Origin of the sequence: Kocuria sp. LUK (assembly GCF_021012935.1) — a bacterium.
GTDB classification, from domain to species: domain Bacteria; phylum Actinomycetota; class Actinomycetes; order Actinomycetales; family Micrococcaceae; genus Kocuria; species Kocuria flava.
On record NZ_JAJMZI010000002.1, the window covers coordinates 456,885 to 569,163 of the forward strand.

Consider the following 112,279-nt stretch of genomic DNA (forward strand, 5'->3'; position numbering starts at 1 on the left):
GTCGACCACGTCTTCCAGAGCGACGACAGGCTCGAGCCGTTCGGGGCGGACGACCGGGATGAGCTCGTCGCCCGGTACCAGGACCTCGACAAGGAGCTGATCCTCAACGCAGCCAGCGACATCGTGCGCGCGGTCAATGCGCGACGGCCGTCGATGACCGCCGTCGGCGAGCCCGGCGTCATCAGGCGAGAGGGAATGAAAAAATCCCGTCACCTCTCGGTCCGTGAGCTGATCGCACGAACGCGCAACACCGCGTTGGCCGTGAAACCGTGCTTCATGATGTCCCCGCTGGCGGTGAGCCAGTATCTGCCTCCGGACATGAACTTCGACGTCGTGATCTTCGACGAGGCGTCTCAGGTCACCCCCGGGGACTCCATCAACTGCATCTACCGTGGCAAGGCGCTCATCCTGGCCGGCGACGACAAGCAGCTGCCCCCGACGTCGTTCTTCGAGCGCGTCGGGGACGACGAAGGGGACGGGGAGACCGACGTCTCCGATTTTCAGTCCGTGCTGGAGCTGGCCAAGGGCTGCGGTGCCTTCAACAACCTCGGTCTCAAGTGGCACTACCGCAGCCGCCACGAGGACTTGATCGCGTTCTCCAACCAGAAGTTCTACGACGGCAAGCTGGTCACCTACCCGAGCGCCCAGTCCGACGGCTCGGAGGTCGGCGTCGAGTTCTTCCACGCGGAAGGCGTCTACCGGCGTGGTGGGGGAGCGGACAATCCGCTCGAAGCGGCGATGGTCGCGGACCGGGTGATCGATCACTTCACCAACCGGCCGCACCTCACCCTCGGCGTCGTCACCTTCTCGACGGCTCAGGCGGAGGCGATCTACGACGCTCTCGACAAGGCACGGGAAACGCGACGAGACCTCGATCGGTTCTTCGACAACGATGACCGTCTGCACGCGTTCTTCATCAAGTCGTTGGAATCTGTGCAGGGCGACGAGCGCGACGTCATCATCTTCTCCATCGGGTACGGCCCGGACGAAGCGGGAAAGATCACCACGAATTTCGGCGTGCTGAACAAGCCCAAGGGGTGGCGGCGGCTCAACGTGGCCATCACTCGTGCTCGGCAGCGGGTCGAGGTCGTCGCCTCGCTGAGAGCAGGGAGCATACCGCCGTCCGCGAACGAGAGCGTGGAACATCTGCGCGCGTACCTCGACTATGCCGAACGGGGGCGGAAGTCGCTGGCCGTCGACCTGGGTGCCAGCGGGCTCGGGCCTGAGAGCCCGTTCGAGGAGTCGGTGGTCGGTGCCATCCGCTCCTGGGGCTATGTCCTGGAATGCCAGGTGGGCGCGGCCGGCTACCGCATCGACATCGGAGTCCGGCACCCGGAGCGCCCCGGGATCTTCGCTCTCGGTGTCGAGTGCGACGGATACCAGTACCACTCGGCGCCGGCGGCCCGGGACCGCGATCGTCTGCGTGAGCAGGTCCTCCAGGGGCTCGGCTGGCGGCTGCACCGGATCTGGGGCACCGCCTGGTACCGCGACCGCAAGGGCGAGGAGGAGCGTCTGCGGGCGGCCATCGAGAAGGCTGTCCGCGAGGCCGATGACACCGACGCAGGAGTCGCGCCGACTCGCCTGGAGCGGCCCCAGGTCGAGACCGCACCGGTCGAGCACTCGTCCGTGCCTTCGTGGTCGACCGAGTACGTGCTCGCCGACGTCGGGCAGCGTCCTCGGTGGGCAGACCCGGCAGCGAAGGAGAGCCGGTCCGACCTGGCCTCGGCGGTGCAGAAGATCGCGGAGGCCGAGGGACCGGTCCACATCGACCTCATTCACCACCGTCTCCGCTCCGCGTGGGGCATCGGGCGGATCGGCTACCGGGTCCGTGACAACATCGATGCCGCCATCGAACTGGCGGAGGTGGTGCGTGACGGCGTTTTCGTGGATCTGCCGAACCGACCTGTCGACCGTGTGCGCGTTCCCGCGAACGGAACTGCTCGAAAGGTGGAGCAGATCCACGACGATGAACTCCGTCTCGCGTGCGCGATGATGCTCCGCGATGTCGGCGCTGTTTCACGAGAGGACCTGATCACGGCACTCGCCCGTCTTTTCGGGTGGTCCCGCACGGGCGTCGACATCAGCCGACGGCTTGCCCACGTCGTCGCCGAGCTGGTCCAGGACGGAGAGGTCACTGAAGACGGTGAACACGTGACTCTGCACGAAGATGCGCTGCTCAAACTGTGAGGACGGGAACTGCCGTATCTGATTCGAGGATGCCGCGGAGCTGCCTCCAGGGGATGCCCGCTCCCCGGCCAATGCCAGGTGGCCCCAGCAACCAGGGGCCCGACCAATGGCAGGCAGGGCCATGAGGGCAGCTGAGACGCTACTGGCGGACCTCGATCTCGGGGTGGAGTTCGATGACCCACTCGGCCATCCGGCGGTTCCGCCCTTCGATGAACTCCAGCGTCTTCTCGCGGTACGTCACGTATTCATCTGTTGTGGCCGGTGTTCCGGAACGCTCGAAATCGTCGAACGGCAGATAGAACTCGACCCTGTCGTAGTCGTGCGTCACGAGGTCCTGGAAGTGGAAGAAGTCCACGAACTCCTGGAACCCCTCGAAGAGCGCGAAGAAGTCAGCGTAGGCGTCGGTGACGTCGGCGAGGGGGCTGCCGCGTTCTCCGGTGTAGTGACGCCGGATGCATTCCAGGGTCAGGTCCATCCTGTCACCGACCGACAGCCGTAGACCTCGTGCCCTGTTCATGGTGGTCGGATCCTTCGACCTGACAGGCCAGATCATGGAACTGCCGATGGTGTACGGAGGGTTCAGGTAGCGGGACTTCTGGTCCTCGTCCAACCCGGCGACGGCGTTGACCAGGGCCTTGGGCCTCAACCACGTCGAGTAGGAACTTGTGATGGCGTCGCTGCCGTACCAGTGCCTGGTCCCGGAACCGTCCGTGACGATGAGATAACCGTCCCGACGCCGCGACGGCGGCCTCGGGGCGAAGAGCACGCCGGAGTTCAGTTCCTTCGACCAGAGCAGTTCGTGGTCCAGGCGCAGCCTCGGACTGTCCCTGTCCGGGTCGGGCCTGCTCTTCGCAGGCTTATCCGTCTTGTAGTCGAACGTGGTGTCGAAGACGCGCACGCAAGAAGTGTATGCGAATGTAAATTTCTGAGGTGGGACATCAGCACGTCCATGCCGCGCTGAGTGACCCTTCGTGCTGTCAGGCACCCACAGACGCGGAGCGGGGGTGTGGCAGGGTGGTCGCCCCTGAGCTGGACGCTCAGCACGCCACATCAGGCCACGTCAGCGCGAGCCGGATTCCTCGCCCGCCGACGGCGCCCGCTCCCCGCTGCTCTCGACCCGCTCCGCCGTGCGCCGCCGCCCCAGCGCCCGCCACAGCAGGAACCCGCCGCCGGCGATGAGGGCCAAGGGCCAGAGGTAGGTGAAGACGTTCAGCAGGGCGGTGGCCTCGAGGGCGACCAGCACGGCCAGCACCGCCAGGGCCGCGGCGGGGATCCATGCCCAGCGGCGCCGGCCCGGGCCTCCGGGCAGGACCGCGACGAGCACGAAGGTCACGGCGAGGCCGACGAAGAACAGCGCCCCGGACGCCCGCGCCCCGGCCTCGGAGGCGCCGCCGACGGCGGGCAGCGCGAGGGTCAGCATCACCCCGGCGGGGATGATCGCCCACCACCGCCCGTGGTCGCGCAGATAGACCGCCGCGAACCCGATCCCGAGTGATCCGAGGAACAGCGAGCCGCTCCAGGTCCCGGCACCGGGCAGCCCGGCCTCGTCGGCGAGCGCGGAGAGGCCCAGGCCGAGCAGGGCGCCGCCGGGGATCGCCGCCCACCAGCTGTCACAGTCGGTGGCGAATAGGAACCAGAAGACGGCGGCGGCGGCGAGGAACAGCACGCCCCAGAACAGTCCGGTGGCCACGGCGGCACCCACGGCCTGGAGCAGCAGCAGGGCTCCGGCGGCGAGCAGGAGCGCCCCGAACAGGGCGACGACGGTGCGGCGGGTCCTCATGATCTCTCACCTCTCCCGCTTCCAGCGTAGGCCGCCGCCGGCCCGGCCGGTGCTGTGTTGCCGCCGGTGTCCCCGGCAGGCTCCGAGCAGGTGGACCCTGCGCGCAGCCCGTACCGCGGGAGCGCCGGATGGACGAGGCGAAGCGCCCGCCGGCGCTGCGCGTGCCCGGCGCGCCGGGCGGGGCGGGCGGCTACCGGTCGAGCGCTGCCAGCCGGCCGGCGATCAGGGCGGGGATGTCGTAGTCGGTGTGGGCCCCGGCGGTCGTGATCCGCCGGACCCGGTCGTAGCCGGCCTCCCGGTACTCGGCCTGGGCCTGGGCGGCGGCCTCCCGGACCGACCAGGACCCGGAGTCGGTGGCCCAGGCGCCGTCCTGCTCGCCCACGATCCAGGTCAGCTCGTGGTCGTCGGTGGCGGGGGTGGCCTCGGCGATGGGCTGGCCGTAGGTGCCGCCGCCGCCGATGAAGGCCGCCCCGGAGCCGGCCGGGAGCCAGTCCAGGCCCTCGCGCAGCAGGTGGCGGGAGAGGAACTCCGCGCCGCCGGAGTAGCCGGCCATCAGGACCCCGGCGTCGGTGGTGGGGGTGATGTTGGTGGTGGCGAACTGGCGCACGGCCTCGGCGGTGGCCGCGGTGTTCCCGGCCCGCCAGCTGCGGGAGCCGTTGGGCGCCTCGACGAAGACGAAGGCCCGGTTGGTCGCGGCGGCGGCCTCGGCCATGCGGGTCGCGAAAGGACCCTCGGGCTGCTCGGTGCGGGTCGTGCCGTCGCCGTCGAAGTAGAAGACGGCCCCGGCCGGGCGGTCCCAGTCCACGCCGTCGGCGTAGTAGGAGTAGCTCAGCGCGATCCCGTTGTCCGCGCGGAACACCCGGTCGGTGCCGCTGACGGGGTGCCAGCCGCTCGAGCTCGTGGGCACGGCGTGGGCCGGGGCGGCGCCCAGCAGCAGGACGGCGGCGGCGAGCAGGCCGGCGCCGAGGCGGATCCTCGGCGCGCGGGCGCGGCGGGCAGGGGCGGACGTGGGCTGGGGGGACGCCATGGTGCTCTCTCTTCGGTCTCGCGCGGGAGCGCTGGGGGCGGGGACTCACCCGAAGCGCACGGGCGAGGAGCACCCGGGACTGTGAAGGGGGGTGTCCCGGGAGCCCGGGACAGCCTAGGGGGAAGAGTCGTCGCGATGGCGAACGTCGTGCCTGGTCGGAGGCGTGTCGCGGGCCGGACCCCGGTGGTGGGCCACCGCCCGCCTCGTAGGCTGGACGCGCAGCGACGACCGGCAGGAGGCGGAGATGGACGGGACCACGGTGGAGGAGGTGCTGGCCGAGCTGGCCGCCCTCGAGGACCCCAGGGTGCGTGCGGTCAACGAGCGCCACGGCGACGACCACGGGGTCAACCTCGGCGCGCTCCGTGCCCTCGCCAAGCGGCTGGGCACCCAGCAGGACCTCGCCCGCGAGCTGTGGGCGAGCGGGGGCACTGCCGCGAAGCTGCTGGCGCTGCTGATCTGCCGCCCCAGGGCCTTCGGGCCCGACGAGCTGGACGCGATGCTGCGCCAGTCCCGCACCCCGAAGGTCCAGGACTGGCTCGTGGCCTACGTGGTGAAGAAGTCCCCGCACGCCGAGGACCTGCGCCTGGTCTGGCTGGCCGACGCCGACCCGGTCGTCGCGAGCGCGGGGTGGGCGCTGACCGCCGACCGCGTCGTGAAGCGGCCCGAGGGCCTCGACCTGGACGGGCTGCTGGACGTGATCGAGAAGCGGATGCGGGACGCCCCGGAGCGGCTGCAGTGGGCGATGAACACCTGCCTGGCCCAGATCGGGATCGAGCACCCCGGCCACCGCGCCCGCGCCCTGGCCATCGGCGAGCGCCTGGGCGTGCTCGAGGACTACCCGACGCCGCCGAACTGCACCTCGCCCTACGCACCGGTGTGGATCGCCGAGATGGTGCGCCGCCGCGAGGCCTCGTAGCCCGGGCCGCGCCCGGGGGACGGGACCGTGCGCCCGCCCGGAGCTCCCGGGGCGACCGGCGCGTGCGAAGCGCGCCGGAGGACCGGAGCGCCGCGGGGTGCCTGGGGGAGGGTGCCCGGAGCGCACGACGACGACGGCGGGGCGCGGCACCTGCCTCCGGTGGGGCTAGCGTGAGGTGGGCGCGGTCATCCCGCGCCCGACCGTCCCGCCGTGAAAGGCCCGCATGTTCCTCCGCTCCGGTGCCGCGCCCCGCCGTCGTCCCCTGCTGCCCGCGCGGGCGGCGTTCTGGGTGCAGGCCTCCGTGCTGCTGGTCATCATGGCCGCCTCGAGCGCGCCCAGCCCGCTGTACCCGCTCTACCAGGACCAGTGGGGCTTCCCGCCGGTCGTGCTGACGGTCATCTTCGCCGCCTACGTCGTGGCCCTGCTCGCCGCCCTGCTCACGGTCGGGGCGCTGTCCGACCACCTGGGGCGCCGCCCGGTGCTGCTGGCCGCCCTCGTCCTGGAGATCGCCGCGATGGCCGTGTTCGTCGCCGCGGACAGTGCCGGGACCCTGATCGCCGCCCGCCTGGTGCAGGGCCTGGCCACCGGCACCGCGACCGGGGCGCTGGGCGCCTACGTCATCGAGCTCGAGCCGCGGGAGCGCCGGGGGCTGGGCACGGTGCTCACCGGCGCCGGGCCCGTGCTGGGCCTGGCCGCCGGGGCCGTGGTCTCGAGCCTGATCGTCGCGGCGGCCCCGGCGATGATCGACCTCGTCTTCCTCGTGCTGCTGGGCCTGCTCGTGCTGCAGGCCGTGGGCACCGCGCTCGGCCCCGAGACGGTGGCCCGGGCGCCCGGGGCGCTGGCCTCGCTGGTCCCGCGCGTGTCCTTCCCGCCGCAGGTGCGCCCCTCGGCGCTGTGGGTGCTGCCCGCCGCGACCGCCTGCTGGGCTCTGGGCGGGCTGATCATCTCCCTGGGCCCCAACCTCGTGCGCACCCTGACCGGGGCGGAATCCGTGGTCCTCACCGGCGTGGTCGTCGCGGCCCTGACCGGCACCGGCGGGATCGCCATCCTCTTCCTGGGTGCGACGGCCCCGCGGCGGGTGCTGGCCCTGGGCATGGGCCTGCTCGCGGCCGGGATGGCCGCCACGATCGGGGCGCTCGCGGCCGGGTCGGTGGCGCTCTACCTCGCGGCCACGGTCGTGGCCGGCGTCGGCTTCGGCGCCGGCTTCCTCGGGGTGCTGCGCACGCTGCTGCCCCAGGCGGCCCCGCACGAGCGCGCCGGGCTGCTCTCGGCGATCTACGTGGTCAGCTACCTCTCCCACAGCATCCCGGCCGTGGCCGCCGGCGCGGTGGCGGGAACGGCCGGGCTGGTGCCCACGGCGATCGGCTACGCCGGGGCGGTGCTGCTCCTGGCCGTTCTCGTGCTCGCCGGGCTGCGCCGGAACCGGCCCGCGCCCGAGCAGGGCGGCACCTCCGGCGCCTGAGCCCTGGGCCGTCCGCGAGCTGCCCGGGACGGTGGGGGTGCGGACGTCCGCACCATCCTGCAGGCTCCCGCAGGGCCCCCAGGGCCCCCAGGCCCACCACCCCGGACCGGCCCGGCCGGTCCGCACCTCCCGGGCCCGCGGCGCCGTCCTCGTTACGATGCCCGGAACACGGCGCGCCGCGGCGCGGTGCTGCCGCACGCCGACACGACACGAGAGGACACCCCCATGACGTCTCCGACGCCGGCCCCCGTGGTGCTGGGCCGCATCGACGAGTCCTTCCACCAGGTCGCCGCGGCCGTGGTCGAGGAGGTGCTCCTGCGCCTGGGCCACGAGGTCGAGGTGCGCGAGGGCCCGCACCCGCAGATGTACCCGCAGCTGGCCGAGGGGGAGCTGGAGCTCTTCGCGGACAGCTGGCTGCCCGGCGGCCACGGGACCTACTGGGCGGAGGTCGGCGACCGGGTCCTGGAGGTCACCCCGCTGTTCGAGGGCGCCCGGTTCTACTGGGCCGTGCCCGGCTACGTCCCCGCCGACCTCGTCTCCTCGCTGGGCGACCTCGCCCGTCCCGAGGTCACGGCCCGGATGACCACGCTGGAGGTCCAGGGCACGACGCCGGGGGCGGGGCTGACCATGCGCTCCCAGCAGCTGGTGACCGACTACGGGCTGGACGCGGCCGGGTGGACCCACCGGATCGGGGACCTGCAGGCGATCCTCGACACGGTCGAGCGGCGGATCGCCGCCGGCGACTGGTTCGTCACGCCCCTGTGGCAGCCGCAGTACCTCAACGACGTGCACGAGCTGCGGCCCCTGGCCGACCCGCTCGGGGTCTTCCCGCTCCCGGACCGGGCCTCGCTCGTGGCCCACCGCGGCGCCTGGGACCGGCTGCCGCAGCGCACCCGGGAGGTGCTCGGGCGGATCCACTACCCGATCGAGGCCGTCAATGCGATGGACCGCGCGGTCAACCTCGACGGCCTCGACCCGCTCACCGCCGCGCGGCAGTGGATGGCCGGGCACGAGGACGCCGTGGCCGCCTGGCTCGCCTGAGCGTCCCCGTGCCGGGGGCCGCGGGGCACGTCCTCGGGCGGGCCGGGCGCGGTGCTGCGCTCAGGAGCGGCGCCGGTGGTGGAGGATCAGCAGCCGCGCGTAGCCGTCCGTGAGCCGGTCGACGAGCCCGGCCCGCGTGCACACGTCCTCGGCGATCCGGCGCACCACGTGCAGGGAGGTCCCGTCGAACTGCACGCTCGGGGGCAGCTCCAGCGGGCCGCCGAGCGGCTCCACCCGCAGCCGCCACGCGTCCAGGTCCGACGGCGGGGTGGGGTTCCCGGCCGGGGAGCGCGTCCACAGCCGCCCGTCCGTGCCGACGACGACGCCGCGCACCACATGCCACCCCCGGCCCTCGACGACCCCGGACAGGGCCCGGCCGATCAGGGGCCAGGACCGGGCGCCGTGGGGGACGTGGACGAGCTTCGCGGGCGTGAGCCCCTCCGAGCGCAGCAGCTCGCTCGCCTCGACCCCGACCGCGCGCACCTCCGCCAGGGCGCGCTCCAAGCGCTCCTCGTAGGCCGCCCGCTCGCGCGGCTCCCGGCGGCTGGGCCGGTGGGGGTGGGCCGCCGTGGTGGCGACCCGGCAGCGTCGTTCGTCCTCGATGCTCATGCCCGTCCTCGTCTCGACGGGCACGAGTCTATGTGCCTCAGCTCACGCGGAGAGCCGACCCGGCCGGGCTCCGGCGCTCCTGCTGGACCGGGACGGGCTCGGCGGTGAAGGTCTCCCACAGCCACCGGGCGATCCGGGCGGTCTCGGCGCGCAGCTCCCCGGTGCTCATCGGCCCGAAGGTGGTGGCGGTGTCCGAACCGGCCACCGCCGCGGCGGCGGCGGTGTTGGCCCGGGCGTAGAAGGCCTGCGCGTCCGCCAGGAACTCCGCCCACTCCCGGGCGCGGCCGAGCGCGGGGCACAGGCCGGGCCACAGGGCGGAGGCCTTGAACGCCTCCCGCGGGATCCGGTCCAGCACCGCCCGCCGCGGGTCGCGCCCGGTCTCGGCCGCCCGGGCGGCCTCCCGGCTGACGAACCCGGCGACCGTTCCCGCGCAGCGGTCCCCGGCCGCGCCGTCCATCCCGTGCCGGTAGAGCACCGCCCGCACCTGCCAGTGCACCCAGGCGCCGGCGGCGCGGTGGCCGGTGACCTCCGCCCAGGTCTCCACCGCGGCGTCGGTGGCCAGGCTGAAGGCCCGGCGCAGCCCGGCACCGACCGGTGTGGGGGGCGGTCCCGCCCCGAGCGGGTCGTGGGTCAGGAGAGCAGGGTCGTGCAGGGAAGTGTCCATGGTCGGCGTTCCGATCCTCGCAGGGCGGGCACCCGGTCGCCGACCCCCTCGTTTGCGTCGGCGAACTCCTGGGCGCTGAAGCTCCAGTATGGCCAGGATGCCCTCCGGCAACCAGTTCCCAGTCCGGCCCACAGCCTGTGGCGAAACGGCAGGATATTGCCGATCATGTCCCGACAAAGGCACAATGAGGGTGGATCGAGCGATACCGGCAGGATGCTGCCGGTGCAGGAGGGTCATGAGCGATGTCGAGGATGTGGGCAGCACCATCCGCGCTGCCCGTCGGCAGGCCCGGCTGACCCAGAAGGACCTGGCGGACCTGGCCGGCATCTCCGAACGGACGGTGCGGGCGATCGAGACCGGCACCGGCAACCCCGCGCTGGCCGCCGTGGCGGCCGCAGCCGGCGTGCTCGGGCTGCGCCTGGTGGCCGAGCAGTGACGGACCTGCACCGGCTGCGGTTCGTGGCCGTGGCCGACGTCTACAAGGCCGGACGTCTGGCCGGTCGCCTCGAGCGCACCGGCGACGCGGGCACCGCATTCCGCTACGACCCGGCCTACCTGGAGGTCGGCCATCCACCGGTGGCCGTCACGCTGCCCCTGACCGGCGACCCCGTCGCCGCTCCCTCGGGCGGGGTGCCACCGTTCTTCGCCGGGCTGCTGCCCGAAGGACACCGACTGACCGTTCTGAAGGACGCAGTCAAGACGAGTCTGGACGACGAGCTCTCGCTGCTGCTGGCCGTCGGTGCTGATGCCCCCGGAGACGTCCAGATCGTGCCCTCCGGAGAGCCGCCGATCGAGCCGGAACCCCTGGCCGGCTTCACGAAGCCCCAGGAGCTGGACTTCACCGTCCTGGCCGCAGCAGTCGACCTGCACGCCCTGCCGGGAGTGCAGGACAAGGCCAGCGCCTCCATGCTCACCGCACCTTTGGCCACCCGTGGCAGCCGGCTGATCCTGAAGCTGGACCCGCCCCGGCACCCGCATCTGGTCGAGAACGAGGCCCTCCACCTGGCTGCGGCCAGGCGGTTACGCATACCGGTGGCCGAGGGAGCCGTGGTCGTCGACCGCCACGGGAGGCCGGGGTTGCTCGTGGAGCGATTCGACCGGGTCCACGACGGGGACGCGTGGGTTCGGCTGCCCCTGGAGGACGCGGCCCAGGTCATGGGGCTGGCCCCGGCCGCCAAGTACACGGTGAACTCCGAGGAAGTGGTTCGAGCGCTGAGTGCCGTGTGCAAGGCTCCGGTGGTCGCGGCACGGAACCTCTATCTGCAGTTCGTCTTCGCCTGGCTGACAGGCAACGGCGACCTGCACGCCAAGAACGTCTCCGTCCTGGGCGGCCCACGACGTGGATTCGCGGTCGCGCCCGTCTACGACGTGCCCTGCACGCTGTTGTACGACGACGACAGCCAGGCACTGCCGGTGGACGGCAGGGTGAAGAATCTCCGGCCCAGGCACTGGGCCGCCTTCGCCGACGCGATCGGGCTGCCGGAACGCGCCGCTCAGGCCGCCAACACCCTGGCTCTGCGGGCTGCGGCGGCCGTGGACCTGCGGGCGCTGCCGTTCGAGGGTTCCCCGCTGAACCGTGCGGAGCGGGAGCTGCGCTACCGCCGCGCCCAGCTGGAGACGTGACGACGGCACACCGGTCTCATCCGGACATGGGGTCAACGCCTGGACGGCGCCGGCGAGGCGCGGAAGGCCGGGACGGCCCCGGCCGCCCCGGTCGCACGGGCCGGCGTGCCGTGAGCAGCGGCCGACGAGTCGTTCACGAGCCCGCGGCGGCGATCTCCCGCGCCACCCGCCGGGCGATCTTCCCGACGTAGCCGGTCAGGCCCGGGCGGTGGACGTAGCCGACGAACCGCAGGCCCGGGACGAGCTCGCGACCGGCGCCGTCGCGCGGCATCCCGTGCTCGTCCAGCACGCCGAGCCCGCCGACGAGCTCCTCCAGGCCGGTCCGGTACCCGGTGGCGGCGATGACGGCGTCGGCGGGCTCGCGCCGGCCGCCGGCCAGGACCACGTCGGCGCCGTCGAGCCCCACCACGGCGGGGACGCACTCGATCGCCCCGGCCCGGATCTCGTCGAGGACCACCTGGTCGACGATCGCGGGGGTGACCCCGCGGGCCCTGATCGCGGCCATCGCCCCCTCCGTGGGGCGGGGCAGGCCGTAGGCGCTGAGGTCCCCCACCGTCCGGCGCTGGAGGGCGAACAGCAGCCGGTCCACGAGCGGGTCCGGCAGGCGCAGCAGCAGCGGGACGGGCAGGTCGCCGGGCACGCCGTGCAGCTCGCGCAGCAGGATGTTGGGCGGGGTGCGCACGGCCAGCAGCACCCGCGCGGCACCGCCGGTGACGAGCTGGTGGGCGATCTCCATCCCGCTGGTGCCGGCGCCGGCGACGACCACGGTCCGGCCGGCGACGACCACGGTCCGGCCGGCGAAGGGTGCGGGGCTGCGGTAGGCCGAGGAGTGCAGGACCTCGCCGCGGAACGTGCTGCCGACCGCCCAGGACGGCAGCTTCGGCCGGTTGAGGGCCCCGGTGGCGACCACCACGTGCCGGGCGTGCCGGTCGCCCGCCGAGGTGCTGACGCACCACCCGTCGTCGTCGGGGCGCACCCGGGTGACCTCGACGCCGGTCTCGACCGGCACGCCGTGGTCGGCGGCGTAGCGCTGCAGGTAGGCGACGTACTGGTCGCGGGTGGGGAACTGGCCGTACTCGCGCGGGAAGGGCGCGCCGGGCAGCGCGGAGCGGCGGCGGGAGGTGTTGAACCGCAGCGCGTCGTAGCGGCCCGTCCACGCGGCACCGGGCCGGTCGCCGCGCTCGAGCACGGTGACCGGCACGGCACGGGCCAGCAGCTCCGCGGCGGTGGCCAGGCCCGCGGGGCCGGCGCCGAGGACGAGGACGAGAGGATCAGTGCCCACGGGGGCCTCCTTCTCCGCCGCGCGGTGCGGCGGCTCAGATCTCGATCCGGTGCGCCTCCCGCAGGGTCGCGAAGCGCTCGGGGTTGGAGGTCAGCACGATCACCTGGGTCCGCTCCCCGGCGGTGGTGATGGCCGAGGCCAGGCGCCGCAGCCGCTGCGGATCGGAGTGGCCCAGGGCGTCGTCGAGCAGCACCGGCACCCCGTCCTCCGGGTCCACGAGCAGGGCGGTGGCCAGGCGGATGAGGATCACCAGCTGCTCCTTGGCCCCGGTCGAGAGCGCGGGGAAGGGCAGCCAGTCGCCGTCGAGCCTGCGCTCCTCGACCTCCAGCGACCCGCTGACCCGCACCTCGAAGTCGGGGCCGTAGACCGCCCGGCCCAGCTGCTCCACCGCGGCGCGGAACGGCTGGACGTACTGGGCGTGGGCGCGCTCGCGGTGGGCCAGCAGCGTTCGCTCCAGCAGCAGGGCGGCCTCGGCCCGCCGCTCGAGCCCGGCCAGGTGGCGCCGGGCGGCCTCGAGGCGGGTCCCGGCCCGGTCGTGGTCCTGCTGCACCCGGTCGCGGCCCATGCCCTCGAGCCGGCCCTCCAGGGAGCTGCGCCGGCCCCGCCGCTCCTCGAGGATCTTCTGGAGACCCTCGATCTGGTCGCCGACGAGCTCCCGGTCGGTCAGCACCCGGTCGGCGTCGAGGCCGGCCAGGGCGGCCTCGTGGGCGTCGATCTCCTCCTGGACCGCCGCCAGCGCCCCGGTCGCCGCGGTCACGGCGCGGTGGAGGTCCTCGTCGGGCACCTCGCGGCGGGCCTCCTCGAGCCGGGCCCGCCGGCCGGTGAGGCTGCGCTCGAGCTCGACCAGCTGTCCCCGGACCGAGTGCACGTCCGTCTGGGCCCGCTGCAGCTCGTCCCGGGCCGCGTCGGCGGCGGCCTCGGCGCGGCGGGCGGCGCCCTCGGCCTCCCCGAGCGCGGCCTCGGCGGCGTCGGCCGCCTCCCGGGCGGCCTCGGGGGTTGCCGGCAGCGGCACGTCGTCGTCGCGCCGTGCGCGGTGCTGCTCGATCGCGGCCGCGAGCCGGTCCCGGTCGTCGCGCAGGCGGGACTCGTCCTCGCCGTCGAGCAGGCGGTCGCGGTCGGCGACCGCCTCGCGGACCTGCCGCTCGAGCTCCTGGGCCTCGCGCAGCGCGGTGCGGGCCGCGGCGACCGAGCCGACGCCGTGCCGGTCCAGCAGCGCGGCGAACGCGGCGGCGGCCGTGCGGGCGGCCTCGCGGCGGGTCTCGATGCCCTGCTCGGGGGACAGGCGCAGCCGCCACTGATCGGGCAGCTCGAGCTCGACCTCCCCGGTCACCGGGACCGCGAGCGGCTGCCCCGGGGCGACCTCCTCGGGGATGCCGTCGCGCACGAGCGGGCGCGCCCGGCCGAGCGCGGTGAGCTCGAGGCGGGCGCTGCCCGCGGCCAGTTCCGCCTCGGCCCGCTCCGCGGCGCGCTCGGCGCGCTCGAGCTGCGCCACGGCGTCCTCGTCGAGCTCCGCGGCGGGCCGGGACTGCAGCTCGGCCAGCCGGGCCCGGACCTCCTCGAGCGAGCCCAGGACCTCGAGCACGCGGTGGTGGCGCCCGACGTCGTCGAGGTGGGTCCGGTCCTCCCGCGCGGAGCGGTCCGCCGCGCGGGCCTGCTGGACCGCCGTCTGTGCGGCGGCCCGGCGCTGCTCGGCCTCCGCGGCGCGCTCGCGCACCGGGGCGAGCTCCTCCTCGAGCCGGGCCAGCGTCCCGGCGAGGGCGGTGCCGCGCTGCTCCTCGGCGGCCAGGGCGGCCACGAGCTCGGCGCGGCGGGCGGCCCGCTCCCGGGCGCGGTCGAGCTCGCCCTGGGCGGCGTCGCGGCGGCGCCGGGCCTCCTCCCGCTGCCGCTGGACGTCCTCGACCTGCCCGGCGGCGCGGTCCAGCTCGGCGTGCTCCGCGCGGGCGGTGGCCAGCTTGCGCTCGGCGTCGGCGATCGAGGCGGTGAGCTCGGTGAGCTCGTCCTCGACCACGGCGATCGTCCGCAGCTCCTCGGCGGCCTCGGCGGCCGCGGCCTCGGCGTCGCGGCAGGCGGTCTCGGCCTGGACGTAGCCGGCGTTCTTCTTCCGCGTCGCGGTCCAGTACTTCTCGCACTCGGCGCCCACGCGCTCCAGGAGGGTGGCGGCCTCGCGGTCGTCGCCCGGGGCCTCCCCGGCCCGGGACTCCAGGGCCCGGCGCAGCGCGGCGCTGTCGGTCAGGGCGTTCTGGGCCAGTCCGCCCGCCTGCATGAAGCGCAGCGCCTTCCACAGCGCGGTGTCGGCCCCGGCCCACAGCGCCTCGGCGGCGTCGTGGGCCTCGCGGCCGGTCACGGCCCGTCCGGACTCGGGCCCGGCGACGTGGCGCAGGGTCGTGGACGGGCGCTTCAGCCACTGCTTGGTGTAGACCACCCGGGTGGTCCCGATGGAGAACTCCGCCTCGACGAGCACGGGCACGTCCCGGCCGGCGGGCCTGGCCTCGAGGATCCGCTTGTGCTTGCTGCTGTCGGGCAGGTCCAGCAGGGCGTCGAGGGCGTCGATCATCGAGGTCTTGCCGATCTCGTTGCGCCCGGTCACCACCACGACCCCCGCGTCGGGGAAGGTCAGCTCGCGCTCGGTCACGCCGCGGAAGTTCTCCAGCCTCAGGCGGTGCAGCTTCATCGGGCGGCTCCTCCCACGAGGCGGTACAGCAGGCGCAGGGCGTCCCCGGCGGCCGGGGCCTCCTCGGCGTCGGAGGCGGCCGTTGCCCGCAGCTCGGCGACGGCGTCCGCGGCGTAGCCGCCGACGTCGAGGTCCTCGAACTCGTGCTCGTCCGGGACGACCACCAGGTCGGTGTGGCGCTCCCACGCGTTGAGGCTCGCGAAGACCTCGGCCTGCTGCTCGAGCAGGGCCTCCAGGGCCGCGGCCTCGGAGAGGTTCAGGGTGCCGGTGAAGACGGTCTTCAGGACGATCCGCTCCTTGGGGGTGAGCGCGGCCAGCTCGGCGCGCAGGGCCGCGACGTCCTCGGCGCCGTCGAGGTGGCGGGTCAGGACGCGGTGCTCCCACTGCCCGACCGGGTGGGCGGTGACGCGGGGCCCGTCGTCGTCGAGGTCCACCTCCAGGACGTGGCCGCGGCCGGGCTCGCGGAAGCCCGTGGACTCGTGGGTGCCGGAGTAGTGGATCGCCCCGTACCCGTCCTCGGGCCAGCGGATGTGGCGGTCGCCCAGGGCCACGTAGTGGACCGCCCCGCGGGCCAGCGCCTCGTCCAGCGGAGCCCGGCGCACGGTGGTCAGGGAGGTCCGGTCCGGGTCGAGCTCGTCGAGCATGCCGTGCCCCACCACGATGCGCAGCGTCCCGTCGGCCTCGAGGCCCTCCAGGGCCGGGGCCACCGGGTCGGTGTCGGGGCGCTTGCTGCGCCAGGGGGCCGCGACCAGTTCCACGCCGTCGACGACGGGGTGCGGGCCCCGCTCGTCGAGCAGCACCACGTTGGCCGGGGCGAGGTCCCGGAAGTCCGGCCGGCCCCAGAGCGAGCCCGGGCCCAGGGGGTCGTGGTTGCCCGGCAGCAGGTACACGGGCAGCCCCACGGAGCCCATGGCGTCCAGGGCGCGCCCGACGTCCCGGCGGCTCAGGTTGGCGTGCTCGAACACGTCCCCGGCCACCACCACGAACGCGCACCCGCGCTCGCGGGCCAGCTCCCCGATGCGCCGGATCGTCTCGACGCGGTCGCCCGTGTAGCGGGACTGGGCCTCGCCCTCGAGGTAGTGCCGGGTCATGCCCAGCTGCCAGTCGCTCGTGTGCAGGAAGCGGGTGCTCGTCATGGACGTCCTTCGGTCGTTCGCCGTCGCGTGCGCGGGGTCCGCGCCACCGGTGCGCCGCGCAGCCCGTGCGGTTCCCCGGTGACACCGCCATTCTGGCCCCTGTCCCGGACACGCTGCGGCATCCGGCCCGGCGCGGGCCGCCCGTGCCCGTCCCCGGACCGTCGTACGGCGTCCTCCGGGCGCAGCGGCCGATTCCTGGAGCACCACCGGTTCCCGATACCGTGAGGCGGATAACCGACGCACGGAAAGAGGCCAGAATGCACGATCGGATCCGCAATGCCCGGCTCGGCGAGCGCGTGATGTCCGCCGAGGAGGCGGCCGCGCTGATCCAGCCCGGGATGACCGTCGCGATGAGCGGCTTCACGGGCGCGGGCTACCCCAAGGAGGTGCCACTGGCGCTGGCCCGGCGCATGGAGGCCGCCGAGCAGCCGTTCAGGATCCGGGTGCTCACCGGCGCCTCCACCGCCCCGGAGCTGGACGGGGCCCTGGCGAGGGTGGACGGCATGGAGCTGCGCCTGCCCTACCAGTCCGACCCCGCGCTGCGGGAGCGGATCAACGCCGGCACCCTCGACTACATCGACATCCACCTCAGCCACGTCGCCCAGCACACCTGGTTCGGCTTCTTCGGGCCCGTCGACGTGGCCGTGGTCGAGGTCGTCGGCATCACCGAGGACGGGCGGCTGATCCCGTCGTCGTCCGTGGGCAACAACAAGACCTGGCTCGAGCAGGCCGACAAGGTCATCCTCGAGGTCAACCGGTTCCAGCCCGCCGGCATGGAGGGCATGCACGACGTCTACTACGGCACCGCCCTGCCCCCGCACCGCAAGCCCATCCCGCTGGTCGACCCCGAGGACCGCATCGGCGAGCCCTACCTGAGCGTGGACCCCGAGAAGGTCATCGCCGTGGTCGAGACCGACGGCCCCGACCGCAACTCCCCGTTCAGCCCGCCGGACGAGTCCTCGAAGCAGATCGCCGGGCACCTGCTGGAGTTCTTCGACCACGAGATCCGCCGCGGCCGCCTCACCGACCGGCTGCTGCCGCTGCAGTCCGGGGTCGGCAACATCCCCAACGCCGTGATGGCCGCGCTCGCCGAGGGCGGGTACAAGGGCCTGACCGCCTACACCGAGGTCATCCAGGACGGGATGCTCGGGCTGATCAAGGAGGGCGTGCTGCGGATGGCCTCGGCCACCTCCTTCTCCCTGAGCCGGGACGGGGTGGACGAGTTCAACGCCAACGTCGACTTCTACCGCGAGCGCATCATCCTGCGCACCCAGGAGATCTCCAACCACCCGGAGCTCATCCGCCGCCTCGGCTGCATCGCCCTCAACGGGATGATCGAGGCCGACCTCTACGGCAACGTCAACTCCACCCACGTGGCCGGGACCAAGGTGATGAACGGGATCGGCGGCTCCGGGGACTTCGCCCGCAACGGCTACCTGTCCGTGTTCATGTCCCCGAGCACCGCCAAGAACGGCAACATCTCCGCGATCGTGCCCATGGCCAGCCACGTGGACCACACCGAGCACGACACCATGGTCGTCATCACCGAGCAGGGCCTGGCCGACCTGCGCGGGCTGGCCCCGAAGCAGCGGGCCCGCACGATCATCGAGAACTGCGCCCACCCGGACTACCGGCCGATGCTCGAGGACTACTTCGAGCGCGCCCAGCGGGAGAGCTTCGGCAAGCACACCCCGCACCTGCTCGGCGAGGCCCTGTCCTGGCACGAGCGGTTCGTGGAGACCGGGAGCATGCGCCTGCCCGACCGCCGACCCGCCGGCTGACCGTCCCGGGCGACGACGACGGACGGCCCCGGCCCGCGGCACTGTGCGCGGGCCGGGGCCGTCCCTCGTGGAGAGGGGAGGCTCAGCTCCAGGGCTGGTGGCGCAGCCCGTGGGCGCCCCGGTAGTCGGGGGAGGCCGGCTCGGCCCAGCCCTCGACCAGCTCGTCGTCGAGGCGGTAGACCGTCACGTCCAGCGGGTGGCAGATCTCCACCGGGTCGGTCACGCCGGGGCCGAACATCGGCTTGGACAGGTCCCCGCCCGGGCAGGCGGAGAGCGCCACCAGCAGGTCCTGCTCGGCGAAGAACTCGAAGTGGTCGCCCGGGGCGGCCGGGCAGGTCTTCATGAAGTACTCGTCGTCGTCGTTGAGCCCGGTGCACTGGAAGACGTTGAGGACGTCGTGGACGTCGAACTCCGTCAGCCCCCAGGGCAGCACGGCGCGCACGAGGTTGGAGTGGCAGTGGAAGTCGAAGTCCACGCCGTTGAGCATCTTCGACACGTAGGGGTCGCAGCGGGTGCCCAGGGTGTCGTGCAGGCGCCCGCCCTCGGCGTCCACGCCGTAGCCGGCCAGGGTGTCGCCGACGATCGTGGCCATCGGCCGCAGGAACGGCAGGTTCGACCACAGCCGGTCGAAGGTCGTGACGTGGGCGGCCTGGAGCTGGCGGGTGCGCGCCGCCCAGAACCGCTCCCGCGGGTTGTGCCGGTTCCACAGGTTCAGGTCCCCGACCTGCGGGCCCTCGACCGTGGAGATCCGGCAGACGTGCCCGGCCGGCACCTCCCACGCGCGACCGGAGCGGATGGGGACCCTCAGCTCCTCGACGACGGTGCGCCGCTCCGTCGCGGCGCCGATGCGCCCGTAGAACTCCTGGTCGACCTGCAGGGCGGCGCCCTGGTAGGCGGCCTCGGTGAGACGGGCATCGGGCTGGGTCACGGGAACTCCTTCGGGGACGGAACGGGTGGTCGGGGTCATCGGGGCACGACGGCGGAGCGCTGCGCCGCCCGCACCGCGTCCACCACGGCGGCCTCCGAGTCGGCGAGGTAGGCCAGCAGCTCGATCTCCGCCGCGTCGCGGCGACCGGACAGTAGCAGGTCGGCGATCGTGCGGTCGCGCTCCATCCACTGCGCCTGGAACGCGGCCTCGTCCGGCATCACGGCGAAGGCCAGGCGCAGCTGCGCGGCGAGGTCGGTGAAGAACGCGTTGAGCCGGGCCGAGCCGGCCAGGCCCACGAGCGCGGCGTGGAAGACGAGGCTGGCGGTGCCGGCGCCGCGCCAGTCCTCGAGGGTCCGCTCGTGGAGCCCGGCCGTGGCGGCCCGGTCCACCTCGGCGAGGTCGCGGTCGGTCGCGCGGGAGCTCGCCTGCACCCCGCCGACCTCCAGGACCCGCCGGGCGGCGTAGATGTCGGCGACGTCCGCGGCCGTCAGCACCCGCACGGAGCTGCCGGTGTTGCGGGCGTGGACGACCAGCCCGTCGCTCTCCAGCAGCCGCAGGGCCTCCCGGACGCTGTTGCGCGAGACCCCGTGCCGCGGCGCCAGCGCGCGGTCCATCAGCCGCGCCCCGGGCGGCAGCTCACCGCGCAGGATCTGGGTCCGCAGCGCGTCCCGGACCCGCCCGGAGGCGCTCGCGGTGTCGTCGGTGGTGGTCACCCTCCGACGCTACCAGTGTTCAACCATTTCTGTCTCCAGGTGTTCTGGGAAGTCCGCTCCAGTGGCGGGAAGCGTGTGAATGCCGGGTAAATTCTGCGGATTCTGTGTCGATTGCCGTTCCCGGGGGTGGTCAAATGGTTCAACCATCCCTAGTGTGTGGGATCACAACTCGTCGTCCACCGAAGGAGCGGGCCGTGCCCGAGAGCAGACGCCCAGAGGTTTCCACCGTCCCGCCGGGAACCGCCGGCCCCGACCGCGGCCGGGAGACGACCGGCCGCCGCCGGCGCCTGCCGTTCGGGCCGGGCCTGATCATCGCCGCGTCGTTCATCGGCCCCGGCACCATCACCACGTCGATCGTCACCGGCGCCTCCTACGGCTTCACCCTCGCGTGGGCCGTGGTCTTCTCGATCCTCGCGACGATCGTCCTGCAGGAGATGACCGGACGCCTGGGCCTGGCCACGCGGCTGAGCCTGGGCGAGGCCCTGCGGGTCGTCTTCGAGTCGACGGCCGCCCGTGCCGTCATGGTCGTGCTCGTCGTCGCGGCCATCGGCATCGGCGGGGCCAGCTACGCCGGCGGCGACACCACGGGCACGGCCCTGGCCCTGACCACGGTCACCGGACTGGACGTGCGCGTCGTCGTGGTGGGGATCCTGCTGCTCATCGGCGCGCTGCTGTGGACCGGCAGCTACAGGGCCATCGAGGTCGTGCTCACGGCGATGGTGGTGATCCTCGGGCTGATCTTCCTCGTCACGGCGATCGTGGTCCGCCCGCCGATCGGGGAGATGCTGCGCGGGATGTTCGTGCCGACCGTGCCCGCCGGCGCCCTGCTCACCACCATCGCGCTCATCGGCACCACCGTGGTGCCCTACAACCTCTTCCTCCAGTCCAGCCTCGTGCAGGAGAAGTGGGGCCGGGACGTCGACCCGGACCTGGCGATGCGCCAGTCGCGCACGGACACGGTCGTCTCGATCTCGGTCGGCGGCCTGATCACCCTCGTCGTCATGGCCACCGCCTTCGGCGCGATGTTCCTGCGGGGGATGACCGCCGAGACCGGCCAGGACCTCACCCGCGCCCTCGAGCCGCTGCTCGGCCCGGCCGCCCCCTGGGTCTTCGCCGTGGGGCTGTTCGCCGCCGGGTTCACCTCCGCGGTCGCCGGCCCGCTGGGCGCGGCCTACGCCATCAGCGGCACGATCGGGCGCAGCACCGACCTGCGCAGCACCCCGGCGCGGATCGTCTGGATCAGCGTGCTCGTCGTCGGCGGCGTCATCGCCCTGACCGGCTTCAACCCCGTGCAGATCATCGTCGTCGCCCAGGCCGCCAACGGCCTGCTCCTGCCGATCATCGCGATCTTCCTGATGATCGTCATGAACAGCTCCCGGCTGATGGGCCGGTACCGCAACGGCCCGGTGGCCAACGTGCTGGGGGCGCTCATCTGCCTCGTCGTCACCGGCCTGGCGGCCTACCAGCTCACCGACCTGGCCGGGCTCTGGGGTTGAGCGCGGGCCCCGGCCCGTGCTGCCCACGACGACCGCGGCCGCCCGGTGCCACGACGGACCCGGAGGCCACCACTCGAGGAGGAACCGTGACCGACCCGACCGAGACCACCGTGCCCGGGGCCGCCGAGGCGCTGCCGTCCGTGTGGATGCAGGACCTCACGTGGGAGGAGGTGGCCGGGTACCTGGAGCACGAGCGCATCGCCGTCGTCCCCGTGGGCAGCACCGAGCAGCACGGCCCCGCCGGGGTGCTGGGCGTCGACGCCTACGTGGCGATCACCCTGGCCGAGGACCTGGCCCGGCGCACCGGCGTGCTGTGCACGCCCCCGATCTGGTTCGGCGACTCCAGCCACCACGGGGCCTTCCCCGGCACCCTCAGCATCCAGGCCTCGACGCTGTCGCTGCTCGTGCGCGACGTCTGCCGCAGCCTGGCCCGCCACGGCTTCGACCGGATCGTGCTCGTCAACGGGCACAAGGGCTCCAACCTGCCCGCGCTGACCACCTCGCTGCGGCAGCTGCACGACGAGGAGCTGCCCGGGGTGCTCTTCGCCGTGGCCGACCCGCTGCACCTCGCCCGCTCCGCGGCGCCGGGGCTCAAGGACGTCAACGAGCACCACGGCGGGGAGCTCGAGCTCTCCCACGTCCACCACCGCATCCCCGGGTCCGTGCGCACCGACCGGCTCACCGACGCGGGCGTCGACTTCCAGGAGGTCTTCGGCGGGTTCGTGGGCGACGACCTCTTCGGCCCCGCCCCGGACGGAGTGGACATCATCTGGTCCGGTGAGGAGCAGCGGCGCTTCGCCCCGACCGGCAGCTTCAGCTCCTCGACGGGGCTCAGCGAGGAGAAGGGGCGGCGCTACCACGACCACATCGTGGTCCGGCTCGCCGAGCTGATCGCGTGGCTGCGCACCTACGACGGCCCGGTCGGCGCGAAGCCGGCCCGCCGGGGCCCGGAGGGGCCCGCGGCCGGCTGAGATCCCGGGCGCCGGCTCAGAAGAAGCCGTTGCCGTGCGGCATCCGCTCCGGCACGGGCTGGACGACCTCCCAGTGCTCGACGATCCGGTCCTCCGCCACCCGCCAGAGGTCGTAGCAGCCGGCCGGGACGGGCTCGCCCTGTGCGCCGTCGCCGGGCTCGAGGTCGGCCTCGGTGAGGGTCAGCACGAGGTCGCCCTCGCCGAGCACCCGGTGGAGCGTGCGCCGGGACAGCCGCCGGTCCGGGCGGTGCTCGACGTAGTAGTGGCCCCGGCCCAGCTCCTCGAGGGCGTCCTGGTCGGCGCCGAGGAGGCGCTCGTGCACCCACTCGGTGACCAGTGCCTTGTTCGCGGCGGTGCGCTCCGGGTCGGAGGCCTCCGTGGGCCCGCCGGTGCGGTGGGCGCCCTCCTGCCCCGCGGGCAGGGGCTCGAGGGCGTCCCAGTGCTCGGCGATCCGGTCCCCGTCCAGGCGGAAGACGTCCACCGCCACCATCGGGTCGGGGCCGAAGCCGTGGTAGACGCAGTGGACGGCGACCATGTCCCCGTCCTGGATCATCCGCAGCATGTCGATCCGGAAGTCGGGCGGCAGCTGACCGACCACGGCCTTGAGCCCGTCCGGGCCGTCGGGTCCGAGCGCCGAGTGCTGCCGGAAGCCGGGGGCCCAGTGGCGGTCGACGGCCGTCGGGTCCCGGTCGCCGAAGAGCTCGGCGCCGGCGGTGATCACGATCTGCTTGCGGTCCATGGCCGTCCCCTGACGCTGTCGGCCCGACAGGTCCGCCGGACCGTCCCGGTGGGGCACCCCGTGGGGCGTGGCGACCACGCTACTCCGGCCGGGTCCGCCCGGACAGGACCGTGCGCCGTGTGACGGCACGGGCACCCGCCGGCCGGTCCGGAGGTCTTGTCCCCGGAGGGTCCGCGGCCCACCATGGAGCTGTCCCGAGGGGAGGGGTCATGCGGATCGCGCTGGCCGGCGACGTCATGCTGGGCCGCCTGGTCGACGAGCGGCTGCGCCGGGAGTCGCCCGACTACCCGTGGGGCGACGTCCTGCCGCTGCTCGCGCAGGCGGACCTGCGCATCGTCAACCTCGAGTGCGTGCTCGCCGACGACGGGCCGCCGTGGCCGCGCAAGACCTTCCACTTCCGCTCCGACCCGGGCAACGTCGCCGTGCTGGAGGCGGCCGGGATCGACGTCGTGACGCTGGCGAACAACCACGTCCTCGACCACGGCGCCGGGGCGCTGGGGCAGATGCTCGCGGTGCTCGACGCCCACGGCATCGCCCGCACCGGCGCCGGCCCGGACGCGGTCGCCGCGAGTGCACCGGCCGTCGTGGACGTGGGCGGGACGGCCGTGGGCGTCGTGGCGGCCACCGACAACGAGCGCCGCTGGGCCGCGGGCCCGGGCGCGCCCGGCATCGCGTGGCTGCCGATCGACCCGCAGGACCCCCGGGCGCAGGAGTTCCTCGGTCTCGTCCGCCGGACCCGGGCCCGCACCGGCTTCCTGGTCGCCGCCGTGCACTGGGGCCCGAACTGGGGCGACGACGTGCCCGAGGAGCACCGGGTCTTCGCGCACGCGCTGGTCGAGGCGGGGGCGGACGTCGTCGTCGGGCACTCCCCGCACGTCTTCCGCGGGGTGGAGATCCACCGCGGCCGCCCGGTGCTCTACAGCGCCGGCGACTTCGTCGACGACTATGCGGTACACCCGGTCGAGCGCAACGACCAGTCGTTCCTCTTCCACCTCGACTTCGAGGGCGGCCGGGTCCGCACCCTGCGCCTGCACCCCACCGTCGTCGAGGACTGCCGCGCCGTGCGGGCGGGCCGGGAGGCCCGGGCCATCGCGGCGCGGATGGCCGAGCGCAGCGCCGCGCTGGGCACCGCGTCCCGGTGGCTCGACGGTGAGCGCTGCCTGGAGATCCCGCTGGGCTGAGACCGCCGCGCGCTACACCCCGGCGTGGTCGCGGCGCTCGAGGAGCCGGGAGACGGCGTAGCCGATGACGATGCCCCAGAACGCGGCGTGGATGTTGAACAGGTCCAGCCCGGAGACGGTCACGACGAAGGTCACCAGGGAGCCGAGGGTGAAGGTCGTGGCGAAGGCGGTGACGAAGGCCTGCTGCAGGGCCTTGAGCATCGCGATCCCGCCCAGGGCCAGCACGAACGCCTCCGGGGTGGCGAGCATGAACCGGGTCAGGGCCGGGGCCAGCAGCGCGAAGACCAGCGCGATCGAGCCGTAGACCACCGCGCCGGTGTACTGGCGGTGCTTCTCCCCGGAGGAGGTCAGCAGGGCGTTGGTCGGACCGGTCACGCACGCCGAGACGGCCCCGAACCCGGCGTTGAGCACCGAGAACGCCCCGGAGACGATGGCCGAGACGTTGACGGGCGGGCGGTGGCCGGCGGCTCGCAGCACGGCCACGCCCTGGCCGTTCTGGACGATGAGCACCGTGATCGCCAGCGGGACCACGAGCTCCAGCTGGGCGGCCCAGGTGAACTCCGGGGCGGTGAACACGGGGGCGGCCAGGATCGGCCCGTCCGCCGAGTCCAGGGCGAACTGCCCGCTGAGCGCCACGGCGGCGATGCCCACCACCAGGGTGCCCAGCACCGGCGGGAGGAACCGGCCCAGGACGGGCACCGCGCTCAGCAGCAGGAAGGCCAGCACCATGGGCCCGGCCACCACGGGGTTGGTGCGGGTGGACTCCACGATGTCGGTGCCGAAGCGCAGGAACACCGCCGCGACCATGGCCATGACGATGGGCATCGGGATCGCCGCCATCACCCGGCGCACCACCCCGCTCGCGCCCAGGGCCAGGATGAGCACCCCGGAGGTGAAGAACGCCCCGACCACCTCGGGGAAGGACAGGTGCTGCAGGGACGGGCCCAGCAGCACGGTGCCGGGGATGGACCAGGCGAAGCCCAGCGGCTGGCGGTAGACCAGGGACATCAGCAGGGTCGCCGCCCCCGCGGAGAGGAAGATCCCGCTGACCCAGGACGCGAGCTGGCCCTCGGTGAGCCCGCCGGCCGCGCCCACGGCCAGGGTCACCGCGATCGGCCCGGAGGCGGCGAAGATCAGCCCGATCACGCCGTTGGCCACGTACTGGGGGCCGAGGTCCCGCAGCACCCGGCGCGGGCCCGCCGGGCGGGTGCCGGGGCGCTCGAGCAGCGGCGAGGACCCGTTCTCCGCGACCGGTGCGGCCGGGGTGGCGGTCGGGGTCTGCTGGTCGGTGGGCATGGGCACTCCTGGACGGCGCGGACGGACGGGTGGTGCGACCAGTACAGCAGAGCCCGGCGGCCGGCGGGCGCACCCGGGGGTGCCCATCTGATCCTGGGTATGGCATGCCCAGGATCGACGGAGGTGGACCGCCCTGCCAGGGCGCATGATGGGGGAGAGGGAGAGGAGACCCGACCATGAACCCCGGTACCGACCTCGGCGAGTTCCTCAGGGCCCGCCGCGCCCTCGTCGCCCCCGATCGCGACGGCGGGACGCGGCGGCGTGTGCCCGGCCTGCGGCGCGAGGAGGTCGCGGCCCTGGCCGGCGTCAGCGCCGACTACTACACCCGCCTGGAGCAGGGCCGGCACAAGCGTCCCTCCGAGTCCGTGCTGGACGCCCTGGCCCGGGCCCTGCAGCTGGACGAGACGGCCACCCGCCACCTGTTCGACCTCGCCCGTGCGGTGGCGGCCCCGCAGCGGGCCGCGCCGCTGGAGGTCCAGCGCGTGCGGCCCTCCCTGCACCGCCTGCTGGAGTCCTTCACCGCCCACCCGGCGTTCGTCCGCGGCCGGCGCACCGAGGTGCTGGCCATGAACCCGCTGGCGGCGTTCCTGCTCGCCGACCTCCCGGCCCGGCCGGCCCGGGAGCGCAGCCTGATCCGCTGGGCCTTCCTGGACCCCGAGGCCCGGACCCGCTACGTGGACTGGGAGAAGGTCGCCTCCTCCATGGTCGGCACCCTGCGCCTGGACGCCGGGCGCCACCCCCACGACCCGCTGCTGGCCCAGCTGGTCGGTGAGCTGTCGGTGCGCAGCGAGCAGTTCCGCACCTGGTGGGCCGACCACCGCGTGGTCGAGCGCCGCGACGGGATCAAGCGGCTCGACCACCCGCTGGTCGGGCGCCTGGACATCTGCTACGAGGCCCTCGACGTCACCGGGGTGGCCGACCAGACCCTGTTCGTCTACACCACCGAGCCCGGTTCCGAGTCCGAGGCCAGGCTGCGGACCCTCGCCGCCTGGGTCCACGAGGAGTCCCCGGTGCACGCGCCGCCGCCCGCCGCGGCTCCGGAGCGTTCCGGGGCGGACCCCGCCGGGCGGTAGGCCCCGCCGCTCCCGGCAGGGGCGGGACGTCGGCGTCCGGGAGGTGGCCGCCCGCCCGGAGGCTGGGCAACTGCGGCGGAACGCGAGAGGGTGGGAGCGGACCGGTCCCGCACACCGGTCCGCCGATCCAGCCCCCGAGCAGAGGAGAGACCGTGCCCGAGACGATCGCCGGCATCACCGTCCCCGATTCGCCCCTGGTCCGCGAGACCACCGACCTGGTCCGCCGGGCGGCCGACGAGAGCCTGTTCAACCACTCCCGCCGCGTCTTCCTGTGGGGGATGCTCAAGTCCGCCGCCCGCGGCCGCGAGGTGGACCCCGAGCTCGCCTACGTCGGGGCGATGTTCCACGACCTCGGCCTCACCGACGCCCACCGCACCACGGACCAGCGCTTCGAGATCGACGGCGCCGCCGCGGCCCAGGGGTTCCTGCGCGACCACGGCCGCTCCGAGGAGGAGGCCCGCAGCGTGTGGCTGGCGATCGCCCTGCACACCACCCCGGAGATCCCCCTGCACCTGGCCCCGGAGGTCGCCGTGGTGACCCTCGGCGTCGAGACCGACGTGCTGGGCCTGGACCTGGACGAGATCTCCGAGGAGCACCGCGCCGAGGTCGTCGCCGCCCACCCGCGCACGGACTTCAAGAACCAGATCCTGCACGCCTTCCACCGGGGCATGGCCGACCGGCCCGAGACCACCTTCGGCACCATGAACGACGACGTGCTCGCCCACTTCGACCCCGGCTTCCAGCGGGAGAACTTCGTGCGGATCATCCAGGAGAACGCCTGGCCCGAGTGAGCGCCGCCGGGCCTCCGCCGGCGGGCGGGGGCCCGGGCCCGCGCCGGTGCAACAGAGGCAACAGAGGGGGGCACATCGTTGTGGCCCCCTCCGCCCGGGCGGATCCCCTGATCCTCGGCGAGCCGCAGGCCGGCCCGGTCAGCGACCGGGACCGAGCCGGGGCGGCGGGTCGACCACCACGTGCGGGGCGATCCGCTCCGCCTGCTCCCGGACCAGCCCGGTGCAGCGGACGAAGTCCTCGAGGTCCCGGAAGGGGCCGTGGGCCATCCGGGCCGAGAGGATGCGGTGGGTCAGCCACGGGTCCACGCCGGGCAGCCGCGAGAGCTCCTGGGCGGTGGCCGTGTTGAGGTCCAGCGGCCCCCGCCGGTCCCGGTCCGGTGCCGGCGGGGCCTCCCACGCCGAGCTGCCCGCCGGCCCGGCCGGCCAGGCCCGGGCCGCGTGCGGCACCGGCCCCGCCGGCTGCGGCACCGGCTCGACGCGCTGGGCGTACCAGGGGCCGTGGGCCGCCCGCCAGCGCAGGTACTGCGGGTTGACGACGATCCCGTGGACGATGCTCGCGCCCCACGTGAGCACGAGGATCCCGCCGGCGAACGACCCGCCGTCGCTCGCGTCCGCCAGGACGGTGCCCGTGAGGCCCAGGGCCGCGTAGACGCCGGCGGCCAGCCACCACGCCGGCCGCTTCGCCCGGGCGGCGATGTAGACGAACCCGGCCGCCGAGAAGACGCCGAAGCCCATCAGCGGGGCGAGCAGCCACGCGCTGTGCCGCCACCGCCAGGCACGGCTCATCAGCTTCTGTTCCGGCGTGCGGTAGGGCCGGCCGTGGACGGTGCCGTAGGTCATCGCACTCCTTGGATGCGGGCGGACGGGACGGTCCCTACGGTAGCGAGCCGTGTGTGCTTTCGTGACGGACGACGGCAGTGCGTCGGAGCCGCGACCTCTGCCGCACCCGTGCCGGGAGACCGCGCGGGTATCTCGGAACGTGAAAGAACTCTTCCGGAATGTGTTGCGCGTCACATCGACGGGCCCTAGATTGGGGCTCAGCCAACGGCGGGCCCCGGCAGCACGGGGCTATCTACCAGGCGTGCATCCGAACAGCCGGGCGGGCCCGCCGGCGGCCGTGAGCCGCTCCCCGGGGCCGTCCCCGACCCTTTCCGCCGCACCCGGTCGGCGCCCACCGGGACCACCAGATCTGGACACTTCACGGGACCTGCCACGAGGCCGGGGCCCGGGAAAAACAGTGGATCGCCGGACCTTGCGCAGCAGCGACGACGCCTGCGCTGAAGGAGGCACCTTCCATGTCATCGACCCCCTCTGCGTCCCGCACCCGAGACCGCGCGGCCCGCCGCGGGCGGACGGCACCGCCGCCGCGCACCCTCGGCCCCGAGGACGAGAAGCTCCCGCTGGGCCGCACGACGGCCTACGGCTTCCAGCACGTGCTGACCATGTACGGCGCGATCGTCGCCGTGCCCCTGATCATCGGGCAGGCCGGCGGGCTCAGCGCCGACGAGATCGCCCTGCTCATCAGCTCCTGCCTGCTCATGGGCGGGATCGCGACCTTCCTGCAGAGCTTCGGCGCCCCGTACATCGGCTCGAAGCTGCCGCTCGTGCAGGGCGTCTCCTTCGCCGGCGTGGCCCCGATGCTGGCCATCCTGGCCGGGGGCAGCGACCTGCGGGCCATCTTCGGCGCCGTCCTCGTCTCCTCGGTGGTGGGGTTCCTGTTCGCCGGGGCGTTCTCGCGGATCATCCGCTTCTTCCCGCCGGTGGTCACCGGCACCGTCATCACCGTCATCGGGATCTCCCTGCTGCCCGTCGCGATCTCCTGGGCGGCCGGCGGCGGGGAGGGCGGCGCGGCCGCCCCGGACAGCCTGCTGCTCGCGGGGATCACCCTGCTCATCGTGCTGCTGCTGTCCAAGGTGGGCGTCGGGATGATCTCCCGCCTGTCGATCCTGCTCTCCTTCGTCCTCGGCACGGGCGTGGCCGTGCTGATGGGCATGGCCGACTTCTCCGGGGTGGGCGAGGGCGCGTTGATCACCTTCCCGACCCCGCTGGCCTTCGGCGCCCCCACCTTCGAGGTCGCCGCGATCGTCTCGATGCTCATCGTGGTGCTCGTGACCATGACCGAGACCACCGCGGACATCCTCGCGGTCGGGGAGATCACCGGGGCGAAGGTCGACTCCCGCCGCGTGGCCAACGGCCTGCGCGCCGACATGCTCTCCTCGGCCGGGGCGCCGCTGCTGAACTCCTTCACCCAGACGGCCTTCGCCGCCAACGTGGGGCTCGTGGCCGTGACGGGCGTGCGCAGCCGGTTCGTGGTCAGCGCGGCCGGGATCATCATGGTGGTCCTGGGCCTGTTCCCGGTCATCGGGCAGGTGGTCGCGGCCATCCCCGCGCCCGTGCTCGGCGGCGCGTCGATCGTGCTCTTCGGCACCGTCGCCTCCTCCGGGGTGCGCACCCTCTCGACCGTGGACTTCCGCAACTCCATGAACCTCGTCATCGTGGCGGTCGCCTTCGCCTTCGGCCTCGTGCCCGTGGCGGCCCCGCAGTTCTACGCCGGGTTCCCGGCGTGGACCCAGACGATCCTCGGCTCGGGCATCAGCGCCGCGGCGATCGTCGCGATCGTGCTGAACCTGCTGTTCAACGAGCTGACCGCCGGCAACGCGCGGAACCCTTCCGCCGTGGCGGCGGCCCCGGTGCGGATCGTGCGCGCCGACGTCCTGGCCCACCTGCGGGACGGGGACCAGCTGCAGAACGGCACCGTGGTGGACCGGGAGGGCGCCGAGGTGGCGGTCGTCCCGGAGCACCACTTCGACGACGTCCGCCGGATGATCGACGCCGGCGAGATCACCGACACGGGTCAGGTCCAGCAGCTGATCCTGTCGAAGAGCTCCTCCTGAGGAGGGAGGGGAGTCCGCCGAGCGCGCACCCCTGGTGACGGACGCGCTCGGCAGGCACGGGTAGGGGCGTTCCCCGTCCGGCCCGGTGGCGGGTCGGTGCGCAACGGGGGGCGCCCCTGCGTCGTGCGCCCGTCCGGTCCAGGGGGCCGCGGATCGGTGACATGTCCCCCAATCGGGGGATGGCAGCCGTGCCGGGAACGACGACGACGGGGCGCCGTGCCGACACGGCCAGCGTGTTTCCGCAGGTCGAAGCCGTCTCAGGGTCGTGTCGCCGTCGGTTTCGGCCCGTCCGTGATCACCCTTCCTACGATGAAAGTGCAACGGATCACGTTCGCACACACTTGGAGGAAGCACGATGAAGAAGACTGCAGCAGCGCTGGCCGCACTGGCCGCCGCCGGGTTCACGGGACTGTCGATGGCGCCGGCCTCGGCCGCGCCTTTCGCCTTCGACCGGTGCGCCGATGCCTATGCGGTGGGCGTCGGCAACATTCCTGAGGGGCAGCCCGGGTACGGCTACCACCTGGACCAGCCCTACGACGGCGTGGCTTGCGAGAACGACAACTTCTCGTACGACGCTTCGCGTGTGCCGGGCAACATCCCGTCGAGCCCGGTCGCGCCGAACCCGGTCAACGGTGTGCAGAACGACGTCGTCCAGGACAGCGCCGTCTTCGACAACTGCACCGAGGCGCGTGCCGCCGGCCGGACCAACATCCCGTCCTGGGATCCTGCCTACGGCCTGCATCTGGACGCCGACCGCGACGGCTACGGCTGCGACGCCGACGGCACCGACGACGGCGTGCAGCAGCACGAGATCATCGACTGGGTGCCGGAGTCCTGGAACAACGGCGGCAGCGGCTACGGCCAGGTGAGCCAGGTGCCCGTGGGCGGTGCCGACACCGGCGCCGAGGGCGAGTCCGCCGTGCCGGGCCTCGCGCTCGCCGGTGGCCTGACCCTGGCCGCCGCGGCCGGTGCGACCGTGGCGGTCCGCCGCCGCGCCGCCCGGGCCTGAGCACCCGCAGGCCGGGATCCACGGGATAGGTTCGTGCCCGTGCCGACCATCTCCCGCGACCGCCGCAGCGGCCTCCTCGCCGCTGCGGCGGTCGCCGCCCTGCTGCTGACCGGCTGCGCCCAGGACTCCTCCGGGGAGACGGGAGAGGCCGCGACGGCTCCGGCGTCGTCGTCCTCCGCGTCCGTGCCGTCCGGGAGGCCGGCGCCGTCCGCCGCCCCGACGTCGTCCGCACCGGCCGCCGCTGCCTCCGCCGAGCCCACCTCCGGTCCGGCGAGCACGCCGGCCGGCGTCCCGGCGCCGATGGCCGAGTCGGCCCCGGTCGCCGTCCGGATCCCCTCGACCGGCACCGACTCGGGGCTGCTGCACCTGGGGCTGCGCGAGGACGGCGCGCTCGAGGTCCCGCCCGAGGCGCCCGGCTCGCCCGCGGCCTGGTACGACGGCTCGCCCACGCCGGGGGAGCGGGGGCCCGCGATCCTGCTCGGCCACGTCAATGCCACCGGCGGCGGCCCCGGCGTCTTCGCCGGCCTGCGCGAGCTCGCGCCCGGGGACACGATCGAGGTGGACCGGGCGGACGGCACCACCGCCGTGTTCGCCGTGGAGCGCGCCGAGCAGTACACCAAGGACGCGTTCGACACCCGCGCCGTCTACGGGAACACCGAGGGGCCCGAGCTGCGGCTGATCACCTGCGACGGCTACGACTGGCTCACGGGGGAGTTCGACGACAACTACGTCGTCTTCGCGACGCTCGCCGGCTGAGACCGCGGTGCCGCTGCCGTGCGACGGGCGCACGGTCACGGAACTCACCACATTCACAGGATTCACCGATTTCACCGCCGTTGATCAGGCTTCGCCCCGGCGTAGGACGCAGGCCGCCCGGACGTCACCTGCGTCCGTGATCCTGGCGGCGGCCGGCCGCTGGAGCCGGCTCCTCCCGCCGACCAGGAGCTCGTCCGTGAACACGACCCCCCACCTGTTCCGCCCTGCCCCCGTCCGTCCGCTGCGCACGACCACCGGCGCGGCCGTCCTTGGCCTGTGTGCCGCCCTGCTCGCCCCCGTCGCCGCCACCGCGGCCCCCGCCGACCCCGCCGGGAAGAGCGGCGCCGACTGGGCCGAGACGGCCTACCGTGGCGGTGTCGACGTCGTCGAGGGCACCGACGAGGACCAGCAGGTTCTCGACGGCACCGTCTTCGACGACCGCGACCGCGACTCCGTCCAGGACCGCGGCGAGCGCGGCATCGGCGGCGTCACGGTGACCAACGGCCGCGACGTCGTCACCACCGACGCCCGGGGCCGCTACGAGCTGCCGGCCTACGAGAACATGACCGTCTCCGTCACCCAGCCGCGGGGCTGGCAGGTGCCGGTGGACGAGGACAACGTGGCCCAGTTCTTCTACCACCACCTCCCCGAGGGCTCCCCGGAGCTGACGTACGGCGGGATCGCGCCGACCGGCCCGCTGCCGGACGCCGTGAACTTCCCGCTCGCGAAGTCGAAGGCCACGCAGTCCCCCGACCAGAGCTGCGTGATCGGCGGGGACGTGCAGACCTACACCCAGGAGCAGGTCGAGCACGCCCGCAACGGCGCGTTCGCCGACCTCGCCGCCCGGGAGGACTACGCCGGGTGCGGTGCGCTGTTCATCGGCGACGTCGTGGGCGACGACCTCTCCCTCTACCCGCAGACCCGCGAGCTGTCGGGGATGCTCAACGGCCCGGCCCGCTTCCTGCCGGGCAACCACGACCTCGACTTCGACGCGACCGACAGCGAGCACACCTTCGACACCTTCCGCGCCCAGCTCGGGCCGGAGTACTACAGCTACGACGCCGGCAAGGCCCACGTCGTCGCCCTGAACACGGTGGAGTACCCGCTCGAGGGCGGCGGCTACAACGGGTCGCTGGACGAGCGCCAGCTCGAGTGGCTGCGCAACGACATCGCTCAGGTTCCCGAGAACACGGTGATCGTGCTGGCCGCCCACATCCCGCTGCTCGACTACGCCGACCAGGGCTCCGCCAAGCACCAGGTCGACCAGGTCAAGGAGATCCACGAGATCCTCGAGGGCCGAGAGGTCGTCGCCCTGGGCGGGCACACCCACAGCATCGAGAACCTGCGCGAGGGCGACCGGATGGAGGGCTGGTCCGAGGTCTTCGGCGTGGACGGCTTGCCGTTCACCCACATCACCGCGGGAGCGATCTCCGGGGACTGGTACTCCGGGCGCACCCTGCCCGAGGGCTACCCGCTGGCCGTCCAGCGCGACGGCGGGATGCCCGGCGTGCTGACCTTGGACATCAGGAACACGCAGGTCACCGAGCGCTTCACCGTCCGTGGCGAGGACGCCTCCGAGCAGATGGCCCTCGGCCTGAACACCCCCCGCTACCGCGACTGGTACGAGGCCAACGTGGCGGACAAGGGCTCCGCCCCGGCGTTCGAGGACCCGCTGACCGTCAGCCGCGAGGACCTCGCCGGCACCACCTGGCTGACCACCAACTTCTGGATGGGCTCCACCGGCTCCGAGGTCGAGGTCCGGGTGGACGGCGGCGAGCCGCTCGAGGCCGTCCGCACCCAGCCGATGCAGGGCGAGGCTCAGCGCGTGGGGGCGCAGTGGTCCGACCCGGCGGCCGTGCAGGAGCAGCTCGTCCACGGCGGCAGCCTCGCCGACCGCTCGATGCACCTGTGGCGCCTGGAGCTGCCGGCGGACCTGCCCGCGGGCGAGCACACCGCCGAGGTCACCGCGACCGACGTCCACGGACGCGAGTTCACCGAGACCCTCACCTTCGAGGTGACCGGCTAGTCATCGTGCCGTGCGGGTCCCGCGCCGGTGCGGACGGCCCGACGGACGACGGCGCCGGCGCCGCCCCTCTCGCGGGGCAGCACCGGCGCCGTCGTCGTCAGCTGTCGGTCCCGGTGGGGCTCAGCCCTCGCAGTCGATGCAGTAGACCGTGCCCTTGCTCTCCCGGGCGCGCTGGGAGCGGTGGCGGACCAGGAAGCACGAGCCGCAGGTGAACTCGTCCGTCTGCTCCGGGATCACCTGGATGGTCAGCTCCTCGTGGGAGAGGTCCGCCCCGGGCAGGTCGATGCCCTCGGCGGTGTCGGCGTCCTCCAGGTCGATCGCCGGGGCCTGGGCGGTCGCGCCGCGGGCCTGGACCACGGCCAGGGATGCGGTGGCCGGCTCGTCCTCGGGCCGGGTGCGCGGAGCGTCGTAATCGGTGGCCATGGCGGGGTGGCTCCTCCTCGAGCGTTCGGTGCGGCGCGGAGAGCTCCGGCGCCGGAAGGATCGGAGCATACCCGGCGAAGATGAGCGATCGGTGAGAACGCGCCGCGGGGGCGGCACCCGGCGCAATGTGCCGGATGCCGCCCCGGCGGCGGGCGCCGCCCGCTACGCGGTGAGCGGGTCGGCGCCGGCCTCCAGCCGCGGGGCGCGCCGGGCGTCCAGCACCTCCTCGACGCCGCGGGCGAGCGCGAGCAGGTCCGTCTCCTCGAAGCCGGAGGTCATGATCTCCAGGCCCACGGGCAGGTCCCCGTCCGTGAACCCGGCCGGCACGGTGGCCGCCGGGAAGTGCAGCTGGGAGGCGATCACCGTGTTGGTCGGGTAGGTGAGGCAGGTCCACCGGCCGCCGAGCACGTCCTCGTGGGTGGGGGCGGCGAGCTGGACGTCGGGGAAGACCATCGCGTCCAGGTCCAGCTCCACGAACCGGCCCTGCACGGCGCGCACGAACTCCTCGCGGGCCAGCACCCGGTCCAGGTACTCCGGGTCGGTGCGCGGGTCCTCGGGCCCGTCGGTGATGCCCTCGAACAGGTCCAGGTGCGGGTCGTGGTCGCCGCGGGCGCGGACCTCGTCCACGCTGCTGATGCCCGTCTCCGGGTGGGCGGCGAAGAAGGCGTTCATGTCCTGGCGGGAGCGGGTGAAGTACAGGGACGTGAAGCCCACGTAGTCCATCAGGCCGGGGACCTCGACGTCGACCAGCTCCGCGCCGGCCGCGGCCAGCCGCTCGAGGGCGGCCTCGACGACGCGGTTGACGGCGGCGGCCTCCGGGTCGGCGTCGTCGCCGAAGGCACCGCGCAGCACCCCGAGGCGCCGGCCCCGCACCGACCCGCCCGCGGCGGCCTCGGCGAAGGACCCGGCCCCGCGCCGGTGCCGCACGGCGGCCGTGTAGTCGTCGCCCGGGTCGAAGCCGACGAGCACGTCGAGCACCGCCGCGGCGTCGGCCACGGTCCGGGTCATCGGCCCCGCCGTGTCCTGGGGGACGACCAGCGGGGACATGCCCTGCCGGCTGATCAGCCCGGGGGTCACGCGCACCCCCACGAGGCTGCAGAAGGAGGCGGGCAGGCGGATGGAGCCGCCGGTGTCCTCGCCGATGCCCACGAGCGCCAGGTTCGCGGCGATCGCCGCCCCCGTGCCGCTGCTGGAGCCGCCGGGGTCGCGGGAGAGCGCGTAGGGGTTCTTCGTCACCCCGGAGACGGAGGACGTCGAGAACCACGAGGTGGCGAAGTCCGGCATGGTCGTCTTGCCCAGGATCACGGCGCCCGCCGCCCGCAGCCGGGCGATCGCGGGGGCGTCCTCGACCGGGACGTGCTCGGCGGTGCAGCGGTTGCCGTAGGTGGTCCGCAGCCCGCCGGTGGCGACCTGGTCCTTCACGAGGACGGGCACGCCGTGCAGCGGGCCCGAGAGCTCCCCGCGGGCGGCGTACTTCAGGTCCAGGGCGTCGGCCTCCTCGAGGGCGGTCGCCGAGACCGTCACCACGGAGTTCAGCCCCGGGCCGGCGGCGTCCAGGGCCTCGATCCGGTCGAGGTAGGCCTGGACGACCTCGCGGACGGTCGCCCGTCCCTCCCGGTAGGCCGCGTGGACGGACGCGATCGTGGCTTCCTCGATGTTCCAGCTCAGGCTCATGGTTCCCCTCGTGCTCGGGCCGCCCCCGGGGCGGGGGCGGCCGTGGTGTGCGGGTGGTCGGTCGTGCGCGGGCCGGTCAGAGCGCCCAGATCTCCTGCAGCCGTGCCGCTCGCTCCCGGCGGGCCCGCAGGGCCTCCTCCATCGGCACGGCACGGAACCGGGTGACGGTCCCGGGGGTGGCGCGGGCCAGCAGGTCCATGTCCGCGGAGATCACGGTGCCGACCATGGCGTAGCCGCCGCCGGAGACGGCGTCGCGGTGCAGCACGATCGGCTGGGTGCCGCCGGGGACCTGGATCGAGCCCACGGCGTAGCCGGCGTCGACGATGTTCGACGGGTCGGAGCCGGCGCCGAAGGGCTGCTCCCGCCGGATCCACTCCACGCCGGGGCCCTCGTAGCGCAGGCCCATGCGGTCGGCCACCGGGGTGAGCCGCCACTCCTCCTCGACGAGCCGGCGGCGGCCCTCCTCGGTGAGCAGGTGGTCGTAGAGCCCCCACACGATGCGCAGCTCCTGGGCTCCGCCCAGGGCCGGGCGCAGGGACTCCGGCAGCTCGGCGACGGCGGGCAGCTCCCCGGTGGGGCGGCCCACGGGGACGACGTCGCCGGCCTCGAGCTTGCGTCCGCCCATCCCGCCGAGCCGGCCGATCGCGTAGGTCGAGCGCGAGCCGAGGACCTCGGGCACGTCGACGCCCCCGCGCACGGCCAGGTAGAACCGGGCCCCGCCCCGGACCACGCCGAACGTGACGGCGTCGCCCTCGGCCAGCTCGAGGCGCGTCCACGGGGGCTGCTCCTGCCCGTTGACGAGCACGGGCACCTGCGCGCCGGCGACCGCGATCGTGGTGGGGGCGTCGACCGTGAAGGCCGGGCCCATGTAGGTGCACTCCAGCACGGCCTCGGCCGCGGTGTTGCCCACCAGCTTGTTGGCGGCCTGCGCGGACTCCTGGTCCATCGCCCCGCCCTGCGGGATGCCGACGTTGTAGTACCCGATCCGCCCCTGGTCCTGGACGGTGGTCAGCAGCCCGGGCTGCTCAGTTCTCAGCGCCATCGAGGGCCTCCAGCAGGGTGCGGTTGTAGGTGTCGGGATCGGCGAGCGCGGCCTCGACGTCGAAGGTCACGGGCGCCTGCTTGTACCGCCAGGTGCCGGCCTCGACCCGCTCCTGGACGGCCCGGTACTCGGCCTCGTCCACGGGGCGGAACTTCACGAGGTCGCCGGGGCGGAAGAGGATGAGGAAGTCCTCGAAGTCGGGCAGCTCCTGGCCGGGGTCGTAGATCGGGGCGGCCGCGACCCCGAACATCTGGTAGCCGCCGGCACCGCGCACCGAGTAGATGCAGGCGAAGCACCCGCCGTGGCCCACGGTCAGCGGGGGCGTGTCCGTGCGGGGGCTGAGGTACTTGGGCACCTCCAGCTGCCGGGCGCGCGGGACGAGCTGGTACATGAACGGCAGTCCGGCCACGAACCCGACCATCGACACCAGCCACGGGGACTCGTGGTGGCGGCGGATGAACTCGGCGGCGTCCTCGAGGCCGTTGACCTTCGCGGCGTAGTCCAGGTCCGTGCCGGAGGGGTCCTGGTGGTAGCCCTCGCGGAAGCGCTGGACGACCTCGGCGGTGTAGGGATCCTGGTACCAGACGGGGACCTCGACGATGCGGGTCTCCACGGTGTGCTGGGTGGCGGTCCGGGCCTGGGCCTCGAGCTCCTGGACGCGGCGCCTGAGCTCCTCGCCCTCGAGGACGTCGGGGTCGAAGCGCACCAGCAGGGACGCGTTGGCGGGGCAGACGTCGACGACGCCGGCCAGGTCCAGCTGCTCCAGGCCGTGGGCGACCGTGGTGGCCAGGTAGTTGGCGGTGAGGTTCATGGCCTCGTCGAACTCCACGAACAGGAACTCGTCCCCGCCCCACGTGTAGCGGGCGTTGGGCAGGTAGAGGATCTCGGTCGACTGCTCGGTCATCGTGCGCCCCCCGGGCTCGGCATCTCGGTCTCGATGTAGGTGGTCCAGTGCTCCACGGCCTCGAACCGCGGGTCCGTCACGAGCCGCGCCAGCAGGGGCACCGTGGTCTTGATGCCCTCGATGTGCGTGGCGGCCAGGCCATCGCTCATCCGCCGCACGGCCTCCTGCCGGTCGTGGCCGTGCACGATCAGCTTGGCCAGCAACGAGTCGTAGAAGGGGGCGACGGTGTCGCCCTCGCGCACCCCGGCGTCCACCCGGTAGTCCTCGCCCTCCGGCCAGTCCAGGCGGGTGAGCCTGCCCGGGCTGGGCAGGAAGTTGCGGTCCGGGTCCTCGGCGTTGATCCGGCACTCGATGGCGTGGCCGTCGAAGGAGATGTCCTCCTGCCGCAGCCGCGTGCGCCCGGTGGCGGCGATCCGCAGCTGCTCGGCGACGAGGTCCACCCCGGTGACGAACTCCGTGACCGGGTGCTCCACCTGCAGGCGGGTGTTCATCTCGATGAAGGCGGCCTCGTGGCGGACGGGGTCGTAGAGGTACTCGACCGTGCCCACGCCCGTGTACTTCGCCAGCCGGGCCAGGTTCACGGCCGAGGCGCGGATGCGCTCGCGGACGTGGTCGGGCAGCTCAGGGGCCGGCGCCTCCTCGACGATCTTCTGGGAGCGCCGCTGCAGGGAGCAGTCGCGGTCGCCCAGGTGCAGGAAGGTCTCGCCGTCGCCGAGGACCTGGACCTCCACGTGCCGGGCGTGCTCGACGAAGCGCTCCAGGTAGACGGTGGGGTCCCCGAAGCTCGCGGAGGCCTCCGCGCGGGCGACGTCGACGGTCTTCAGCAGGTCCTCCTCGGCCCGGACCAGGCGGATGCCGCGCCCGCCGCCCCCGGCCGAGGCCTTGATGACCAGCGGGTAGCCGACCTCCCGGCCCAGGGCGAGCACGGCGTCGTCGTCGTCCGTCAGGGGACCGTTGGAGCCGGGCAGGACCGGTACGTCGGCGGCCACGGCCGCCTCCAGTGCGCGGGTCTTGTGGCCCATGAGGTCGATGACGTCGGGGTCGGGGCCCACCCACGTCATCCCGGACTCCTGGACGCGGCGGGCGAAGGCGGCGTTCTCGGAGAGGAACCCGTAGCCGGGGTGCACCGCGTCACAGCCGGCCTCCTTGCCGGCGAGCACGATCGCCTCGGCGTTGAGGTAGGAGGCCTGGGCGGGGGCGGGGCCGACGACGGCGACCTCGTCGGCGAGCCCGGCCGCCATCGAGTCCCGGTCGATCTCGCTGACGGCGAGCACCGTGCGGATGCCCATGTCCCGGGCGGAGCGCAGGATGCGCACCGCGATCTCGCCGCGGTTGGCGACCAGCAGGGTGGAGATCGCCACGGCTCAGCCCTCGGCGACGACGGCGATGACGTCCCCGGGGTTCACCATGGCCGCGTCCTCGACCGAGAAGCTCTCGAGGGTGCCGGCGACGTCCGAGTGGACCTCGGTGAACTGCTTCATGATCTCGACCATGCCGATGACCTGGCCGGCCTCGACGCGCTCGCCCTCCTGGACGTAGGGGTCCTTGTCGGGGCCGGGCTTGCGGTAGAAGACGCCCGGCAGCGGGGACTGGATCTCGGCCATGGTGGGTCCTTTCGGCGGTTCGTGCTCGTGGTGCTCGGTCGGGTGGGCGGGCCGGGTCAGCCGGCCGCGTGGGCGTCGAGGGCCTCGCGCACGGCGCGGGCCACGGCCGGGGCGCCGGGGGCGTCGGAGTGCACGCACACGGAGTCGAAGCGCACCGGCAGCTCCGTGCCGTCCACGGCGGCGATCCGCCCGGTGGTCAGGGCCCGGGTGACGCGCTCGGCGGCGGCCCGGGGGTCGGTGGCGTGCGGGGTGCGCTGGATGATCAGCCCGCCCTCGGCGTCGTAGTCCAGGTCCACGTAGAGCTCGGCCACGAAGGGGACCCCGCGCTCGGCGCAGACGGACTCGTGGGCGGTGCCGGCCAGCCCGAGCACGGCCACGCCGTGGTCGGCGGCGACCTTGGCCACCGACTCCATCAGCGCGGGGTCGCGGGCGACCATGCCGTAGAGGGAGCCGTGCGGCTTGAGGTGGTGCAGCGGTGCGCCGTGCTGGAGGAGGAACCCGGTGAGCGCCCCGACCTGGTAGCGGACCAGGGACTCGACCTCCTCCGGGGTCAGGACCATGGCCCGGCGGCCGAAGCCCCACTGGTCGGGCAGGGAGGGGTGGGCGCCGATGCGCACGCCGCGGGCCGCGGCCGCGGCGACGGTGGCGGACATGATGTCCGGGTCCCCGGCGTGGAAGCCGCAGGCCACGTTGGCGAGGTCGACCACCTCCATCAGCTCCGGGTCGTTGCCGAAGCGGTGCAGGCCGATGCCCTCGCCCATGTCCGAGTTCACGGTGGGACGGCTCGATGCTGTGGTCATGGTCACAGCGTAGGAAGCGGGCCCGCCCGGCGGAATGGGCACGGCGCCCGGTCCGGCGTAAATTCCTGTGCATGACGCACTGCCCCGCAGGAACCCCGTGGACCTGACCGACCTGCTGGCCGACCCGGTCCTGCACCTGGTGCTGCACACCCCGACCGCCACGCAGCGCCTGGCCCGGCCCGTCTCGTGGTGCGCGCCCACCGAGCTGCTGGACCCCTCGGCCTACCTCACGACCAACGCCCTGGTGCTCACCACCGGCATGGGACTGAACTTCCAGGACCTGCGGACCTGGGACGCCTACGCCGAGCGGCTGGCGCGGGTGCCGGTCTCCGGGATCGTCTTCAGCACCGGCGACGCCCACGGCGCGGTGCCCGCCGGGCTCGTCGAGGCGGCCGGGGCCCACGACGTCCCCGTGCTCGAGCTGATGGCGGACGTGCCCACCCTGCTGCTCATGCGCCACGTCGAGTCGGCGCTGGCCACCGAGCGATTCCGCACCGCCCAGCGCGCCTGGGACCTCGCCGACTCCTGCGCCCGGCTCGCCGCCGAGGGGGTGGACGTCACGGTCCTGCTCGACCACCTCGAGGACGCCGCCGGCGGTCCCGTGGCCCTGACGGACCCGGCGGGGGCGGTGCTCTTCGCCTCCCGCGGCCGGCAGGTGGGGGACGGGAGCACGACGACGGCGCGCCGTCTGCCGCTGCCCGGCGACCTCGCCGGGCAGTGCTCCCTGGTGGTCCCGGCCGCGGTCGGGCGGGACGTCGCCGGGCCGGCCGCGGCGATCGTCGCGATGCACGTCGCCCAGTCCCTGGGCGGGACGGCCGCCCCCGGGGCGGCGCAGCCGTTCGTGGACGCGCTGCTCGCCCCGGGCGCCACGGCCCGGGCCGTGGAGGAGGCCGTGGAGGCCGCCGGGCTGCACCCGGCGCGCCCGGCCGTGGCCCTGTGCCTGGACCTGGGCGAGACCGGGGCGCACGCCGGCACCCCGGCCGCCCCCGGGACCCGGCGGGTCCGGCACTTCCAGCTGTGGCGGATCCGCAGCGTCCTCGAGGCCGAGGGCCTCGCCGTCCGGCAGGCCGAGGCCGGCGGCGTGCAGGTCCTCGTGGTCCAGGGCGCGTCCGTGGCGAGGCCGGCGCGCCTGGACGCCCTGTTCGAGCGCCTCCGCGGCCTCGCCGGCGAGCACCGGATCGGGGGTGCCATGACCCCGGTGGCCGCCGTGCCGGGGGACCTGCGCACCTCCCTGCCGGTGGCCCTCGCCGAGGCCCGGGCCGGCGGGGCCATGACGCGCCCGGGCGAGCAGACGCTGCTGGAGCTCGTCGCCCGCTCCGCGCCCATCGGGGCCCGGGACCTCGCCGCCGACCTGCTCGACCGCCTCCGCCGGGAGGACCCCTCCGGGGTGCTGCTGCGCACCCTCGAGGCCGTCGTCGGGTGCGGCGGTCAGCGCGGGCCGGCCGCCGCGGCCCTGGGCGTGCACCGCAACACCCTCACCGGGCGCCTCCAGCGGATCCGGTCGATCACCGGCTGGGACCTCGCCGACGGCGAGACCCTCGCGGCGCTCGCCGTGGCCCTGCGGCTCGTGCGGGTCTAGGCCGTGTCCCCGCCGCTCGCCGCCTGAGCCGCCCGGGTCTCGGGCCCGCGGACGAAGCACGCGGCGATCACCGCGACGACCGCCACGCCGGCGCCCACGAGGAAGGCCTGCTGGATGCCCGCCGCCTGAGCGGCGGTCTCCGGGGCGCCCGCGGCGGCGGCGCCGGCCGTGCCGAGGGCCATGAGGGTGACGAACAGCGCCGTGCCGACCGCCCCGGCGAGCTGCTGGAGGGTGTTCATGATGGCGCTGCCGTGGGAGTAGAGGTGCTGGGGGAGGGACCCGAGCGCGGAGGTCATCAGCGGGGTCATGAGGAAGCCGAGCCCGAGGGTCAGGAGCATGTGCAGGAGCGTGACGGTGACCGCCCCGGTGCGCTCGTCGAAGAGGAAGGCCATGAGGAACAGCGCTGCCGCGAGCACCACGGCCCCGGGGACCGCCAGCGGGCGGGGGCCGACGCGGTCGTAGAGGCGGCCGACGAACGGGGCGACCACGCCCATGAGCACGCCCCCGGGCAGCACGGCGAGGCCGGTCTCGAGCGCGGAGAGACCGCGGACGTTCTGCAGGTAGAGCGGCAGCAGGATCAGTGCGCCGAACAGCGAGGCCATGGCGATGAGCAGGACGACCACGCCGATCGAGAACGGGCGCAGGGCGAAGGGCCGCAGGTCCAGCAGCGCCCGGTCCTCGCGCTGCAGGCGCAGCTGGCGCCGCACGAACAGGACCAGCGCCGCGGCGCCGACCGCGACCGGCAGGGCCGGGGGCAGCAGGGCGTGGCCCTCGGTGGACTCGCCGATGCTCGAGAGCCCGAAGATCAGCGCGCCGAACGCGGTCGCGGACAGCAGCACCGAGGGCAGGTCGAGCGGCAGCGGGCGCGGGGTGCCGATGTCGCGCACCAGCACGAGTCCGAGGACGAGCGCGAGCACGGCGACGGGCAGGACGGCGAGGAACACCGCCCGCCACCCGAAGGCCGAGAGGATCACCCCCGACAGGGTCGGGCCGACCGCCGGCGCCACGGAGATCACCACGGAGACGAGGCCGAACACGGTGCCCCGGCGCTGGACGGGGACGAAGGTGAGGATCGTGGTGGTCAGCAGCGGCAGGACGACCGCGGTGCCGGCCGCCTGGAGCGCCCGCGCGGCCACCAGGACCCCGAAGGCGGGGGCCACGGCCGCCAGCAGGGTGCCCGCAGTGAACAGCAGCAGCGCCCCGGCGAACACGGCCCGGCTCGCGAAGCGCTGCAGGACGAAGCCCGTCAGCGGGATGACCACGGCCATCGTGAGCATGAACACCGTGGTGAGCCACTGCGCCGTCGAGGCCGGAACGGAGAAGTCCGCCATGACGTGGGGCAGGGCGATGCTCATCACCGTCTCGTTGAGCACCATCACGAAGGCCGCCACCAGCAGGACGCCGATCATGACGGTCATCCCGCGCCTCGTCCGCCCTCCGGGCGGGGCGGTCTCGGTGGTCTCGGGGATCGCGGTCATGTCGGTTCCTCGGTCCTGCTCGTGCGTCGCTCACGTGCTGTGGCACGCAAGGAATGACAGTGTACAGCGCTCGTGTCAGTCACTGACACGAGCGGTAGGGTGGGGGCATGAATCCGACGTCATCGCTGCGCCAGGTCTCGCGCGACGCGGTCCGGGACCGGATCGCGGAGGTCGCCCTCGGCCTGTTCGCGGAGCACGGCTTCGAGCGGACCACGGTCGAGGAGATCGCCCGGGCGGTCGGGACCTCCGAGCGGACCTTCTTCCGCTACTTCGCCGCCAAGGACGAGGTCGTGCTCCTGCCCTACGAGCACGCCTACGCGCAGATGCTCACCCTGCTCGCGGAGCGCCCGCTCGAGGAGGACGTCTGGGAGACCCTCACGGTGGTCTGCGCCCACTCCGTCCGCGCGCTGCTGATGGGCCCGTTCGAGACGGGCCGGGTGCAGCGGCTGCAGCGGATCATCGGTGACAGTCCCGTGCTCCTGGCCGCCTACCTGCGCCAGTTCGACCGGCTCCAGGAGCGGCTCACCGACGCGCTGGTGCAGCGGCAGGAGCGGCGCGCCCCCGGCCGGGAGGCGGACCGGGTGGTCGCCCGCGCCCTGGTGGGCGCCTCGTTCGCCCACCTGCACGCGGTCGTCTCCGCCGCCCGGAGCGCCGAGGATGTGGCCCGCGCCGACGAGCGCTTCGTGGCGCTCATGCAGGACCTGCGCCCGCACTCGCTGCCGACCGGGAGCTGACCGGCAACAGCGCGCCGCCTACCCCGTGGCGTCGGGCGATGCCGGGGTGCGAGCGGCCAGGACCCGGCCCAGCGGGCGGCACACCGCCAGCAGGACGAGCCCGGCCACGGTGATGGTCAGGGCGAGCGCGGTGGAGTCCTGCCACCAGTCGGCGAGCCGGGCGAAGCCCGGGATCCCGGTGGTCACCACGGCATTGCCGATGGCGAGTACGCCCACGGCCGGTCCGAGGTGCGGCCGGTCCAGGGCCATGAGGGCGAAGAACGCGAGCCAGAGCACGGCCCACATCAGCCACAGCGCAGTGAAGGCGCGGTCCCCCAGACCCACCCAGGAGTGGACGGCGAAGCCGACGGCGCTGACGGCCACCACGAGCGAGAACCAGCCCAGCCCCTGGTCGGGCCAGCCGGTGATGGCGTTGATGCCCACCCACAGGTAGGTGAAGCCGAAGAAGTACAGGCCGGAGGCCAGCATGATGCGTCCGGTCTCGCCGTCGGCGGAGATGATCAGGTACGTCGGGGTGAGGACCTGCAGCGCGCCCACGAACAGGTTCAGCGGGGCCGCCGCCTTCGGCGGGATCCGCCCCAGGAGCATCACCCCGTTGACGAACAGGACCGCCCCGACGTACAGCAGGCCGACGGCAGCCACGGCTCACCGGCCCCTGCGGGCGGGACGGTGGACAGCGCTTCCGGTCATGGCAACCTCCTGGTGGTCTCGATCATGGTTCTTATCACGGGAGCCGCCGCACAGGGTTGTCCGGCAGGGGGCGGCCCGGCGAGGATGGACCTCGGTTGCGGCGCACGGGGGTCGTGCGCCGGGTGCGGAGGGGATGATCCATGCCTGTTTCCGACCGGGCCGCCGCGCCCAGGGCGATCGCCTCCGGCGGCGGTGCCCGATGAGCGGGGTGGTGCGCCACGAGGCCACCGTGGCCAGCTCCGAGGCCGTCCGCGGTCTGTTCGAGGACGTCGGGGTGCCCTTCTCCTTCGAGCCCGTCGGCGAGGACTTCGTCTACCGGCACCGCCACGACGGCGACGAGCGCCTCACCGTGGTCCAGCTGCGCCTCGAGGGCGCCTACTCGGCGTGGGGCGAGACCGAGGTCTTCTGCGCCGCGGACGTGCGGGCCGAGCGCTACGACTGGCGGACCCGCGACGAGACCGGCAGCGGCGTGCGCGGCCCGGCGCTGTTCCGCCCCGGCCACCCGGCGCTCGTCGTCGGCGCCGGGGTGGAGGTCACCAACATCAACCTGGCCCCGCGCCTGCTGCAGGAGGTCGCAGGGACGGTCTACGGCACCGAGGAGGAGCCCGTGCGCTTCCTCTCCACCGAGCCGGTGAGCGCCCGGCTGGGGACGTACTGGACGCGGCTGTCGGGGATCGCCCGCGAGGCGGTGAACTCGGGGGCGTTCGAGGCGGAGCTCGTCCGGGCGGACCTCACCCGCCACCTGGCGGTGGCCGCGCTGGAGTGCTTCCCGCTGGCGGGAGATCCGGTCCGCCGCACCCTGTCCATGGAGGCCCAGGCGCGCCGCTACCGGGTGGGCGTCGAGTTCCTCGACGCCCACGCCTCCCTGCCGGTCAGCGTGGAGGACGCCGCCCGGGCCACCGGGACCACCACACCCGCGCTCGTGCGGGCGTTCCGCGCCAACCACCCGCTGGGCCTGCACCCGCTCCAGCACCTGCGCCGGACCCGCCTCGCCGCCGCCCACGCGGACCTGGCGGCCGGCAGCCCGGCGCGGGGGGACACCGTCCGGGAGATCGCCCTGCGCTGGGGCTTCGCCCACCCGGGCCGATTCGCCGCCGCCTACCGCCGCGCCTACGGGGTCTACCCGCGCGAGACCCTCGGGCGGTAGCGCTTCCCGCCGAGACCGGCGGGCCGGACCCGCCGCGGCGGCGTCCGGCGCCGCCCGTCGTCGCCGCTCAGTCGCACCCCTGGGCGTGGCCCATCTCGGTGTGGGCCCAGCGGGCCGCGAACCGGGGGTCGCCGCTGCGGCGCACGGCCTCGGCGGTCTCCCGGTCGAGCTCGGCCCGCCACTCCTCGATGCTGAGCAGCTCCGAGGAGCGCAGCAGCGGCTGCCGGTAGATGCTCAGCGCCCGGGCGACCTCGCCGTGCTCGAGGGCGTCCCGCAGGCGCGCGACGTCGCTCGTGACCCCCGCCGGGTCGGCGAAGCGGTAGGGGCCGGTGGTGAGCACCGCCCCGAGCCGGCGGCGGACCCGGTGGATCTCGGTGCGGACGGTGCCCGGGGTGCCCTGCTCCCCGTAGAGGGCGTAGGCCATCTCCTCGGCGCTCCACCCGCGCTCGCGCAGGCTCAGCAGCGCGAGGATCTCCGCCGAGCGCGTCGGCAACGGGAGCTCGTCCCCGCCGCCCACCCGGGCCGTGGCCGGTTCGGCGAGCAGGCGCAGCTCCAGGGACGGGACCGCACCGGGGCCCGCGGGGCGGGGGCGCGCCGGGGCCTGGGCGGCGAGCAGGGTCTCCACGACGCGGGCGGCCGAGCGGACCAGGCCCCGGGTGTCCTGCGTGGCGCTGCCGCGCGGGCCCGAGAGGTCGAGCACCCCGAGCACCTCGCCGCCGTGCGGGTCGCGCACCGGCGCGGAGGTGCAGTCCCACGCGCTGTGGGCGCGGGCGAAGTGCTCGGTCCCGCGCAGCTCCTCCGCGGTCCCGCTGCGCAGCGCCTGGGCGATCGCGTTGGTGCCCACCCCGTGCTCGTCCCAGCCGGCGCCCTCCACGAAGCCGAGCCCGTCGGCCCGGCCCAGCGGCGCGCGGCCCCCGCGGCGCCACAGCACCGTGCCGTCGGGGGCCGTCAGGACCGCGACCCGGGGCTCGGACGGATCGCGGGCCACGCCGAGCAGGTCGGCGACCGTCTCGACGTGCGCCCGCAGCGGGGAGGCCGCCCGCAGCTCCTCGACCGTCCGGTCCGGGAGCACCTCGCGCGGGCCGTCCAGGTCCCGGGACAGCCCGCGGGCGGTGCACCGCTCCCAGGCCGAGCGCACCCGCTCCGGCGCCTCCGTCGATCCTCGGCTGTGCACAGCGCTCCTCCGTCCTCCGCGCCCGGTGATCGTGCCGCGGCCCCGATGCAACGCCGGGGAAACCCCCGCGGCCCCACAGTGGTGACACGCATCACACCGGACCCTATGCCACCGGGGCCCCGGCGTACACCGAGGAGGAACGATGACCCAGATCGACGAGACTGGCGTGGCGGCCGGCACGGACACCGCCCGCACCTGGCTGGCCGCCCTGCAGGACGCCCTCGCCGCCGAGGACGCGGGGGCCGCGGCCGAGCTGTTCGAGGAGGGCGGCTTCTGGCGCGACTTCCTGGCGTTCACCTGGAACCTCAAGACCCTCGAGGGCCGCGAGCAGATCCGCCGCATGCTCGCCGAGACCCTGCCCCACGTGCGGCCCGCCGGCTGGGAGGTCGAGGGGGAGCCGACGACGGCGGACGGCGTCACGGAGTGCTGGCTGCGCTTCGCGACCGCCGCAGGCGCCGGGTGGGGCCATCTGCGCCTGCGCGACGGGAAGGCGTGGACCCTGCTCACCACGCTGCAGGACCTGCGCGGGTTCGAGGAGCGGAAGGGCCCGCGCCGGGACCGCGGCGTCGTCCACGAGATCACCCGCGAGCGCACCACCTGGCTGGAGCGGCGCCGGGCCCGGGAGGAGTCCCTGGGCCGCGACGAGCAGCCGTACTGCCTCGTCGTCGGCGGCGGCCAGGGCGGGATCGGCCTCGCCGCCCGGCTGGGGCGGCTGGGCATCCCCACGATCGTGGTGGACAAGCACGAGAAGGCCGGCGACGCCTGGCGCAACCGCTACAAGTCCCTGCACCTGCACGACCCCGTCTGGTACGACCACATGCCCTACCTGCCGTTCCCGGACGACTGGCCGGTGTTCCCCGCCAAGGACAAGGTGGCCGACTGGCTGATGCACTACGCCGACATCATGGAGCTGAACTACTGGTCGAGGACGGAGTGCCGGTCGGCGCAGTGGGACGAGGCGTCCGGGACGTGGACGGTCGTCGTGGACCGCGACGGCGAGGAGCTCGTGCTGCACCCGACCCAGCTCGTCTTCGCCCTGGGCGTCTCCGGCTACCCGCGGATCCCCGACTTCCCCGGCGCCGAGACCTTCCGCGGCGCCCAGCACCACTCCTCCGCCCACGCCGGCGGCGACGACTGGGCGGGCAAGCGGGCCGTGGTCATCGGCTCCAACAACTCCGCCCACGACATCTGCGCCGACCTGTGGGAGCACGGGGCGGAGGTGACCATGGTCCAGCGCTCCTCGACCCACATCTCCCGCAGCGAGTCCCTTATGGACCTCGTCCTCAAGCCCCTCTACTCGGAGGAGGCCCTCGAGGCGGGCATCACCACGGAGCAGGCGGACATGCTCTTCGCCTCCTGGCCCTACCGGGTCCTGCCGGAGGTCCAGCGGCCGGCGTTCGACGCGATGGCCGAGCGGGACAAGGAGTTCTACGAGGCGCTCGAGGCGGCCGGCTTCGACCTCGACTTCGGCGAGGACGGCTCCGGGCTGTTCCTGAAGTACCTGCGCCGCGGCTCCGGGTACTACATCGACGTGGGCGCCTCCCAGCTGATCATCGACGGCCGGGTCCGGCTGGCCACCGGGCAGGTCGACCACCTCACGGAGGATGCGGTGGTCCTCGCCGACGGGACCGAGCTGCCGGCCGACCTCGTCGTCCACGCCACCGGCTACGGGTCCATGAACGAGTGGCTCGCCGACCTGATCTCCCCCGAGGTCGCGGACCGGGTCGGCAAGTGCTGGGGCTACGGCTCCGACACGACCCGTGACCCCGGCCCGTGGGAGGGTGAGCTGCGGAACATGTGGAAGCCCACCAACGTGGAGAACCTCTGGATCCACGGCGGGAACCTCCACCAGAGCCGGCACTACTCCAAGTACCTGGCCCTGCAGCTGAAGGCCCGCATGGAGGGCGTGCCCACCCCGGTCTACGGTCTCGAGGAGTCCCACCACCCCCGGTGAGCCCCCGCCACGGGAGCGGTGCGCCGGGACGGACCGATCGTCCCGGCGCCCCGCCCCGTCAGGTGCCCGCGGTCAGAGGGCGGCCTTCTCGAACAGGGCCGCCGTGCCGATGCCCCCGGCGGAGCTGATCATCGCCAGCAGCAGGCTGCCCTCGGGCAGCTCCCGGGCGCGGGCGAGCAGCCGCACCACCGACACCGCCCCGGAGGCGCCGTAGGCGTGGCCGAGGGCCAGGGCCCCGCCCTCGGCGTTGAGCACCTCCTCGTCGAGGCCGAGCAGGTCGGTGCAGGCCAGCACCTGTCCGGCGAAGGCCTCGTTGAACTCGGCCGCGGCCAGCGCCGCGACGGGCACGGCCTGCTCGGCGAGCAGTCGCCGGGCGGCCACGGCGGCGCCCAGGCCCAGCCGGGCCGGATCGACCCCCACCGTGGCGGCCCCGCGGAAGGCCAGCGCCGTGGCCGTGCCCAGCTCGCGGGCGGTGGCCGGGTCGGCGACGAGGACGGCGGCCGCGCCGTCGGCGTCCCCGCACGAGTTGCCGGCGGTCACGGCGCCGCCGACGGCGAAGACGGGCGGGAAGCGGGCCAGCAGCGCCGCGTCCAGGCGCGGGCGGGGGCCGTTGTCGGCGGCAACGGTCCCGCCCGGGGTGCGCACCGGCACGAGCTCGGCGGCGAACGCCCCGGCGGCCGCGGCGGCCAGCGCCCGCCGGTGGCTGCGCAGGGCGAAGGCGTCCTGGCGCTCCCGGCCGATGCCGTGCTCGCGGGCGACCGTCTCGGCAGCCTCGCCCATGTCCGGGTCGCCCAGGTGCTCCGGGGCGAACTGCGCGCGGCGGTAGAACTCGACGCCGCCGTCCTCCCGGCGCCGTCCGCGCAGGGGCGCGGTGCTGATGCTCTCGGCGCCGCCGGCGAGGAACGCCCGCCCGGCCCCGGCGCGGGCCAGGCGGCAGGCGAGCACGACCGCGTCGAGGCCGGACCCGCACTGCCGGTCCACGGTGAGGCCGGGCACGGACTGCGGCAGCCCGGCCTCGAGGGCGGCGAGCCGGGCGGGGTTGCCGCCGGCGCCCACGGCGTTGCCCACCACGATGTCCGCGACCTGCTCCGGGGCCAGGCCGGTCTCCTCGAGCAGCGCGCGCAGCACCGGGGCCAGGAGCCGGTGGACGGGCACGTGCGCGAGCGCGGTCCCCGCCCGGGTCAGCGGGGTGCGGCGGCCGAGGAGGAGCAGGGGCGCGCCGGGCTCAGCCGAGGGGACGGGCACGGGGGTCTTCCTCCAGGATGCGCTCGCGCAGGAGCCGGCGGCTGACCTTGCCGCCGGCCGTCAGGGGCAGCTCGGTGAGCCGGACGTAGCGGTGGGGGAGCTTCGCCGGGGCCAGCCGCCCGGCGAGCCCGGCGTGCAGGCGGGTGCGGTCGAGGCGGGCCCCGTCGTCGTCGGGGGCGGGCAGGATCCCGGCGACCACGCGCTGGCCCCGGGCGCCGTCGGGGAGGCCGACGACGACGGCGGCGGCGACCCCCGGCACGGCCGTCAGGGCGGCCTCGACCTCGTGCGGGTAGACGTTGTGCCCGCCGGTGACGATCATCTCCGCGGCCCGGCCGAGCACGTGCAGCCGGCCGCCGCGGAGGAACCCTCGGTCGCCCACGGTGGTCGTCCCGCCGAGGCGGGCCAGGGCCAGGCCGTCGTCGCCCCACAGGTAGCCGTCGCAGACGAACGGGGAGCGGACGCCGATCGTGCCGGGCCGGCCCTCGGGCACGGGCCGGCCGGTGTCGTCGAGCACGGCGAGCTCGACGCCGGGGAAGGCCGCGCCCACGCTCGTGTCCCCGGGCTCGAGGGGCTCGCCGGGGTCGTGGCGGCGGGCGGCGACGAAGCCGAGCTCGGCGGCGCCGTAGTACTCCCAGATCACGGCGTCCGGGGCCCACCGGCGGGCCGCGGCGAGGGTGGCGGGGTCCAGGGGCTGGCCGGCGCACACGATCGCGGTGAGCCCGCGGGCGCCGGCGCCCACGGCGAGGCCGCGCTCGGCGAGCACCCGCAGCATCGTGGGCACGACGACCAGGCGGGTCGTCCCGCCGCCGGCGACCAGGGCGTGGGCGGCGGCGACGTCGAAGCGCGGCAGCGTGGTGAAGGCGGCCCCGGCCCACAGGCACTCGGAGAGCGCGTAGAGGTTCAGGCTCGTGCTCAGCGGCCCCGGGGCCAGCACCCGCTCGCCCGGACCGAGCTCGAAGCACGCGGCCGAGGCCTCGAAGGAGCGCTGCCAGGAGCCGCGGCTGCGGGCGAAGCCCTTGGGCGTCGAGGTGGTGCCCGAGGTCAGCCCGAGCAGGAAGGTCGAGGCGGGGTCGCCGTCGCGCAGCCGGGCCGGGGCGGGGGCGGCGGGCAGCAGCGGCGCGCACCGGCGCAGCACCGCCGCGGCCTGCTCGGGCGGCCAGGACGGGTCGAGGACCGCGCACGCCCGCTCCTCGGCGACCCCGGCGGCCCAGCGGACGGCGAGGTCCGTGCCGTTGGGCCGCCGCAGGATCCCCGTGGGCTCCCCGGAGGCGGCCAGTGCTGCGGCGGCGTCCCGCAGCCCGGCCCAGGTCAGGGCATCGCCGGCGCAGGCGACGGCGGTCTCCCCGGGGCGCTCGGCGGCCCAGCGGGCCAGCCGGTCGAGGAAGGGCACGGGCTACCGGGCGGCGGCGGGCACGCCGCCCAGCAGGCGCCGGTAGCTGCGGTGGACGCTGACCGCCACCAGGCTGGCCACGACCGCCTTGAGCAGGTCGCCCGGGACGAACACGAGCGAGCCCAGTGCGGAGGTGGGCAGCGGCAGGCCGGTGACCACGCTGGTCCACGGGACGCCGAACGCGTAGATGACGAGGATCCCGCCGAGGACCGTGCTCAGCAGCATCGCGAGGAACCGGGCGGTGGCCCCGGTGCGCCGCAGCGCCCAGTGCTGCACGAGCAGGCCGGTGACCAGCGCCGCCGGGATCCAGCCGACCAGGTAGCCGCCGGTCGGGCCGAGGAACACCCCGAGCCCGCCGCGCCCGCCCGCCAGCAGGGGCAGCCCGGCGAGGACGAGGACCTGGAGGACGACGACGGAGAGCATCCCCCGCCACGGCCCGAGCAGGGCGCCCGCGAGCATGACGCCGAGGGTCTGGAGGGTGATCGGCACCGGGACGATCCCGACCGTGATCGGCGGGACGAGCCCGAGGGCGGCGATGAGGGCGGCGAAGACCGCGACGAGCACGGTGTTCTGGGTGGTCTGCGGGTTCTGGGCGGCCATGGCGTCCTTCGGGGCGGGTGGGGAACGGGCGGAGAGGGGTGCGATCGGGTCCCGCGGCGGGTGGCGGGCTCAGCCGGGAGGCGGGGCGGGCGCCGTCGTCGTGGACCGCGGTGCGCGCCCGGGGGCGGGCGCGGAGTCGAAGCAGCGGGCGTCGAGGGCGTCGGAGATCTCCTGGGCGGACTCGAGGGTGCGCACGATCAGGGGCACGAGCACGGCCACCGGGCTGTTGTGCAGGCCCCGGGCGAACTGGGCCTCGCGGACCTCGAGGTACTTCGCGCGGATCTCGGGGATGAACCGGATCGTCATCGACAGCGCCAGGCTCGTCTGGGCCGGGTTGAGCCCGAGGTGGCGGGTGGGGCGCAGCACGCGCTCGAACAGGGCGAGCATCTCGCTGAAGGAGGTGCTCAGGCTGACCGCGTAGGCGAACAGGCACAGGCTCAGCAGCCGCAGCCCCGACACGGCCGCCGCGACCCACCCCGTGGTCAGCCCCAGGGTGAGCACGACGATCCCGACGATCAGGACCAGTCCCGCCAGCAGCCGCGCGAGGCGGGGGAGCGGGGTGCGGGTCAGCACCGCCGCCGTGACGGCCAGGACGAACACCGCGGAGAGCACCAGCAGGTCCGCCACGGCGTAGATGCCGAGGCTGGCGAGGAAGAGGAAGCCGAACTTCGGCCCGGCCGGGATCCGGGCCAGCACGCCGGCGGGGACGCCGCCGTGGGTGCGGGCCGCGCGGTGGCCGGGGCGCGGGGGCGCGCCCATCAGTCGCTGATCCCGCAGTAGAACGCGAGGGCCTCGTCCGGGGCGCCGTCGAAGGCGATGCGGCCCTCGTGGACCACCAGCACCCGCTCGTAGCCGCCGACCAGGTCGAGGTCGTGGGTCACCACGACCGCGCGCTGGTCGAGCTCGTCGATGACGCGCTGCAGGCGGCGGCGGTTGCGGCGGTCGAGCATGGTGGTCGGCTCGTCGAAGACGATCGTGGACGGCTCCATCACCAGCACGGAGGCCAGCGCGACCAGCTGCTTCTCCCCGCCGGAGAGGGCATAGGACTCCCGCTCCCGCAGGTGGGCGATGCCCAGGCGCTCGAGCGCGGCGTCCACCCGGGCCGTGAGCTCGGGCCCGCGCAGGCCCAGGTTCTTCGCCCCGAACGCGAGGTCCTCGCCGACCTGCGGCATCACGATCTGGTTCTCCGGGTTCTGGAACACGAAGCCCACCTCCCGCCGGACCCGCTTGGCGTCCTCGGCGGTGGAGACCCCGCCCACCCGGACCTCACCGGTGGTGGGCAGCAGCAGGCCGTTGAACAGGCGCACCAGCGTGGACTTGCCCGAGCCGTTGAGCCCGAGCACGGCCACCCGCCGCTCCTCGACCACCAGGTCGATCTCCCGCAGGACGACGACGTCCTCGCGGGTCACCGACACCCCGGTCAGCTCGATGCCGGAGCCGCCGGCGCGGGGGCTGTCCGCGGGGGTGGTCCCCGAGGCCGCGGGCTGCCCGCGGTGGGACGGGCGCCGCAGCGCATGACGGAGCGACACGTGCGGTTCCTCCCTCCCCGGCCCGATCGCGCCCGGGCCGGCTCAGCGCTGTCCGGACGGGTCCGGCTCGAAGTACAGGTGGGCGTGCAGCCGGCACCCCGGGTTGAAGCCCGCCCCGCACCGGGGGCAGGCCTCCACGGCCAGGTACTGCCGGACGGAGAGCTCCGCGCGGCACACCCCGCACAGCACGGCCGCGGTGTCCTGCTCGGCGACCGGCCACTGCGCGGCCGGGTGACCGGCGCTCTCCTCGTGACACCGATGACAAGGGTAGTACGCCCCGCAGCACCGGAACCTGATCGCGATCACGTCCAGGGGCGTGCGGTAGTGGACGCACCGCGTCTGGTCGTCGACCGTGGGGCCCAGCACCTCCGGCACGTCGTTCTCCTTCCCCGGCTCGGGCCGTGCACCCGATCCGTCCTGCCGCGGACCATTGTCCCGGATCCTCCAGCGCTGCCCCGGAGGCCCGGTTCGGACCGCGGACTCAGGGCTGCTGTGCGGGGCACCGGCTGCGAGGTCCACTGAGTGGACGAGGGGTCTTCCGCCGCCCCGTCGTCGTCGGGTAGGCATGGCGGCATGCACACCGACGCCGCGCCGCACGGGGCGCCCACCCAGGACCTCGCCGCGAAGATCCCGCCCGCCGACGAGGTCGCCGGGGTCTTCGGCCTCTCCGCCGCGGAGCAGGAGATCTGGGCGCGGGCCCGGCCCCACCTGGACGTGCGCAACAACGACGCCCACAGCCTCTACGCCTGGGGCATCGCCCGCCAGCTGCTGCCGCTCGTGCCCGGGGTGGACCCGGACGTCGTGCTGCCGGCGATCCTGCTGCACGACACCGGCTGGTCCTGCGTGCCGCGCGAGCTCGTGCTCTCGGCGATCGCCCCCGGCGGCGGACGCCCCGATCTCGTGCGCACCCACGAGATCGAGGGCGCCCGGATCGCCCGGGAGATCCTCGAGGACGTGGGCCACCCGCCCGCGCTGATCGAGCGGATCACCGCGATCGTCGACGGCCACGACTCCCGCCGCGAGGCGCTCTCCGCCGACGACGCCGTGGTCAAGGACGCCGACAAGATCTGGCGGCTCACCCCGCACGGGATCACCACGGTCATGGGCTGGTTCGGGCTGACCCGCGAGCAGGCCCACCGGCTGTGCGGCTACCGTGTCCACGACCACCTGTTCACCGAGCCGGGGCGGGTCATGGCCGCGGGCTTCGCGGCCGTCGCCTCGGTCGACGACGCACCGGAGCGCCTGGCCCTGGGCTGAGGCGCCCCGCCCCGAGGAGGCGCGCATGGCCGGCCGGTCCAACGAGCCCGGGCGCTCGGTCGTGTCCAAGGCCCTGGCCGTGCTGGCCGCCTTCGAGAACGACCGCCGGGCGCTGAGCCAGGCCGAGATCGTGGAGCTCACCGGCCTGCCGCAGTCCACCGTGCACCGGCTGCTGGCCGAGCTCGTGGAGTGGGGCGCGCTCGGGCGCGACGCCCACGGCCGCTACCAGGTCGGGATGCGGCTGTGGGAGCTGGGCCAGAACGCGGGCCGGCAGCTGCGGGAGATCGCCCGGCCCTTCGTGCTGGACCTGTACTCCCTCACCCGCGAGACCGCGCAGATCGCCGTGCGCGACGGCACCGACGCCCTCTACATCGACCGCGCCTACAGCTCCAAGCGGGTGCCGCGGGCCTCCCGGGTGGGCGGGCGCCTGCCCCTGCACGCCACCGCCGTCGGGAAGGTGCTGCTGGCCTTCGAGGAGCCGTGGGTGCGCGAGGCCTACCTGCAGCAGGATCTCGCGGCGGTCACCCCGCACACCCACGTGGCCCCGCAGCGGCTGGCCGAGGAGCTCGCGGCCGTGCGGGAGCAGGGCTGGGCCTCGACCGCCGAGGAGGTCCGGCTCGGGGCCTGCTCGATCGCGGTGCCCGTGCCCCACCGGGAGAGGCGCATCGGGGCCGCCCTGGGGCTCGTGATGGCCTCCAACCAGGCGGCCGGGATGACCCGCCACCTGCCCACGCTGCGGGGCGTGGCCCAGCAGATCGAGGCCGCCACCGCCCACGTGCCGCTGAGCACGATCCGCCGCGCGGTCGACCCCCGCTCCGGGACCCGCCCCTGAGCGGGAGCGACGCCCCGCTGCGCGCCCCCGCCGGAACGTCCCATCCACTCAGTGGATGCCCCGGGTTGGTGTGACCGCGCTCACTGCCCATGCTGGTGGTCAACCGCACGATCCGTTCCGAAGGAGCAGCGATGACCACCGCGCAGGACCAGACGCCCACCGCCGCCGGCGGCTGCCCCGTGGCCCACCACGGCTACGAGCCGTTCCAGCAGGACGACCCCTTCCCGGCCTACCGCGAGCTGCGCGCCGAGGAGCCGGTGATGTACGACGAGCGCATCGACTGCTGGGTCGTCACCCGCTACGAGGACGTCAAGGCCGTCTTCGGCGACTGGGAGACCTTCAGCTCCGAGAACGCCCAGGCCCCGGTGCGCGAGCGCGGCCCCGAGGCGAAGCGGATCATGGAGGAGGGCGGGTTCACCGCCTACTCCGGGCTCTCCGCCCGGGTGCCGCCGGAGCACACCCGCATCCGCGGCATCGTGCAGAAGGCCTTCACCCCGCGCCGGTACAAGAAGCTCGAGCCGTTCATCCGCGAGAACGTGGTCCGGCTCCTCGAGCGGATGCTCGAGCGCGAGGACCGCACCGGAGACCTCGTGCGCGACCTCGCCTACGACGTCCCCACGATCACGATCCTCACCCTCTTCGGGGAGGACGTGGACCAGGTCGAGACCTTCAAGCGCTGGTCCGACTCCCGCGGGGCCATGACCTGGGGCGACCTCTCCGACGAGGAGCAGGTCCCGCACGCCCACAACCTCGTGGAGTACTGGCAGAAGTGCCTGTCCCTCGTGGAGAAGGCCCACCGGGAGGGCGGGGACAACCTCGTGGCCGACCTCGTGAAGGCCCAGGAGGAGGGCGCCGAGATCACCGACCACGAGATCGCCTCCGTGTGCTACAGCCTCCTGTTCGCCGGCCACGAGACGACGACGACGCTGATCTCCAACACCCTGCGCATGCTGCTCGCCCACCCCGAGCAGTGGCGCACGCTCCAGGAGGACCCCAAGCGGATCCCCGGGGCCGTGGAGGAGGTCCTGCGCTACAGCCCCTCGATCGTGGCCTGGCGGCGCAAGGCCCTGCGCGAGGCCGAGGTCGGCGGCGTGACCGTGCCCGAGGGTGCGCAGCTGCTGCTCGTGATGGGCTCCGCCAACCGGGACGAGGCCGTGTTCGAGAACGGGGAGGAGTTCGACGTCGAGCGCCCCAACTCCCGCGAGCACCTCGCCTTCGGCTACGGCATCCACTACTGCCTCGGGAACATGCTCGCCAAGCTCCAGACCCGCATCACGGTCGAGGAGACCCTCCGGGTCGCGCCCCACCTGCGGCTGACCGACCCCGACGCCATCACCTTCGGCCAGAACCTGTCCTTCCGAGCGCCCGTCGCGGTGCCCGTCACCTGGGAGTCCTGAACCGTGCAGAACACGCGATACATCGAATTCTTCGACGGCGGCGCCGAGCCGCAGCTCGAGCGCCTGGGCGGCAAGTGCGCCTCGCTCGTGTCCATGACCGCGGCCGGCATGCCGGTGCCCCCGGGCTTCGCCGTCACCACCGACCTCTACGACGCGTTCCTCGAGGACGCCGGCATCAAGGACGACATCCGCAAGCTGCTCTCCGGCATCGACCACGAGGACGTCGCCCACGTCGAGGAGGTCTCCGCCCGCATCCGCGAGGAGATCTGCTCCCGGCCCGTGCCCGAGGCGCTGCGGCAGCAGACCATCGACGCCTACGAGGCGCTGCAGGCCCGCTTCGAGCGGCCCGCGCCGCTGGCCGTGCGCTCCTCCGCGACCGCCGAGGACCTGCCCGAGGCCTCCTTCGCCGGCGCCGCGGACACCTTCCTGTGGCTGACCGACCGCCGGTCCGTGCTCGAGCACATCCGCAAGTGCTGGGCCTCCCTCTACACCGCCCGGGCGATCCTCTACCGGCTGCGCAACGGCATCCCCGAGGAGGGGCTGTCCATGGCCGTGGCCGTGCAGAAGATGGTCAACGCCGAGACCGCCGGCGTGGCCATGACCCTCGACCCGGCCACGGGCGACCGCTCCAAGATCACCGTCGACGCCTCCTGGGGCGTGGGGGAGATGGTCGTCTCCGGGCAGGTCACCCCCGACAACGTCCAGCTCGACAAGGTCACCCTCTGCGTCGTCGCCGAGCACATCGGGGACAAGCACGCCGAGCTCGTGCCCGACCCCGCGTCCGGGACCCTGCGCGAGGTCGAGGTCGACGCCGAGCGCCGCGCCCGCCGCTGCGTCACCGACGAGCAGCTGCGCCAGGTCGCGGAGATCGCCAAGCGCGCCGAGCGGCACTACGGCTGCCCCCAGGACATCGAGTGGGCCTTCGACCGCGACCTGCCCGCCGGGGAGAACCTGCTGCTGCTGCAGTCCCGCCCCGAGACCGTCCACTCCACCCGGGAGCCGGCGACCGCTCCGCCGGCGGACACCGGCACCCTCGGCGTCGTCGCCGAGCGGGTGGGCGCCGGGGACGGCGCCGCGGTGAAGTCCTTCCCCAGCCCCTTCTCCGTCGAGACCCCGGCCGGGGCCGAGGGCTGGGAGCAGCTCTACCCCTACTACCTCGTCTTCCAGGAGGCCCTGAAGGACCAGGACGGCCAGGAGTTCTGGTTCCAGAACTCCCAGCAGTGGCCCGTGGTGCTCAAGCCCTTCGAGACCATCGGCTGCGAGTTCGCGATCCGCCAGCTCGGCGAGTACAACTCCCGCCACCTGCTGATCCCCACCGCCAACGGCATCGACTACCGCATCCACCAGGGCTACCTCTACATGAGCCCCATCGCGGTGCCCGAGGAGGAGGTCGCCGAGCGCGTGGCCCACTTCGAGGAGCGCGCGGGCCACTACTACCGCAACTGGGAGTCCCTGCTCGAGCAGTGGTACGACAAGGTCAAGGGCACCATCCGGGAGATGGAGCAGCTGGAGTTCCGGCCCCTGCCCGGGATCGTCCCGCTCGAGGACATCACCTCCGGGAAGGGCAAGGACGGCTCGGAGGAGCTGTTCCGCACCTACGACCGGCTGATCGACCTCGCCTACCAGAACTGGCAGTACCACTTCGAGTTCCTCAACCTCGGCTACATCGCCTACCTGGACTTCTTCGGCTTCTGCAAGGAGGTCTTCCCGAACATCCCCGACCAGAACGTCGCCACCATGGTCCAGGGCGAGGACATGGAGCTGTTCCGCCCCGACGACGAGCTCAAGAAGCTCGCCCTGCTGGCCCTGGAGCTGGGGCTCGAGGAGCTCTTCGACCGGCCGGAGGACGCCGAGGGCACGCTCGCGCGCATCGGCGCCGCCCCGGGCGGGCAGAGGTGGCTGGCCCAGCTCGAGGAGTCCGAGGACCCCTGGTTCAACTTCACCACCGGCAACGGTTTCTACGGCCACGACCGGTACTGGATCGACCACCTGGACATCCCGCTGACCTTCATCGCGGACTACATCCGCCGGGCCCAGGACGGCGTGCAGCTGATCCGGCCCACGGAGGAGCTCGTGGCCGAGCGCGAGCGGATCGTCCGCGAGTACCGCGACCTGCTCGCCCCCGAGCAGCAGGCGGCCTTCGACGAGAAGATCGGCCTCGCCCGCACCGCGTACCCCTACGTCGAGAACCACAACTTCTACATCGAGCACTGGACGATGGGCACGTTCTGGCGGAAGGTGCGCGAGCTCTCGGCCCTGTTCGTCGACGCCGGGTTCTGGCAGGACCCCGCCGACATCCTCTACCTCAGCCGGGAGGAGGTCCGCGCGGCCCTGTTCGACCTCGTCAACGCCTGGGGCATCGGCGCCAAGCAGCCGATCGGCCCCGCCTACTGGGGCGCGGAGATCCCGCGCCGGGCCGGCATCGTCGACGCCCTCAAGGCCCACCGGGCCGCCCCGGCCTTCAACACCCCGCCGGAGTTCATCACCGAGCCGTTCACCACGATGCTCTACGGCATCACCACCGACCAGGTCGCCCAGTGGCTGGGCCAGGACGAGCAGCCCGAGGGCGTGTTCACCGGCATGGCCGCCTCCCCGGGCGTGGTCGAGGGGATCGCCCGCGTGGTCACCTCCGCCGACGAGCTCGGCTCCCTGCGCGACGGCGAGATCCTCGTGGCGCCCAACACCGCCCCCTCCTGGGGTCCGGTGTTCGGCAAGATCACGGCCACCGTCACCGACATCGGCGGGATGATGTCCCACGCCGCGATCGTCTGCCGCGAGTACGGGCTGCCCGCCGTCACCGGCGCCGGCTCCGCGTCCCTGGAGATCCGCACCGGCCAGCGGCTGCGCGTGGACGGCACCAAGGGCGTCGTGACGGTCCTCGACGACGACGCCGCCGGCGCGGGCACCCCCGCCGCGGAGCCCGTCCTGGAGGGGGCCTCGTGAGCGCCGCCCGCACCGTGGTCGTCACGGGCGGGGCCGGCGGGCTCGGGCGGGCCTTCGCCCTGGGCTTCGCCGGCCGCGGGGACGACGTCGTCGTCGCCGACGTCAACGCCGAGGGCGCCGCCGAGACCGCGGCCCTGGTCGAGGCCGAGGGCCGCCGCGCCCTGGCCCTGACCGTGGACGTCACCTCCCCGGGGTCCACCGAGGCCATGGCCCGGGAGGCCGCGGACTTCGGCGGCGGACGGATCGACGTGCTCGTCAACAACGCGGCCGTCTACGCCGGCGTCACGCGCTCGCCCCTGGAGGAGATCGACCCGGCCGAGTGGGACCTCGTGATGGGGGTCAACCTCAAGGGCCCGTGGCTGTGCGCCCGCGCCTGCAGCCCCTACCTGGGGGAGGGCTCCAAGATCGTCAACCTCTCCTCGGCCACCGTCTACAGCGGCTCCGAGCACTGGCTGCACTACGTGGCCTCCAAGTCCGGGGTGATCGGCCTGACCCGCGTCATGGCCAAGGAGCTCGGGCGGCGGGGGATCACCGTCAACGCCGTCGCCCCCGGCTTCACCCTCACCGAGGCCAGCTACGGGCTGATGCCCGACGCCGCGACCTACGGCGTGGACCGCGGCGCGCTCAAGCGCGCCAGCGAGCCCCGGGACATCGTCGGCGCGGCCCTGTTCCTCGCCGGCCCCGACAGCGACTACGTCACCGGACAGACCCTCGTGGTCGACGGCGGCCGACAGTTCATCTGACCACCGCGCCGGCCCGAGCCGGCGCCGACCGAGAAGGACGGACCATGCCCACTGTCACCTTCACCGACGCCCAGGGCGAGCAGCGCACCGTCGAGGCCGCCGCCGGGGACTCCGTCATGGAGACCGCCGTGCGCAACGGCGTGCCCGGCATCGTCGCCGAGTGCGGCGGCTCCCTCTCCTGCGCCACCTGCCACGTCTTCGTCGCCGAGGAGGACCTCGGCGAGCTCCCGGAGATGGAGGAGATGGAGGACGAGATGCTCTACGGCACCTCCGAGGAGCGCCAGGAGAACTCCCGCCTGTCCTGCCAGCTGCGCCTGGCCGAGGACACCGACCTGCACGTCACGACCCCCGAGACCCAGGTGTGACCATGACCGACCACCCCGCCCGCCACGGGCTGCTCATCATCGGCGCCAGCCAGTCCGGCGTCGCCCTCGCCGGCTCCCTGCGGGCCCTCGGCTGGGAGGACCCCATCACCCTGCTGGGCGAGGAGGACCACCGCCCCTACCAGCGGCCGGCCCTGTCCAAGGGGTTCCTCCAGGACAAGGTCGACAAGGAGAAGCTCATCTTCCGCGCCCAGCAGTACTGGGACGAGCACCGGATCGAGCTCGTCAAGGGCGAGCGGATCGAGCGGATCGAGAAGAACGACGACGGCTCCGGGGTCGCCCACTCGACCACCGGCCGGCGGTTCCCCTTCGACCGCCTCGCCCTGACCGTCGGCGCCCGGGCCCGCCGGCTGCCGCTCGAGGGCGCCGAGCAGGACGGGGTGCTCTACCTGCGCAACGCCGACGACGCCCTCGAGCTCAAGGCGCGGATGCCCTCCGCCGAGCACCTCGTGGTCATCGGCGGCGGGTTCATCGGCCTCGAGGCCGCCGCGAGCGCCCGGGCCATGGGCAAGTCCGTCACCGTCCTCGAGGTCGGCCCCCGCCTGATCGGCCGGGCCGTGGGGGAGGAGACCTCGCAGTTCTTCCTCGACGCCCACCGCGCCGAGGGCATCGACGTGCGGCTGGGGGTGGAGCTGACCCGGATCCTCGGCGAGGACGGGCGCGTCACCGGCGTCGAGCTCGGCGACGGCACCGTGGTCCCGGCCGAGATCGTGCTGGTCGGCATCGGCGTGGTGCCCAACACCGAGCTCGCCGAGCAGCTGGGCCTGGAGTGCGAGAACGGCATCCGGGTCGACGAGTACGCCCTGGCCTCCGACGGGCACACCGTGGCCCTCGGCGACTGCGCCAACATGCCCAACCCCACCCCCGGGGCCCCGGCCGGCGAGCGGCTGCGCCTGGAGAGCGTGAACAACGCGGTCGAGCACGCCAAGGTCGCCGCGTACTCGCTGACGGGGCGCCGCGAGGAGTACCGCTCCATCCCGTGGTTCTGGTCCAACCAGGGCGAGCACAAGCTGCAGATCGCCGGGCTGTCCACCGGCCACGACCGCAGGGTCGTGCGCCGGGACGGCTCCGACGGGAAGCTGTCCGTGCTCTACTACCGCGAGGGCCGGCTGATCGCCGCCGACTGCGTCAACGCCGGCGTGGACTTCCTCGACGTCAAGGCCGCCCTGGGCAGGGGGCTGACCGTTGCCCCCGAGGCCGCCGCCGACCCCGAGCGCCGGCTCAAGGAGCTGGCCGTGCCCGCCGACCCCGTCCCCGCCACCACCAGGAGCTGATTCCCCGTGCCCATCGACACCGCGCTGGCGGTCGACACCTCCCCGATCAGCACGACCCCGCCCGCCGGCACCGACCTCGACCCGATCTGGTCCCGGGTCGTGCCCGAGACCCGGGCCCGCAGCAACGACATCCACCTGCCCATCTCCCTGGCCTACGCCGAGCGGCTGTGCGCCGCCCACCCCGAGGCCGACGCCCTCGTGGTGCGCGTGGCGATCCTGCTGCACGACACCGGCTGGGGCCGGGTCGACGAGGAGCGGATCCTCTCGGAGGGGTTCTCCGGGGACTGGCGCAAGGCCGACATCCGCTACGAGCACGAGCGGCAGGGCTGCCTGATCGCCGAGGAGGTCCTCCCGGAGCTCGGCTACGACGCGGAGTTCGTCGGGCGGGTCACCGCCATCATCGACGGCCACGACACCCGCCCCGAGGCCCGCTCCCTCGAGGACGCCCTCGTGCGCGACGCCGACCGGCTGTGGCGCTTCGACCAGGTCGGCATCGCCCTGGCCTCGTCCTGGTTCAAGCTCACCCCCTCCGCCTACATGGACCGGCTCGAGACCGAGATCGTCCCCGAGCTGCAGACCTCCGCGGCCCGGCAGATGGCCGAGGCCGACCTCGCCCGCTCCCGGGCCCTGCTGAAAGCGAGCGTCCTGCGATGACCGACACCACCGCCGCCCCGGCCCGGTCCGGGCTCGAGCTGCCCTACACCCACGTCGACGACCACTTCATCGACGGCGCCTATCTCGCCTCGACCGGCGCGCAGCGCAACGACGTCGTCGACCCCGCCACCGAGGAGGTCTGGGCCTCGGTGCCCAACGCCACCGAGGAGGACCTCGACCGCGCGGTCGGCGCCGCCGAGCGCGCCTTCGCCGGGTGGGCGGCGCGCACCCCCGGCGAGCGGGCGCAGGTCCTGCTGCGGGCCGCCGAGGAGATCGAGGCCCGCCGCGAGCCCATGGCGCTGACCAACACCCGCGAGAACGGCACCCCGCTCGCCGAGACCCGCGGCGCGGCGGCCAACGCGGCCGGCATCTTCCGCTACTTCGCCGGCCTGGCCCCCTGGCTCGAGGCCGAGGACGTGCGCCCCTTCCCCAACGGGGCGGGGGAGACCGTGGTGCACAAGGACCCCGTCGGGGTGTGCGCCCTCATCGCCCCGTGGAACTTCCCGATCAACCTCGTGGTCGCCAAGCTCGCCCCGGCCCTGCTCGCCGGGTGCACCGTGGTGATCAAGCCGGCCTCGCCCACGCCGCTGTCCGTGCGCTTCGTCGTCGACGCGCTGACCGCCGCCGGGGTGCCCGCGGGCGTGGTCAACCTCGTCACCGGCAACGGCCGCACGGGCGACCGGCTGGTCCGGCACCCGGCCGTGCGCAAGGTCGCCTTCACCGGCTCCACGCCGGTGGGCCGGCGGATCGCCGCCGCGTGCGGAGAGCAGCTCAAGCCCGTGACCCTGGAGCTCGGCGGGAAGTCCTCCGCGATCGTGCTGCCCGACGCCGACCTCGAGCACATGTCCTCCGTGCTTCTGCGCTCCTGCCTGCGCAACACCGGGCAGACCTGCTACATCTCCACCCGGATCCTCGCCCCCGAGAGCCGCTACGACGAGGTCGTCGAGATGGTCGGGGCGACCGTCGCGGCGGCCCCGCAGGGCGACCCGCTCGAGGAGGGCACGGTCTTCGGGCCCATGGCCAACCGGGCCCAGTACGACGTGGTCATGGGCTACCTCGAGACCGCCCGCGCGGAGGGCGCCCGGGTGGTCACCGGCGGCGGCCGCGCGGACCGGGAGACCGGCTTCTACGTCGCCCCCACCGTCCTGGCCGACGTCACCCCGGAGATGACGGTGGCCCGGGAGGAGATCTTCGGGCCCGTGATCACGGTGCTGCGCTACCGGGACGTGGACGAGGCGGTCGCCCTGGCCAACAACACGCCGTTCGGCCTCGGCGGGATCGTCTTCTCCGCCGACGAGGAGGAGGCCCAGCGGGTGGCCCGCCGGGTGGACACCGGGTCGGTGGGCATCAACTTCTTCGCCTCCAACCACGCCGCGCCCTTCGGCGGGCGCGGGGACTCGGGCCTGGGCGTGGAGTTCGGCGTCGAGGGGCTCAGCGCGTACCTGACCTACCAGTCGGTGCACCGCCGGCCCCGGGGCTGAGCGCCCGCCCCGCACACGGCGTCCTGCCGCTGGATGGAACCGCCCGGGAGCGGGCCGGTCCCGTGGTCGCCCACAATGGTCCCCATGGACCTGGAGACCGCCACCGACGCCGTGGCCGCCGTGGCGGTGCCGCTGTTCGCCGCCTCCAGCATGGTGGCGGTCGGCCTCGGCCACACGGTCCGCCAGTTCCTCGCCCCGCTGCGCGACCTGCGGCTCGTCACCGCGGGGCTCGTGGCCAACTTCGTCGGGGCCCCGCTCGTGGCCCTCGCGGTCGTCACGCTCTTCGACGTCCCCGAGGGCGTGCGGGTCGGGCTGATGGTCCTCGCCTGCGCCGCCGGTGCACCGTTCGTGCTCAAGCTCTCCCGGCTCGCGCGCACGGACATGGCGGTCTCCTCGTCGCTGCTCGCGGTGATGCTGCTGGCGACCATCGCCTACATGCCCCTGGTGCTGCCCCTGCTGCTGCCCGGGGTGGAGGTCGGCGCCGCGCGCATCGCCGTCGTCCTCCTGCTCACCATGCTCCTGCCGCTGCTCGCGGCCGTCGCCCTGCGCCAGCTCGCCCCACGGGCGGCCACGGCCCTGCAGGCGCCCGCCGGCCGTCTGAGCCTCGTGGCCATGGTGGTCGTGCTCGGCAACCAGCTGCTCGCCGACCACCGGGAGCTGGCGGGACTGGTCGGCACGGGGGCGATCGCCGCCATCGTCCTGTCGATCGTCCTCAACTTCTCGCTGGGGTGGCTGGTCGGCGGACGCCGGGGCGGGCGCGGCCCCGTGCTCGGGATCTCGACCTCGCAGCGCAACATGGGCGCCGCCACCGTGGTCGTGGTGGCCAACTTCGGCGGCACGACGGCGGTGCCCACCGTGGTGCTGGCCGGCTTTCTGGCCCTGGTCGTCCTCGTCCCCGTCGCGCGGTGGCTGGGCGGCCGCGGCACGGGCGCCGCCACGGCGCTGCCGTCGGCCTGACCGGGCCCCTGAGGGGTGCGCCCGAAAAAAGTTCCCGATCGCACCCGTCCGTCCCGCCCCCCAGTGCCGAACAGGGGATACGCGCGCCGGCCCACGGCGCGGACGAACGGCACCACGGAAGAGGTTCTCCCCATGAACACCACGAAGCTCCTCGCCGCCCCCGCCCTGGCGCTCGGCGCCCTGTCGCTGGCCGCGGCCCCCGCCGCCGCCCACGAGGCCGACATGTGGTCCTCCCAGGCGACCCTGAACACCCTGAACGACTCGGGCACCACCGGTGAGGTGATGGTCGACGTCCACGGCACGGAGGCCACCGTCACCATGAACGTCTCCGGTGCGGCCGAGACCTTCATGGACGGCCCGTTCCCGCACGCCCAGCACATCCACATCGCCGCGCAGGGCACCTGCCCCGGGCCCGTCGCCGACACCGACGGCGACGGGGTCGTGAACACCACCGAGGGCCACCCGTTCTACGGCATGATCGGCACCTCGCTGACCATCGAGGGGGACACCGGTCCCGACTCGGGTCTGGCCGTGGAGCGCTTCCCGGGCGGGTCCGCCTACAGCTACGAGCGCACCCTCGAGCTCGACGCCGCGACCGCCGAGTCCCTGCGCAGCGGCAGCGCGGTCGTCGTGGTCCACGGCGTGGACCCGGCGCGGATGCCGGCGGCCGCCGCCGAGAAGATGTCCGACCTCGACCCGTCCCTGCCCGCGGCCGCGACCCTGCCCGCCGCGTGCGGCACCCTGACGGCCTCGCAGATGGGCGCGATGCCCGAGGGCGGCGCGGACACCGGCGCCGTCCAGCAGGCGGGGACGGGCGCGGCCGGGCTCGCCGTGGCCGGCGGCGGGCTGCTCGCCGTGGCCGCCTCCGCGCTGGTGGCCCGCCGCCGGGCCGCCCGCGCCTGATCCGGGAGCGCGGACGCTGCCATGACGGCACCGATGCCCGGTCGCCGCGGGGGCCTGCGGGCCGCCGCGGCGACCGCCGCCCTCCTGCTCACCGGCTGCGCCGGGACCGCCCCGGACGACGACGGCGGGGCCGGTGCGCCTCCCGCACCGTCGGCCGCGAGCACCCCGGCGTCCCCGGCGCCGGACCGGGAGCGGCCGCCGGCGGCGGCGGAGCCGGCCGCGCTGCGCATCCCGGCACTGGGCACGGACTCGCCCCTGCTGCACCTGGGCCTGCGCGCGGACGGCTCGCTCGAGGTCCCGCCCGAGGGCCCCGGTGCGCCGGCGAGCTGGTACGACGGCTCGCCGGCCCCGGGGGAGCAGGGCCCGGCGGTGCTGCTCGGCCACGTCAACGCCACCGGCGGCGGACCGGGTGTGTTCGCGGACCTGCGCCGGCTCGTCCCCGGCGACCGGGTCGAGGTGGGGCGTGAGGACGGGAGCACGGCGGTCTTCACCGTCGACCGCGGGGCGCAGTACGGCAAGGACGGGTTCCCGACGCTGGAGGTCTACGGCAACACCGCGGGGGCGGAGCTGCGGCTGATCACCTGCGACGGCTACGACCCCGCCACGGGGCAGTTCGACGACAACTACGTGGTCTACGCGTCCCTGGAGCGGTGAGCGGCCGCGCGTGCTCCCCGGGCCCGTCCCGGGGATGTGGGACAGTGCGGGAATGCGATCGTGAACACGCACACGGTGGGACGGACAGCGGGAGCGGATGACTGAACGGGACAGCGGGGACGGCCCGGTGCCGGCCGCCGGAGCGGTGGCGGACACCGCCGAGGAGTCCGCGCGCCCCGGGGCGCCCGGCGGCGCGGAGGCGGCCGAGCTCGCACGGCTGCTGCGCCGCAGCGGCACGGGGGACGAGGCAGCCTTCGCCGCGCTCTACGACCGCACCGCGCGGACGGTGTACGGTCTGGCGGTGCGCGTGACCCGCGCCCCGGAGCTGGCGGCCGAGGTCGTGCAGGAGGTCTATCTCATGGCCTGGCAGCAGGCCGCCCGCTTCGACCCGGAGCGCGGTACGGTCCTCGCGTGGCTGTGCACCCTGGCCCACCGCCGGTCCGTGGACCGGATCCGGCAGGTCCAGCGGGAGCGCGACCGCGAGCACCACTACGAGAGCCGGCAGGGCCGTGTCCCCGCCGACGAGACCTGGCAAGGAGTCGAAGAGGCCATGGAGACGCAGGAGGTCCGGGCGGGCCTCGCGGCGCTCACGCCGGTCCAGCGGGAGGCCGTGTCCCTGGCGTACTACGAGGGGTGCACGCACCGCGAGGTCGCGGCACGTCTCGAGGTGCCCCTGGGCACGGCCAAGGCGCGGATCCGCGACGGCCTCACGAGCCTGCGCACGGCCCTGGGGGTGGGGCGATGACGGAGAGCACGCACGGGGCGCACGGGGGTGCGCCCGGAACGGTCCACGACGACGCCGCCCTGTACGCGGTCGACGCCCTCGAGCCGGCGGAGCGCGCCGCCTTCGAGCAGCACCTGGCGCACTGCACGGCCTGCCGCCGGGAGGTCGCCGAGCTCGCCGAGGTCGGCGCCGGGCTGGCCGCCGCGCTCGCGCAGGAGCCGCCGGCGGAGCTGCGCGCCGGAGTGCTCGCCGGACTGCACGGGACGGCGCAGGACCCGCCTCCCGGGCGCCGGGCAGGAGGGGTGGGCGGCCCGGCGTCCGAGGACCTCGCGGACCGGCGCGCCGCCGCGGGCACCGATCCCCGGGACCGGACCCGCGGGGAGCCCGGCCGTACCCGTTCCGGCGGTGGGCGCGGCGCGCCGGTCGCCGACCTCGACGGGCGGCGGCGGCGCGTCCGGCGGGCGCTGGCCGCCGCCGCGGCGGCCGTGCTGGTGCCCGGACTGGTCCTCGGGGGCTGGGTGCTGGGCGCGCAGGGCGAGCGGCAGGAGCAGGAGCGGCTGACCGCACGCCAGCAGGACGAGCTGGCGCGCGAGCAGCGGCTGCTCGCCGCCCCCGACGTCGTCACCCGCCGGCTGGAGATCGACGGCCGCGGGACCGCGACCCTGGTGGTCTCGGCGAGCCGCGACGAGGCGATGGTGGTCGCCGCGAGCCTGCCCGATCCCGGGGCCGGCAAGGAGTACCAGCTGTGGCTGATGGAGGACGAGGTGCCGGTTCCCGACGTGCGCCTCGGCGGCGGCGCGGTCCGCACCTGGCTCGACGGCGACGTCTCCGCGGCCGAGGCCGTCGCCGTGACGATCGAGCCCACCGGCGGCTCCCGGACCCCGACCCTGCCCGTGCTGGGGGTCGCCGAGGTGTGAGACGCCCCGGCCCCGTCCGCGGGGTGCGGACGGGGCCGGGGCGCCGACCGGTCCCGTCCGGCTCAGGGAGCCGGCACGGCGGCGCCCGGGGCGGCCGGCGCGGGCGCCGCCGCACCGGGGGCGACGTTCTGCGCGCCCGCGTCCGGGACGGCGCCCTGCTCCCCGGCGCCCTGGTCCTGCGTGCCCTGGTCCTGCGAGCCCGGCTGCGCGGGGTCCGCGACCTGCCCGTCCGACCCGGTCGCGCCCTGACCGGTGCCGGCCTCCTCCGCCGGTGCGGCCCCGTCGGCGGGGGCGTCCGGGGGAACGGCCCCCGTGGGGACGGTGCCCTCGGCCGCGCCCTCGCCGCCGGCCGGGGTGTCCTCGACCGGGGTGGTCGTGGCGGCCGAGCGCGGGGCCACGGCGTCGGAGCCGGTCACGGTGCGCTGGAGCTGGCCGGTGCCGCCGGAGAGCTCGGTGCCCGTCACGGCCTGGACGGCGAAGACCGCCGCGACCGCGAGCCCGACGATCACCCCGGTGCTGGCCAGGAAGCGCTTGACCGGGAAGGGGGCGCGCTCCTCGGCCACGGCCGTGCTGCCCGCCCCGGAGGCGGTGCCCGTGCGGCGCAGGCGGCCGGCCACGGTGCCCTGCACCTTCTGCAGCCCCTTCTTGCCCTTCTCCAGCGAGGTCGAGTAGAGCGCGACGACCACGCCGGAGACGATGCTGGTGAGCGCGGCGCCGAGCACGGTGCCGGCGACGCTGAGGTGGCCGCCGATCACGGCCATCGTCGCGGCGGTCGCCGCGCCCGTGACCAGCCCCGGGACGCTCAGGGCGGACTTCTTCTCCTCGGTCTTCCCACCCTCCGGGGCCTGCTCCGCGTCGGGTGCCACGGCGGGAGGAACGGCAGTGGCCGCCACGGTGCCGGGCGCCTCGGCGGCCGGTGCGGCGGGGGTGGTGGTCTTCTCCGGTGTCATCTGGTCCTGGTCCGGTCGCGGGTCACGGGGCCGGTGCGCTGCGACCTCGGGCGGGCCGGCCGCCGATCAGTATGCCCGGCCCACCGGGGAGGTTGCCCGGAAGCGTGAGGAGGTTCACCGGGGCGCACCGGTCCCCCGCGTCACGCGGCGTCGCGGGGGACCGGTGCGGATTCAGCCGAGGACCACGTTCAGGACGAACAGCAGCGGGATGGACCCGGCCCACACCGCCGTGGTGATGCCCGACCAGCCGCGCAGCGCGTCGACGCCCTGCAGGCCGGTGAAGCGGGTGACGACCCAGAAGTAGGAGTCGTTGAAGTAGCTGAAGACCATGGACCCGGCGGTGCACGCCATCGCGGCGACCACGGGGGCGATGTCCAGGCTGGTCACCAGCGGGGCCGTGACCGAGGCGGCGGTGATCATCGCGACCGTCCCGGAGCCCTGGGCGATGCGCACCAGGGTGGCGATGAGGAACGGGACGAGGAACGCCGGCAGCGGGGTCGCGGCGATCGCCTCGGCCAGGGCGTCGCCGACCCCGGAGCTGCGCAGGACCTGGCCCAGGGCCCCGCCGGCGCCGGTGATGAGCAGGATCAGCCCGGCCGAGGCCGCGGCCTCCGCGAACCAGCCGTGGGCCTTGTTCCGCGGCGTCCAGCGGGGCAGCAGCACGTAGAGGGCCAGCACCATGCCGATGACCAGGGCGATCACCGGGTTGCCGATGAACGCGAAGGGCACCGCCCACGCGGAGGGCTCGTACTCGTCGCCGCCGATCACGCCCTGGGCGTTCTGGTCGATCGCCCCCGTGACGGTGTTGGCGATGATCAGCACGAGGGGCACGAGCAGCGGCAGGGACGCGGTGAACGCCCCGACCCGGTGCGGCTTCGCGCCGGCCGGGGGCTCGCCGAGGTCCACGGCCGGATCGGCCACGGGACCGCGGGCCTCGGCGTCGAGGCCGTCCTCGAGCTCGCCGTCGGCACCGCGTCCGGGGCCCGCGGTCCCGGGGCGGTCGGCCACGGCCGTGGTGGTGCCCCCGGCGGTGCGGGCCGTGCCGTAGACGGCCTCGCGGACGCTCTCCTCCACGGAGGGCTCCAGCTTCGGGCCGATCCAGCGGGCGTAGAGCACCACGACCGGCAGCAGCACCACGGTGAAGACCAGGCCCACGACGATCAGCAGCCCGAGGTCGGCGCCGAGGATGCCCGCCACGGCCAGCGGGCCGGGGGTGGGCGGGACGAGGTGGTGGGTGAGCGTCATCCCGCAGCCCAGCGCGAGGGCGAGGGTGACGTAGCCGGCCCGCTTCACCCGGGCGATCGAGCGGGCCAGCGGGTTCATGATGACGTAGCCGGAGTCGCAGAACACCGGGATCGACACGAGCGCCCCGACGCTGCCCAGCGCCCACGGCTCCCGGCCCTTGCCGAAGACCCGCAGGAAGGCCAGGGCCAGGGCGTTGGCCGCCCCGGAGACCTCGAGGATCTTGCCGATGCCCACCCCCAGGCCGATCACGATGCCGATCGAGGCGAGGGTGTTGCCGAAGCCGGTCGTGATGGCCGAGACGATCTCGAGCACGGGCTGTCCGGCGACCAGGCCGGTGACGAGGGCGGCGATGAGCAGGGCGACGAAGGCGTCGAGCCGGGTGCGCAGCACCAGCACGATGATGGTCGCGATGCCCAGCACCAGGGCCAGCAGCAGCTGTAGGTCCACGGTGAGATCAGAGCTCCTCGGGATTGCGGTGGGTGCGGGCCGCACGGATTGACGGAAACGCCGCTGGGTGTGAGGCTAGTCACAGTCCAGACGTCTGACAAGTGAGCGGGAGCGTTGTGACCACCGAAGCCGAGCTGCTGTCGACCTTCCCGCCGGAGCCCGCCGTGGACCCGGCCGAGGTCGCCGCGTCCGTGACCGCCTCCGGGCGCGTGCTCGTCGTGCTCGACGACGACCCGACCGGCACGCAGTCGGTCGCCGACCTGCCCGTGCTCACCCGCTGGGAGGTCGAGGACTTCGCCTGGGCCCTCGGCGCCCGCATCGGCGGTCGGCGGCCCCCGGCCGTGTACGTGCTGACCAACACCCGCAGCCTCGGCCCGGAGGAGGCCGCCGCGCGCAACCGCGAGGCCGTGCGCAACGCCCTGGCCGCGGCGCAGGAGGCGGGGGTCGAGCTCGGCTTCGTCTCCCGCAGCGACTCGACGCTGCGCGGGCACTTCCCCCTCGAGACCGACGTCGTCGCCGAGGAGCTGGCCGAGCGCGCGGGCCGGCCCACGGACGGCGTCGTGGTGGTCCCCGCGTTCCCCGAGGCCGGGCGGGTGACCGTCGGCGGCGTGCACCGGGTGCGCGACGGCGCCGGCGGGCTCGTGCCCGTGGCCGAGACCGAGTTCGCGGCCGACGCCACGTTCGGCTACTCGTCCTCCGCGCTGCCCCGCTGGGTCGAGGAGAAGTCCGGCGGCCGGTGGCGGGCCGACGACGTGCTCGTGCTCGACCTGCACGCCGTGCGCGGCGGCACCGACCGGATCGCCGGCGTCCTCGAGGCGGCGCACGACGGCGTGCCCGTCGTCGTCGACGCCGTCACGGAGAACGACCTGCGCGCCCTGGCGCTGGGCCTGGCCGAGGCCGAGCGCCGCGGCAAGCACCTGCTCCACCGCGTGGGCCCGCCGTTCGTGCGCGCCCGCATCGGCCAGCCGGAGCGGGCGCCCCTGACCCGCCGGGAGTGCTTCGGCGGGGACGGCCCCGCCACCGGCGGACTCGTCGTCGTCGGCTCCCACGTCGGGCTGACCACCCGCCAGCTCGAGGTCCTGACCCGCGAGCACCCCCGCGCCACCACGGTGGAGCTGCCCGTCGAGGAGGTCCTCGACCCCGGCCGCGCCGAGGCCTGCCTGGCCCGCACCGCCGAGGCCGTGACCGGGGCCCTGGCCACCGGCGACGTCGTGCTCCACACCAGCCGCGGGCTCGTGCGCACCGAGGACCCCGCCGAGAGCCTGCGCATCGCCCGGACCGTCTCGGCGGCCGTCGTCGACGTCGTCCGCCGCACCCTCGCCGCGTCCCCGCCCCGGTTCGTGGTCGCCAAGGGCGGGATCACCTCCTCCGACGTCGCCGCCCACGGGCTGGGGATCCGCCGTGCGATCGTGCGCGGGCCGATGCTGCCCGGGATCGTCTCCCTGTGGGGGCCCGTGGACGGGCCCGCCCGCGGGATCCCCTACGTCGTGTTCGCCGGCAACGTCGGCGGGGACGGCTCCCTCGCCGAGGTCGTGCGCACCCTCAGCGCCGCGGCCGGCCCGGACCGCGCCCCGACCGACCCGGAGGTCTCCCGATGACCAGCACCGACACCGTCGCCGTCCTCGGGCTCGGGGCGATGGGCCTGCCCATCGCCACCCGCCTCGCCGGGGCCTTCGCGGTCCGCGGCCACGACATCGCCGCGGACCGCCTGCGCCTGGCCGAGCAGGCCGGGATCGCCCCCCACCCCACGGCCCGGGGCGCGGCCGCCGGCGCCGGGGTGGTGCTGCTCGCCGTGCGGGACGCCGCCCAGCTCGAGGAGGCCCTCTTCGGCCCGGACGGCGTGGCCGGGGTCCTCGACCCCGGGGCGGTCGTGCTCCTCACCTCCACCGTGGGCCGGGAGGCGGTCCCGCCCGTGGTGCAGCGCCTGCGGGAGCGGGGCGTCGGGCTCGTCGACGCCCCGCTCTCCGGCGGGCCGGCCCGGGCCGGGGCCGGGGACCTGCTCGTCGTCGTCGGCGCGGAGCCCGCCGCCCTGGCCGCCGCCCGGCCCGTGCTCGAGCGCCTGGCCTCGACCCTGACCGTGGTCGGGGACGCCCCCGGGGACGGGCAGGCGCTGAAGACCGTCAACCAGCTGCTGTGCGGGGTGCACATCGCCGCCGCCGCCGAGGCGCTCGCGCTCGCCGACGCCCTCGGGCTCGACCCCGCCCGCACGCTCGCGGCCCTGGAGGCCGGGGCTGCGGGCTCGTTCATGCTCGGCAACCGCGGCCCGCGGATGCTCGAGGCCTACGACGACGACGGGGCCGAGGTCCTCAGCCGGCTCGACATCTTCGTCAAGGACCTGGGGATCGTCGGCGACGCCGCCCGCACGGCCGGGCTGGCCACCCCGGTGGCGGCCGCCGCCGAGCAGCTGTTCCTGCTCGGGCGCACCCAGGGCCTGGGCGCCGCGGACGACTCCGCGGTGATCCGCGTCGTGGCCCCCGGCCGCCGCGGCGGGCCGGAGACCCCCGGTGCCTAGGATCTCGCTCGTCGAGGAGGTCGCCGAGGCCCTGCTCGAGCGGATCCTCTCCGGGCAGGTCGCCCCCGGGGAGGCGCTGCCGCCCGAGGCGCGCATCGCCGAGGAGGCGCAGGTCAGCCGGGTCACCGTCCGGGAGGCCCTCAAGGCGCTGCAGGCCCAGCACGTCGTCACCGTCCGGCGGGGCCTGGGCACCTACGTCAACCCGCCCGAGACCTGGACGGGCCTCGACGCCGTCCTGCGGGCGGCCTCCCGCGGGGTGGGCGCGGGGCAGCTGCCTCTGCGCCTGCTCGAGATCCGGCGGATGGTCGAGACCGGCGCCGCCGAGCTCGCCGCCACCCGCCACGGGCCCGAGGACCTGGAGGCGATGGCCTGCGCCGTGGCCGACCTCGAGCACGCCCACGCCGCCGGGGACCTGGACGCCGTCACGGAGGCCGACCTCGCCTTCCACGACGCCGTGCTGCGCGCCTCCGGCAACCCCTTCGTCCCGGTGCTGCTGGCCCAGCTCGGCCAGCTGCTCTACGCCACCCGGCGGGAGACCTCCGCGTTCCCGGAGGTCCAGCGCCACGCCATCCACCACCACCGGGCCGTGCTCGGGGCGATCGGCTCGGGGGAGCCCGAGGCCGCGCGCCGGGCGATGGACGCCCACATCACGCAGACCTGCGAGGACTACGAGCACTACATCGGCCGCTCCCCGCGGCCCGCCGGCCCCGACCACGACCCCACCCGTCCCGACCCGACCCGGAGGACCACGACATGAGCGAGATCATCCCCTTCCCCGCCGAGCGCACCGCCGTGCTCACCGGCGCCGCCTCCCCGCGCGGCATCGGCCGCGCCACCGCCGACCTGCTCGCGAGCCAGGGCTGGGCCGTGGCGGTCCTGGACGTCGACGGCGACGAGGCCGCCGCGGCGGCCCGCGAGATCGCCGAGCGGCACGGCGTGCCCGCCCTCGGCCTGCGCACGGACGTGACCGACGAGGCCTCCATCGAGGCGGCCATCGGCCGCGTGGAGGCCGAGCTGCCCGCGGTCGTGGCCCTGGTCAACTGCGCCGGCATCAGCTCCCCCACGGACGTCATGGACGAGACGAAGGAGGGGTGGGAGCGGGTCTTCGCGGTCAACATGACCGGGACCTTCCTCGTCACCCAGCGGGTGCTGCGCGGGATGATCGAGCGCAAGCTCGGGCGCGTGGTCAGCATCTCCTCGATCTCCGCCCAGCGCGGCGGCGGCACCTACTCGAAGTCCGCCTACAGCGCGTCGAAGGCCGCGATCATCGGCTTCACCCGCGCCGTGGCCCGCGAGATGGGCGAGCACAACATCACCGTCAACTGCATCGCCCCCGGCGCCGTGGACACCGACATCATGGGCGGGACGCTCTCCGACGAGCGCAAGGCGGCCATGGCGCAGGACATCCTCGTGCGCCGGGTCGGGGCCGTGCGGGAGATCGCCGCGCTGCTGGCGTTCCTCGTGGGCGAGGACGCCGGGTACATCACCGCGGCCACCTACGACGTCAACGGGGGCCTGCAGATCTCCTGAGCACGGCACGAGGGCGCCCCCGTCCCGCCGGGACGGGGGCGCCCTCGCGCGGTCCTACTGCTGGAGACCGCCCTCGCCGAAGAGCAGGAACATGCCGAGGATGCTGCCGACGAGCGCGATCCAGCCGAGGACCTTGCCCGCGGTGGCCTTCACCCCGAGCTTCTCCGCCTTGCCGGCCTGCCACAGGGCCAGCGGCCCCAGGACGATGCCCAGGACGAACAGGCCGATGACGCCCAGCACGATCGAGGTCGTGCGGTGCTTGCGGCCCTGCTCGGACCCGCCGGGCATGCCCTGCGCGGCGTACGGGGCCTGCCCGTACTGGTCCTGTCCGTACTGGTCCTGTCCGTACTGACCCTGTCCGTACTGACCCTGCCCGTAGGGTGCGGGCTGTCCGTGCGGACCCCGGTCGGAGGGACCGGTCTGCCCGTACCGGTGCTGGTCGTACTGGTTCTGGCCGTGCCCGTACCGGGCGGTCGGGTCCTCGCCGTAGGGCGGCTGCCCGTACTCGGCCTGCCCGTACTGGCCGGACCCGTACTGGTGGCCCGCGGGCGGGCCGTCCTGGGCCTGTCCGTGCGGGTCCTGCGCGTACGGGTCCTGCCCGTCGCGGGCGGGGTCGCCGGGGTGCTGCGTCATGGTCGGTCCTCTCGTGGCGGGTCAGGGGCGCGGCTGGGCGTAGATCTGCTCCACGAGGTCCTCGAAGTCCTTGAGCACCCGTGCCCGGCGCAGCTTCAGCGACGGGGTGAGGTGCCCGGCGGCCTCGGTGAAGTCGGTGGGCGCGATCCGGAAGGCCTTGATCTGCTCGGCCTGGGAGACCGTGGTGTTCGCGGCGTCGACCACGCGCTGGACCTCGGCGAGGACGGTCTCGTGCTCGGCGGCCTGGGCCGCCGTGGTCGAGGCGGGCAGCCCGTGCTGCTCGGCCCAGCCCGGCAGGGCGTCCTCGTCGAGGGTGATCAGCGCCGAGATGAACGGCCGGTTGTCGCCGAGGACCACGCACTGGGAGACGAGCACGTGGGAGCGGATCCGGTCCTCGAGCATCGCCGGGCTGACGTTCTTGCCGCTGGCGGTGACGATGATCTCCTTCTTGCGCCCGGTGATCCGCAGGTAGCCCTCGTCGTCGAGCTGCCCGAGGTCGCCGGTGCGGAACCAGCCGTCCTCGAAGGCCTCCTCGGTCAGGTCGGGGCGCTTCCAGTAGCCGCGCATCACGCACACGCCCCGGGTCAGGACCTCGCCGTCCTCGGCGATGCGCACCGCGTTGCCGGGCAGGGGCGGGCCGACCGTGCCGATCTTGATCCGCGCCGGGGTGTTGACCGTGATGGGGGCGGTGGTCTCCGTGAGGCCGTAGCCCTCGAGCACCGTGAGCCCGATGCCGTGGAAGAAGTGGCCGAGGCGCTCGCCCAGGGGCCCGCCGCCGGAGATCGCGTGCTTGACGCGCCCGCCCATGGCCTCGCGCAGCCTGCCGTAGACGAGCCGGTCGAACAGGGCGTGGCGCAGGCGCAGGCCCAGGCTCACCTTCCCCTGCTCCGCCGCCCGCGACCAGGCGACGGCGGTCTCGGCGGCGGCCGCGAAGATCCTGCCCTTTCCGCCGGCCTCCGCCTTCAGCTGCGCGGAGTTGTAGACCTTCTCGAACACGCGCGGCACGGCCAGGATGAACGTGGGCCGGTAGCTCTGCAGGTCCGGCAGCAGGTTCTTCAGGTCCGGGGTGTGGGCCACGGTGGTGCCCGCGGCCACGGCCAGCACGGAGATGAACCGGGCGAAGACGTGGGCCAGCGGCAGGAACATGATCGTGCGGGCGCCCTCGTAGGCGACCTCGGGCAGCGCCGCGAGCGCGTTGTCGGAGAGCTCCACGAAGTTGCCGTGGGTCAGCTCGCAGCCCTTGGGCCGGCCGGTGGTGCCGGAGGTGTAGATGATGGTCGCCAGGTCCTCCAGCCCCGCTGCGGCCCGGCGGTGCTCGAGCTCGTCGTCGTCGACCCCGGCGCCGGCCGCGCGCAGGGCCTCGAGGCCGTCGTCCTCCATCCGCCACACGTGCTGCACGGCGGAGAGGTCCTCGCCCTCGGCTGCGCGGCGGAAGACCTCCTCGTGCCGGGCGGCCTCGACCACGAGGGCCACGGCCCCGGAGTCGGAGAGGTTCCAGGCCACCTGCTGCGGCGCGGAGGTCTCGTAGATCGGCACCGACACGGCCCCGGCGAACCAGACGGCGAAGTCGACCAGCGACCACTCGTAGCGGGTCCGCGACATGATGCCCACCCGGTCCCCGGGGCCCACCCCGGAGGCCACCAGGCCCTTGGCCAGGGCGCGGACGTCGGCGAGGAACGCGCTCGCGGGCACGTCCGTCCACCCGGCCTGCCCGTCGGGGCGGGAGAACAGGGCGGGGTCCGAGCTCTTGCGCGCCTGGCGCAGCAGGAGGTCGGTGATGTTGGTCTGCGGTGGGACGTCCACCAGGCGGGGGGTGCTGTGTTCGCGCACGACGACTCCTCGGGTCTCGTCCTCGGACGGGGGGACCGGCGTCCGTCCGGGTTCCTCGACGATACCGGGGGGTGATCCACCGCACAGGCGGGCGGGGTCGTGTCGGGCGGCACACTTCGGGGGACGGTGCCCCGGCGGCGTCCGCGCAGGGCTTCCGGGCCGCGCCCGGGGGTCAGGCCCTCCCGAGGGCGGACTCGATGCTCCCGGCGATCTGCGCCGGCTGGGTGCGGGGCCCGAAGCGGCGGACCACCCGGCCGTCGCGGCCGACGAGGAACTTGGTGAAGTTCCACTTCACGTCCTCGCCGAGGACCCCCGGCCTCTCCTCGCGCAGCCACGCCCACAGGGGGTGGGCGCCGGGGCCGTTGACCTCGACCTTGGCGAACATCGGGAAGGTGACGCCGTAGTTGCGGCGGCAGAAGTCCGCGATCTGCTCCTCGTCGCCCGGCTCCTGGCCGCCGAACTGGTCGCAGGGGAAGCCCAGGAGCACGAAGTCCTCGTCGCGGAAGTTGCGCCACAGCTCCTCCAGCCCCGCGTACTGCGGGGTGAACCCGCACTCGCTCGCGGTGTTCACGACCAGGACCACCTTCCCGGCGCAGTCGGACAGCGGCTGCTCGCGGCCGTCGATGGTCGTGGCGGTGAAGTCGTGCAGCGTGGTCACGGTGGCCTCCGGTCGGCTCGGGGACGGGTCCTGTCCTCAATCCTGCCCCCGGGAGCGGGTCCGCCGCGAGAGGCCCGCCCGGGCCGGGTGCGCACTACCGTGGGGGCGTGGACGCGGAGCTGCCGACGACGGCGCAGGTCCGGCGGCTGCTGGACGAGCAGCTGCCCGCCGGCCTGCGGGACCTGGCCGGGGCGCCCGTGCGCTTCGCCGCCCGCGGCTGGGACAACGCCGTCTTCCGGGTGGGGGAGGACCGTGCCGCGCGCCTGCCGCTGCGGGCCGCGGCCGTGCCGCTGCTGGCCGCCGAGCTGCGCTGGACCGCCGAGGCCGCCGCGCCGCTGGTGCGGCTCGGGCTCGGCGTGCCCGTGCCCCGGTTCGCCGGGCGACCGGGAGCGGGCCTGCCCTGGCCGTGGGCGCTCGTGGACTGGGTGCCGGGGGAGCCCGTGGCGCTGCTGCCCGTGGTGCGGCGCGACCGGCCGGCCGCCGACCTCGCCCGGGCCCTGGCCGCGCTGCACCGCCCCGCGCCCGCCGGGGCCCCGCACCACCCCCGGCGCGGGGTGGATCTCGACCGGCGGCTGGCCACGGCTCCGCCCGACTGGTCCGCGCTCGCCCGCCGCCTGGGCCCGGCCACGGCCGCGCGGCTGCGGGAGGTGGTCGCGGCGGGGGCGCGGGCCGCGCCCTGGGCGGGCCCGCCGCTGTGGCTGCACGGGGACCCGCACCCGTGGAACCTCGTGCACCGGGACGGGCGGCTGAGCGGGCTCGTGGACTTCGGGGACGTCTGCGCCGGGGACCCCGCCTCCGACCTGGCCACCGCGTGGCTGAGCCTGGACGCGCGGCAGCGGGCGGGGTTCCGCGCCGTCGTCGACGCCGCCGGGAACCACGACGACGCCGTGTGGGTCCGTGCCGCCGCGTGGGCGGCGCTGTACACGGCGGCCCTGGCAGGACATCCGGGATCGTGGCCGCGGTTCGGGCCGGTGGCGGCCCACGCCGCCGCGCAGCTCACCGCGCGCGGCGGCGCCTGACGAGGAGCGCTGCGCTCAGCGCTGCTGCTGGACCGGGGCGGAGACGACCGTCTCGGCGGGGTCCAGCTCCGCGCCGGCCGGGGCCGAGATGCCGATGAACGCCGCGGAGAGCACGGCCACGCCGAGGGAGAAGGTCACGTCCCGGCGGGTGGGCTTGCGGATCATGGCGCGTCCTTCGGGGGAGGAGGTCGGCACGGCACCGGCGGCGCCGGTGCGGGAGGGGCACGATCCACGCTACGCAGGGCGCGGGAGCCCGGCGATGGACCAATGTCCAGACTTGTGCATGCACTTCTCGGCGCGGGGCTGCGGAAGGCCCGGTCCCCGGCGTGCCGCAGGCCCCGCCGGACGTCCGACGGGGCCTGCGCGGCACCGGGCGCTGCCCGGGCGGTGCTCAGCGGCCGGGGCCGGCGGGCTCGGGCGCCCGCAGCGGCCGGCGCCCGGCCAGCCGCAGCCCGGTGGTTCCCAGCATCAGCACGAGCATGAGGATCCCCACGTAGCCGTTGACCACGTAGACGATGTTGACCATCTGGGAGAACGGCAGCACGAGGCCGATCACGGTGCCCACCGCCGCGAGGGCGAGGGTCAGTCCCTTGAAGCGCGGCGTCCTGTCGGCGAAGAACCGCGAGGACACCGTCCACAGCAGCGGGATGGCCGTGGTGTAGATCCCGGCCAGGATCATCACGGAGATCCCGGCGGCCAGTGCGGGGCTCACGTCCCCGGCGAGGACGAGCATGGGGATCTCGGTGCCGTTGACCCGCTCGATGTTCGCCAGCAGGCCCAGGCCCACGACCACGCAGGCCAGCGAGAAGACGACCCCGCCCAGCGCCCCGCCGGAGGCCGCCTCCCGGCGGCTGCGCGCCGTCCGCCCCAGCGCCGTGAGGAAGGCGGCCAGCCACAGCATGCAGAAGCCCACGTAGGACAGTCCGGACATGAACCAGTTGGAGGCCGCCTGGGTGAGCTCCAGGTCGGGCAGCAGGGCGCTGCCCTCCGCGATCCCGCCGGGATCGCGGACGATGCCCAGCACGCCCAGCCCCACGGCGATCAGCACGATGAGCGGACCGATCTTGCCGATGACGTCGACCAGGCTCTTGAGCCCGAACCACACCGTGATCCCGACGGCGGCGGCCAGGCCGATGCCGCCCACGTGCTTCGACAGCCCGTAGTGCTCCTCGAAGACGGCCCCCGCGCCGGCCACCATGACCGTGAAGCTCAGGAAGACGAACAGGACCGAGAAGAAGTCGAAGAACGTGCCGAGGTGCTTGCCGCAGTAGTAGCGGAACACCATCGAGGGCTTCTCGAAGCGCTGCGCCTGCCCGACGACGAAGAACTCGACGGCCACGTAGGTCATCAGCACGAGGACCAGGGCGCCGGTGCCGAACACGCCCCAGTAGCCGTAGGAGGCGTAGTACTGGAGGATCTCCTGGCCGGTCGCGAAGCCGGAGCCGATGAGGAACGCGACGATCGCACCGGCGTAGGTCAGCACGCGCAGGGGGCTCGCCCGCTCCACGGTGTCGAGGTGGGCGCGGGTCGGGGTGGTCTGTGCCATGGGTGGGTCTTCCTCCACGGGAGGGCCGCTCCGCGACGGGCGGCGGGCCGACGAGACTGATATATCAATCGTATCGAGAGCGTATTTCAGCAGTGTGACGCAGTCAACACCTCGCGACCCCGGCGCGGCAGGACACGGAACGGCAACACCGGGGCCCGCCGCGGCCGGGCCGCCTTCCCGGGGTGCGGGGGCGCGCGTAGCGTGGAGCGCGTCCGGAAGGAGCCCGCCATGACCGTCCGCCACGCCCCCTGGCCCGCCGGCACGCCCTGCTGGGCGGAGCTCGCCGTGCAGGACCCCGCCCGCTCCCAGGAGTTCTACCGCGCCGTGCTCGGCTGGGAGCACACCGCCCCGGACCCCGAGGGCCGGGTGCTCGCCCTCGTGGACGGCGCACCCGTCGCCGGGCTCGCCCCGGGTGCCGCGCCGAACGGGGCGCCCGTGTGGCAGGTCCACCTGGCCTGCGACCGCATCGAGGCCTGCGCCGAGCACGTCCTGGCTGCCGGGGGAGAGCAGCTGCGGGCCCCGGCGCCGCGCGGGAGCGCCGGGACGGCCGGGCTCTGGCGCGACCCCACCGGCGCCGTCTTCGGGCTGTGGCAGTCCGGGGAGCTGATCGGCTTCACCGCCGTCGACGTCCCGGGGGCCCCGGTGTGGTGCGACCTCACGACCCCCGACCCGGACGGGGCACGCGACTTCTACGCCCAGGTCTTCGGCTACGCCTACACCGACCGCGCCACGACGGGCGCCTCCTACGCGGCCTTCACCGTCCCCGGCTGGCAGCAGTGGGGCGGCGGCATCGGCGGCACGGACCCCGCCGCGGGGGACGCGCCGGCGGTGTGGTCGGTGTGCTTCGCGGTCGAGGACGCCGACGCCGCCGCCGCGCGCGCCCGCGGGGCCGGCGGCGCCGTCATGGAGGAGCCGATGGCCTTCGAGTACGGGCGCCTGGCCGTGCTCGCGGGCCCCGACCGGGAGTCGTTCGCGGTGATGTCCCCGACGGCCCCCGAGGACGGGCACGCCCCCGCGGACCGGTGAGACGGATCACGGCCCGCGGCTAGGATGGGCGGCAGAGCACACCCTCCCTCCGACCGATCAGGAGCGACATGAACTCCGTCGTCCTCGCCGTGGTCGGCGTGGCCATGATGATCCTCGGGTACGCCCTGTACTCGAAGTTCCTGGCCCGCCGCATCTACCGCCTGCAGCCCGACTTCGAGACCCCGTCGCACGAGCTGCGCGACGGGGTCGACTACGTCCCCACCAACAAGTACGTCCTGTGGGGCCACCACTTCACCTCCGTGGCCGGCGCGGCGCCCATCGTGGGCCCCGCCGTCGCCGTGATCTGGGGCTGGCTGCCCGCCTTCCTCTGGGTCACCATCGGCACGATCTTCTTCGCCGGCATGCACGACCTCGGCGCCCTGTGGGCGTCGGTGCGCAACAAGGGCCGCTCCATCGGCTCGCTGTCCGGGCGCTACATCGGCGCCCGCGGCCGCAACCTGTTCCTCGTGGTGATCTTCCTGCTGCTGCTGATGGTCAACGCGGCCTTCGCCGTGGTGATCGCCAACCTGCTGGTCTCCACCCCGACCGCCGTGATCCCCACCTGGGGTGCGATCGTCGTGGCGCTTCTCGTGGGACAGGCGATCTACCGCCTCAAGTGGAGCCTGCCGCTGGTCTCCGTGGTCGGCGTCGTGGCCCTCTACAGCCTCATCCTCCTCGGTGACCGCTTCCCCGTGGTGCTGCCGGACACGGTCCTGGGCCTGTCCGCCAACGCCTTCTGGATCGTGGTGCTCTTCCTCTACGCCGGGGTGGCCTCCGTGGTGCCGGTGTGGGCGCTGCTGCAGCCGCGCGACTACATCAACGGCCTGCAGCTGTTCATCGGCCTGGGCCTGCTCTACGGCTCGGTGCTGCTGTCCGCGCCCACGGTCGTGGCCCCGGCCTACAACGAGGCCGTGCCCGAGGGCACCCCCAGCCTCGTGCCGCTGCTGTTCGTGACCATCGCGTGCGGGGCGATCTCCGGCTTCCACGGCATCGTCTCCTCCGGCACCTCCGCCAAGCAGCTGGACAAGGAGACCGACGCCCGCTTCGTCGGCTACTTCGGGGCCGTGGGCGAGGGCCTGCTCGCGCTGGGCGCGATCATCGCCACCACCGCCGGCTACCGCACGATCGCCGACTGGGAGGCCGTCTACACGGCGTTCAACCAGGGCGGGGTCGCCGCGTTCGTCCAGGGCGGGGGCAGCATCGTGAACGCCGGGCTCGGCATCCCGCCGTCGCTGTCGGCCACGATCCTCGCGACCATGGCGGTGCTCTTCGCCGCCACCACGATGGACACCGGCGTGCGCCTGCAGCGCTTCGTGGTCCAGGAGGCCGCCCACCTCATGGGCGTGAACCTCAACAAGGCGCTCGCCACCGTGATCGTGCTCGTCGTGGCGCTGGGGCTGACCTTCGGCGCCGGCGCGGACGGCTCCGGCGGCATGCTCATCTGGCCGCTGTTCGGCACCACCAACCAGCTGCTGGCGGGACTGACCCTCTCGGTCGTCGCGGTGATGCTCATGCGCAAGGGCCGCCCCGTGCTGCCCGTGCTCGTCCCGCTCGTGTTCGTGCTCGTGATGTCCGTCTACGCGCTGGTCGTGCAGCTGGGCCAGTTCTGGGCCGCCGGGAACTGGCTGCTGCTGGTGCTCGACGTCGTCATCCTGGTCGCCGCGCTGTGGGTGATCGCCGAGGCCGTCGGCGCGATGGCCAGGGCGCGGAAGAACCCGCAGGACCGGGACGACCGGCCGCAGCCGTCCACGGCCGGGGAGAACCGCTCCCTGTGAGCCGGTGAGCACGTGACGGCCCTCGAACGGCTGCGCACCGTGCGGGCCCGCCTCCGGGCGGACCTGCACGAGTTCTACGTCGCGCCCTACCGGCGCACCTTCGCCCGCGCCGAGCGCGACGAGGAGGACCTGTTCATGATGCTCGTCCTCTCCGAGGCCCTCGGCGTGCCCAACCCCGCCGGCTACTACACCGCCGAGCTGCTGCCCGTGGTCTACGACCGGTTCCACGACTGGCACCGGCGCATGGGCATGGACCGCTCGCCCCTGGAGCACGTCTCATGCTGCTAGAGCTCGCCGCGACCCGGCGCGTCCTGTTCGTCGGCGGCAAGGGCGGGGTCGGCAAGACCGCCGTCGCCTCCGCCACCGCCCTCGCCCGGGCCCGGGCCGGGCAGCGGGTGCTCGTGGTCTCCACCGACCCCGCGCACAACCTCGGCCACCTGTGGCAGCGGGAGGTCGGCGACCGCATCACCGCCCTGGCCCCGGGCCTGGACGGGATCGAGGTCGACCCCGTGGCCACCACCGACGCCCACCTCGCCGCGGTGGGGGCCACGATCCGCCGGCTGATGCCCGAGCACCTCCACGGCGAGGTCACCAGGCACATGGAGCTCGCCCGCGACTCCCCGGGCACCCACGAGGCCGCCGTGCTCGAGCGCATCGCCGAGCTCGTGGACCTCGGGCTGCGCGAGTACGACCTCGTCGTCTTCGACACCGCCCCCTCCGGGCACACCGCCCGGCTCATGGCCCTGCCCGAGATCATGTCCGCGTGGACGGAGGGCCTGCTGCGCCGCCGCGGGCGGGCCGAGGGCTTCGGCGCCGCGCGGCGCGCGCTCGAGGACCCGGACGCCGGGGCCGAGCAGGTCGTGGGCACGGGGGCCGTGCGCGACCCCCGGCGCGAGCGCGACCTCGAGATCCGCCGGGTCCTCCTGCGCCGCCGCGAGCGCTTCGAGGCGCTGCGGGAGGTCCTCACCGACCGGCGGCGCTGCGCGTTCGTCATCGTCCTGGCCGCCGAGCGGCTGCCCGTGCTGGAGACCGTCGAGCTGCACGGGCAGCTGGCCCGGGCCGGCGTGCACGTCGGGGCGCTCGTGGTGAACAAGCGCTCCCCGGCCGGTGCGGGGGAGCTGCTCGCCGCCCGCCGGGCCCTCGAGGACGGCTGGCTCGCCGAGCTGCGGACCGCCCTGCCCGACCTGCCGGTGCTCGAGGTGCCCCTGCTGCCCGGGGAGGTCGTGGGGGAGGAGGGCCTCGAGCGCTTCGGGGAGGCCCTCGCCCAGGGCGCCACCAGCTCCCCGTGAGAGCCTCCCGGCCATGAGCACGGAGCCCGCAGGAGGACGCCGGCCGCCCTGGTGGCTGCTCGGTCTCGGCGCGACCGCGGTCGCCGTCGGCGCGGCCGAGCTGCTGGCCTGGGTGACCGGGCCCGTGGGCGCCCCGCTGACCGCGGTGGGCGGGGTCGTCGTCGACGCCGTGCCCGCCCCCGTCAAGGACGCCGCGATCGCCCTGTTCGGCACCGCCGACAAGCTCGTGCTGCTGCTCGTCATGGTGGCCGGGCTCGCGGGCCTGGGCGCCGGGATCGGGGCGGCCCAGCGGGCGAACCGGCCCATGGGCGCGGTCCTGCTGGCGGTGCTGGGGCTGCTCGGGCTGCTCGCGGTGCTCTCGCGGGCCGGGGCCGGCCCGGCGGACGCGGTGCCCGTCGTCGCCGGCACCGCCGCCGGGGTGCTGGTGCTGACCCTGCTGACCCGCGCCGCGGAACCGGCCCCGGACGATCCCGGCGGGGCCGGGCGGCGCGACGTGCTCACCCTGGCCGTCGCGGCCGCGGTGCTGGGCACGGCCGCCGGGGCCGCCGGCCGGTGGGCCGGCTCCGTGGCCGCCCGGGCACCCGCCGCCCGCGAGCTGCTGCGCCTGCCCGCCCCGGCCGTGCGCGAGCGGATCCCGCCCGGGACGGACCTGGGCGTGGCGGGCGCCGAGCCGTGGCTGACCCCGCCCGGGCAGTTCTACCGGATCGACACCGCCCTGGCCGTGCCGCGCATCGACGTGGCGGCCTGGCGGCTGCGGATCCACGGGCTCGTCGAGCGCGAGCTCGACCTCGACTTCGCGCAGCTCACGGCCCGGCCGCTGCTCGAGCGGGCCGTGACCCTGGCGTGCGTGTCCAACCCCGTGGGCGGGGACCTGGCCGGCAACGCCGTGTGGACCGGGGTGCCGCTGCGGGAGCTGCTGGCGGAGGCCGGGGTCGCCGCCGGGGCCGACATGGTGCTCTCCACCTCCGAGGACGGCTTCACCGCCGGCACCCCGCTGCGGGCCCTGACCGACCCGGACCGGGACGCGCTGCTGGCGGTGGGCATGAACGGGCAGCCGCTGCCCTTCGAGCACGGCTACCCCGTGCGCATGGTCGTGCCGGGGCTCTACGGCTACGTCTCGGCGACCAAGTGGGTCGTGGACCTGGAGGTCACCCGCTTCGACCGCGCCGAGGCGTACTGGACCGTGCGCGGCTGGTCGGCGCGGGGCCCGGTCAAGACCGCCTCGCGCATCGAGGTCCCCCGGCAGCGGGCCACCGTGGCCGCCGGGACGGTCGTGCTCGCCGGCACCGCGTGGGCCCAGCACACCGGGATCGCCGCCGTCCAGGTCAGCGTGGACGGCGGCCCCTGGCAGGAGGCGGAGCTGGGCGCCATGCCCTCCGCCGACACCTGGCGCCAGTGGGCGCTGCGCACCGAGCTGGGCCCCGGCGCGCACACCGCCCGGGTCCGGGCCGTCGACGCGGACGGCACCGTGCAGACCGGCGAGCAGGCCCCGCCCGCCCCGGACGGCGCCTCCGGGTGGCACGAGCGCAGCTTCACCGTCGCCTGAACCCGGGGCGGTGTGCTCCGCGCCCGCCCCGTAGAGTCGGCCGGGTGACCGCTCTCGACCCCGCCCGGATCCGCCGCGCCCGTCTCGCCGTCTCGGCGTTCTTCCTCACCAACGGGGCCCTCTACGCCAACCTCCTGCCCCGGCTGCCCGAGGTCAAGGACGCCTTCGGGCTCTCCAACACCCTCTACGGCCTGGTGGTGGTGGCGTTCCCGATCGGGGCGATCCTCGTGGGCGCCCTGCCCGGGCGGGCGGTCCGCCGCGTCGGCTCGGGCCGGCTCGCCGCCCTCGGGACGGTCGTGCTCTCGGCGTGCCTGGCCGCCGCCGGCCTCGGCGCGGGCCCGGGGGCGGGCACCGCCGCCGGGCTCGCGGTGTTCGTGGCCGCGATGCTGCTCGCCGGGATGCTCGACGCCCACGTCGACACCGCCCAGAACGCCCAGGGCATGGACGTCCAGCGGGCGCGGGGCCGGTCGATCATCAACTCCCTGCACGCGCTGTGGAGCCTCGGCGCCGTGGCCGGCGGGCTCATGGGCACCGCCGCGCTGGCCCTCGGCCTGCCCATCGCCTGGCACCTGGGCCTGAGCGGCCTGCTGTGGAGCGCCGTGGCCCTCACGGCCCTGCGCTCCGCGCTCGGGCCCGAGGACGGCACCGCCCTGCGAACGACGACGGCCCCGCCGGCCGAGGCCCACGCCGCTGCCGGCGCCGGGGACCCCGGTGCGGCGCCCGGCGCGGCCGCCCGGCCCACCGCCGCGCCGGCGGGCCACGGCGGCCGGGGACGCCGGGCCCTGCTGCTGCCGGTCGCGGCCGTGGCGATGGCCGGGGTGATGGTCGAGGACGTGGGCGCCAACTGGTCGGCCGTCTACCTCACGACCCAGCTCGCCGCCCCGCCGGCCGCCGCCGGCCTCGGGCTCGTGGCGCTGATGGCCGCCCAGTTCGTGGGGCGGATGCTCGGGGACCCCATGACCGACCGCTGGGGCCGGGCCCCCGTGGTCCGGGCCGGTGCGGGCCTGAGCACGGCCGGGACGCTGCTGGTCGTGCTCGCCCCCGTCCCGGCCGTCGCCGTCGCCGGCTTCGCGCTCGCCGGCTTCGGCTGCGCCACCCTCGTCCCGGCCGCCTTCCACGCCGCCGACCACCTGCCCGGGTTCCGGCCGGGCACGGGCCTGGCGCTGGTGAGCTGGATGATGCGGATCAGCAACCTCGGCCTCTCCCCGGCGATCGGCGTGCTCTCGGACGCCGTGGGGCTGTCCTGGGCGCTCGCCGTCGTGCCCGTCTTCACGCTCGGCGCCGTGCTGGTCGCGGGCTCGCTGCGCGACCGGCCGGCGCCCCTGGCCGGGAGCGCCCGGTCCGCCTAGAGTCGGAAGTGCTCAGCACACTGGCGAAGTGTGCACCGGCCCGGGCACGAGGACGTGCGGGGCCGGGCGGCTCCCGCGGGGTCCCGTCGGGAGCAGGACCGAGGGAAGGACGCACCATGACCGAGAACACCGCCGGCGGCGGCCAGGACGTCGTCGACATCCTGGCCGCGGACCACCGCGACATGCTCGAGCTGCTCGGGCGCGTCGAGGCCGCCTCCGACCCCGGCGAGCGACGGGACCTCCTGGACACCGTGATCGCCGAGGTGATGCGCCACTCCGTGGCCGAGGAGATGCACGTCTACCCCGTGATGGAGCAGCACCTGCCCAACGGCTCCGAGGAGGTCGGGCACGACAAGGAGGAGCACCAGGAGCTCGTCGAGCTGATGAAGAAGCTCGAGAACGTCGACGCCGCCGACCCGGCCTTCCTCGAGCTCGTCGGGGAGTTCCAGGGACAGCTGAGCCACCACGCCGACGACGAGGAGAGCGACCAGTTCCCCGCGCTGCGCGCCCACATCCCCGCCGACACCCTGGTGGAGCTGGGCCGGAAGGTCGAGCACGCCAAGAAGCTGGCGCCCACCCGGCCGCACCCGCACGCCCCGCACGCCGAGCTGTTCCACAAGACGGTCGGCCCGGGCGTGGGCATGGTCGACCGGCTGCTCGACAAGCTCACCGGCCGGCACACCGGCTGAGCCGGCCGGCGGGGTCCGGGTCAGCCGACCCGGACCTCGTGCACCCCGCGCTCCAGGCCGCGCTCGAGGGCGGCCAGGGCGTCGTCGACGTCGTGACCCGGAGGCAGCCGCGGCGGCAGCCCGGCGAGGGCGCGGTCGACGAGCCCGGTGTCCATGTGAGGCAGGCGGGCGTCGACCACCGCGATCCGCCGCCGCCGCAGCTCCCGCCGCAGCGACCCGAGCCACGAGGCCATCGCGGCCTTGGACGCGGCGTAGGCGGCCATCCCCGCCAGCGGCAGCTCCGCGACCACCCCGGTCAGCACCGCCACGGCCCCGCCGTCGGACAGGTGCGGCAGGGCCGCCCGGACCAGGGCCATGGGCCCCAGGGCGTTGACCTCGAAGAGCTCCTCCACGACCGCCTCGTCCTCCTCGGCGGCCGGGCCGAAGGCCGCCGCACCCGTGGCGATCACCACCGCGTCCAGCCCGCCCAGCTCCTCGGCGGCCCGGCGCACCACCTCCGCGACGGCGTCGTGGTCCACGAGGTCCAGGGCGTGGGCGGCGCGCAGCCCCAGCTCCCGGCGCACGTCCTCGGCGGACGCCGCCGAGCGGCCCGTCACCACGATCTGCCGGGTGCGCCCCGCGAGCCGCTCGCACAGCCGCCGCCCGAGCACACCGGTGGCCCCCACCACGAGGATCCTCGCGCCGTCCAGGTCCATGGCCGTCCTCCCGTCGCGGCCCCGGGGCGGTGCCGTTGCGACCATGCTCCGGGAACGGGCGGAGTGCGACAAGAGGGAGCCGCCGACCTGCGCCGACGCCCGGGCCGGCCCCCGCGCCCACGGCGGCCCCCTCGCCGCGCCCCTCCGCCGGCCCGGGGCCCGGGGTCCCGGGTCCGGCGGGACCGGGCGGCGCCCCCACGCCCGCACCGGCGCTGAAGACCTGGTCGGGCACCGCCGCGGACGCGGCCTTCGGGCTGGAGATGCCCGCCGCGTGGACGGTGCAGGGGGAGTTCGCGGACGTGGGCGGCACCGTGGCCGTCCTGGGCGAGGGCGGGGCCCCGGTGGCCCACCTCAGCGTCCTCGTGGCCTGGGGCGCCGAGTGCGGCCCCGGCTGCCCGACCCCGCCGGTCGTCCACCTCGGGGACGTGCCCGGGGGCGCGCCGCTCTCGCGCAGCGGGGAGTTCGTGGTGCGCTCCGTGGCGATGGACCTCGGGGCGGAGCCGGAGCTGCGCACCCTCTACGGCCGGCAGGGGCCCGTGCGGCTGACGACCTCCCTGACCGACGCCGAGGTCCCGCCGCCGGCCACGATGCTGCCGCACGTCATGCACGGCCTCGGGCTCGTCGAGACCGGCGTGGTCGCCGTCAACGGCATCACCCACCGCACCGTCGTCCTCAGCTCCGTCCACGACGTCGCCACGCTGCAGGAGGCCGAGGAGTGCACCGCCTCGGAGGAGCACCGGCAGGTGCAGGCGATGATCGCCTCGTTCCGCGCCTGAGCCGCCGCACCCGGGACCCGGGCCCGTGTCGCCGCCCGGGGCGCGTGCCGGCTCAGACCAGGTCGCGGCCGATCGTCTCGCGCAGGATCTCCGAGGTGCCGCCGAAGACCGTCAGCAGCCGCGCGGCGAGGAAGGCCTGCGCCACCGGCTGGTCGAGGATGTAGCCGTAGCCGCCGTGCAGCTGCAGGCACCGGTCCGTGACCTCCTTGGCGCGCTCGCTGGCCCAGTACTTCGCCTTCGACGCCTCGGCGAGGTCGAGGGCCCCGGCGTTGAACGCGGCCACGGCCCGCCGCACGTAGGCCTCGGTGACCTCCACCTGGGTCGCCAGCTCGGCGAGCTCGAAGCGGGAGTGCTGGAAGTCGGCCACGCGCTCGCCGAAGACGGTGCGCTCCCGCGTGTAGCGCAGGGTGCCCTCGAGGGTCTCGCGGGCGACGACGGCGGAGGCCACGGCGATCGCCAGCCGCCCCTGCGGGAGCAGCCGCCGGATCTGCCGCAGCCCCCCGCCCTCGGCGCCCACGAGGTCGCCGCCGGGCACGCGGACCCCGTCGAAGAACAGCTCGGCGGTGTCCGAGGCGCGCAGGCCCATCTTCTCGAGCGGCCGGCCGGTCGTGTACCCGGGCGAGCCCTCCTTGTGCACGAGGAACAGGCTGAAGGAGTCCTCCCCGGCGCGGTCGGTGCGCCCGTCCGTGCGCGCGAGCACCAGGGCGGCGTCGCCGCTGATGCCGTTGCCGATGAACGTCTTCTGGCCGTCGAGCACCCAGTCCCCGCCCTCGCGCACCGCCCGGGTGCGCACCCCCCGCAGGTCGGACCCGGCCCCGGGCTCCGTCCAGGCCACGGAGGTCACCAGCTCGCCGGTGAGCACGCGCGGCAGCCACCGCCGCCGCTGCTCCTCGTCGGCGTCGGCCAGCAGGTGGGGGAGCACCCAGTCGTCGGCGAGGTGGAAGGTCAGGGCCGCGCCCAGGGCGCCGGCGCGCACGAGCTCCTCGTCGAGCACCGCCCGGAACCGGTAGTCGGTCAGGCCCAGGCCCCCGTGCTCCTCGGGGACCGCGAGCCCGAGCAGCCCGGCCTCCCCGGCGGCGGTCCACAGGGTGCGCGGCATCAGGTGCGCGGCGTCCCACCCGGCGCAGTGCGGGGCGACCTCGCGGGCGACGAACTCCCGGGCGACCCCCCGGAACTCCTCGTGCTCCTCCTCGTAGAAGGCCGAGGACCCGAGGTCGAAGGACGGGGCGGGGCGGCGGTCGGTGCTCACGGGGTGCCTCCTGGGACGGTCGGGGCCGGGAACGGGTCGGGGCCCGGCGCCAGGGCGGTGCGCAGGGCGGCGCGGGCCATCTCCTCGAGGGCGGCGCGGGCGGGGCCGGTGCACCCGGCATCCTGCGGGGCGCGCAGCCGGCGGGCGGCGCGCAGGGAGTGCGGGGTCGAGTTGATCAGGCCGAAGACAGCCTGGGCGCGCAGGGTGAGGTCGGCGGGGTCGCGTCCGGGGGCGAGCTCGCCCAGCGCGTCGACCCATAGCGTCACGTAGCCGCGCTGGAGGGCGCGCACGGTGCGGCGGTCCTCCTCGGCGAGGTGGGGCAGCTCGCGGTCCTGCACCACGATCACGGCGGGCTGCTCCAGGGCGAAGTCGACCTGGAAGGCCACCAGCGCCGCCAGCCGCGCGGCGGGATCGGCCGTGGCGGCGGCCACGGCGCGGGCGCGCTCGAGCAGGTCGGTGCTGACCTCCAGCAGGACGGCGCCCAGCAGGGCCTGCTTGGACGGGAAGTGCCGGTAGACGGCGGGACCGCTGACCCCGGCCGCCGCCCCGACGTCGTCGATGGAGACCCCCGCGAAGCCGCGCTCGGCGAACAGGGCGGCCGCCGCCCGCAGCAGCTCCGCCCGGCGCCGGGCCTTCGCCCGCTCCCGCCCGGTGGCCGGAGCCGCGTCCCGGGGCACCGGCCCGGGGGGCGTCGGAGTGGTGTCGGTCGGGGTCGGCACGGGACCTCCTCCTGCGGGGACGGGGAACTGCTGGACAGTTTAGTTAATCACCACTAACTTGGGAATCCAGTGAACGACCACTCACCGGAAGGGCGGCCGGCCGGCCGCCCGGGACGGAGGCCCGGATGCAGGTGCTGGGCACCGCGGTGGAGCCGGAGGCGGCGGTCTTCCGCGCCAACGCCGCCGCGCAGGCGGAGCTGGCCGCGGAGCTGGGCCGGCGCCTGGAGCGGGCGGCGCGCGGCGGCCCGGAGGCCGCCCGCGAACGGCACACCGCCCGCGGCAAGCTGCTCCCGCGCGAGCGCGTGGACCGGCTGCTGGACGCCGGCAGCCCCTTCCTGGAGATCGGCGCGCTGGCCGCCGAGGGGATGTACGACGACGAGTGCCCCGCCGCCGGCCTGATCGCCGGGATCGGCCTGGTCCACGGGCGGCAGGTGGTGGTCGTGTGCAACGACGCCACGGTCAAGGGCGGGACCTACTACCCGATGACCGTCAAGAAGCACCTGCGGGCCCAGGAGATCGCCCTCGAGAACCGCCTGCCCTGCCTCTACCTCGTGGACTCCGGCGGGGCGTACCTGCCCCTGCAGGACGAGGTCTTCCCGGACCGCGAGCACTTCGGACGGATCTTCTACCACCAGGCCAGGCTCTCGGCCGCGGGGATCCCGCAGCTCGCCGCGGTGCTCGGCTCGTGCACCGCCGGCGGCGCCTACGTCCCGGCGATGAGCGACGAGACCGTGATCGTCCGCCACCAGGGCACCGTCTTCCTGGGCGGCCCGCCCCTCGTGCGGGCCGCGACCGGGGAGGAGGTCACCGCCGAGGAGCTCGGCGGCGGGGAGCTGCACGCCCACACCTCCGGGGTGGTCGACCACCTCGCGGAGAACGACGAGCACGCCCTGCAGATCCTCCGCGACGTCGTCGCGACCCTGCCCCCGCCCGCCCCCCGGGCCTGGCCGGTGACGGCGCCCGAGGCCCCCGCGGTGGCCGAGGAGCACCTGCCCGGGTCGGTCCCGGTGGACCCCAACACCGGCTACGACGTGCGCGAGGTGATCGCCCGGCTCGTCGACGGCTCCCGCTTCGGCGAGTTCAAGGCCGGGTACGGCACCACCCTGGTCACCGGCTTCGCCCGGCTGCACGGGCACCCGGTGGGGATCGTGGCCAACAACGGGGTGCTCTTCGCCGAGTCGGCGCTGAAGGGCGCCCACTTCGTGCAGCTGTGCGACCAGCGCGGGATCCCGCTGCTGTTCCTGCAGAACATCACCGGGTTCATGGTGGGCCGCGACTACGAGGCCGGCGGGATCGCCAAGCACGGGGCCAAGATGGTCACCGCCGTGGCCACCACCCGCGTGCCCAAGCTGACCGTGGTGATCGGCGGCTCCTTCGGCGCCGGCAACTACTCCATGTGCGGGCGCGCCTTCTCCCCGCGCTTCTTGTTCCTGTGGCCCCAGGCGCGGATCTCCGTGATGGGCGGGTCCCAGGCCGCCTCGGTGCTGGCCACCGTGCGGGCCGACCGGATGGCCGCCCGCGGGCAGGAGTGGGACCCGGCCGGGCGCGAGGCGTTCATGGCCCCGATCCGGGCGCAGTACGAGGCCCAGGGCAACCCCTGGTACGCCACCGCCCGGCTGTGGGACGACGGCGTGATCGCCCCCGCCGACACCCGCGAGGTGCTCGGGCTGGCCCTCGAGGTCTGCTCCCGCACCCCGCTGCCCGAGCCCTCCTTCGGCCTGTTCAGGATGTGAGCCCGTGACCGCCGCCCCCGTCCCCGAGCGCCCCGCCGGCCCGCGCGCCGGGACCGGGCCGCGCCCGTTCGACGTCGTCCTCGTGGCCAACCGCGGGGAGGTCGCCCGGCGCATCCTCCGCACCCTGCGCGCCCTGGGGATCCGCTCGGTCGCCGTGCACAGCGAGGCCGACCGGGACGCCGTGCACGTGCGCGAGGCGGACCTCTCCGTGTGCCTGGGCCCGGCCGCCCCGGCGCACAGCTACCTGCGCGTCGAGGCGGTCGTCGAGGCCGCCCTGGCCACGGGCGCCGACGCCGTGCACCCCGGCTACGGCTTCCTCGCCGAGAACCCCGCCCTGGCCCGGGCCTGCGCGGCGGCGGGGATCGTCCTCGTCGGCCCCGGGGCCGAGGCCATGGAGATCATGGGCGACAAGATCCGGGCCAAGACCCGCGTGGCCGCCTCCGGGGTGCCCGTGATCGGCGGGATCGCCGAGCCGGGCCTGGACGACGACGCCCTCGTGGCCGCCGCCGCCGCGCTGGAGTTCCCGCTGCTCGTGAAGCCCTCGGCCGGAGGCGGGGGCAAGGGCATGCACGTCGCCCGCACCCCCGGGGAGCTGCCCGAGGCCCTCGCCGCCGCCCGGCGGGTCGCCGCCGCGGCCTTCGGCGACGACACCCTGCTGCTCGAGCAGCTCGTCGAGGCCCCCCGCCACATCGAGGTCCAGGTCCTCGCCGACGCCCACGGGGCGGTGATCCACCTCGGGGAGCGCGAGTGCTCCCTGCAGCGGCGCCACCAGAAGATCATCGAGGAGGCGCCCTCGCCGCTGCTGGACGCGGACGCCCGCGCGCGGATGGGGGAGGCGGCCTGCCGGGTGGCCCGCTCGGTGGGCTACACCGGGGCCGGGACCGTGGAGTTCCTCGTCCCCGCCGCCGCGCCGGAGCAGTTCTTCTTCATGGAGATGAACACCCGCCTGCAGGTCGAGCACCCCGTGACCGAGGCCGTCACGGGCGTCGACCTCGTCGAGCAGCAGCTGCGCGCGGCCGCCGGTCAGCCCCTGACCCTCGCCCAGGAGGACGTGGTCCTCACCGGCCACGCCGTGGAGGCCCGCGTCTACGCCGAGGACCCCTCCTCCGGCTTCCTGCCCACCGCCGGGACCGTCCTGGCCCTCGAGGAGGCCGCAGGACCCGGGATCCGGGTGGACTCCGCGCTCGCCGAGGGCCTGGTCGTCGGCCCGGACTACGACCCGATGCTCGCCAAGGTGATCGCCCGGGGCGCCGACCGCGCCCAGGCCCTCGACCGGCTCGACGCCGCCCTGGCCTCGACCGTGGTGCTGGGGCTCGGGACCAACACCGCCTATCTGCGCGCGCTGCTGGCCGAGCCCGCCGTGCGCGCCGGGGCGCTGGACACGACCCTCGTCGAGCGGCGCCTGCCGGAGCTCGCGCTGCCGGTCCCGGACGAGGAGCACTGGGCCGCCGCGGCCGCCTTCGCCGCGGCCCACCGGCCCCCCGATCCCCGCCCGGCCGGGGACCCCGGGCCCTGGGGGCGCCCCGACGGGTGGCGGCCCACCGGCCGCGCCCGGCCCGCGGTCCACCTCGCCCACGGCCTGGGGCCGCCGCGGCGGACGGCCGTCGACGACGGCGTGCGCCTGAGCCCGCTGCCCGGCCGCCCGTCCGCGCACCTGCTCGAGGCGCACGGGCGGAGCCGGGTCGTGCACCTGGCCGCGACCCCCGGCGGGGACCGCGTGTGGGTCGGGGCCGAGGGGGCGGCCTTCGTGCTGAGCGTGCTCTCCCGCGAGCAGCTGCTCGCGCGCTCCCTCGCCGCCCTCGACCGGGCCGCCGGACCGGCCGCCCCGGAGCTGCACGCCCCCATGCCCGGAACGGTGGTCGCCGTCCCGGTCGCCCCGGGCGAGCGGGTGGCCGAGGGGCAGACCGTCGTCGTCGTCGAGGCGATGAAGATGGAGCACCGCCTCACCGCCCCCAGCGCCGGCACCGCCGAGGTCTCGGTGCGCCCCGGCGAGCGGGTGCGCCTGCACCAGCTGCTCGCCCGCGTGGTCCCCGACGACCCGCCCGATCCCGCCGCCGCGCCCGCGGGCGCCCCGCCGGCCCGACCCGACCGACCAGGAGCGTGAGCCGTGAACTTCGAGCTCGACGAGGAGCACCAGGACCTCTCCGACACCGTCCGCGCGTTCGCCGACGAGGTGATCGCCCCGGTCTCCGCGCGCCACGACGCGGCCCACGAGTTCCCCTACGAGATCGTGGCGCAGATGGGGGAGATGGGCCTGTTCGGCCTGCCCTTCCCCGAAGAGCACGGCGGGATGGGCGGGGACCTGCTCGCCCTGTGCCTGGCCCTGGAGCAGATCGCCCGCGTGGATCAGTCCGTGGCCATCACCCTCGAGGCCGCCGTCTCCCTCGGCGCGATGCCGATCCACCGCTTCGGCACCGAGGAGCAGAAGCAGCGCTGGCTGCCCGACCTCGTGGCCGGGCGCGCCCTGGCGGGCTTCGGGCTCACCGAGCCCGGGGCCGGTTCCGACGCCGGCGGCACCCGCACCACGGCGCGGCGGGAGGACGGGCAGTGGGTGCTCGACGGCGCCAAGGAGTTCATCACCAACTCCGGCACGGAGATCACCAGCCTGGTCACCGTCACCGCCGTGACCGGCACCGGCACGGACGCCGGCGGGCGGGAGCGCAAGGAGATCTCCACCATCGTCGTCCCCGCCGGCACCCCGGGCCTCGAGGTCGGGGCGGCCTACGACAAGGTCGGCTGGAACGCCTCCGACACCCACCCGCTGTCCTTCCAGGACGCCCGCGTGCCCGAGGGCAACCTGCTGGGGGAGGAGGGCCGCGGCTACGCCAACTTCCTGTCGATCCTCGACGAGGGCCGCATCGCCATCGCGGCCCTGGCCACCGGCGCCGCCCAGGGCTGCGTCGAGGAGTCGGTGCGCTACGCGCGGGAGCGCCGCACCTTCGGCCGGCCGATCGGGGAGCACCAGGCCATCGCCTTCAGGATCGCCCGCATGCAGGCCCGCGCGCACACCGCCCGGCTGGCCTACTACGACGCCGCGTCCCGGCTGCTGGCCGGGCGGCCGTTCAAGACGCAGGCCGCGATCGCCAAGCTCGTGGCCGGGGAGGCCGCGATGGACAACGCCCGGGACGCCACCCAGGTCTTCGGCGGCTACGGGTTCGTCAACGAGTCCCGGGTGGCCCGCCACTACCGCGACTCGAAGATCCTCGAGGTCGGCGAGGGCACCACCGAGGTGCAGCTGATGCTCGTCGCCCGCGAGCTGGGACTGTGAGGAGGAGCGGGATGGACGAGCAGCGCAGGGTGGTCCGGCAGCGGGGCCTGTGGTTCGAGGAGTTCGAGGTCGGCACCGTCTACGAGCACGCCCCGGGCCGGACCCTGACCGAGGCGGACAACGTCCTGTTCACGACCATGACCATGAACACCCAGTCCCTGCACCTGGACGCCGCCTGGGCCGCCCGCCAGCCCTTCGGGCAGCGGCTGGTGAACTCCATGCTCACCCTCTCCACCCTGGTCGGGGCCTCCGTGGCGCAGCTGACCCAGGGCACCATCGTGGCCAACCTCGGCCTCGAGGAGGTGCGCTTCCCCGCCCCGCTGCACCACGGCGACACCCTCTACTCGTCCTCCGAGGTCCTCGCCGCGCGCCCGTCCGCCTCCCGGCCCGGCCAGGGGATCGTCCGCCTGCGCCACACCGGGCGCGACCAGGACGGCACGGTGGTCGCCGAGTGCACCCGGTCGGTGCTCGTGTGGACCCGCGCCGCCGCCCCGCCGTGACCCGGTCCCCGCCCCCGCCCGCCGCGACACCCGAACCGGAGGAGACGCCCGTGACCGACGCGACCGCCCTCGGCCCGGCCCTGCTGTTCTGCCCGGCCGACCGCCCCGACCGCTACGCCAAGGCCGCCGCGCGCGCCGACACCGTGGTCCTCGACCTCGAGGACGCCGTGGCCGGACCGGACCGGCCCGCCGCCCGCGAGGCCCTCGTGGCCACCCCGCTGGACCCCGCCCGCACGGTCGTGCGGATCAGCGCCGAGGACACCGAGGACTTCGCCCACGACCTCGTGGCCCTGCGGCACACCGCCTACACCACCGTGATGCTGCCCAAGGCCGCCTCCGCCGAACGCCTGGCCGTCGCCGCCGAACTGGGCCTGGAGCGGGTGGTCGCGCTGTGCGAGACCGCCGAGGGGGTCGCCAACGCCGCGCAGATCGCCCGCGCCCCCAACGTCGTCGCCCTCATGTGGGGCGCGGAGGACCTCGTGGCCTCCCTCGGTGGCAGCTCCTCCCGGCACCGCGACGGCACCTACCGGGACGTCGCCCGGCACGCCCGCTCCGCCGTGCTGCTGGCCGCCGGCGCGGCCGGCAAGCCCGCGATCGACGCCGTGCACCTGGCCCTCGACGACCTCGACGGGCTGCGCGCGGAGGCCCGCGACGCCGCGGCCTCCGGCTTCGCCGCCACCGCCTGCATCCACCCCGGGCAGGTGGCCACGGTCCGGGAGGCCTACCGCCCCGGACCGGAGGAGCTCGCCGCCGCCCGGGAGCTGCTCGAGGCCGCCCGCGGCGCGGCCGGGGTCTTCGCCTTCCGCGGGCGCATGGTCGACGAGCCCCTGCTGCGCCACGCCGAGCGCCTGCTGCGCCGGGCCGGCGAGCGGCCCCCGCCCCGTTCCCCGCACCACCCGCCACCGCCCGGAGGAGCACCGTGAACCGGCCCCTGACGATCGTCGTCCCCGTCAAGCACGTCCCCGACGCCGCGCAGGAGCGCGTCCTCGCCGGCGACCCGCCCCGCCTGCAGCGCGGGACCGGGATCCTCTGCGAGCTCGACGAGTACGCCCTCGAGGCCGCCCTGCAGCTCGTCGAGGCCCGCGGCGGGACCGCCGCCGGCCACCGCGTGCTCGCCCTGACCATGGGCCCGGCCCCCGCCGCGGACGCGCTCAAGCGCGCCCTGCAGCTGGGCGCCGACGCCGCCGTCCACGTCCTCGACGACGCGCTCGCCGGCTCCGACGCCTGGGCCACGGCCCTCGTCCTGGCCGCCGCCGTGCGCCGGATCGCCGAGGAGGACGGCCGGCCCGTGGACCTCGTGCTCACCGGCATGGCCTCGACCGACGGCGAGACCTCGCTCGTGCCCGGCCAGCTCGCCGAGCGGCTCGGCCTCGCCCACGTCGGCTTCGCCACCGCGCTGTCCCTCGACGACGGCGCCGCCGCGCTCACGGCCGTGCACGCGACCGCGACCGAGTCCCTGCGGGTCGAGGTGCCGCTGCCCGCCCTCGTCGCCGTGACCGACCGGAGCAGCACCCCCCGCTACCCGAGCTTCAAGGCGATCCTGGCGGCGAAGAAGAAGCCCGTGCGCACCTGGTCCGCCGCGGACCTCGGCCTGGGCCCGGACCAGGTGGGCGCCGCCGGCTCGCGCACGGAGGTCCTCGACGCCGAGGCCCGGCCCCCGCGCACCGCGGGGCGGGTGATCCACGACGACGGCGAGGGCGGGATCCGCCTGGCCGAGTTCCTGCTCGCCGAGAGGCTCGTCTGACCGGCGCCGCCGGACCGGACCCCACGACCGCCCGGGGAGCCCGGGCAGGAGGAGGACGACCATGACCACGACCCTCGTGGTGCTCGGCGGCACGCAGCGGCTGCGCCGGGCCGACCGGGAGCTGCTCGCGCTCGCCGGCGGCCTCGGCGAGACCCACGCCGTCGTCCCCGGCGCGCCGGGGCAGGAGCTGCTGGACGCGCTGGCCGCGCACGGCACGGCCGCCGTCCACGTCCCCGCCGGGGAGCTGGACGACCGGCTCACCACCCCGCTCACGGCCCTGACCGAGGCCGCCGCCCGCGCGTGCGCCGCGGACGCGGTGCTGCTGAGCGCGACCCCGGAGGCCACGGACGTCGCCGCCCGCCTGGGCGTGCGGCTGGAGGCCGGGGTCGTGACGGACGTCGTGGCCCTCGACGCGCAGCTCACGGCCACGAAGCAGGTGCTCGCCGGGGGCTGGACCACCCGGTGCCGGGCCCGCGGCGGCGTGCTCGTGGCGACCGTGCGGCCCCATGCGGTCGAGCTGCCCGATCCCGCCCCGCCGGCGGGGGAGCCCGCGGGCCGGCCCGCGCTCCGCCGGCACGAGCTCGCCGACGGGGCCCCTGCCGCCCGGATCGTCGGCCGCGACCCCCTGCCCCCCACCGGGCGGCCCTCCCCGGCGGAGGCCCGGGTGGTCGTGGCCGGCGGGCGGGGCACGGGCGGGGACTTCGGTCCCCTGGAGGAGCTCGCCGACGTCCTGGGCGCGGCGATCGGCGCCTCCCGGGCCGCCGTGGACGCCGGCTGGATCGGCCCCGAGGCGCAGATCGGGCAGACCGGCCTCACCGTCTCCCCGCAGCTCTACGTCTCGTGCGGGATCTCCGGGGCGCTCCAGCAGCGGGCCGGGATGCAGACCGCGAAGGTGGTCGTCGCCGTGAACAAGGACCCGCAGGCGCCCGTGTTCGAGATCGCCGACCTCGGCGTGGTGGGCGACCTGCGGACGGTGCTGCCCCAGGCAGCCGCCCACCTGCGGCGGCTGCGCTCCTAGTCCTGGTCGTCGACGGTGTCCACCGCGTCCCGGGCCGCGTGCAGGAAGCCGATCACCGTCTCGGCCTGCTGCGGGTCCAGCCCCAGCGCGGCGTCCAGCAGCCGGGCGTGCATGGCGTCGAGGGTCCCGCGGACCTCGTCGTCGGAGCCCTCCGTGGCGCGCACGACGAGGGCCCGCCGGTCGGTGGGGTGCGGCTCCCGGCGCAGGTGCCCGCTGCGGGTGAGCCGGTCCAGCAGGGTCGTGACCGAGGCGGAGGAGATGCCCAGCCGCTGGGCGAGCTCCCGCGGGCGCACGAGCCGGCCGGCGCGCTGGGCCTCCAGCAGATGGCGCAGGGCCAGGAGGTCGGTCTCGCCCATGCCCATCGAGGTCCGGGTGCGCCGGCGCATGGCCGACTCCGCGCTGCGGTAGTCGCGCAGGGCCTCCAGCACGCGCACGGCGGTGCGCCGGTCCTCCGCCCCGCCGTACCAGTATCCGGAGGAGCTCCGCATTGGCTCAGAGTTCACCGTCATCTCCTGGCGTCGTGGGCTGTTCGGTGGTGGACTGGGGGACGTCGGCGGCGACCGGCGCGGACCGGGTTCCCCCGGCACGCACCGATCGTACCGCCACCGTGGCTGATAACTAGACTTTCTAGCGGTTCTCGGCTTGCATGGTGGCCACGCCCCGTCCCCGATCCGGCGCGGCCCCTCCGTGGGCCGGGCCGGGCAGCAGAGGAAGGTTCGACCATGAGCAGTGCAGTGTCCCCGCGAGACGAGCAGCCGGTGCTCTGGGCGGACGATCCCGCCCCGTCCCCGCTCCTGTCCGACCTCCACGACCTGATCGACGAGCCGGCCGAGGCGCCGGAGGAGGAGGTCGCCGGCGTCGCCGACCCCCGCTTCCTGCGCGCCGAGCTCGAGCGGCGCGTCCTGGCCGCCGCCGGCGAGGTCGAGTCCGCCGAGTGGGCCCTGGACCGGACCCGCGAGGAGGCCGCCTGGGGCGGCGCCGAGATCGGCGTGGGCCTCGACGTCGAGCCCGTGGACAGCGAGCTCGAGACGGCCCGCTGGTCCCTGGACCAGGCCGTGTGCCGGCTCCACGCCGAGCTGCACCGGGCCGCCCGCCACGGCCTGCCCGTCGAGGACATCGCCCGGGCCGCCTCCCTCGAGGCCGGCGAGGTCGGCGCGGTCCTCGCCGCCGCGGAGCGGGCCTGCGAGGACACCGGCGCGGCCGGTGCCGCCGGCGGCCTGGCCGCCGTCGTCTGAGCCCGCCCGGGCCCGGCCCGGACCTGCCTCCGCGACGCCCCCGTCCGCCCTGCGGACGGGGGCGTCGCGCGTGCCCGCGGGAGGCGGCCGGGAGATATCCGAGACCTACAGTCCTGACAACTTCGGCGTGTCGGCTGTGACCCAGGTCTCATGCGGCCTAGGGTCCTGATCAGGCCCGGAGGGCGGCACCCCCGCCGACCTCCCCGGAGCCCGTGGGACCCCCGTTCGGCCAGCCTGTCCGCGGCCACCCCACCCCGACCTCGCCCGGCAGGGTCCGCGCCACCGCGCGGGGCCGCCGGGCCCGTACCGATCCATGGAGGAAACGATGAGGACGAAGCGGGCCGCGGGTGCGGCAGTGCTCATGACCGGAACGCTGCTGCTCACCGCCTGCGGCAGTGGCGGCGGCGAGGCCGGCGCCGACGGCGGCGACGGCGGCGGCACCTTCAGCGCGTACATCGGCGAGCCCGAGAACCCGTTGATCCCCGGCAACACCACCGAGACCGAGGGCGGCCAGGTCGTCGACGCGCTGTGGACCGGTCTCGTCGAGTACGACCGCGAGACCAACGAGGCCGTCTACACCGGCGTCGCGGAGTCCGTGGAGTCCGAGGACCAGAAGACGTGGACGGTCACGCTCAAGGACGGCTGGACCTTCCACGACGGCACCCCGGTGACCGCGCAGAGCTACGTCGACACCTGGAACTGGGTGGCGAACAGCACGAACGCCCAGGGCAACTCCTACTTCTTCGCCAACGTCGAGGGCTACGAGGACCTGCAGGCCGAGGAGGGGAGGGAGCCCGCCGGGACGGAGATGTCCGGGCTCGAGGTCGTCGACGACACCACGTTCCGGGTGACCCTCACCGAGCCCTACGCGCAGTTCCCCACCACCCTCGGCTACACGGCGTTCTTCCCGATGCCCCAGGCGTTCTTCGACGACCCCGAGGGCTTCGGCGAGCAGCCGGTCGGCAACGGGCCCTTCAAGGCCGACGAGGCCTTCCAGGAGGGCCAGGGCATCACCCTGACCCGCTACGAGGAGTTCGGCGGCGAGGAGCCGGCGAAGGCCGCGGGCGTGGAGTTCCGCGTCTACACCGAGATCAACACCGCCTACAACGACCTGCAGGCCGGCTCCCTCGACGTGGTCGACCAGATCCCGCCGGACGCCATCGCCTCCGCCGAGGACCAGTTCGGCGAGCGGTACAAGACCACCCCGCGCGGGGACATCACCTCGCTGGGCTTCCCGACCTACGACGAGCGCTTCGCCGACCCGCAGGTCCGCCGGGCGTTCTCCATGGCGATCGACCGGCAGGCGATCACCGACGCGATCTTCCAGGGCTCCCGCACCCCGGCCGCGTCCTTCGTCTCGCCCGTGATCGACGGCCACCGCGAGGACGCCTGCGACGCGTGCGAGCTGAACGTCGAGGAGGCCAACCGCCTGCTCGAGGAGGCGGGCTTCGACAAGTCCGAGCCCGTGGACCTGTGGTTCAACGCCGGGGCCGGCCACGAGGAGTGGATGCAGGCGGTGGGCAACCAGCTGCGGGAGAACCTCGGGGTCGAGTACCAGCTGCGCGGCGACCTCCAGTTCGCCGAGTACCTGCCCAAGCAGGACGAGAAGGGCATGACCGGCCCGTTCCGCTCCGGCTGGATCATGGACTACCCGGTGATGGAGAACATGCTCGGCCCGACCTACTCCACCGCGGCCCTGCCGCCGGCCGGGTCGAACGTGACCTTCTACTCGAACGAGGAGTTCGACGCGAAGCTGCGGGAGGGCAACGCCGCCGACTCGGTCGACGCCGCGATCCAGGCCTACCAGGAGGCCGAGGACGTGCTCCTGGCCGACATGCCTGCCGCCCCGCTGTTCTACGGGCTCGTCCAGTACGCGCACTCGGAGAACGTCAGCGACGTCCACGTCAACAGCTTCGGCCGCGTCGAGGTCGAGGACGTCGTCGTCGGCTCGGAGTGACCCGGCCCTGAGGCCCGGGGCGCCCCCGATCGGGGCGCCCCGGGCCCGTGCGGAAGACCGAGCGCCCCGACCGGGCGCTGAGACCGTGAACGAAGGAGACCCATGGGGCGGTACGTCCTCCGCCGTCTGCTGCTGACCATCCCGGTGCTGCTGGGGGCATCCCTGCTCATCTTCTCGATGGTCTACGCGCTGCCCGGCGACCCCATCCGAGCCCTCGGCGGGGACCGCCCGCTCTCCGAGGCGGTGCAGGCGCAGCTGCGCGCCGAGTACAACCTCGACGACCCGCTGCTGATCCAGTACCTGAAGTACCTGGCCGGGCTGCTCCAGGGCGACTTCGGCACCGACTTCTCCGGCCGGCCCGTGCTGGACACGATCCTGGACCGGCTGCCCGTGACCGCCCGCCTGGCCCTCGTGGCCGTGGGCTTCGAGATCCTCATCGGCATCGCCGCCGGCGTCCTGGCCGGCCTGCGCCGGGGGTCGTTCTTCGACAACCTGGTGCTCGTCTCGACCACGGTCGTGGTCTCGATCCCCGTGTTCGTCCTGGGCTTCCTCGCCCAGTACGTCTTCGGGGTGCGCCTGGGCTGGTTCCCGATCGCGGGCATCTCCCAGGGCTGGTACAGCTACGTCCTGCCGGGTCTGGTGCTCGCGGCGCTCTCGCTGGCCTACGTGGCGCGGCTGACCCGCACGAGCCTCGCCGAGAACCTCCAGAGCGACTACGTGCGCACCGCCCGGGCCAAGGGCCTGAGCGAGGCCCGCGTGGTCGGCAAGCACACCCTGCGCAACAGCCTGATCCCCGTGATCACCTTCATCGGCGCCGACCTCGGCGCCCTGATGGGCGGGGCGATCGTCACCGAGTCGGTGTTCAACATCCCCGGCCTGGGCCGGGCGGTCTACGACGCGGTGCTGCGGCAGGAGGGCGCCGTCGTCGTCGGGATCGTGACCCTGTTCGTGTTCTTCTACATCTTCTTCAACCTGGTGGTCGACGTCCTCTACGCCGCCCTCGACCCGAGGATCCGCTATGAATGACCCCCGCACGGACGCCCTCGAGGACCAAGCCCACCCGGAGGGCCTGCACCGGGAGAGCTACGCCGACCGGGTGGACGACCGCGCCGACGAGCTGGCCTCGGCGGCCGCGGCCGGGGACATCGAGCAGACCAGCCTGTGGCAGGACGCCTGGCGGCAGCTGCGCCGCAACCCGTTCTTCCTCGTGGGTGCGCTGCTGTTCCTGGTCTTCGCGACCATGGCGGTGGCCCCGGGGCTGTTCACCTCGACCGACCCGAGGGCCTGCGACCTCGCCCGCTCCGGGGACGGCCCGCAGGCCGGGGCCCCGTTCGGCTTCGACGTCCAGGGCTGCGACTACTACGCCAACGTGGTGCACGGGGCCGGGGTGTCCCTCGCGATCGGCTTCCTCTCCGTGCTCGGCGTGCTCGCCATCGGCGTGGTCGTGGGCGCGCTGGCCGGCTACTACGGCGGGTGGATCGACTCGCTGCTGGCCCGCGTCACCGACATCTTCTACGGCCTGCCGCTGATCCTGGGGGCGATCATCCTGCTCTCCGTGCTGCCCGAGCGCGGGGTGCTCGAGGTCTCCCTCGCGCTGATCGCCTTCGGCTGGATGACCGCGATGCGCCTGGTGCGCTCCAACGTCATCGGGGTCAAGCAGTCCGACTACGTCCAGGCCGCCCGCGCCCTCGGGGCCCGCACCGGGCGGATCATCGTCCGGCACATCCTGCCCAACGCCGTGGCCCCCGTGCTCGTCTACGCCACGATCGCGGTGGGAACGATCATCGCCTCCGAGGCGACGCTGACCTTCCTGGGCGTGGGCCTGCAGCTGCCCGAGATCTCCTGGGGGCTGCAGATCAACGCCGCCCAGAACCGGCTGCGCGACGCCCCGCACCTGATCCTGTTCCCCTCGCTCTTCCTGTCCCTGACCGTGCTCGCGTTCATCCTCATGGGGGATGCGCTGCGCGACGCCCTCGACCCGAAACTGCGCCGATGAACCCCTCGCACCCCGTCCCCGCCCCGGCGGACCCGCAGCAGCGGGACGCGGAGCCGCCCGTCCTCGAGGTCGAGGACCTCGCGGTCGAGTTCCGCTCCCGCCGCCGCACCGTCCGGGCCGTCAACGGCATCTCCTACGCGGTCCGCCCCGGGGAGACCCTCGCCATCGTCGGGGAGTCCGGCTCGGGCAAGTCCGTCTCCGCCCAGGCGGTCATGGGCATCCTCGACGTCCCCCCGGCGCGCATCACCCGCGGCGCCATCCGCTTCCGCGGCCGCGACCTGCTGGGGATGACCCGCAAGGAGCAGCGGGCCGTGCGCGGTCCGGGCATCGCCATGGTCTTCCAGGACGCGCTGTCCGCCCTCAACCCCGTCTTCACGGTCGGGCACCAGATCGGGGAGCTGTTCCGCGTCCACCGCGGCGCCTCCCGCGCCGAGGCCCGGGAGCGGGCGGTCGAGCTCATGGAGCGGGTCGGCATCCCCGCCGCCCGCGAGCGCGTCGACGCCTATCCGCACCAGTTCTCCGGGGGGATGCGCCAGCGCGTGATGATCGCGATGGCCATCGCCCTGGACCCGGACCTGCTGATCGCCGACGAGCCCACGACCGCCCTCGACGTCACCGTCCAGGCCCAGATCATGGACCTGCTCACCGAGCTGCAGGAGCAGACGGGGACCGGGATGATCCTCATCACCCACGACCTCGGGGTCGTCAACGAGGTCGCCGACCGGGTGGCCGTGATGTACGCCGGGCGGATCGTGGAGAACGGCACGGTCGACGACGTCCTGGCCGCCCCGCTGCACCCCTACACGAAGGGCCTGATGGCCTCGATGCCGAGCCTGGAGTCCCAGGGGGAGCGGCTGCACCCGGTCACCGGCACCCCGCCGGACCTCTCGGCCATCCCCTCCGGGTGCGCCTTCCACCCGCGCTGCCCGCTGGCCCGCTTCGGGGCCGCGGCCGCCCCCGGCGCCGACTGCGCCGGGGACGTCCCGGTGCTGCGCGAGATCGTCCCGGGCCGCACGGCGGCCTGCCACTACAGCGAGGAGCTCGCCCATGGCTGAGACGACACCGGTCCCCCGGGGGACGACGACGGCGCAGGCGCCGCTGCTGCAGCTGCGGGGGCTGACCAAGCACTTCCCGCTCACGCAGGGCATCGTCCTGCGGCGCACGATCGGGCAGGTGCGGGCGGTCGAGGGCGTGGACCTCACCGTGGGCGCCGGCGAGACGCTGGGTCTGGTGGGGGAGTCCGGCTCGGGCAAGTCCACGGTCGCGAAGCTCGTGATGGCCCTCGAGCGGCCCACTGCCGGTCAGGTGCTCTACAAGGGCCGGGACGTCGCGGCGATGGGCGCCCGCGAGCTGCGGGAGTACCGGCGCAACGTGCAGATCATCTTCCAGGACCCCTACTCCTCGCTGAACCCCCGGATGACGGTGGGCGACATCGTGGCCGAGGCCTGGGACGTGCACCCCAACACCCTCGACCGCAGGGACCGCGGGACGCGGGTGCGGGAGCTGCTCGAGCGCGTGGGGCTGCGCGCCGACTACGCCAACCGCTACCCGCACCAGTTCTCGGGCGGGCAGCGCCAGCGGATCGGGATCGCCCGGGCCCTGGCGCTGCGCCCCGAGCTGATCGTCTGCGACGAGCCCGTCTCCGCCCTCGACGTCTCGGTCCAGGCCCAGGTGATCAACCTCCTCCAGGACCTGCAGGACGAGTTCGGGCTGTCCTTCCTGTTCATCGCCCACGACCTCTCCGTGGTGCGCCACCTCAGCGACCGGGTGGCCGTGATGTACCTCGGCGGCGTGGTGGAGACCGGCGACCGGGACGCGATCTACGAGCGGGCCGCCCATCCCTACACCCAGGCCCTGCTGTCCGCGGTGCCGGTGCACGAGCCCGCCCTGCGCGGGTCCCGGGAGCGGATCATGCTCAGCGGTGACCTGCCCAGCCCGGCCGACCCGCCCTCCGGGTGCCGGTTCCGCACCCGCTGCTGGAAGGCCCAGGACGTCTGCGCCGAGGAGGTCCCGGAGCTGGTGGACCGGGGCCAGGGCCACCCCTCGGCCTGCCACTTCGCCGAGCTGCGGGCGCCCGCGCCCCGGCCGTAGCCGGGGCGCCCCTCCCGGAGGTCGTGGGCACAGGTCCCCGGCCGGACCGCCGGTCCGGCCGGGGCCCTCTTCGTGCCCGACCGTTGCGCAGATTGTTCAACAATCACTACACTGGCTCGGAAGTGACCGGGGCCACTGCCGTGGCCGGTCGGCGCCGCCGTCGTCGTGCAGGTCGCAACTGCGAAACCCAGGAGGGCTCCATGTCCAGCTCCGCCCCCGTGCCGCCCGCCGAGAAGGAGACCGGCTCCGCCCTCGGCCCCGCGGCCATGCGGGCCGTGAACCGCTCCGCCCTGCTGGGCGCGCTGTTCCTCATGGCCACCTCGGCCATCGGCCCCGGCTTCATCACCCAGACCGCCAACTTCACCGTCCAGCTCGGCGCGGCCTTCGCCTTCGCGATCGTCGTCTCGATCGTCGTGGACATCGCCGTGCAGCTGAACGTGTGGCGGGTCATCGGCGTCTCCGGGCTCAAGGCCCACGAGCTCGGCAACCGCGTGCTGCCCGGCCTGGGCTGGTTCATCGCCGCGCTCGTGGCCACCGGCGGGCTCGTGTTCAACATCGGCAACACCGCCGGCGGCGGGCTCGGCCTCAACGCCCTGCTGGGCCTGGACGCGACCTGGGGCGGGATCATCACCGCCCTGCTCGCCGTGGGCGTGTTCCTCAGCCGCCGCGCCGGCGTGGCCCTCGACCGGATCGTCGTGGCCCTCGGCGTCGTGATGATCCTCGTGACCGGCTACGTCGCGGTCGTCTCGCAGCCGCCCGTGGGGGAGGCCCTGCGCAACGTGGTCCTGCCGGAGGAGATCAGCTTCCTCGTGGTCACCACGCTGATCGGCGGCACCGTGGGCGGCTACATCACCTACGCGGGCGCCCACCGCGTGGTCGACGCCGGGATCACCGGGGTCGAGAACGTCAAGCAGATCTCCCGCAGCTCCGTGGTGAGCATCGTCGTCACCGGCGTGATGCGCTTCCTGCTCTTCCTGGCGATCCTCGGCGTGGTCGCCGGCGGGGCGCAGCTGGCCGGGGAGAACCTCGCGGCCCAGGCCTTCCAGTCGGCCGCCGGCGAGGTCGGGCTGCGGCTGTTCGGCGTGATCCTGTGGGCGGCCTCCGTCTCCTCGGTGATCGGCGCGGCCTACACCTCCGTCTCCTTCCTCACCACCTCCCGCACCGCCCCGCGCACCCGCAGCCTGCTCACCGTGGCGTTCATCCTGATCTCCGCCGCCGTGTTCACCCTGCTCGGGCAGGCGCCCTCGACCCTGCTCATCGTGGCGGGGGCCGTCAACGGGCTGATCCTGCCGCTGGGCTTCGCCGTGCTCCTGTGGGTGGCCTGGCGCCGGCGCGACCTGCTGGGCGGCTACGAGTACCCGACGTGGCTCGCGGTCCTCGGCACCCTGGTGTGGCTGCTGACCATCTGGCTCGGCGTCCAGTCGCTCAGCGGCATCGCCGCGCTGTGGGCATGAGCGCCGCGCCGGCCCGCGCCGAGCGGGCGTCCCTGGCCCCCGCCGCGGCGCGCGCCCTGTTCCGCGACGGGCTGGTCACCCCGACCTCCGGGTTCAGCGACGGCCACGCCCAGGCCAACCTCATCGTGGTCCCGCGGGACTGGGCCTTCGACGTCCTGCTCTTCGCCCAGCGCAACCCCAAGCCGTGCCCGGTGCTGGGCGTGCTCGACGCCGGCGAGGTCGAGGGCCCGCTGCTGCCCGGCGGCGACGTCCGCACCGACGTGCCGCTGTACACCGTCTACGAGCACGGGGAGGCGGCCGGCACCCGCACCGACCTGCTCGACGTGTGGCGGGAGGACCTCGTGACCTTCGCCCTGGGCTGCAGCTTCACCTTCGAGGCCGCCCTGCAGGAGGCCGGGATCCCCGTGGCCCACCTCGAGCAGGGCGTCAACGTGCCGATGTACCGCACCTCGGTGGCGTGCGCCCCCGCGGGCCGGCTCTCGGGCCCGCTCGTGGTCTCGATGCGCCCGGTCCCCGCCTCCCGCGTGGCCGACGCCGTGCGGATCACCTCCCGCTACCCGGCCGTGCACGGGGCGCCCGTGCACGTGGGCGCCCCGGAGGAGCTGGGCATCCGCGACCTCGCGGCCCCCGACTTCGGCGACCCGGTCGAGATCCCCGCCGGGCACGTGCCGGTGTTCTGGGCCTGCGGGGTCACCCCGCAGGCGGCCGTGCTGGCCTCCGGGGTGCCCTTCGCCCTCGGCCACGCCCCGGGGCACATGCTGGTCACCGACGCCCCGAACTGGCAGTACCAGGTGCCCTGAGCGGCCCGGGCCGATCCGGCCCCGCGCCCCGGGGGCCTCCCGGCAGGCCCCCGGGGCGCGGCCCGTCCGGCAGGGCCTCCGGGCCCGGCGGGCGGCCGGGCCGCCGTCAGGCCCGGGCGGGGGCCCCGAGGGCGGCGAGCACCCGGTCCCGGCCCGCGGCCAGGTAGGCGGCCATCTCCGCGGCGGCCTCCTGCGAGCAGCCCGCCTCGAACAGGGCGGTGATCCGGTCGTTGCGCTCCACGAAGGGCATGTGGAAGGACGGGTCCTCGCGCATGCCCAGGAACACCAGGCGCATCTCCGCGAGGATCCGGTCCATCAGCTCGTCCTGGCGGCTCGAGCCCGCGAGCGCCACCACGGCCCGGTGGAAGCGCTGGTTGGCGTCGGCGGTGGCCGCGACGTCCCCGCGCTCGCGCGCGGCCCGGCCCGCGGCCACCGCGGCGTGCAGCTGCGGGGCGGGGCCCGGCTGGGCCCAGCGCAGCGCGGAGGTCTCGAGGGCCAGGCGCACCCGGTACATCTCCCGCACGTCCTCGGGCCCGGGCCGGGCCACGCTGACGCCGCGGTGGGGCAGGCGGGTCAGCAGGTTCTCGTCGGCGAGGGCCGCGAAGGCCTCCCGCAGGGTGTTGCGGGAGATCCCGAGCACCCGGCTGACCTGCGCCTCGGACAGGCGGGTCCCGGGCAGCAGCCGCCCGGCGGTGATGGTCCCGCGCAGCACCGCCGCGGCCCAGGGGGTGGCCTCGCCCGAGGGCGCGGGGCCGGCCTGGGCGGCGGCGGCGGCGAGGGCGGAGTCGTCGACGGCGTTCATCGCCTCCCCATCCTGGCACCCCGGCTCGGCGCGGGCGGGACCGGCACGCTCAGTCCAGCCGGGCCAGCACCTGGTCCGCCGCGACGGACTCGCCCGGCGCGGCGAGCAGCTCGCCCACCCGGCCGGTGCGGGGGGCGGCGACGCGGGTCTCGGTCTTCATGGCCTCGAGCACCGCGACGTCCTGGCCGGCCTCGACCTCCTGGCCCGCCTCGACGAGCCAGGACACGAGCGTCCCGGCGAACGGGGCCGTCACGGCGCCGTCCTCCGCCGCGGCGGGGGCGGGGGCGGCCGCGGCGCCCGGGGCGGCGCTGAGCGCGGCGGCGAGGGCCTCGGGCAGCCCGATGCGCACCCGCCGCCCGTCGACGTCGACCGTGAAGCGGGTGCGCCCGGCCTCGCCGGCCCGGGCGTACGCGGTGTCGGGGGCCAGCCGCGGGGCCAGCTCGTCCTCGATCCAGGTGGTCCACACCCCGAGCCCGTCGCCGCCGGCGAAGGCCGGCTCGTCGAGGACGGTGCGGTGGAACGGCACGGTCGTGGCCACCCCGTGCACCCGCAGCTCGCGCAGCGCGGTGCGGGCGCGCACGAGCGCCTGCTCGCGGGTCGGGGCGCTGACCACGAGCTTGAGCAGCAGGGAGTCGAAGGTCGTGGCCACGCGGGAGCCGGCCCGCACCCCGGAGTCCAGGCGCACGCCGGGCCCGGTGGGGGCGTCCACGGCCTCCACCGTCCCGCCGGAGGGCAGGAAGCCGCGGCCGGGGTCCTCGGCGTTGACCCGGAACTCGATCGCGTGCCCCCGCGGGGCGGGCGTACGCGTGACCGGCAGGGGCCGGCCGGCGGCGACGTCGAGCTGGGCGCGCACGAGGTCCACGCCGTAGACCTCCTCGGTGATCGGGTGCTCGACCTGCAGGCGGGTGTTGACCTCCAGGAACGAGATCAGCCCGTCCGGGGCCACGAGGAACTCGGCGGTGCCCACGCCCACGTACCCGGCTTCGCGGAAGATCCCGGCGGCGGCCTCGTGGATGCGGGTGCGCTGGTCGTCGGTGAGGAACGGCGCGGGGGCCTCCTC

The 112,279-nt window shown here is 74.8% G+C and carries 104 protein-coding genes (2 of these 104 only partly in view); 62 read left to right on the plus strand and 42 right to left on the minus strand.

Annotated features, from left to right (window positions below; translation table 11 throughout):
• Nucleotides 1-2,187: the end of a DUF3320 domain-containing protein gene (locus LQU92_RS04850; RefSeq protein ID WP_305067853.1), read on the plus strand. 3,270 nt of this gene lie to the left of the window's left edge; the window shows 2,187 of its 5,457 coding nt (coding positions 3,271-5,457); the start codon falls outside the window, past its left edge; it ends in the stop codon at nt 2,185-2,187.
• Between the two features lie 139 nt (nt 2,188-2,326).
• Here the strand turns inward: LQU92_RS04850 and LQU92_RS04855 are convergent, their stop codons facing one another.
• From LQU92_RS04855 to LQU92_RS04865, 3 genes are all read right to left on the minus strand, one after another.
• The gene (locus LQU92_RS04855) at nt 2,327-3,085 is read right to left on the minus strand and encodes a hypothetical protein (RefSeq protein ID WP_230777935.1); all 759 of its coding nucleotides are present in this window, start codon (nt 3,083-3,085) and stop codon (nt 2,327-2,329) included.
• Between the two features lie 162 nt (nt 3,086-3,247).
• On the minus strand, nt 3,248-3,967 hold the full coding sequence (locus LQU92_RS04860; RefSeq protein WP_230777939.1) for a hypothetical protein: 720 nt from the start codon (nt 3,965-3,967) through the stop codon (nt 3,248-3,250).
• Between the two features lie 190 nt (nt 3,968-4,157).
• Nucleotides 4,158-4,994 carry a hypothetical protein gene (locus LQU92_RS04865; RefSeq protein WP_230777943.1) on the minus strand — a complete coding sequence of 279 codons (837 nt, stop codon included), beginning with the start codon at nt 4,992-4,994 and terminating at the stop codon, nt 4,158-4,160.
• 244 nt (nt 4,995-5,238) lie between these two features.
• Between LQU92_RS04865 and LQU92_RS04870 the strand changes: the two genes are divergently transcribed.
• From LQU92_RS04870 to LQU92_RS04880, 3 genes are all read left to right on the plus strand, one after another.
• Nucleotides 5,239-5,910 (plus strand): DNA alkylation repair protein, encoded by a 672-nt coding sequence (locus LQU92_RS04870; protein ID WP_230777958.1) that lies wholly within the window; start codon nt 5,239-5,241, stop codon nt 5,908-5,910.
• A 223-nt stretch (nt 5,911-6,133) separates the two neighbouring features.
• Nucleotides 6,134-7,372, plus strand: coding sequence for an MFS transporter (locus LQU92_RS04875; RefSeq protein WP_230777969.1), 1,239 nt, complete (start codon nt 6,134-6,136; stop codon nt 7,370-7,372).
• Nucleotides 7,373-7,597: 225 nt separating this feature from the next.
• Nucleotides 7,598-8,413 carry a glycine betaine ABC transporter substrate-binding protein gene (locus LQU92_RS04880; protein WP_230777972.1) on the plus strand — a complete coding sequence of 272 codons (816 nt, stop codon included), beginning with the start codon at nt 7,598-7,600 and terminating at the stop codon, nt 8,411-8,413.
• 60 nt (nt 8,414-8,473) lie between these two features.
• On the opposite strand, the gene LQU92_RS04885 is transcribed toward LQU92_RS04880, so the two are convergent.
• Both LQU92_RS04885 and LQU92_RS04890 read right to left on the minus strand, forming a co-directional pair.
• Complete coding sequence (locus LQU92_RS04885) at nt 8,474-9,022, minus strand: hypothetical protein (RefSeq protein ID WP_230777975.1); 549 nt, start codon at nt 9,020-9,022, stop codon at nt 8,474-8,476.
• 37 nt (nt 9,023-9,059) lie between these two features.
• Nucleotides 9,060-9,686, minus strand: a complete 627-nt coding sequence (locus tag LQU92_RS04890) for a hypothetical protein (RefSeq protein WP_230777978.1) — start codon at nt 9,684-9,686, stop codon at nt 9,060-9,062.
• 235 nt (nt 9,687-9,921) lie between these two features.
• Here LQU92_RS04890 and LQU92_RS04895 point away from each other — a divergent pair, with 235 nt between their 5' ends.
• Together LQU92_RS04895 and LQU92_RS04900 are read left to right on the plus strand one after the other, a co-directional pair.
• On the plus strand, nt 9,922-10,122 hold the full coding sequence (locus tag LQU92_RS04895) for a helix-turn-helix transcriptional regulator (RefSeq protein WP_112254549.1): 201 nt from the start codon (nt 9,922-9,924) through the stop codon (nt 10,120-10,122).
• Nucleotides 10,119-11,309 (plus strand): type II toxin-antitoxin system HipA family toxin, encoded by a 1,191-nt coding sequence (locus LQU92_RS04900; RefSeq protein ID WP_230777981.1) that lies wholly within the window; start codon nt 10,119-10,121, stop codon nt 11,307-11,309. The genes LQU92_RS04895 and LQU92_RS04900 overlap by 4 nt, the downstream gene beginning before the upstream one ends.
• Before the next feature lie 133 nt (nt 11,310-11,442).
• Here LQU92_RS04900 and LQU92_RS04905 read toward each other — a convergent pair whose 3' ends face one another.
• From LQU92_RS04905 to LQU92_RS15115, 3 genes are read right to left on the minus strand one after another with little or no spacing between them, the layout of a single operon-like run.
• On the minus strand, nt 11,443-12,591 hold the full coding sequence (locus LQU92_RS04905) for an NAD(P)/FAD-dependent oxidoreductase (RefSeq protein ID WP_230777997.1): 1,149 nt from the start codon (nt 12,589-12,591) through the stop codon (nt 11,443-11,445).
• Nucleotides 12,592-12,625: 34 nt separating this feature from the next.
• Complete coding sequence (locus tag LQU92_RS15110) at nt 12,626-15,262, minus strand: AAA family ATPase (protein WP_305067854.1); 2,637 nt, start codon at nt 15,260-15,262, stop codon at nt 12,626-12,628.
• Entirely contained in the window at nt 15,259-16,398 is a 1,140-nt protein-coding gene (locus LQU92_RS15115; RefSeq protein ID WP_305067855.1) for a metallophosphoesterase, read from the minus strand. Before LQU92_RS15115 ends, LQU92_RS15110 begins: the two co-directional genes overlap by 4 nt.
• A gap of 257 nt (nt 16,399-16,655) precedes the next feature.
• On the opposite strand from LQU92_RS15115, the gene LQU92_RS04920 reads away from it, so the two are divergent.
• Nucleotides 16,656-18,179 carry an acetyl-CoA hydrolase/transferase family protein gene (locus LQU92_RS04920; protein ID WP_230778000.1) on the plus strand — a complete coding sequence of 508 codons (1,524 nt, stop codon included), beginning with the start codon at nt 16,656-16,658 and terminating at the stop codon, nt 18,177-18,179.
• Between the two features lie 82 nt (nt 18,180-18,261).
• On the opposite strand, the gene LQU92_RS04925 is transcribed toward LQU92_RS04920, so the two are convergent.
• Both LQU92_RS04925 and LQU92_RS04930 read right to left on the minus strand, forming a co-directional pair.
• Nucleotides 18,262-19,107 (minus strand): urea carboxylase-associated family protein, encoded by an 846-nt coding sequence (locus LQU92_RS04925; protein WP_230778017.1) that lies wholly within the window; start codon nt 19,105-19,107, stop codon nt 18,262-18,264.
• Nucleotides 19,108-19,142: 35 nt separating this feature from the next.
• Nucleotides 19,143-19,820 (minus strand): GntR family transcriptional regulator, encoded by a 678-nt coding sequence (locus LQU92_RS04930; protein WP_230778025.1) that lies wholly within the window; start codon nt 19,818-19,820, stop codon nt 19,143-19,145.
• 194 nt (nt 19,821-20,014) lie between these two features.
• Here LQU92_RS04930 and LQU92_RS04935 point away from each other — a divergent pair, with 194 nt between their 5' ends.
• Nucleotides 20,015-21,316 carry an Nramp family divalent metal transporter gene (locus LQU92_RS04935; protein WP_230778040.1) on the plus strand — a complete coding sequence of 434 codons (1,302 nt, stop codon included), beginning with the start codon at nt 20,015-20,017 and terminating at the stop codon, nt 21,314-21,316.
• A gap of 86 nt (nt 21,317-21,402) precedes the next feature.
• Entirely contained in the window at nt 21,403-22,287 is an 885-nt protein-coding gene (locus tag LQU92_RS04940) for a creatininase family protein (protein ID WP_230778045.1), read from the plus strand.
• Nucleotides 22,288-22,303: 16 nt separating this feature from the next.
• On the opposite strand, the gene LQU92_RS04945 is transcribed toward LQU92_RS04940, so the two are convergent.
• On the minus strand, nt 22,304-23,026 hold the full coding sequence (locus tag LQU92_RS04945; RefSeq protein ID WP_230778059.1) for a nuclear transport factor 2 family protein: 723 nt from the start codon (nt 23,024-23,026) through the stop codon (nt 22,304-22,306).
• Nucleotides 23,027-23,235: 209 nt separating this feature from the next.
• Here LQU92_RS04945 and LQU92_RS04950 point away from each other — a divergent pair, with 209 nt between their 5' ends.
• Nucleotides 23,236-24,207 (plus strand): CapA family protein, encoded by a 972-nt coding sequence (locus tag LQU92_RS04950; protein WP_230778062.1) that lies wholly within the window; start codon nt 23,236-23,238, stop codon nt 24,205-24,207.
• Nucleotides 24,208-24,219: 12 nt separating this feature from the next.
• On the opposite strand, the gene LQU92_RS04955 is transcribed toward LQU92_RS04950, so the two are convergent.
• The gene (locus LQU92_RS04955) at nt 24,220-25,503 is read right to left on the minus strand and encodes a benzoate/H(+) symporter BenE family transporter (protein WP_230778065.1); all 1,284 of its coding nucleotides are present in this window, start codon (nt 25,501-25,503) and stop codon (nt 24,220-24,222) included.
• A gap of 176 nt (nt 25,504-25,679) precedes the next feature.
• Between LQU92_RS04955 and LQU92_RS04960 the strand changes: the two genes are divergently transcribed.
• Both LQU92_RS04960 and LQU92_RS04965 read left to right on the plus strand, forming a co-directional pair.
• Nucleotides 25,680-26,576 (plus strand): helix-turn-helix transcriptional regulator, encoded by an 897-nt coding sequence (locus LQU92_RS04960; RefSeq protein ID WP_230778083.1) that lies wholly within the window; start codon nt 25,680-25,682, stop codon nt 26,574-26,576.
• Between the two features lie 152 nt (nt 26,577-26,728).
• Entirely contained in the window at nt 26,729-27,367 is a 639-nt protein-coding gene (locus tag LQU92_RS04965; RefSeq protein WP_230778086.1) for an HD domain-containing protein, read from the plus strand.
• A gap of 138 nt (nt 27,368-27,505) precedes the next feature.
• On the opposite strand, the gene LQU92_RS04970 is transcribed toward LQU92_RS04965, so the two are convergent.
• A complete protein-coding gene (locus LQU92_RS04970; RefSeq protein WP_230778089.1) occupies nt 27,506-28,207 on the minus strand; it encodes a helix-hairpin-helix domain-containing protein in 702 nt (233 codons plus the stop codon).
• A 455-nt stretch (nt 28,208-28,662) separates the two neighbouring features.
• On the opposite strand from LQU92_RS04970, the gene LQU92_RS04975 reads away from it, so the two are divergent.
• The 4 genes from LQU92_RS04975 to LQU92_RS04990 all read left to right on the plus strand — a co-directional run bounded on the left by LQU92_RS04975 (nt 28,663) and on the right by LQU92_RS04990 (nt 34,052).
• Entirely contained in the window at nt 28,663-30,261 is a 1,599-nt protein-coding gene (locus tag LQU92_RS04975; RefSeq protein WP_230778092.1) for a nucleobase:cation symporter-2 family protein, read from the plus strand.
• A gap of 355 nt (nt 30,262-30,616) precedes the next feature.
• Nucleotides 30,617-31,270: an excalibur calcium-binding domain-containing protein gene (locus LQU92_RS04980; protein ID WP_230778095.1), complete on the plus strand. Its 654-nt coding sequence runs from the start codon at nt 30,617-30,619 to the stop codon at nt 31,268-31,270.
• A gap of 39 nt (nt 31,271-31,309) precedes the next feature.
• Nucleotides 31,310-32,026 carry a class F sortase gene (locus tag LQU92_RS04985; RefSeq protein WP_230778099.1) on the plus strand — a complete coding sequence of 239 codons (717 nt, stop codon included), beginning with the start codon at nt 31,310-31,312 and terminating at the stop codon, nt 32,024-32,026.
• Nucleotides 32,027-32,222: 196 nt separating this feature from the next.
• On the plus strand, nt 32,223-34,052 hold the full coding sequence (locus LQU92_RS04990; RefSeq protein WP_374229641.1) for a calcineurin-like phosphoesterase C-terminal domain-containing protein: 1,830 nt from the start codon (nt 32,223-32,225) through the stop codon (nt 34,050-34,052).
• A 120-nt stretch (nt 34,053-34,172) separates the two neighbouring features.
• On the opposite strand, the gene LQU92_RS04995 is transcribed toward LQU92_RS04990, so the two are convergent.
• The 7 genes from LQU92_RS04995 to LQU92_RS05025 form a co-directional block, all read right to left on the minus strand.
• Nucleotides 34,173-34,475: a DUF4193 domain-containing protein gene (locus LQU92_RS04995; protein ID WP_230778102.1), complete on the minus strand. Its 303-nt coding sequence runs from the start codon at nt 34,473-34,475 to the stop codon at nt 34,173-34,175.
• Between the two features lie 162 nt (nt 34,476-34,637).
• Nucleotides 34,638-36,149 (minus strand): amidase, encoded by a 1,512-nt coding sequence (locus tag LQU92_RS05000; RefSeq protein ID WP_230778105.1) that lies wholly within the window; start codon nt 36,147-36,149, stop codon nt 34,638-34,640.
• Nucleotides 36,150-36,225: 76 nt separating this feature from the next.
• On the minus strand, nt 36,226-37,191 hold the full coding sequence (locus LQU92_RS05005; protein ID WP_101851057.1) for a biotin-dependent carboxyltransferase family protein: 966 nt from the start codon (nt 37,189-37,191) through the stop codon (nt 36,226-36,228).
• The gene (locus LQU92_RS05010; protein ID WP_101852953.1) at nt 37,175-38,095 is read right to left on the minus strand and encodes an allophanate hydrolase subunit 1; all 921 of its coding nucleotides are present in this window, start codon (nt 38,093-38,095) and stop codon (nt 37,175-37,177) included. The genes LQU92_RS05005 and LQU92_RS05010 overlap by 17 nt, the downstream gene beginning before the upstream one ends.
• Complete coding sequence (locus tag LQU92_RS05015; RefSeq protein WP_230778107.1) at nt 38,092-39,456, minus strand: acetyl/propionyl/methylcrotonyl-CoA carboxylase subunit alpha; 1,365 nt, start codon at nt 39,454-39,456, stop codon at nt 38,092-38,094. The genes LQU92_RS05010 and LQU92_RS05015 overlap by 4 nt, the downstream gene beginning before the upstream one ends.
• A gap of 3 nt (nt 39,457-39,459) precedes the next feature.
• Nucleotides 39,460-39,699 (minus strand): acetyl-CoA carboxylase, encoded by a 240-nt coding sequence (locus LQU92_RS05020; RefSeq protein WP_230778110.1) that lies wholly within the window; start codon nt 39,697-39,699, stop codon nt 39,460-39,462.
• 56 nt (nt 39,700-39,755) lie between these two features.
• Entirely contained in the window at nt 39,756-40,499 is a 744-nt protein-coding gene (locus tag LQU92_RS05025) for a 5-oxoprolinase subunit PxpA (protein WP_230778113.1), read from the minus strand.
• A gap of 97 nt (nt 40,500-40,596) precedes the next feature.
• Between LQU92_RS05025 and LQU92_RS05030 the strand changes: the two genes are divergently transcribed.
• The gene (locus tag LQU92_RS05030; RefSeq protein ID WP_230778116.1) at nt 40,597-42,078 is read left to right on the plus strand and encodes a PucR family transcriptional regulator; all 1,482 of its coding nucleotides are present in this window, start codon (nt 40,597-40,599) and stop codon (nt 42,076-42,078) included.
• On the opposite strand, the gene LQU92_RS05035 is transcribed toward LQU92_RS05030, so the two are convergent.
• The gene (locus tag LQU92_RS05035; RefSeq protein ID WP_230778119.1) at nt 42,075-43,556 is read right to left on the minus strand and encodes an MDR family MFS transporter; all 1,482 of its coding nucleotides are present in this window, start codon (nt 43,554-43,556) and stop codon (nt 42,075-42,077) included. The genes LQU92_RS05030 and LQU92_RS05035 overlap by 4 nt on opposite strands.
• Before the next feature lie 107 nt (nt 43,557-43,663).
• On the opposite strand from LQU92_RS05035, the gene LQU92_RS05040 reads away from it, so the two are divergent.
• On the plus strand, nt 43,664-44,290 hold the full coding sequence (locus LQU92_RS05040) for a TetR family transcriptional regulator (RefSeq protein ID WP_230778136.1): 627 nt from the start codon (nt 43,664-43,666) through the stop codon (nt 44,288-44,290).
• Nucleotides 44,291-44,308: 18 nt separating this feature from the next.
• Here LQU92_RS05040 and LQU92_RS05045 read toward each other — a convergent pair whose 3' ends face one another.
• Nucleotides 44,309-44,932, minus strand: coding sequence for an AmiS/UreI family transporter (locus LQU92_RS05045; protein WP_230778139.1), 624 nt, complete (start codon nt 44,930-44,932; stop codon nt 44,309-44,311).
• Between the two features lie 277 nt (nt 44,933-45,209).
• Here LQU92_RS05045 and LQU92_RS15225 point away from each other — a divergent pair, with 277 nt between their 5' ends.
• Complete coding sequence (locus LQU92_RS15225) at nt 45,210-46,127, plus strand: helix-turn-helix domain-containing protein (protein ID WP_308071581.1); 918 nt, start codon at nt 45,210-45,212, stop codon at nt 46,125-46,127.
• A gap of 67 nt (nt 46,128-46,194) precedes the next feature.
• On the opposite strand, the gene LQU92_RS05055 is transcribed toward LQU92_RS15225, so the two are convergent.
• Nucleotides 46,195-47,301: a GAF domain-containing protein gene (locus LQU92_RS05055; protein WP_230778142.1), complete on the minus strand. Its 1,107-nt coding sequence runs from the start codon at nt 47,299-47,301 to the stop codon at nt 46,195-46,197.
• Nucleotides 47,302-47,443: 142 nt separating this feature from the next.
• On the opposite strand from LQU92_RS05055, the gene LQU92_RS05060 reads away from it, so the two are divergent.
• The gene (locus LQU92_RS05060) at nt 47,444-49,255 is read left to right on the plus strand and encodes an NAD(P)/FAD-dependent oxidoreductase (protein WP_230778145.1); all 1,812 of its coding nucleotides are present in this window, start codon (nt 47,444-47,446) and stop codon (nt 49,253-49,255) included.
• A 72-nt stretch (nt 49,256-49,327) separates the two neighbouring features.
• Here the strand turns inward: LQU92_RS05060 and LQU92_RS05065 are convergent, their stop codons facing one another.
• The 6 genes from LQU92_RS05065 to LQU92_RS05090 form a co-directional block, all read right to left on the minus strand.
• A complete protein-coding gene (locus tag LQU92_RS05065) occupies nt 49,328-50,500 on the minus strand; it encodes a thiolase family protein (RefSeq protein ID WP_230778147.1) in 1,173 nt (390 codons plus the stop codon).
• Entirely contained in the window at nt 50,481-51,890 is a 1,410-nt protein-coding gene (locus LQU92_RS05070) for a class I adenylate-forming enzyme family protein (RefSeq protein WP_230778151.1), read from the minus strand. Before LQU92_RS05070 ends, LQU92_RS05065 begins: the two co-directional genes overlap by 20 nt.
• Before the next feature lie 3 nt (nt 51,891-51,893).
• Complete coding sequence (locus tag LQU92_RS05075) at nt 51,894-52,490, minus strand: biotin transporter BioY (RefSeq protein ID WP_230778162.1); 597 nt, start codon at nt 52,488-52,490, stop codon at nt 51,894-51,896.
• A 69-nt stretch (nt 52,491-52,559) separates the two neighbouring features.
• Complete coding sequence (locus tag LQU92_RS05080) at nt 52,560-53,249, minus strand: energy-coupling factor transporter transmembrane protein EcfT (protein WP_230778166.1); 690 nt, start codon at nt 53,247-53,249, stop codon at nt 52,560-52,562.
• The gene (locus tag LQU92_RS05085) at nt 53,249-54,019 is read right to left on the minus strand and encodes an energy-coupling factor ABC transporter ATP-binding protein (RefSeq protein WP_230778169.1); all 771 of its coding nucleotides are present in this window, start codon (nt 54,017-54,019) and stop codon (nt 53,249-53,251) included. The genes LQU92_RS05080 and LQU92_RS05085 overlap by 1 nt, the downstream gene beginning before the upstream one ends.
• Before the next feature lie 42 nt (nt 54,020-54,061).
• Nucleotides 54,062-54,394 carry a CHY zinc finger protein gene (locus LQU92_RS05090; protein WP_308071582.1) on the minus strand — a complete coding sequence of 111 codons (333 nt, stop codon included), beginning with the start codon at nt 54,392-54,394 and terminating at the stop codon, nt 54,062-54,064.
• Between the two features lie 198 nt (nt 54,395-54,592).
• Here LQU92_RS05090 and LQU92_RS05095 point away from each other — a divergent pair, with 198 nt between their 5' ends.
• From LQU92_RS05095 to LQU92_RS05160, 14 genes are all read left to right on the plus strand, one after another.
• Nucleotides 54,593-55,276, plus strand: coding sequence for an HD domain-containing protein (locus LQU92_RS05095; protein WP_230778172.1), 684 nt, complete (start codon nt 54,593-54,595; stop codon nt 55,274-55,276).
• Between the two features lie 25 nt (nt 55,277-55,301).
• The gene (locus LQU92_RS05100) at nt 55,302-56,108 is read left to right on the plus strand and encodes an IclR family transcriptional regulator (protein ID WP_230778175.1); all 807 of its coding nucleotides are present in this window, start codon (nt 55,302-55,304) and stop codon (nt 56,106-56,108) included.
• 131 nt (nt 56,109-56,239) lie between these two features.
• Nucleotides 56,240-57,505, plus strand: a complete 1,266-nt coding sequence (locus LQU92_RS05105; protein ID WP_230778178.1) for a cytochrome P450 — start codon at nt 56,240-56,242, stop codon at nt 57,503-57,505.
• A 3-nt stretch (nt 57,506-57,508) separates the two neighbouring features.
• The gene (locus LQU92_RS05110; RefSeq protein WP_230778180.1) at nt 57,509-60,448 is read left to right on the plus strand and encodes a PEP/pyruvate-binding domain-containing protein; all 2,940 of its coding nucleotides are present in this window, start codon (nt 57,509-57,511) and stop codon (nt 60,446-60,448) included.
• Nucleotides 60,445-61,191, plus strand: a complete 747-nt coding sequence (locus LQU92_RS05115) for an SDR family NAD(P)-dependent oxidoreductase (protein WP_230778183.1) — start codon at nt 60,445-60,447, stop codon at nt 61,189-61,191. The genes LQU92_RS05110 and LQU92_RS05115 overlap by 4 nt, the downstream gene beginning before the upstream one ends.
• 44 nt (nt 61,192-61,235) lie before the next feature.
• Nucleotides 61,236-61,556 carry a 2Fe-2S iron-sulfur cluster-binding protein gene (locus tag LQU92_RS05120; protein WP_230778187.1) on the plus strand — a complete coding sequence of 107 codons (321 nt, stop codon included), beginning with the start codon at nt 61,236-61,238 and terminating at the stop codon, nt 61,554-61,556.
• 2 nt (nt 61,557-61,558) lie between these two features.
• Nucleotides 61,559-62,848 carry an NAD(P)/FAD-dependent oxidoreductase gene (locus tag LQU92_RS05125; RefSeq protein WP_230778190.1) on the plus strand — a complete coding sequence of 430 codons (1,290 nt, stop codon included), beginning with the start codon at nt 61,559-61,561 and terminating at the stop codon, nt 62,846-62,848.
• 6 nt (nt 62,849-62,854) lie between these two features.
• Nucleotides 62,855-63,502, plus strand: a complete 648-nt coding sequence (locus LQU92_RS05130) for an HD domain-containing protein (protein ID WP_230778193.1) — start codon at nt 62,855-62,857, stop codon at nt 63,500-63,502.
• On the plus strand, nt 63,499-64,983 hold the full coding sequence (locus LQU92_RS05135) for an aldehyde dehydrogenase (protein ID WP_230778196.1): 1,485 nt from the start codon (nt 63,499-63,501) through the stop codon (nt 64,981-64,983). The genes LQU92_RS05130 and LQU92_RS05135 overlap by 4 nt, the downstream gene beginning before the upstream one ends.
• A gap of 84 nt (nt 64,984-65,067) precedes the next feature.
• Nucleotides 65,068-65,940, plus strand: coding sequence for a bile acid:sodium symporter family protein (locus LQU92_RS05140; RefSeq protein WP_230778200.1), 873 nt, complete (start codon nt 65,068-65,070; stop codon nt 65,938-65,940).
• Between the two features lie 132 nt (nt 65,941-66,072).
• Nucleotides 66,073-66,843: a hypothetical protein gene (locus tag LQU92_RS05145; RefSeq protein WP_230778203.1), complete on the plus strand. Its 771-nt coding sequence runs from the start codon at nt 66,073-66,075 to the stop codon at nt 66,841-66,843.
• A gap of 21 nt (nt 66,844-66,864) precedes the next feature.
• Nucleotides 66,865-67,497, plus strand: coding sequence for a class F sortase (locus LQU92_RS05150; protein ID WP_230778207.1), 633 nt, complete (start codon nt 66,865-66,867; stop codon nt 67,495-67,497).
• A gap of 97 nt (nt 67,498-67,594) precedes the next feature.
• Nucleotides 67,595-68,242: an ECF RNA polymerase sigma factor SigK gene (gene sigK / locus LQU92_RS05155; protein WP_230778209.1), complete on the plus strand. Its 648-nt coding sequence runs from the start codon at nt 67,595-67,597 to the stop codon at nt 68,240-68,242.
• Nucleotides 68,239-69,138 carry an anti-sigma factor gene (locus tag LQU92_RS05160; RefSeq protein WP_230778212.1) on the plus strand — a complete coding sequence of 300 codons (900 nt, stop codon included), beginning with the start codon at nt 68,239-68,241 and terminating at the stop codon, nt 69,136-69,138. Before sigK ends, LQU92_RS05160 begins: the two co-directional genes overlap by 4 nt.
• A gap of 62 nt (nt 69,139-69,200) precedes the next feature.
• Here LQU92_RS05160 and LQU92_RS05165 read toward each other — a convergent pair whose 3' ends face one another.
• Together LQU92_RS05165 and LQU92_RS05170 are read right to left on the minus strand one after the other, a co-directional pair.
• Nucleotides 69,201-70,088 carry a hypothetical protein gene (locus tag LQU92_RS05165; protein ID WP_230778215.1) on the minus strand — a complete coding sequence of 296 codons (888 nt, stop codon included), beginning with the start codon at nt 70,086-70,088 and terminating at the stop codon, nt 69,201-69,203.
• A 171-nt stretch (nt 70,089-70,259) separates the two neighbouring features.
• A complete protein-coding gene (locus tag LQU92_RS05170) occupies nt 70,260-71,780 on the minus strand; it encodes a GntP family permease (protein WP_058857818.1) in 1,521 nt (506 codons plus the stop codon).
• Nucleotides 71,781-71,896: 116 nt separating this feature from the next.
• Here LQU92_RS05170 and LQU92_RS05175 point away from each other — a divergent pair, with 116 nt between their 5' ends.
• From LQU92_RS05175 to LQU92_RS05190, 4 genes are read left to right on the plus strand one after another with little or no spacing between them, the layout of a single operon-like run.
• The gene (locus tag LQU92_RS05175) at nt 71,897-73,378 is read left to right on the plus strand and encodes a four-carbon acid sugar kinase family protein (protein ID WP_230778218.1); all 1,482 of its coding nucleotides are present in this window, start codon (nt 71,897-71,899) and stop codon (nt 73,376-73,378) included.
• Complete coding sequence (locus LQU92_RS05180) at nt 73,375-74,292, plus strand: NAD(P)-dependent oxidoreductase (protein WP_230778221.1); 918 nt, start codon at nt 73,375-73,377, stop codon at nt 74,290-74,292. Before LQU92_RS05175 ends, LQU92_RS05180 begins: the two co-directional genes overlap by 4 nt.
• Nucleotides 74,285-75,049 carry a FadR/GntR family transcriptional regulator gene (locus LQU92_RS05185; RefSeq protein ID WP_230778225.1) on the plus strand — a complete coding sequence of 255 codons (765 nt, stop codon included), beginning with the start codon at nt 74,285-74,287 and terminating at the stop codon, nt 75,047-75,049. The genes LQU92_RS05180 and LQU92_RS05185 overlap by 8 nt, the downstream gene beginning before the upstream one ends.
• Entirely contained in the window at nt 75,046-75,822 is a 777-nt protein-coding gene (locus tag LQU92_RS05190; RefSeq protein WP_058857822.1) for an SDR family NAD(P)-dependent oxidoreductase, read from the plus strand. The genes LQU92_RS05185 and LQU92_RS05190 overlap by 4 nt, the downstream gene beginning before the upstream one ends.
• A gap of 54 nt (nt 75,823-75,876) precedes the next feature.
• Here LQU92_RS05190 and LQU92_RS05195 read toward each other — a convergent pair whose 3' ends face one another.
• The 3 genes from LQU92_RS05195 to LQU92_RS05205 all read right to left on the minus strand — a co-directional run bounded on the left by LQU92_RS05195 (nt 75,877) and on the right by LQU92_RS05205 (nt 78,943).
• The gene (locus LQU92_RS05195; protein ID WP_230778228.1) at nt 75,877-76,455 is read right to left on the minus strand and encodes a DUF4190 domain-containing protein; all 579 of its coding nucleotides are present in this window, start codon (nt 76,453-76,455) and stop codon (nt 75,877-75,879) included.
• 21 nt (nt 76,456-76,476) lie between these two features.
• The gene (locus tag LQU92_RS05200) at nt 76,477-78,285 is read right to left on the minus strand and encodes a long-chain fatty acid--CoA ligase (protein ID WP_230778247.1); all 1,809 of its coding nucleotides are present in this window, start codon (nt 78,283-78,285) and stop codon (nt 76,477-76,479) included.
• A gap of 172 nt (nt 78,286-78,457) precedes the next feature.
• A complete protein-coding gene (locus LQU92_RS05205; protein WP_230778250.1) occupies nt 78,458-78,943 on the minus strand; it encodes a glutathione peroxidase in 486 nt (161 codons plus the stop codon).
• A gap of 107 nt (nt 78,944-79,050) precedes the next feature.
• On the opposite strand from LQU92_RS05205, the gene LQU92_RS05210 reads away from it, so the two are divergent.
• A complete protein-coding gene (locus tag LQU92_RS05210; protein ID WP_230778253.1) occupies nt 79,051-79,962 on the plus strand; it encodes a phosphotransferase in 912 nt (303 codons plus the stop codon).
• Nucleotides 79,963-79,977: 15 nt separating this feature from the next.
• On the opposite strand, the gene LQU92_RS05215 is transcribed toward LQU92_RS05210, so the two are convergent.
• Together LQU92_RS05215 and LQU92_RS05220 are read right to left on the minus strand one after the other, a co-directional pair.
• Nucleotides 79,978-80,127, minus strand: coding sequence for a hypothetical protein (locus tag LQU92_RS05215; RefSeq protein ID WP_180814589.1), 150 nt, complete (start codon nt 80,125-80,127; stop codon nt 79,978-79,980).
• Between the two features lie 226 nt (nt 80,128-80,353).
• Complete coding sequence (locus tag LQU92_RS05220) at nt 80,354-81,508, minus strand: hypothetical protein (protein WP_230778256.1); 1,155 nt, start codon at nt 81,506-81,508, stop codon at nt 80,354-80,356.
• 228 nt (nt 81,509-81,736) lie between these two features.
• Between LQU92_RS05220 and LQU92_RS05225 the strand changes: the two genes are divergently transcribed.
• The 7 genes from LQU92_RS05225 (at nt 81,737) to LQU92_RS05255 (ending at nt 89,182) form a co-directional block, all read left to right on the plus strand.
• On the plus strand, nt 81,737-82,534 hold the full coding sequence (locus LQU92_RS05225; RefSeq protein WP_230778259.1) for a VOC family protein: 798 nt from the start codon (nt 81,737-81,739) through the stop codon (nt 82,532-82,534).
• A gap of 68 nt (nt 82,535-82,602) precedes the next feature.
• Nucleotides 82,603-84,309 carry a carbon starvation protein A gene (locus LQU92_RS05230; protein ID WP_230778263.1) on the plus strand — a complete coding sequence of 569 codons (1,707 nt, stop codon included), beginning with the start codon at nt 82,603-82,605 and terminating at the stop codon, nt 84,307-84,309.
• 12 nt (nt 84,310-84,321) lie between these two features.
• Nucleotides 84,322-84,597 carry a cory-CC-star protein gene (locus LQU92_RS05235; RefSeq protein ID WP_230778277.1) on the plus strand — a complete coding sequence of 92 codons (276 nt, stop codon included), beginning with the start codon at nt 84,322-84,324 and terminating at the stop codon, nt 84,595-84,597.
• On the plus strand, nt 84,588-85,598 hold the full coding sequence (locus LQU92_RS05240; RefSeq protein ID WP_230778280.1) for an ArsA family ATPase: 1,011 nt from the start codon (nt 84,588-84,590) through the stop codon (nt 85,596-85,598). The genes LQU92_RS05235 and LQU92_RS05240 overlap by 10 nt, the downstream gene beginning before the upstream one ends.
• Before the next feature lie 13 nt (nt 85,599-85,611).
• Nucleotides 85,612-87,144: a molybdopterin-dependent oxidoreductase gene (locus tag LQU92_RS05245; protein ID WP_230778283.1), complete on the plus strand. Its 1,533-nt coding sequence runs from the start codon at nt 85,612-85,614 to the stop codon at nt 87,142-87,144.
• Between the two features lie 44 nt (nt 87,145-87,188).
• On the plus strand, nt 87,189-88,493 hold the full coding sequence (locus LQU92_RS05250) for an MFS transporter (protein ID WP_230778286.1): 1,305 nt from the start codon (nt 87,189-87,191) through the stop codon (nt 88,491-88,493).
• Nucleotides 88,494-88,609: 116 nt separating this feature from the next.
• The gene (locus LQU92_RS05255) at nt 88,610-89,182 is read left to right on the plus strand and encodes a hemerythrin domain-containing protein (protein WP_230778289.1); all 573 of its coding nucleotides are present in this window, start codon (nt 88,610-88,612) and stop codon (nt 89,180-89,182) included.
• 20 nt (nt 89,183-89,202) lie between these two features.
• On the opposite strand, the gene LQU92_RS05260 is transcribed toward LQU92_RS05255, so the two are convergent.
• Nucleotides 89,203-89,877, minus strand: coding sequence for an SDR family oxidoreductase (locus LQU92_RS05260; RefSeq protein ID WP_230778292.1), 675 nt, complete (start codon nt 89,875-89,877; stop codon nt 89,203-89,205).
• Nucleotides 89,878-90,137: 260 nt separating this feature from the next.
• Here LQU92_RS05260 and LQU92_RS05265 point away from each other — a divergent pair, with 260 nt between their 5' ends.
• Nucleotides 90,138-90,653, plus strand: coding sequence for a hypothetical protein (locus LQU92_RS05265; protein ID WP_230778294.1), 516 nt, complete (start codon nt 90,138-90,140; stop codon nt 90,651-90,653).
• A gap of 52 nt (nt 90,654-90,705) precedes the next feature.
• Here LQU92_RS05265 and LQU92_RS05270 read toward each other — a convergent pair whose 3' ends face one another.
• The gene (locus tag LQU92_RS05270) at nt 90,706-91,902 is read right to left on the minus strand and encodes an acyl-CoA dehydrogenase family protein (RefSeq protein ID WP_230778305.1); all 1,197 of its coding nucleotides are present in this window, start codon (nt 91,900-91,902) and stop codon (nt 90,706-90,708) included.
• Entirely contained in the window at nt 91,899-92,621 is a 723-nt protein-coding gene (locus LQU92_RS05275; protein ID WP_230778308.1) for a TetR/AcrR family transcriptional regulator, read from the minus strand. The genes LQU92_RS05270 and LQU92_RS05275 overlap by 4 nt, the downstream gene beginning before the upstream one ends.
• A 125-nt stretch (nt 92,622-92,746) precedes the next feature.
• Between LQU92_RS05275 and LQU92_RS05280 the strand changes: the two genes are divergently transcribed.
• From LQU92_RS05280 to LQU92_RS05310, 7 genes are all read left to right on the plus strand, one after another.
• Nucleotides 92,747-94,354 carry a carboxyl transferase domain-containing protein gene (locus LQU92_RS05280; protein WP_230778311.1) on the plus strand — a complete coding sequence of 536 codons (1,608 nt, stop codon included), beginning with the start codon at nt 92,747-92,749 and terminating at the stop codon, nt 94,352-94,354.
• 4 nt (nt 94,355-94,358) lie between these two features.
• Nucleotides 94,359-96,458: a biotin carboxylase N-terminal domain-containing protein gene (locus LQU92_RS05285; RefSeq protein ID WP_230778327.1), complete on the plus strand. Its 2,100-nt coding sequence runs from the start codon at nt 94,359-94,361 to the stop codon at nt 96,456-96,458.
• A 3-nt stretch (nt 96,459-96,461) separates the two neighbouring features.
• Complete coding sequence (locus LQU92_RS05290; RefSeq protein ID WP_230778330.1) at nt 96,462-97,622, plus strand: acyl-CoA dehydrogenase family protein; 1,161 nt, start codon at nt 96,462-96,464, stop codon at nt 97,620-97,622.
• 11 nt (nt 97,623-97,633) lie between these two features.
• Nucleotides 97,634-98,122 (plus strand): MaoC family dehydratase, encoded by a 489-nt coding sequence (locus tag LQU92_RS05295; RefSeq protein ID WP_230778333.1) that lies wholly within the window; start codon nt 97,634-97,636, stop codon nt 98,120-98,122.
• A 50-nt stretch (nt 98,123-98,172) separates the two neighbouring features.
• On the plus strand, nt 98,173-99,045 hold the full coding sequence (locus tag LQU92_RS05300) for a CoA ester lyase (protein ID WP_230778336.1): 873 nt from the start codon (nt 98,173-98,175) through the stop codon (nt 99,043-99,045).
• Nucleotides 99,042-99,866 carry an electron transfer flavoprotein subunit beta/FixA family protein gene (locus tag LQU92_RS05305; protein WP_230778339.1) on the plus strand — a complete coding sequence of 275 codons (825 nt, stop codon included), beginning with the start codon at nt 99,042-99,044 and terminating at the stop codon, nt 99,864-99,866. Before LQU92_RS05300 ends, LQU92_RS05305 begins: the two co-directional genes overlap by 4 nt.
• 61 nt (nt 99,867-99,927) lie before the next feature.
• The gene (locus LQU92_RS05310; RefSeq protein WP_230778342.1) at nt 99,928-100,884 is read left to right on the plus strand and encodes an electron transfer flavoprotein subunit alpha/FixB family protein; all 957 of its coding nucleotides are present in this window, start codon (nt 99,928-99,930) and stop codon (nt 100,882-100,884) included.
• Here the strand turns inward: LQU92_RS05310 and LQU92_RS05315 are convergent.
• Nucleotides 100,881-101,372 (minus strand): MarR family transcriptional regulator, encoded by a 492-nt coding sequence (locus tag LQU92_RS05315; protein ID WP_255667187.1) that lies wholly within the window; start codon nt 101,370-101,372, stop codon nt 100,881-100,883. The genes LQU92_RS05310 and LQU92_RS05315 overlap by 4 nt on opposite strands.
• A 234-nt stretch (nt 101,373-101,606) precedes the next feature.
• Between LQU92_RS05315 and LQU92_RS05320 the strand changes: the two genes are divergently transcribed.
• The 8 genes from LQU92_RS05320 to LQU92_RS05355 all read left to right on the plus strand — a co-directional run bounded on the left by LQU92_RS05320 (nt 101,607) and on the right by LQU92_RS05355 (nt 110,417).
• Nucleotides 101,607-102,119 (plus strand): hypothetical protein, encoded by a 513-nt coding sequence (locus tag LQU92_RS05320; protein WP_230778357.1) that lies wholly within the window; start codon nt 101,607-101,609, stop codon nt 102,117-102,119.
• 325 nt (nt 102,120-102,444) lie between these two features.
• Nucleotides 102,445-104,076 carry an ABC transporter substrate-binding protein gene (locus LQU92_RS05325; protein ID WP_230778360.1) on the plus strand — a complete coding sequence of 544 codons (1,632 nt, stop codon included), beginning with the start codon at nt 102,445-102,447 and terminating at the stop codon, nt 104,074-104,076.
• 102 nt (nt 104,077-104,178) lie between these two features.
• Nucleotides 104,179-105,102 (plus strand): ABC transporter permease, encoded by a 924-nt coding sequence (locus LQU92_RS05330; protein ID WP_101851010.1) that lies wholly within the window; start codon nt 104,179-104,181, stop codon nt 105,100-105,102.
• Nucleotides 105,095-106,072: an ABC transporter permease gene (locus tag LQU92_RS05335; protein ID WP_230778369.1), complete on the plus strand. Its 978-nt coding sequence runs from the start codon at nt 105,095-105,097 to the stop codon at nt 106,070-106,072. The genes LQU92_RS05330 and LQU92_RS05335 overlap by 8 nt, the downstream gene beginning before the upstream one ends.
• Nucleotides 106,069-107,127 carry an ABC transporter ATP-binding protein gene (locus LQU92_RS05340; protein ID WP_230778372.1) on the plus strand — a complete coding sequence of 353 codons (1,059 nt, stop codon included), beginning with the start codon at nt 106,069-106,071 and terminating at the stop codon, nt 107,125-107,127. Before LQU92_RS05335 ends, LQU92_RS05340 begins: the two co-directional genes overlap by 4 nt.
• A complete protein-coding gene (locus tag LQU92_RS05345; RefSeq protein WP_230778375.1) occupies nt 107,120-108,163 on the plus strand; it encodes an ABC transporter ATP-binding protein in 1,044 nt (347 codons plus the stop codon). The genes LQU92_RS05340 and LQU92_RS05345 overlap by 8 nt, the downstream gene beginning before the upstream one ends.
• A 200-nt stretch (nt 108,164-108,363) precedes the next feature.
• On the plus strand, nt 108,364-109,617 hold the full coding sequence (locus LQU92_RS05350; RefSeq protein ID WP_374229644.1) for an NRAMP family divalent metal transporter: 1,254 nt from the start codon (nt 108,364-108,366) through the stop codon (nt 109,615-109,617).
• Nucleotides 109,614-110,417 (plus strand): putative hydro-lyase, encoded by an 804-nt coding sequence (locus LQU92_RS05355; RefSeq protein ID WP_101851003.1) that lies wholly within the window; start codon nt 109,614-109,616, stop codon nt 110,415-110,417. The genes LQU92_RS05350 and LQU92_RS05355 overlap by 4 nt, the downstream gene beginning before the upstream one ends.
• 106 nt (nt 110,418-110,523) lie before the next feature.
• Here the strand turns inward: LQU92_RS05355 and LQU92_RS05360 are convergent, their stop codons facing one another.
• Nucleotides 110,524-111,219 carry a GntR family transcriptional regulator gene (locus LQU92_RS05360; protein ID WP_230778389.1) on the minus strand — a complete coding sequence of 232 codons (696 nt, stop codon included), beginning with the start codon at nt 111,217-111,219 and terminating at the stop codon, nt 110,524-110,526.
• A gap of 49 nt (nt 111,220-111,268) precedes the next feature.
• Nucleotides 111,269-112,279: the 3' portion of a biotin carboxylase N-terminal domain-containing protein gene (locus tag LQU92_RS05365; RefSeq protein ID WP_230778392.1), read on the minus strand. It continues 714 nt past the right edge of the window; the window shows 1,011 of its 1,725 coding nt (coding positions 715-1,725); its start codon lies off the right edge, out of view; its stop codon occupies nt 111,269-111,271.

What these genes read in the sequence shown, in the direction of transcription:
- LQU92_RS04860 (WP_230777939.1), bottom strand. Translation starts at nt 3,967, where the DNA reads ATGAGGACCCGCCGCACCGTCGTCGCCCTGTTCGGGGCGCTCCTGCTC.
- LQU92_RS04865 (WP_230777943.1), bottom strand. Translation starts at nt 4,994, where the DNA reads ATGGCGTCCCCCCAGCCCACGTCCGCCCCTGCCCGCCGCGCCCGCGCG.
- LQU92_RS04870 (WP_230777958.1), top strand. Translation starts at nt 5,239, where the DNA reads ATGGACGGGACCACGGTGGAGGAGGTGCTGGCCGAGCTGGCCGCCCTC.
- LQU92_RS04875 (WP_230777969.1), top strand. Translation starts at nt 6,134, where the DNA reads ATGTTCCTCCGCTCCGGTGCCGCGCCCCGCCGTCGTCCCCTGCTGCCC.
- LQU92_RS04880 (WP_230777972.1), top strand. Translation starts at nt 7,598, where the DNA reads ATGACGTCTCCGACGCCGGCCCCCGTGGTGCTGGGCCGCATCGACGAG.
- LQU92_RS04885 (WP_230777975.1), bottom strand. Translation starts at nt 9,022, where the DNA reads ATGAGCATCGAGGACGAACGACGCTGCCGGGTCGCCACCACGGCGGCC.
- LQU92_RS04890 (WP_230777978.1), bottom strand. Translation starts at nt 9,686, where the DNA reads ATGGACACTTCCCTGCACGACCCTGCTCTCCTGACCCACGACCCGCTC.
- LQU92_RS04895 (WP_112254549.1), top strand. Translation starts at nt 9,922, where the DNA reads ATGAGCGATGTCGAGGATGTGGGCAGCACCATCCGCGCTGCCCGTCGG.
- LQU92_RS15110 (WP_305067854.1), bottom strand. Translation starts at nt 15,262, where the DNA reads ATGAAGCTGCACCGCCTGAGGCTGGAGAACTTCCGCGGCGTGACCGAG.
- LQU92_RS15115 (WP_305067855.1), bottom strand. Translation starts at nt 16,398, where the DNA reads ATGACGAGCACCCGCTTCCTGCACACGAGCGACTGGCAGCTGGGCATG.
- LQU92_RS04920 (WP_230778000.1), top strand. Translation starts at nt 16,656, where the DNA reads ATGCACGATCGGATCCGCAATGCCCGGCTCGGCGAGCGCGTGATGTCC.
- LQU92_RS04945 (WP_230778059.1), bottom strand. Translation starts at nt 23,026, where the DNA reads ATGGACCGCAAGCAGATCGTGATCACCGCCGGCGCCGAGCTCTTCGGC.
- LQU92_RS04950 (WP_230778062.1), top strand. Translation starts at nt 23,236, where the DNA reads ATGCGGATCGCGCTGGCCGGCGACGTCATGCTGGGCCGCCTGGTCGAC.
- LQU92_RS04955 (WP_230778065.1), bottom strand. Translation starts at nt 25,503, where the DNA reads ATGCCCACCGACCAGCAGACCCCGACCGCCACCCCGGCCGCACCGGTC.
- LQU92_RS04960 (WP_230778083.1), top strand. Translation starts at nt 25,680, where the DNA reads ATGAACCCCGGTACCGACCTCGGCGAGTTCCTCAGGGCCCGCCGCGCC.
- LQU92_RS04970 (WP_230778089.1), bottom strand. Translation starts at nt 28,207, where the DNA reads ATGACCTACGGCACCGTCCACGGCCGGCCCTACCGCACGCCGGAACAG.
- LQU92_RS04975 (WP_230778092.1), top strand. Translation starts at nt 28,663, where the DNA reads ATGTCATCGACCCCCTCTGCGTCCCGCACCCGAGACCGCGCGGCCCGC.
- LQU92_RS04980 (WP_230778095.1), top strand. Translation starts at nt 30,617, where the DNA reads ATGAAGAAGACTGCAGCAGCGCTGGCCGCACTGGCCGCCGCCGGGTTC.
- LQU92_RS04995 (WP_230778102.1), bottom strand. Translation starts at nt 34,475, where the DNA reads ATGGCCACCGATTACGACGCTCCGCGCACCCGGCCCGAGGACGAGCCG.
- LQU92_RS05000 (WP_230778105.1), bottom strand. Translation starts at nt 36,149, where the DNA reads ATGAGCCTGAGCTGGAACATCGAGGAAGCCACGATCGCGTCCGTCCAC.
- LQU92_RS05005 (WP_101851057.1), bottom strand. Translation starts at nt 37,191, where the DNA reads ATGGCGCTGAGAACTGAGCAGCCCGGGCTGCTGACCACCGTCCAGGAC.
- LQU92_RS05010 (WP_101852953.1), bottom strand. Translation starts at nt 38,095, where the DNA reads ATGACCGAGCAGTCGACCGAGATCCTCTACCTGCCCAACGCCCGCTAC.
- LQU92_RS05020 (WP_230778110.1), bottom strand. Translation starts at nt 39,699, where the DNA reads ATGGCCGAGATCCAGTCCCCGCTGCCGGGCGTCTTCTACCGCAAGCCC.
- LQU92_RS05025 (WP_230778113.1), bottom strand. Translation starts at nt 40,499, where the DNA reads ATGACCACAGCATCGAGCCGTCCCACCGTGAACTCGGACATGGGCGAG.
- LQU92_RS05035 (WP_230778119.1), bottom strand. Translation starts at nt 43,556, where the DNA reads ATGACCGCGATCCCCGAGACCACCGAGACCGCCCCGCCCGGAGGGCGG.
- LQU92_RS05040 (WP_230778136.1), top strand. Translation starts at nt 43,664, where the DNA reads ATGAATCCGACGTCATCGCTGCGCCAGGTCTCGCGCGACGCGGTCCGG.
- LQU92_RS05060 (WP_230778145.1), top strand. Translation starts at nt 47,444, where the DNA reads ATGACCCAGATCGACGAGACTGGCGTGGCGGCCGGCACGGACACCGCC.
- LQU92_RS05075 (WP_230778162.1), bottom strand. Translation starts at nt 52,490, where the DNA reads ATGGCCGCCCAGAACCCGCAGACCACCCAGAACACCGTGCTCGTCGCG.
- LQU92_RS05080 (WP_230778166.1), bottom strand. Translation starts at nt 53,249, where the DNA reads ATGGGCGCGCCCCCGCGCCCCGGCCACCGCGCGGCCCGCACCCACGGC.
- LQU92_RS05095 (WP_230778172.1), top strand. Translation starts at nt 54,593, where the DNA reads ATGCACACCGACGCCGCGCCGCACGGGGCGCCCACCCAGGACCTCGCC.
- LQU92_RS05100 (WP_230778175.1), top strand. Translation starts at nt 55,302, where the DNA reads ATGGCCGGCCGGTCCAACGAGCCCGGGCGCTCGGTCGTGTCCAAGGCC.
- LQU92_RS05105 (WP_230778178.1), top strand. Translation starts at nt 56,240, where the DNA reads ATGACCACCGCGCAGGACCAGACGCCCACCGCCGCCGGCGGCTGCCCC.
- LQU92_RS05120 (WP_230778187.1), top strand. Translation starts at nt 61,236, where the DNA reads ATGCCCACTGTCACCTTCACCGACGCCCAGGGCGAGCAGCGCACCGTC.
- LQU92_RS05125 (WP_230778190.1), top strand. Translation starts at nt 61,559, where the DNA reads ATGACCGACCACCCCGCCCGCCACGGGCTGCTCATCATCGGCGCCAGC.
- LQU92_RS05135 (WP_230778196.1), top strand. Translation starts at nt 63,499, where the DNA reads ATGACCGACACCACCGCCGCCCCGGCCCGGTCCGGGCTCGAGCTGCCC.
- LQU92_RS05140 (WP_230778200.1), top strand. Translation starts at nt 65,068, where the DNA reads ATGGACCTGGAGACCGCCACCGACGCCGTGGCCGCCGTGGCGGTGCCG.
- LQU92_RS05145 (WP_230778203.1), top strand. Translation starts at nt 66,073, where the DNA reads ATGAACACCACGAAGCTCCTCGCCGCCCCCGCCCTGGCGCTCGGCGCC.
- LQU92_RS05150 (WP_230778207.1), top strand. Translation starts at nt 66,865, where the DNA reads ATGACGGCACCGATGCCCGGTCGCCGCGGGGGCCTGCGGGCCGCCGCG.
- sigK (WP_230778209.1), top strand. Translation starts at nt 67,595, where the DNA reads ATGACTGAACGGGACAGCGGGGACGGCCCGGTGCCGGCCGCCGGAGCG.
- LQU92_RS05160 (WP_230778212.1), top strand. Translation starts at nt 68,239, where the DNA reads ATGACGGAGAGCACGCACGGGGCGCACGGGGGTGCGCCCGGAACGGTC.
- LQU92_RS05165 (WP_230778215.1), bottom strand. Translation starts at nt 70,088, where the DNA reads ATGACACCGGAGAAGACCACCACCCCCGCCGCACCGGCCGCCGAGGCG.
- LQU92_RS05180 (WP_230778221.1), top strand. Translation starts at nt 73,375, where the DNA reads ATGACCAGCACCGACACCGTCGCCGTCCTCGGGCTCGGGGCGATGGGC.
- LQU92_RS05190 (WP_058857822.1), top strand. Translation starts at nt 75,046, where the DNA reads ATGAGCGAGATCATCCCCTTCCCCGCCGAGCGCACCGCCGTGCTCACC.
- LQU92_RS05195 (WP_230778228.1), bottom strand. Translation starts at nt 76,455, where the DNA reads ATGACGCAGCACCCCGGCGACCCCGCCCGCGACGGGCAGGACCCGTAC.
- LQU92_RS05215 (WP_180814589.1), bottom strand. Translation starts at nt 80,127, where the DNA reads ATGATCCGCAAGCCCACCCGCCGGGACGTGACCTTCTCCCTCGGCGTG.
- LQU92_RS05220 (WP_230778256.1), bottom strand. Translation starts at nt 81,508, where the DNA reads ATGGCACAGACCACCCCGACCCGCGCCCACCTCGACACCGTGGAGCGG.
- LQU92_RS05225 (WP_230778259.1), top strand. Translation starts at nt 81,737, where the DNA reads ATGACCGTCCGCCACGCCCCCTGGCCCGCCGGCACGCCCTGCTGGGCG.
- LQU92_RS05230 (WP_230778263.1), top strand. Translation starts at nt 82,603, where the DNA reads ATGAACTCCGTCGTCCTCGCCGTGGTCGGCGTGGCCATGATGATCCTC.
- LQU92_RS05240 (WP_230778280.1), top strand. Translation starts at nt 84,588, where the DNA reads ATGCTGCTAGAGCTCGCCGCGACCCGGCGCGTCCTGTTCGTCGGCGGC.
- LQU92_RS05245 (WP_230778283.1), top strand. Translation starts at nt 85,612, where the DNA reads ATGAGCACGGAGCCCGCAGGAGGACGCCGGCCGCCCTGGTGGCTGCTC.
- LQU92_RS05255 (WP_230778289.1), top strand. Translation starts at nt 88,610, where the DNA reads ATGACCGAGAACACCGCCGGCGGCGGCCAGGACGTCGTCGACATCCTG.
- LQU92_RS05260 (WP_230778292.1), bottom strand. Translation starts at nt 89,877, where the DNA reads ATGGACCTGGACGGCGCGAGGATCCTCGTGGTGGGGGCCACCGGTGTG.
- LQU92_RS05265 (WP_230778294.1), top strand. Translation starts at nt 90,138, where the DNA reads ATGCCCGCCGCGTGGACGGTGCAGGGGGAGTTCGCGGACGTGGGCGGC.
- LQU92_RS05280 (WP_230778311.1), top strand. Translation starts at nt 92,747, where the DNA reads ATGCAGGTGCTGGGCACCGCGGTGGAGCCGGAGGCGGCGGTCTTCCGC.
- LQU92_RS05295 (WP_230778333.1), top strand. Translation starts at nt 97,634, where the DNA reads ATGGACGAGCAGCGCAGGGTGGTCCGGCAGCGGGGCCTGTGGTTCGAG.
- LQU92_RS05310 (WP_230778342.1), top strand. Translation starts at nt 99,928, where the DNA reads ATGACCACGACCCTCGTGGTGCTCGGCGGCACGCAGCGGCTGCGCCGG.
- LQU92_RS05315 (WP_255667187.1), bottom strand. Translation starts at nt 101,372, where the DNA reads ATGCGGAGCTCCTCCGGATACTGGTACGGCGGGGCGGAGGACCGGCGC.
- LQU92_RS05320 (WP_230778357.1), top strand. Translation starts at nt 101,607, where the DNA reads ATGAGCAGTGCAGTGTCCCCGCGAGACGAGCAGCCGGTGCTCTGGGCG.
- LQU92_RS05325 (WP_230778360.1), top strand. Translation starts at nt 102,445, where the DNA reads ATGAGGACGAAGCGGGCCGCGGGTGCGGCAGTGCTCATGACCGGAACG.
- LQU92_RS05330 (WP_101851010.1), top strand. Translation starts at nt 104,179, where the DNA reads ATGGGGCGGTACGTCCTCCGCCGTCTGCTGCTGACCATCCCGGTGCTG.
- LQU92_RS05335 (WP_230778369.1), top strand. Translation starts at nt 105,095, where the DNA reads ATGAATGACCCCCGCACGGACGCCCTCGAGGACCAAGCCCACCCGGAG.
- LQU92_RS05340 (WP_230778372.1), top strand. Translation starts at nt 106,069, where the DNA reads ATGAACCCCTCGCACCCCGTCCCCGCCCCGGCGGACCCGCAGCAGCGG.
- LQU92_RS05345 (WP_230778375.1), top strand. Translation starts at nt 107,120, where the DNA reads ATGGCTGAGACGACACCGGTCCCCCGGGGGACGACGACGGCGCAGGCG.
- LQU92_RS05350 (WP_374229644.1), top strand. Translation starts at nt 108,364, where the DNA reads ATGTCCAGCTCCGCCCCCGTGCCGCCCGCCGAGAAGGAGACCGGCTCC.
- LQU92_RS05355 (WP_101851003.1), top strand. Translation starts at nt 109,614, where the DNA reads ATGAGCGCCGCGCCGGCCCGCGCCGAGCGGGCGTCCCTGGCCCCCGCC.
- LQU92_RS05360 (WP_230778389.1), bottom strand. Translation starts at nt 111,219, where the DNA reads ATGAACGCCGTCGACGACTCCGCCCTCGCCGCCGCCGCCGCCCAGGCC.